Annotated in this window: 105 protein-coding genes, 2 tRNA genes and 1 other RNA gene (1 of these 108 cut by a window edge); 46 read left to right on the forward strand and 62 right to left on the reverse strand. The window is 58.3% G+C overall.

Annotated elements, in window-relative coordinates:
• A protein-coding gene (locus ABXH05_RS08055) for a transglycosylase domain-containing protein (protein ID WP_353560557.1) crosses the window boundary here: on the forward strand, nt 1–1,262 show its 3' portion. The gene continues 877 nt to the left of window position 1, outside the view; the window shows 1,262 of its 2,139 coding nt (coding positions 878–2,139); its start codon lies beyond the left edge, outside the window; its stop codon occupies nt 1,260–1,262.
• A gap of 3 nt (nt 1,263–1,265) precedes the next feature.
• Here ABXH05_RS08055 and ABXH05_RS08060 read toward each other — a convergent pair whose 3' ends face one another.
• Both ABXH05_RS08060 and ABXH05_RS08065 read right to left on the reverse strand, forming a co-directional pair.
• On the reverse strand, nt 1,266–2,249 hold the full coding sequence (locus ABXH05_RS08060) for an aldo/keto reductase (RefSeq protein ID WP_353560558.1): 984 nt from the start codon (nt 2,247–2,249) through the stop codon (nt 1,266–1,268).
• A 37-nt stretch (nt 2,250–2,286) separates the two neighbouring features.
• A complete protein-coding gene (locus ABXH05_RS08065; protein WP_353560559.1) occupies nt 2,287–3,084 on the reverse strand; it encodes a M48 family metallopeptidase in 798 nt (265 codons plus the stop codon).
• 65 nt (nt 3,085–3,149) lie between these two features.
• On the opposite strand from ABXH05_RS08065, the gene ABXH05_RS08070 reads away from it, so the two are divergent.
• On the forward strand, nt 3,150–3,569 hold the full coding sequence (locus ABXH05_RS08070) for a VOC family protein (RefSeq protein ID WP_353560560.1): 420 nt from the start codon (nt 3,150–3,152) through the stop codon (nt 3,567–3,569).
• A 26-nt stretch (nt 3,570–3,595) separates the two neighbouring features.
• Here the strand turns inward: ABXH05_RS08070 and ABXH05_RS08075 are convergent, their stop codons facing one another.
• On the reverse strand, nt 3,596–4,219 hold the full coding sequence (locus ABXH05_RS08075; protein WP_353560561.1) for an SCO family protein: 624 nt from the start codon (nt 4,217–4,219) through the stop codon (nt 3,596–3,598).
• 150 nt (nt 4,220–4,369) lie between these two features.
• On the opposite strand from ABXH05_RS08075, the gene ABXH05_RS08080 reads away from it, so the two are divergent.
• Together ABXH05_RS08080 and ABXH05_RS08085 are read left to right on the forward strand one after the other, a co-directional pair.
• Nucleotides 4,370–4,972: an ankyrin repeat domain-containing protein gene (locus tag ABXH05_RS08080; protein ID WP_353560562.1), complete on the forward strand. Its 603-nt coding sequence runs from the start codon at nt 4,370–4,372 to the stop codon at nt 4,970–4,972.
• 59 nt (nt 4,973–5,031) lie between these two features.
• On the forward strand, nt 5,032–6,087 hold the full coding sequence (locus ABXH05_RS08085; RefSeq protein ID WP_353560563.1) for an MBL fold metallo-hydrolase: 1,056 nt from the start codon (nt 5,032–5,034) through the stop codon (nt 6,085–6,087).
• 8 nt (nt 6,088–6,095) lie between these two features.
• On the opposite strand, the gene ABXH05_RS08090 is transcribed toward ABXH05_RS08085, so the two are convergent.
• Together ABXH05_RS08090 and ABXH05_RS08095 are read right to left on the reverse strand one after the other, a co-directional pair.
• Nucleotides 6,096–6,938: an ABC transporter permease gene (locus ABXH05_RS08090; protein WP_353560564.1), complete on the reverse strand. Its 843-nt coding sequence runs from the start codon at nt 6,936–6,938 to the stop codon at nt 6,096–6,098.
• Nucleotides 6,935–7,729 carry an ABC transporter ATP-binding protein gene (locus ABXH05_RS08095; RefSeq protein ID WP_353560565.1) on the reverse strand — a complete coding sequence of 265 codons (795 nt, stop codon included), beginning with the start codon at nt 7,727–7,729 and terminating at the stop codon, nt 6,935–6,937. Before ABXH05_RS08095 ends, ABXH05_RS08090 begins: the two co-directional genes overlap by 4 nt.
• A 110-nt stretch (nt 7,730–7,839) precedes the next feature.
• On the opposite strand from ABXH05_RS08095, the gene ABXH05_RS08100 reads away from it, so the two are divergent.
• Nucleotides 7,840–9,240, forward strand: a complete 1,401-nt coding sequence (locus ABXH05_RS08100) for an ActS/PrrB/RegB family redox-sensitive histidine kinase (protein ID WP_353560566.1) — start codon at nt 7,840–7,842, stop codon at nt 9,238–9,240.
• Between the two features lie 217 nt (nt 9,241–9,457).
• A complete protein-coding gene (locus ABXH05_RS08105; RefSeq protein WP_197538321.1) occupies nt 9,458–10,039 on the forward strand; it encodes an ActR/PrrA/RegA family redox response regulator transcription factor in 582 nt (193 codons plus the stop codon).
• A gap of 27 nt (nt 10,040–10,066) precedes the next feature.
• Here the strand turns inward: ABXH05_RS08105 and rfaD are convergent, their stop codons facing one another.
• The 4 genes from rfaD to ABXH05_RS08125 all read right to left on the reverse strand — a co-directional run bounded on the left by rfaD (nt 10,067) and on the right by ABXH05_RS08125 (nt 14,494).
• On the reverse strand, nt 10,067–11,053 hold the full coding sequence (gene rfaD, locus ABXH05_RS08110; RefSeq protein ID WP_353560567.1) for an ADP-glyceromanno-heptose 6-epimerase: 987 nt from the start codon (nt 11,051–11,053) through the stop codon (nt 10,067–10,069).
• A gap of 41 nt (nt 11,054–11,094) precedes the next feature.
• Entirely contained in the window at nt 11,095–12,591 is a 1,497-nt protein-coding gene (gene rfaE1 / locus ABXH05_RS08115) for a D-glycero-beta-D-manno-heptose-7-phosphate kinase (protein WP_353560568.1), read from the reverse strand.
• Nucleotides 12,592–12,714: 123 nt separating this feature from the next.
• Entirely contained in the window at nt 12,715–13,212 is a 498-nt protein-coding gene (locus tag ABXH05_RS08120; RefSeq protein ID WP_353560569.1) for an MmcB family DNA repair protein, read from the reverse strand.
• 157 nt (nt 13,213–13,369) lie between these two features.
• Nucleotides 13,370–14,494 (reverse strand): ferritin-like domain-containing protein, encoded by a 1,125-nt coding sequence (locus ABXH05_RS08125; RefSeq protein WP_353560570.1) that lies wholly within the window; start codon nt 14,492–14,494, stop codon nt 13,370–13,372.
• Nucleotides 14,495–15,380: 886 nt separating this feature from the next.
• Here ABXH05_RS08125 and ABXH05_RS08130 point away from each other — a divergent pair.
• Nucleotides 15,381–17,735, forward strand: a complete 2,355-nt coding sequence (locus ABXH05_RS08130) for an efflux RND transporter permease subunit (RefSeq protein WP_348136667.1) — start codon at nt 15,381–15,383, stop codon at nt 17,733–17,735.
• A gap of 102 nt (nt 17,736–17,837) precedes the next feature.
• Nucleotides 17,838–18,302 carry a tellurite resistance TerB family protein gene (locus ABXH05_RS08135; protein ID WP_353560571.1) on the forward strand — a complete coding sequence of 155 codons (465 nt, stop codon included), beginning with the start codon at nt 17,838–17,840 and terminating at the stop codon, nt 18,300–18,302.
• 75 nt (nt 18,303–18,377) lie between these two features.
• Here the strand turns inward: ABXH05_RS08135 and ABXH05_RS08140 are convergent, their stop codons facing one another.
• Entirely contained in the window at nt 18,378–19,022 is a 645-nt protein-coding gene (locus ABXH05_RS08140; protein WP_353560572.1) for an HAD-IA family hydrolase, read from the reverse strand.
• Nucleotides 19,023–19,027: 5 nt separating this feature from the next.
• Nucleotides 19,028–20,338 (reverse strand): adenosylmethionine--8-amino-7-oxononanoate transaminase, encoded by a 1,311-nt coding sequence (locus ABXH05_RS08145; RefSeq protein WP_353560573.1) that lies wholly within the window; start codon nt 20,336–20,338, stop codon nt 19,028–19,030.
• A 108-nt stretch (nt 20,339–20,446) separates the two neighbouring features.
• Here ABXH05_RS08145 and bioF point away from each other — a divergent pair, with 108 nt between their 5' ends.
• Nucleotides 20,447–21,613 carry an 8-amino-7-oxononanoate synthase gene (bioF, locus tag ABXH05_RS08150; protein WP_353560574.1) on the forward strand — a complete coding sequence of 389 codons (1,167 nt, stop codon included), beginning with the start codon at nt 20,447–20,449 and terminating at the stop codon, nt 21,611–21,613.
• On the forward strand, nt 21,610–22,290 hold the full coding sequence (gene bioD, locus ABXH05_RS08155) for a dethiobiotin synthase (protein ID WP_353560575.1): 681 nt from the start codon (nt 21,610–21,612) through the stop codon (nt 22,288–22,290). Before bioF ends, bioD begins: the two co-directional genes overlap by 4 nt.
• 94 nt (nt 22,291–22,384) lie before the next feature.
• Here bioD and ABXH05_RS08160 read toward each other — a convergent pair whose 3' ends face one another.
• Complete coding sequence (locus tag ABXH05_RS08160) at nt 22,385–22,537, reverse strand: hypothetical protein (protein ID WP_353560576.1); 153 nt, start codon at nt 22,535–22,537, stop codon at nt 22,385–22,387.
• A gap of 178 nt (nt 22,538–22,715) precedes the next feature.
• Between ABXH05_RS08160 and ABXH05_RS08165 the strand changes: the two genes are divergently transcribed.
• The gene (locus tag ABXH05_RS08165; RefSeq protein WP_353560577.1) at nt 22,716–22,928 is read left to right on the forward strand and encodes a helix-turn-helix domain-containing protein; all 213 of its coding nucleotides are present in this window, start codon (nt 22,716–22,718) and stop codon (nt 22,926–22,928) included.
• A gap of 39 nt (nt 22,929–22,967) precedes the next feature.
• On the opposite strand, the gene mtgA is transcribed toward ABXH05_RS08165, so the two are convergent.
• The 4 genes from mtgA to ABXH05_RS08185 form a co-directional block, all read right to left on the reverse strand.
• On the reverse strand, nt 22,968–23,717 hold the full coding sequence (gene mtgA, locus ABXH05_RS08170) for a monofunctional biosynthetic peptidoglycan transglycosylase (protein WP_353560578.1): 750 nt from the start codon (nt 23,715–23,717) through the stop codon (nt 22,968–22,970).
• A 177-nt stretch (nt 23,718–23,894) separates the two neighbouring features.
• Nucleotides 23,895–25,268: a methyl-accepting chemotaxis protein gene (locus ABXH05_RS08175; RefSeq protein ID WP_353560579.1), complete on the reverse strand. Its 1,374-nt coding sequence runs from the start codon at nt 25,266–25,268 to the stop codon at nt 23,895–23,897.
• 157 nt (nt 25,269–25,425) lie between these two features.
• Nucleotides 25,426–26,910, reverse strand: coding sequence for a helicase HerA-like C-terminal domain-containing protein (locus tag ABXH05_RS08180; RefSeq protein ID WP_353560580.1), 1,485 nt, complete (start codon nt 26,908–26,910; stop codon nt 25,426–25,428).
• A 23-nt stretch (nt 26,911–26,933) separates the two neighbouring features.
• Entirely contained in the window at nt 26,934–27,824 is an 891-nt protein-coding gene (locus ABXH05_RS08185) for an alpha/beta fold hydrolase (RefSeq protein ID WP_353560581.1), read from the reverse strand.
• Nucleotides 27,825–28,007: 183 nt separating this feature from the next.
• Here ABXH05_RS08185 and ABXH05_RS08190 point away from each other — a divergent pair, with 183 nt between their 5' ends.
• Complete coding sequence (locus ABXH05_RS08190; protein ID WP_353560582.1) at nt 28,008–28,649, forward strand: acyl-homoserine-lactone synthase; 642 nt, start codon at nt 28,008–28,010, stop codon at nt 28,647–28,649.
• 235 nt (nt 28,650–28,884) lie between these two features.
• The gene (locus tag ABXH05_RS08195; RefSeq protein ID WP_353560583.1) at nt 28,885–29,148 is read left to right on the forward strand and encodes a hypothetical protein; all 264 of its coding nucleotides are present in this window, start codon (nt 28,885–28,887) and stop codon (nt 29,146–29,148) included.
• On the opposite strand, the gene ABXH05_RS08200 is transcribed toward ABXH05_RS08195, so the two are convergent.
• The 4 genes from ABXH05_RS08200 to ABXH05_RS08215 all read right to left on the reverse strand — a co-directional run bounded on the left by ABXH05_RS08200 (nt 29,145) and on the right by ABXH05_RS08215 (nt 35,269).
• Nucleotides 29,145–30,476, reverse strand: a complete 1,332-nt coding sequence (locus ABXH05_RS08200; protein WP_353560584.1) for an alkyl sulfatase dimerization domain-containing protein — start codon at nt 30,474–30,476, stop codon at nt 29,145–29,147. The genes ABXH05_RS08195 and ABXH05_RS08200 overlap by 4 nt on opposite strands.
• A 161-nt stretch (nt 30,477–30,637) precedes the next feature.
• A complete protein-coding gene (locus ABXH05_RS08205) occupies nt 30,638–31,372 on the reverse strand; it encodes an outer membrane protein (protein ID WP_353560585.1) in 735 nt (244 codons plus the stop codon).
• A gap of 170 nt (nt 31,373–31,542) precedes the next feature.
• Nucleotides 31,543–33,768: a CHASE2 domain-containing protein gene (locus ABXH05_RS08210; RefSeq protein WP_353560586.1), complete on the reverse strand. Its 2,226-nt coding sequence runs from the start codon at nt 33,766–33,768 to the stop codon at nt 31,543–31,545.
• Between the two features lie 91 nt (nt 33,769–33,859).
• Nucleotides 33,860–35,269: a FecR domain-containing protein gene (locus ABXH05_RS08215; RefSeq protein ID WP_353560587.1), complete on the reverse strand. Its 1,410-nt coding sequence runs from the start codon at nt 35,267–35,269 to the stop codon at nt 33,860–33,862.
• Nucleotides 35,270–35,493: 224 nt separating this feature from the next.
• Between ABXH05_RS08215 and ABXH05_RS08220 the strand changes: the two genes are divergently transcribed.
• The gene (locus ABXH05_RS08220) at nt 35,494–37,212 is read left to right on the forward strand and encodes a ShlB/FhaC/HecB family hemolysin secretion/activation protein (protein WP_353560588.1); all 1,719 of its coding nucleotides are present in this window, start codon (nt 35,494–35,496) and stop codon (nt 37,210–37,212) included.
• 76 nt (nt 37,213–37,288) lie between these two features.
• Here the strand turns inward: ABXH05_RS08220 and ABXH05_RS08225 are convergent.
• A tRNA-Arg gene (locus ABXH05_RS08225) sits at nt 37,289–37,365 on the reverse strand.
• A 545-nt stretch (nt 37,366–37,910) separates the two neighbouring features.
• Here ABXH05_RS08225 and ABXH05_RS08230 point away from each other — a divergent pair.
• Entirely contained in the window at nt 37,911–39,062 is a 1,152-nt protein-coding gene (locus ABXH05_RS08230; RefSeq protein WP_353560589.1) for a hypothetical protein, read from the forward strand.
• 19 nt (nt 39,063–39,081) lie between these two features.
• Nucleotides 39,082–40,665 carry an SLC13 family permease gene (locus tag ABXH05_RS08235; RefSeq protein WP_353560590.1) on the forward strand — a complete coding sequence of 528 codons (1,584 nt, stop codon included), beginning with the start codon at nt 39,082–39,084 and terminating at the stop codon, nt 40,663–40,665.
• Here ABXH05_RS08235 and ABXH05_RS08240 read toward each other — a convergent pair.
• A complete protein-coding gene (locus ABXH05_RS08240) occupies nt 40,658–41,695 on the reverse strand; it encodes a P1 family peptidase (protein ID WP_353560591.1) in 1,038 nt (345 codons plus the stop codon). The two genes, ABXH05_RS08235 and ABXH05_RS08240, sit on opposite strands and share 8 nt — an antisense overlap.
• Before the next feature lie 198 nt (nt 41,696–41,893).
• On the opposite strand from ABXH05_RS08240, the gene ggt reads away from it, so the two are divergent.
• Nucleotides 41,894–43,624, forward strand: coding sequence for a gamma-glutamyltransferase (gene ggt / locus ABXH05_RS08245; protein ID WP_353560592.1), 1,731 nt, complete (start codon nt 41,894–41,896; stop codon nt 43,622–43,624).
• Here the strand turns inward: ggt and glk are convergent.
• From glk to ABXH05_RS08285, 8 genes are all read right to left on the reverse strand, one after another.
• Nucleotides 43,621–44,604 carry a glucokinase gene (gene glk, locus ABXH05_RS08250; RefSeq protein WP_353560593.1) on the reverse strand — a complete coding sequence of 328 codons (984 nt, stop codon included), beginning with the start codon at nt 44,602–44,604 and terminating at the stop codon, nt 43,621–43,623. The genes ggt and glk overlap by 4 nt on opposite strands.
• Nucleotides 44,605–46,038, reverse strand: a complete 1,434-nt coding sequence (gene otsA / locus ABXH05_RS08255) for an alpha,alpha-trehalose-phosphate synthase (UDP-forming) (protein WP_353560594.1) — start codon at nt 46,036–46,038, stop codon at nt 44,605–44,607.
• Nucleotides 46,035–47,828, reverse strand: a complete 1,794-nt coding sequence (locus ABXH05_RS08260) for a glycoside hydrolase family 15 protein (RefSeq protein ID WP_353560595.1) — start codon at nt 47,826–47,828, stop codon at nt 46,035–46,037. Before ABXH05_RS08260 ends, otsA begins: the two co-directional genes overlap by 4 nt.
• A gap of 114 nt (nt 47,829–47,942) precedes the next feature.
• Complete coding sequence (locus ABXH05_RS08265; protein WP_353560596.1) at nt 47,943–48,707, reverse strand: methyltransferase domain-containing protein; 765 nt, start codon at nt 48,705–48,707, stop codon at nt 47,943–47,945.
• An 18-nt stretch (nt 48,708–48,725) separates the two neighbouring features.
• Nucleotides 48,726–50,222 carry an ATP-binding protein gene (locus ABXH05_RS08270; protein WP_353560597.1) on the reverse strand — a complete coding sequence of 499 codons (1,497 nt, stop codon included), beginning with the start codon at nt 50,220–50,222 and terminating at the stop codon, nt 48,726–48,728.
• 48 nt (nt 50,223–50,270) lie between these two features.
• Nucleotides 50,271–51,698, reverse strand: coding sequence for a dihydrolipoyl dehydrogenase family protein (locus tag ABXH05_RS08275; RefSeq protein ID WP_353560598.1), 1,428 nt, complete (start codon nt 51,696–51,698; stop codon nt 50,271–50,273).
• A gap of 12 nt (nt 51,699–51,710) precedes the next feature.
• Nucleotides 51,711–52,514: a TVP38/TMEM64 family protein gene (locus tag ABXH05_RS08280; RefSeq protein ID WP_353560599.1), complete on the reverse strand. Its 804-nt coding sequence runs from the start codon at nt 52,512–52,514 to the stop codon at nt 51,711–51,713.
• A 45-nt stretch (nt 52,515–52,559) separates the two neighbouring features.
• Entirely contained in the window at nt 52,560–53,465 is a 906-nt protein-coding gene (locus ABXH05_RS08285; protein WP_353560600.1) for a DUF547 domain-containing protein, read from the reverse strand.
• 324 nt (nt 53,466–53,789) lie between these two features.
• Between ABXH05_RS08285 and rpmH the strand changes: the two genes are divergently transcribed.
• The 6 genes from rpmH (at nt 53,790) to ABXH05_RS08315 (ending at nt 58,934) form a co-directional block, all read left to right on the forward strand.
• Complete coding sequence (gene rpmH / locus ABXH05_RS08290; protein WP_043948042.1) at nt 53,790–53,924, forward strand: 50S ribosomal protein L34; 135 nt, start codon at nt 53,790–53,792, stop codon at nt 53,922–53,924.
• A 48-nt stretch (nt 53,925–53,972) separates the two neighbouring features.
• Complete coding sequence (gene rnpA, locus ABXH05_RS08295) at nt 53,973–54,392, forward strand: ribonuclease P protein component (RefSeq protein ID WP_353560601.1); 420 nt, start codon at nt 53,973–53,975, stop codon at nt 54,390–54,392.
• A complete protein-coding gene (gene yidC / locus ABXH05_RS08300) occupies nt 54,373–56,217 on the forward strand; it encodes a membrane protein insertase YidC (protein WP_353560602.1) in 1,845 nt (614 codons plus the stop codon). The genes rnpA and yidC overlap by 20 nt, the downstream gene beginning before the upstream one ends.
• Before the next feature lie 20 nt (nt 56,218–56,237).
• Nucleotides 56,238–56,897 carry a ribosome biogenesis GTP-binding protein YihA/YsxC gene (yihA, locus tag ABXH05_RS08305; protein WP_353560603.1) on the forward strand — a complete coding sequence of 220 codons (660 nt, stop codon included), beginning with the start codon at nt 56,238–56,240 and terminating at the stop codon, nt 56,895–56,897.
• 140 nt (nt 56,898–57,037) lie between these two features.
• Complete coding sequence (gene argB, locus ABXH05_RS08310; RefSeq protein WP_353560604.1) at nt 57,038–57,931, forward strand: acetylglutamate kinase; 894 nt, start codon at nt 57,038–57,040, stop codon at nt 57,929–57,931.
• 4 nt (nt 57,932–57,935) lie between these two features.
• Nucleotides 57,936–58,934 carry a DUF1036 domain-containing protein gene (locus ABXH05_RS08315; protein WP_353560605.1) on the forward strand — a complete coding sequence of 333 codons (999 nt, stop codon included), beginning with the start codon at nt 57,936–57,938 and terminating at the stop codon, nt 58,932–58,934.
• Nucleotides 58,935–58,981: 47 nt separating this feature from the next.
• On the opposite strand, the gene ABXH05_RS08320 is transcribed toward ABXH05_RS08315, so the two are convergent.
• Nucleotides 58,982–60,244 (reverse strand): DUF2336 domain-containing protein, encoded by a 1,263-nt coding sequence (locus ABXH05_RS08320; protein ID WP_353560606.1) that lies wholly within the window; start codon nt 60,242–60,244, stop codon nt 58,982–58,984.
• Between the two features lie 186 nt (nt 60,245–60,430).
• On the opposite strand from ABXH05_RS08320, the gene ABXH05_RS08325 reads away from it, so the two are divergent.
• The 5 genes from ABXH05_RS08325 to murI all read left to right on the forward strand — a co-directional run bounded on the left by ABXH05_RS08325 (nt 60,431) and on the right by murI (nt 64,746).
• A complete protein-coding gene (locus ABXH05_RS08325) occupies nt 60,431–61,138 on the forward strand; it encodes a pyrimidine 5'-nucleotidase (RefSeq protein ID WP_353560607.1) in 708 nt (235 codons plus the stop codon).
• A 136-nt stretch (nt 61,139–61,274) separates the two neighbouring features.
• On the forward strand, nt 61,275–62,120 hold the full coding sequence (dapD, locus tag ABXH05_RS08330) for a 2,3,4,5-tetrahydropyridine-2,6-dicarboxylate N-succinyltransferase (protein ID WP_353560608.1): 846 nt from the start codon (nt 61,275–61,277) through the stop codon (nt 62,118–62,120).
• Nucleotides 62,121–63,329, forward strand: coding sequence for a succinyl-diaminopimelate desuccinylase (gene dapE, locus ABXH05_RS08335; protein ID WP_353560609.1), 1,209 nt, complete (start codon nt 62,121–62,123; stop codon nt 63,327–63,329).
• A gap of 2 nt (nt 63,330–63,331) precedes the next feature.
• Entirely contained in the window at nt 63,332–63,934 is a 603-nt protein-coding gene (locus tag ABXH05_RS08340) for a hypothetical protein (protein WP_353560610.1), read from the forward strand.
• 2 nt (nt 63,935–63,936) lie between these two features.
• A complete protein-coding gene (gene murI / locus ABXH05_RS08345) occupies nt 63,937–64,746 on the forward strand; it encodes a glutamate racemase (protein WP_353560611.1) in 810 nt (269 codons plus the stop codon).
• Between the two features lie 3 nt (nt 64,747–64,749).
• On the opposite strand, the gene truA is transcribed toward murI, so the two are convergent.
• Genes truA through def form a run of 3 tightly spaced genes read right to left on the reverse strand, consistent with a single transcriptional unit; the run spans nt 64,750 to nt 66,974 of the window.
• Nucleotides 64,750–65,493, reverse strand: coding sequence for a tRNA pseudouridine(38-40) synthase TruA (gene truA / locus ABXH05_RS08350; protein ID WP_353560612.1), 744 nt, complete (start codon nt 65,491–65,493; stop codon nt 64,750–64,752).
• Nucleotides 65,490–66,416, reverse strand: a complete 927-nt coding sequence (gene fmt / locus ABXH05_RS08355; RefSeq protein WP_353560997.1) for a methionyl-tRNA formyltransferase — start codon at nt 66,414–66,416, stop codon at nt 65,490–65,492. Before fmt ends, truA begins: the two co-directional genes overlap by 4 nt.
• Nucleotides 66,417–66,455: 39 nt before the next feature.
• Nucleotides 66,456–66,974 carry a peptide deformylase gene (gene def / locus ABXH05_RS08360; protein WP_353560613.1) on the reverse strand — a complete coding sequence of 173 codons (519 nt, stop codon included), beginning with the start codon at nt 66,972–66,974 and terminating at the stop codon, nt 66,456–66,458.
• A 104-nt stretch (nt 66,975–67,078) separates the two neighbouring features.
• On the opposite strand from def, the gene ABXH05_RS08365 reads away from it, so the two are divergent.
• Nucleotides 67,079–68,218, forward strand: coding sequence for a DNA recombination protein RmuC (locus tag ABXH05_RS08365; RefSeq protein WP_353560614.1), 1,140 nt, complete (start codon nt 67,079–67,081; stop codon nt 68,216–68,218).
• A gap of 3 nt (nt 68,219–68,221) precedes the next feature.
• Nucleotides 68,222–69,565 carry an alanine/glycine:cation symporter family protein gene (locus ABXH05_RS08370; protein ID WP_348136722.1) on the forward strand — a complete coding sequence of 448 codons (1,344 nt, stop codon included), beginning with the start codon at nt 68,222–68,224 and terminating at the stop codon, nt 69,563–69,565.
• Nucleotides 69,566–69,633: 68 nt separating this feature from the next.
• Here the strand turns inward: ABXH05_RS08370 and ABXH05_RS08375 are convergent, their stop codons facing one another.
• The 5 genes from ABXH05_RS08375 to ffs all read right to left on the reverse strand — a co-directional run bounded on the left by ABXH05_RS08375 (nt 69,634) and on the right by ffs (nt 73,236).
• Entirely contained in the window at nt 69,634–70,194 is a 561-nt protein-coding gene (locus tag ABXH05_RS08375; RefSeq protein ID WP_353560615.1) for a pyridoxamine 5'-phosphate oxidase family protein, read from the reverse strand.
• A 42-nt stretch (nt 70,195–70,236) separates the two neighbouring features.
• On the reverse strand, nt 70,237–70,842 hold the full coding sequence (recR, locus tag ABXH05_RS08380) for a recombination mediator RecR (protein WP_353560616.1): 606 nt from the start codon (nt 70,840–70,842) through the stop codon (nt 70,237–70,239).
• 15 nt (nt 70,843–70,857) lie between these two features.
• Nucleotides 70,858–71,175: a YbaB/EbfC family nucleoid-associated protein gene (locus ABXH05_RS08385; RefSeq protein ID WP_348136725.1), complete on the reverse strand. Its 318-nt coding sequence runs from the start codon at nt 71,173–71,175 to the stop codon at nt 70,858–70,860.
• Nucleotides 71,175–73,097 carry a DNA polymerase III subunit gamma/tau gene (locus ABXH05_RS08390; protein WP_353560617.1) on the reverse strand — a complete coding sequence of 641 codons (1,923 nt, stop codon included), beginning with the start codon at nt 73,095–73,097 and terminating at the stop codon, nt 71,175–71,177. The genes ABXH05_RS08385 and ABXH05_RS08390 overlap by 1 nt, the downstream gene beginning before the upstream one ends.
• Before the next feature lie 41 nt (nt 73,098–73,138).
• An RNA gene (ffs, locus tag ABXH05_RS08395) (signal recognition particle sRNA small type) lies at nt 73,139–73,236 on the reverse strand.
• A 157-nt stretch (nt 73,237–73,393) separates the two neighbouring features.
• Here ffs and nudC point away from each other — a divergent pair.
• Nucleotides 73,394–74,335, forward strand: coding sequence for an NAD(+) diphosphatase (gene nudC, locus ABXH05_RS08400; protein WP_348136729.1), 942 nt, complete (start codon nt 73,394–73,396; stop codon nt 74,333–74,335).
• On the opposite strand, the gene ABXH05_RS08405 is transcribed toward nudC, so the two are convergent.
• A complete protein-coding gene (locus ABXH05_RS08405; protein WP_348136730.1) occupies nt 74,332–75,186 on the reverse strand; it encodes a prephenate dehydratase in 855 nt (284 codons plus the stop codon). The two genes, nudC and ABXH05_RS08405, sit on opposite strands and share 4 nt — an antisense overlap.
• Nucleotides 75,183–75,965: a 3-deoxy-manno-octulosonate cytidylyltransferase gene (locus ABXH05_RS08410; protein WP_353560618.1), complete on the reverse strand. Its 783-nt coding sequence runs from the start codon at nt 75,963–75,965 to the stop codon at nt 75,183–75,185. Before ABXH05_RS08410 ends, ABXH05_RS08405 begins: the two co-directional genes overlap by 4 nt.
• 298 nt (nt 75,966–76,263) lie before the next feature.
• Between ABXH05_RS08410 and ABXH05_RS08415 the strand changes: the two genes are divergently transcribed.
• The 6 genes from ABXH05_RS08415 (at nt 76,264) to ABXH05_RS08440 (ending at nt 84,788) form a co-directional block, all read left to right on the forward strand.
• Nucleotides 76,264–76,965: a c-type cytochrome gene (locus tag ABXH05_RS08415; RefSeq protein WP_353560619.1), complete on the forward strand. Its 702-nt coding sequence runs from the start codon at nt 76,264–76,266 to the stop codon at nt 76,963–76,965.
• 154 nt (nt 76,966–77,119) lie between these two features.
• Nucleotides 77,120–78,994 (forward strand): extracellular solute-binding protein, encoded by a 1,875-nt coding sequence (locus ABXH05_RS08420; protein WP_353560620.1) that lies wholly within the window; start codon nt 77,120–77,122, stop codon nt 78,992–78,994.
• Nucleotides 78,991–80,844, forward strand: coding sequence for an extracellular solute-binding protein (locus ABXH05_RS08425; RefSeq protein WP_353560621.1), 1,854 nt, complete (start codon nt 78,991–78,993; stop codon nt 80,842–80,844). Before ABXH05_RS08420 ends, ABXH05_RS08425 begins: the two co-directional genes overlap by 4 nt.
• 99 nt (nt 80,845–80,943) lie before the next feature.
• Nucleotides 80,944–82,047, forward strand: a complete 1,104-nt coding sequence (locus tag ABXH05_RS08430) for a microcin C ABC transporter permease YejB (RefSeq protein WP_353560622.1) — start codon at nt 80,944–80,946, stop codon at nt 82,045–82,047.
• Nucleotides 82,048–82,050: 3 nt separating this feature from the next.
• Entirely contained in the window at nt 82,051–83,154 is a 1,104-nt protein-coding gene (locus ABXH05_RS08435) for an ABC transporter permease (RefSeq protein WP_353560623.1), read from the forward strand.
• The gene (locus tag ABXH05_RS08440) at nt 83,151–84,788 is read left to right on the forward strand and encodes an ABC transporter ATP-binding protein (RefSeq protein WP_353560624.1); all 1,638 of its coding nucleotides are present in this window, start codon (nt 83,151–83,153) and stop codon (nt 84,786–84,788) included. The genes ABXH05_RS08435 and ABXH05_RS08440 overlap by 4 nt, the downstream gene beginning before the upstream one ends.
• Here the strand turns inward: ABXH05_RS08440 and ABXH05_RS08445 are convergent.
• The 3 genes from ABXH05_RS08445 to ABXH05_RS08455 form a co-directional block, all read right to left on the reverse strand.
• A complete protein-coding gene (locus tag ABXH05_RS08445; RefSeq protein WP_353560625.1) occupies nt 84,785–85,651 on the reverse strand; it encodes a C40 family peptidase in 867 nt (288 codons plus the stop codon). The genes ABXH05_RS08440 and ABXH05_RS08445 overlap by 4 nt on opposite strands.
• On the reverse strand, nt 85,651–85,989 hold the full coding sequence (locus ABXH05_RS08450; protein WP_353560626.1) for a MarR family winged helix-turn-helix transcriptional regulator: 339 nt from the start codon (nt 85,987–85,989) through the stop codon (nt 85,651–85,653). The genes ABXH05_RS08445 and ABXH05_RS08450 overlap by 1 nt, the downstream gene beginning before the upstream one ends.
• 144 nt (nt 85,990–86,133) lie before the next feature.
• Nucleotides 86,134–87,507, reverse strand: a complete 1,374-nt coding sequence (locus ABXH05_RS08455) for a leucyl aminopeptidase family protein (RefSeq protein WP_353560627.1) — start codon at nt 87,505–87,507, stop codon at nt 86,134–86,136.
• Nucleotides 87,508–87,631: 124 nt separating this feature from the next.
• Between ABXH05_RS08455 and ABXH05_RS08460 the strand changes: the two genes are divergently transcribed.
• The gene (locus tag ABXH05_RS08460; protein WP_348136740.1) at nt 87,632–88,300 is read left to right on the forward strand and encodes a glutathione S-transferase family protein; all 669 of its coding nucleotides are present in this window, start codon (nt 87,632–87,634) and stop codon (nt 88,298–88,300) included.
• Nucleotides 88,301–88,465: 165 nt separating this feature from the next.
• Nucleotides 88,466–89,308 (forward strand): tetratricopeptide repeat protein, encoded by an 843-nt coding sequence (locus ABXH05_RS08465; RefSeq protein ID WP_353560628.1) that lies wholly within the window; start codon nt 88,466–88,468, stop codon nt 89,306–89,308.
• Nucleotides 89,309–89,418: 110 nt separating this feature from the next.
• On the opposite strand, the gene ABXH05_RS08470 is transcribed toward ABXH05_RS08465, so the two are convergent.
• The 10 genes from ABXH05_RS08470 to ABXH05_RS08515 form a co-directional block, all read right to left on the reverse strand.
• Nucleotides 89,419–90,393: a type II secretion system F family protein gene (locus ABXH05_RS08470; RefSeq protein WP_353560629.1), complete on the reverse strand. Its 975-nt coding sequence runs from the start codon at nt 90,391–90,393 to the stop codon at nt 89,419–89,421.
• A 36-nt stretch (nt 90,394–90,429) separates the two neighbouring features.
• The gene (locus tag ABXH05_RS08475) at nt 90,430–91,428 is read right to left on the reverse strand and encodes a type II secretion system F family protein (protein WP_353560630.1); all 999 of its coding nucleotides are present in this window, start codon (nt 91,426–91,428) and stop codon (nt 90,430–90,432) included.
• Between the two features lie 12 nt (nt 91,429–91,440).
• Nucleotides 91,441–92,892: a TadA family conjugal transfer-associated ATPase gene (locus ABXH05_RS08480; RefSeq protein WP_353560631.1), complete on the reverse strand. Its 1,452-nt coding sequence runs from the start codon at nt 92,890–92,892 to the stop codon at nt 91,441–91,443.
• 6 nt (nt 92,893–92,898) lie between these two features.
• On the reverse strand, nt 92,899–94,224 hold the full coding sequence (locus ABXH05_RS08485; RefSeq protein WP_353560632.1) for a CpaE/TadZ family protein: 1,326 nt from the start codon (nt 94,222–94,224) through the stop codon (nt 92,899–92,901).
• A gap of 11 nt (nt 94,225–94,235) precedes the next feature.
• Nucleotides 94,236–94,934 carry a CpaD family pilus assembly protein gene (locus ABXH05_RS08490; protein ID WP_353560633.1) on the reverse strand — a complete coding sequence of 233 codons (699 nt, stop codon included), beginning with the start codon at nt 94,932–94,934 and terminating at the stop codon, nt 94,236–94,238.
• 7 nt (nt 94,935–94,941) lie between these two features.
• Nucleotides 94,942–96,519, reverse strand: a complete 1,578-nt coding sequence (locus ABXH05_RS08495) for a type II and III secretion system protein family protein (protein ID WP_353560634.1) — start codon at nt 96,517–96,519, stop codon at nt 94,942–94,944.
• Nucleotides 96,516–97,349, reverse strand: a complete 834-nt coding sequence (gene cpaB / locus ABXH05_RS08500) for a Flp pilus assembly protein CpaB (RefSeq protein WP_353560635.1) — start codon at nt 97,347–97,349, stop codon at nt 96,516–96,518. Before cpaB ends, ABXH05_RS08495 begins: the two co-directional genes overlap by 4 nt.
• A 175-nt stretch (nt 97,350–97,524) precedes the next feature.
• Nucleotides 97,525–98,061, reverse strand: coding sequence for an A24 family peptidase (locus ABXH05_RS08505; protein ID WP_348136749.1), 537 nt, complete (start codon nt 98,059–98,061; stop codon nt 97,525–97,527).
• A gap of 196 nt (nt 98,062–98,257) precedes the next feature.
• Entirely contained in the window at nt 98,258–98,422 is a 165-nt protein-coding gene (locus ABXH05_RS08510; protein WP_081826128.1) for a Flp family type IVb pilin, read from the reverse strand.
• 320 nt (nt 98,423–98,742) lie between these two features.
• Nucleotides 98,743–99,486: a Crp/Fnr family transcriptional regulator gene (locus ABXH05_RS08515; RefSeq protein WP_353560636.1), complete on the reverse strand. Its 744-nt coding sequence runs from the start codon at nt 99,484–99,486 to the stop codon at nt 98,743–98,745.
• Nucleotides 99,487–99,720: 234 nt separating this feature from the next.
• Here ABXH05_RS08515 and ABXH05_RS08520 point away from each other — a divergent pair, with 234 nt between their 5' ends.
• Nucleotides 99,721–100,281 (forward strand): pilus assembly protein N-terminal domain-containing protein, encoded by a 561-nt coding sequence (locus ABXH05_RS08520; RefSeq protein ID WP_353560637.1) that lies wholly within the window; start codon nt 99,721–99,723, stop codon nt 100,279–100,281.
• A 100-nt stretch (nt 100,282–100,381) separates the two neighbouring features.
• Here ABXH05_RS08520 and ABXH05_RS08525 read toward each other — a convergent pair whose 3' ends face one another.
• The gene (locus tag ABXH05_RS08525) at nt 100,382–101,968 is read right to left on the reverse strand and encodes a vWA domain-containing protein (protein WP_353560638.1); all 1,587 of its coding nucleotides are present in this window, start codon (nt 101,966–101,968) and stop codon (nt 100,382–100,384) included.
• Between the two features lie 231 nt (nt 101,969–102,199).
• Here ABXH05_RS08525 and ABXH05_RS08530 point away from each other — a divergent pair, with 231 nt between their 5' ends.
• From ABXH05_RS08530 to ABXH05_RS08540, 3 genes are all read left to right on the forward strand, one after another.
• Nucleotides 102,200–102,763 (forward strand): TadE/TadG family type IV pilus assembly protein, encoded by a 564-nt coding sequence (locus ABXH05_RS08530; RefSeq protein WP_353560639.1) that lies wholly within the window; start codon nt 102,200–102,202, stop codon nt 102,761–102,763.
• Nucleotides 102,764–102,765: 2 nt separating this feature from the next.
• Nucleotides 102,766–103,302: a TadE/TadG family type IV pilus assembly protein gene (locus tag ABXH05_RS08535; protein ID WP_353560640.1), complete on the forward strand. Its 537-nt coding sequence runs from the start codon at nt 102,766–102,768 to the stop codon at nt 103,300–103,302.
• 148 nt (nt 103,303–103,450) lie between these two features.
• Nucleotides 103,451–104,461, forward strand: coding sequence for a TauD/TfdA family dioxygenase (locus tag ABXH05_RS08540; protein ID WP_353560641.1), 1,011 nt, complete (start codon nt 103,451–103,453; stop codon nt 104,459–104,461).
• A gap of 179 nt (nt 104,462–104,640) precedes the next feature.
• Here ABXH05_RS08540 and ABXH05_RS08545 read toward each other — a convergent pair.
• Nucleotides 104,641–104,730, reverse strand: a tRNA-Ser gene (locus tag ABXH05_RS08545).
• Between the two features lie 280 nt (nt 104,731–105,010).
• On the opposite strand from ABXH05_RS08545, the gene ABXH05_RS08550 reads away from it, so the two are divergent.
• Genes ABXH05_RS08550 through ABXH05_RS08560 form a run of 3 tightly spaced genes read left to right on the forward strand, consistent with a single transcriptional unit; the run spans nt 105,011 to nt 105,973 of the window.
• Complete coding sequence (locus tag ABXH05_RS08550; protein WP_353560642.1) at nt 105,011–105,316, forward strand: hypothetical protein; 306 nt, start codon at nt 105,011–105,013, stop codon at nt 105,314–105,316.
• Between the two features lie 45 nt (nt 105,317–105,361).
• Entirely contained in the window at nt 105,362–105,643 is a 282-nt protein-coding gene (locus ABXH05_RS08555; RefSeq protein ID WP_353560643.1) for a hypothetical protein, read from the forward strand.
• Between the two features lie 24 nt (nt 105,644–105,667).
• Nucleotides 105,668–105,973: a hypothetical protein gene (locus ABXH05_RS08560; RefSeq protein WP_353560644.1), complete on the forward strand. Its 306-nt coding sequence runs from the start codon at nt 105,668–105,670 to the stop codon at nt 105,971–105,973.
• Here the strand turns inward: ABXH05_RS08560 and lepA are convergent.
• The 6 genes from lepA to rpmI all read right to left on the reverse strand — a co-directional run bounded on the left by lepA (nt 105,970) and on the right by rpmI (nt 112,999).
• On the reverse strand, nt 105,970–107,772 hold the full coding sequence (gene lepA / locus ABXH05_RS08565; RefSeq protein WP_348136757.1) for a translation elongation factor 4: 1,803 nt from the start codon (nt 107,770–107,772) through the stop codon (nt 105,970–105,972). The two genes, ABXH05_RS08560 and lepA, sit on opposite strands and share 4 nt — an antisense overlap.
• A 68-nt stretch (nt 107,773–107,840) precedes the next feature.
• Nucleotides 107,841–108,692, reverse strand: coding sequence for an ion transporter (locus ABXH05_RS08570; protein WP_353560645.1), 852 nt, complete (start codon nt 108,690–108,692; stop codon nt 107,841–107,843).
• A gap of 78 nt (nt 108,693–108,770) precedes the next feature.
• Complete coding sequence (pheT, locus tag ABXH05_RS08575; RefSeq protein WP_353560646.1) at nt 108,771–111,164, reverse strand: phenylalanine--tRNA ligase subunit beta; 2,394 nt, start codon at nt 111,162–111,164, stop codon at nt 108,771–108,773.
• Complete coding sequence (gene pheS / locus ABXH05_RS08580; protein WP_348136760.1) at nt 111,161–112,255, reverse strand: phenylalanine--tRNA ligase subunit alpha; 1,095 nt, start codon at nt 112,253–112,255, stop codon at nt 111,161–111,163. The genes pheT and pheS overlap by 4 nt, the downstream gene beginning before the upstream one ends.
• Before the next feature lie 151 nt (nt 112,256–112,406).
• A complete protein-coding gene (gene rplT / locus ABXH05_RS08585) occupies nt 112,407–112,763 on the reverse strand; it encodes a 50S ribosomal protein L20 (RefSeq protein WP_348136761.1) in 357 nt (118 codons plus the stop codon).
• 38 nt (nt 112,764–112,801) lie between these two features.
• The gene (rpmI, locus tag ABXH05_RS08590; protein WP_043948086.1) at nt 112,802–112,999 is read right to left on the reverse strand and encodes a 50S ribosomal protein L35; all 198 of its coding nucleotides are present in this window, start codon (nt 112,997–112,999) and stop codon (nt 112,802–112,804) included.
• Nucleotides 113,000–113,073: the final 74 nt, after the last annotated feature.

Raw genomic sequence — 113,073 nt, forward strand, 5'->3', positions numbered from 1 at the left:
CTGAACTGGCCCAGCGCGCCACCACCGAAACCGGCTACGCCGTCGACTGGATCGAAGAACAACTGGCTGATTTCGTCGGCCGCGCGGAACGCGACATTACAGTCGAAACAACAATAGACCCGGACCTTCAGGTCGCAGCTGTTGGTGCCATCAAGAGTGGCCTGGCGCTCGTGGGCGAAGCGGCCAATGTGAGCCAGGGTGCGCTCGTCGCCATGTCGCCAAACGGCGCTGTGCGCGCATTGGTTGGCGGTCGCGAATACCGTAAGAGCCAGTTCAACCGGGCAACGACCGCCAAGCGCCAGCCGGGCTCCGCCTTCAAGACATTCGTCTATCTGACAGCGCTTGAGCGCGGCATGACGCCCCTGACCATCCGCCGCGATGCGCCAATACGCGTGGCCAACTACACGCCCTCCAATTTCTCGGACAAGTACGAGGGCGACGTTACCCTCATGCGGGCCCTGTCAAAGAGCATCAACACCGTCGCCGTGCGCCTGACTCATGAAGCGGGGCCCGGCTCGGTTGCCCGCACAGCGCGGCGCATGGGCATCACGTCAGATCTTCGGGCCGATCTGTCGCTGGCGCTGGGATCATCCGAGGTAACCCTTGCTGAGCTCACCGGCGCGTACGCACCGCTGGCCAATGGCGGGCAGGGCGTCTTCACCCACATCATCAATCGCGTCAGCATGGTCAATGAAGAAGGCCAGACTGAAGTACTGTTTGAACGTACGGGCGATGGTCCGGGTCGCGTTGTTGCGCGTGCCAATGTGGCGCGCATGAATGCCATGCTGGGCGAAACCATTGCCACCGGCACCGGCCGCCGTGCACAGATCGGCCGCCCGGCTGCTGGCAAGACCGGCACCAGTCAGGACAATCGCGACGCCTGGTTCATTGGGTACACGGCAGACATCGTTGCAGGTGTCTGGGTCGGCAATGATGATGGTGCCTCCATGGTGAAGGTCACAGGCGGCAAGCTGCCGACGCAGATCTGGGCCAACTTCATGACTGCTGCCCATACCGGCAAACCCATCCGCAACCTGCCGGGCAACTGGCAGCCGCCAGTGACAATTGCCGCTGTGCCCGCACAACCGGAATATGATCGTACGGCACCTGCCTATGATCCGCGTTTTGGCCCACCTGGCTATACACCGGAGGGCTATCAGCGCCGCACGCCACGCGACCCGGACGCAGGCTTCTTCGCGCGCCTGTTTGGTGGCGGAGATGACGAGTATGACGATGGCAGCAATCGCGGCTGGGCAGACTAGGCGTCAGTCTTTTTCGACGGTGTCCATGATCGCCTGCGGATAGCGCTCGCCTGTCACAGCATCTCCACCGAAAATGGCATCGAGCTTCGCCATATCGTCGGTCGTCAGATCAACGGCGTCGGCGGCAGCGTTCTCTTCAAGGTACTTTCGGCGTTTTGTGCCGGGAATAGGAACGATCCCGTCAGACTGGGACATCACCCATGCCAGCGCAATCTGACCGGCCTTTACGCCCTTGTCTGCGGCCAGCGCTTCAACCGCAGAAACAAGTGCACGGTTCTTGTCGAAATTGTCGTCGCTGAAACGCGGCAGCATGTTGCGCATGTCGCCCTTGCCCAGATCATCTTTCGATAGAGCACCTGTGAGGAAGCCCCGGCCCAAGGGTGAGAAGGGAACAAAGCCAATGCCCAGTTCCGCACAGACCGGCAGCACGTGCTCCTCTACGTCCCGTGTCCACAAGGAGTATTCAGACTGAACCGCGCTGATGGGATGCACCGCATGCGCCCGGCGGATGGTCTTGGAAGAAATTTCACACAGACCCAGATGTTTCACTTTGCCTTCGCTCACCAGCTCAGACATGGCGCCCACCGTGTCTTCGATGGGTACATCGGGATCAAGCCGGTGCATGTAATAGAGGTCGATGTGGTCCAGCCCCAGTCGCGTGAGGCTGGCCTCGCAAGCCTGCTTCACATAGGCCGGATCGCACTGCACGCCCATCGGCTTTCCGTCCTTGCCCGGAACGATCGCAAATTTGGTCGCCAGCTGAACCTGATCACGATGTGGCTTGAGAACACGCCCCACCAGCTCTTCGTTGTGGCCCGCGCCATAGGCGTCAGCGGTGTCGAAAAATGTGATGCCAAGGTCCAGCGCCTTGAGCAGTGTCGCTTCTGATTCAGCCAGGTCCGCCTGGCCATAGGATTGCGACATCCCCATGCAGCCAAGCCCCTGTGCGGAGACCTCAAGCGAAGTGCCAAGTGTGCGTCTGTTCATGAGCCCCATCCCGATAAAGTGACCGTAGGTCAGTTGACTAAGAAATAGGGTCTGCGCCGTATCGATGCAAGGCCGCACCGTTCTCGGTCAGCCAGATTTTTGCTCGCTCGATGTTATCGATACGGGTTTGGACCAGCTTCCAGAAGTTAGGCCCGTGATTGTGCTCAATCAGATGGGCCGCTTCATGGGCGGCTACATAATCCAGCGCATAGGGCGGTGCAAAAATCAGCCGCCAGGAATAGTTGATGACGCGACTGGTGGAACATGACCCCCACCGGCTGGCCGTATCTCGCAAGGTGATACGCGCCGGCGATGTGCCGTAGGCGGCTGCATGGGCCAGCGTGGCGTCTTCCAGATCGCGTCGCGCCTCACGTTTCAGCCAGTCGGTCACACGTCGGTTGATGTGAGCGGTGTCTCCAGAGACAAGCAGTCGCGCCGGACCGTCACTGTTGGCAAAAAGCGGCAAGTCTGAATCGGTGTTGATTTGTGGCCCTTCAATACGGACAGGCGCGCGCGCGCGCCCCTCGCGGTCATGCACAATCACATGCGGATCACCGCGCACAGGAATAACCGCCCCGTCCGCAAAAGGCACAGGCTCAGGCAAATCCTCCAGCCGTTCAGCGACCCATGCTTCGTGCTTTTGTGCAAAGGCCAGGGCTTTGGAAAAACCACGAATGGAGGGGCTCGTAATAGTGACTTCCCGCCGGACCGGGTCGACCTTGAGGATCATGCGCCGTGCTCGCTTGTTGGCCTTGAGCACAACGCCAACCTCACGGCCCGCCACCATCATGGTGGCCCGCTGGGTCGTATCGCTTTTGGTCACGGGCTTGTTCACGGGTGTCCTGCCGGGGTGTGCTGCGGGTATGGTCAGGTCGAATCGCCCCAGTTTAAGAGATCGCCATGACCATGCCACGCTTTCACCTTGCCTTCCCGGTTGATGATCTGGCGCGCGCCCGCGCGTTTTACGGGGGCCTACTAGGCTGCGCCGAGGGCAGATCCTCAGAAAGTTGGGTGGATTTCGATTTTCACGGCCATCAGATCGTCGCGCATCTGGCGCCTGTTGAAGCAGGCCGTGCGGCCACCAATGCCGTGGACGGTGACAACGTACCGGTACGTCATTTCGGTCTGATCCTCGCCTGGGATCAATGGGAAGCGCTGTCTGACAGACTTAAGCAGGCCAACACTGACTTCATCATTGAGCCGCATATCCGCTTCAAAGATCAGCCTGGCGAGCAGGCGACCATGTTCTTCCTCGACCCCGCGGGAAACGCTCTGGAGTTCAAAGCCTTCCGCGATGACGCTGATATTTTTGCGAAATAGGCAGCCGGTCTGGAGGCCCCACGCCTCTAGAGATATTGGCGCAGCCGTGCCGCCATCCGGTCCGGCAGTGTTTCGTGAGTGAAGTTGGCCAGGAACGTGTTGTCTTCACTCATCAGATACACAACGGATGAGTGGTCCATGGTGTATCCCGCAGTTGAAGAGGCATCCTCCACCTTGCGGAAATACACCTTGTAGGCCTTTGCCGCCGCTTCAATCTGTTCCGGTGTGCCCGTGAGGCCGACGAAATTCTCGCCGAAATGCTCAACATAGGCGGCCATGGTTTCCGGGTCGTCACGCTCCGGGTCCACCGTCACGAAAATCGGCGTAAACGCGTCTGCATCGTCGCCCAGCTCTTCCAGGGCCACCGACATCACCTGAAGCGCGGTCGGACAGACGTCCGGGCAGTAGGTAAAGCCAAAATAGATGAGCGTTTTCTTGCCGGCAAAATCAGCATCCGTTACCGGCTCACCCGCCTGATTAACCAATTCGAAGGGCCCGCCGATATTGGGCACCCCTGATGACCGGACCGGTGCAGAGGCTGAAATATCCACCACCTGCGGTGACCGAAGGCCGCCAGTCATCAAAAGTCCAATGGCCGTGAGAGCCACAACAGCGGTGGCGGCTGTGGCTACAAGCAGAAGTCGGTTCATGGTCGGTTCAGCCTTTGTTACGCACTCTGCCATCCATCAGGACGCTTGACGTCCCAGGAGCGGCGTGGCTTTTAACACCTATGCAGGCACCCCGAATGGTGTGTCTGTCGCTCGAATATCACGAGATTAGTACGTTCAGGACCCAGGATCATGCAGACCAAGCGTCGCACACGCGATTGTGTTTCCGCCAAAACCCCGGTGACAATACTCGCAACACTTGTCCTTTCCGTTTTTGTGGCTCTTGCGGCAACACCTGCATCCGCCCAGCTCGTGGATGAGAACGAAATGGTTGTAGCCATCCGATCTGGTGATCTGGCGCAGGTTGAAGAAGCGTTTCTTGCCGGCCTGAGCGCCAATGAGCGCAGCATCAGAGGTCTTCCAGCCCTCATCGAAGCCGTTCGTACCGGCAAGCGTGAGATCGTGGAGTTGATGCTCGAACGCAAAGCACGGGTGAATGTTCCAGGACGTCGTGAGGGTGTGACGGCTTTGGAGGAGTCTGTTCGTATCAACCGCCCCGACCTCGCGCAGATATTGATTGATGCCGGTGCAGACGTCGATAAGACGGGCAAGAATGGCCAGACCCCGCTGATGCTCGCTGCCAAATTGGGCCATGCCAATGTGGTGCAAGTCTTGATCGATGCAGACGCCTATCTCAATGACACAGACCCCACCGGTCGCACGCCGCTTGAGCTGGCTCAGGAACGCCGTCACCGGCACACGGTCGAGCTGTTGATTGCAGCTGGCGCTGAATAATCCGCCCAGATCCGACCATCAGGCTTGCCAGCTCATGGTGAGTGCGTATATCGCAAAGCATGGCCTCAAAACTGCCCAAGCGCGGAACACTCCCTCCTCCTGCTGAAAACAAGCCATGGCATCATCTGCCAGATGGCCGTTTTCGCAATCCGCCCGGTAGCCCCAATCGCACCGCGGGCCTCAAGGACATGCTGCCATTCATGGAGCGCATGTTCCGTCACAGTTTTCGCGACATTGATGTGCCCGATCACCATGTGGTGCCGCGCCCACAGGCACTTGCTGCTCTCAAGAAAGCACGCGATCCCGCAAATGCTGATCGCGGTGTGGTGACCTGGCTTGGACACGCCTCGTTCATGTTGCGGATCGCCGGCAAAACCATACTGACCGATCCCTACCTCACGACCTATGCGGGCCCGGTTGGCTTTGGGCCCAAGCGCTATGTGCCATCCGGTATCGCCATCCGCGACCTGCCACCCATTGATGTGCTGGCGATCAGTCACAATCACTATGACCATCTGGACGAAACCGCCCTGCACAGACTGCCGGGCAAGGACACGATGACTGTGGTAGCTCCCTTGGGGTTGGGAGACTTTTTCCGGGAGCGTGGCTTTAAATTCGTGGTCGATATGGATTGGTATCAGTCTTTGACCATGAACGACCTCACCATCAAGGCACTGCCATGCGTGCACTGGTCTCGGCGGTCGGGCCTCGACACCAACAAGTCCCTATGGGCTGCGTTCTCTTTTGAGGGCCCCGAAGGCCGCGTCTTCTTTGGGGGTGACACAGCCTATGGTCCTGTCTTTGAGGAGATTGGCACCCGAGAAGGGCCGTTCGATCTTGGGCTTATCGGCATCGGTGCCTATGAGCCGCGCAAGATCATGAAAGCCAGTCACGCCAACCCGGAAGAGGCTGTGCAGATCGGCATCGACATTGGCGCACGCACGCTTGTGGGCATGCATTGGGGCACTGTCGTGCTGACAGAGGAGCCGCCCTTCGAACCGCCGGTGAGGTTTGAAGCAGCGGGACGCGAGCGCGGTTTTGCTGACGACGACATCTGGATCATGCGCATTGGCGAAACACGGTTCCTGCCGGTTCGCCGTCCCGGAAATATCTAGCGGCCGCGCTACTCGCCAATCGAGAGCAACATGCCGCGCTCTTTTGCAGAGCGCAGAAACGCCATGAAAATGATGTAGCCGCCTGCAAAGAAACCGGCATTGAGCACGGCTGCAAAAGCCAAGCGCTGCCAGTCAATCACCTGATCAAACAAAATGCTCCGCATACCCTCAAACACATAGGTCGGCGGAAGGCAAAGCGCGATGGCCTCAAGCCATCCCGGCATAACGCTCACCGGATAGTAGATGCCGCACAAGGGCACGAAGATAAACGGCACTGCCCAGGCCAGGCTTTCTGCTCCCATGCCATTCCGCAGAATGATGCCGGTCACCACCAGTGCAATCGCCCAGCCGAACACGACGAGATTTGCAAAGAACGCGACCAGCGCGATCCCAAGCTCAAACAGGTTGAAGCCAAAAAACCAGACCGCAATGAGCAGGGCAGGGGCCATGCCGATGATGGTGCGGATAATGCTCATGCCGACAAGCGCCGCCACAAACTCCACCGGCCGCAACGGCGACACCATCAGATGTCCGAAATTTCGGCTCCACATTTCTTCGAAGAACGAGATCGTGAAGCCAAGCTGTCCGCGAAACATCAGCTCCCACAACAGGACCGAACCAACCAGCACGCCACCCGCCATGGCAAACACATCGGTCGTCTGGGCAAGGAAGGTTTGCAGAAACCCCCACATCACGAGGTTCATGGACGGCCAGTAGCCAAGTTCCAGGATACGCGGCCAGGAACCTTTGAGCAGATACCAGTAACGCAATACCATCGCGCCGACCCGATTGAACGAGAACGCGGGGTTGTGGCGTTCAATGGGCGGGAGAGAATTCATGCGATCACTCATGAGGGCGCTCCTTCCATGAAGGCCTCTTCCGCGCGAATGCCCGTACCGCGTGCCACATCCAGAAAAACGTCTTCCATGTTGGTACGTCCATAGCGGGCCAGAAGGTCCGCCGGCGTGCCGCGATCAACGATACGCCCCTGGGTCATCATCAGCACATTGTCCGCGAGCCGTTCCACCTCGCCCATGTTGTGAGACGCCAGAAGAATGGTCGCGCCCGTACGCGCCTTATAGGTTTCAAAATAGCTGCGCACCCAGTCCGCTGTATCCGGATCCAGCGATGCCGTCGGCTCATCCAGCAGCAACAGCTCAGGCTCATTGATCAAAGCCTTTGCAAGGCCAACGCGCGTTTTTTGCCCGGCAGAGAGTTTGCCGGACGGCCGGTCCAGAAACTCAGTCAATGCCAGATCATCCGCAATCGCGAGCACCCGATCGCGCACATGATTGAGGCCGTAAAGGCGCGCATAGACGGTGAGGTTTTCGCGAACCGTCAGCCGCATGGGCATGTCCACATAGGGGCTTTCGAAATTCATAAGCGCATTCGCCTGACGCCTGTCGCGCAGCAGGTCAAACCCCAGGCCGTGCAGGGTGCCTCGGGTCGGCGTAACCAGACCCAGAACCATGGCAATGGTCGTCGTCTTGCCCGCCCCGTTGCCGCCCAGCAATGCCATCGTGCTCCCGCACGCAACGCTGAAACTGATGCCGTCTACAGCAGTCACATCGCCATATGTCTTTGCCAGATCAACCACATCCAGGGCTGGTGCGGGCGTGTCTGGCGTATCATGCGGCGACATTGTGCGCTCCTTTGAGGCCGGAGTGGTCTATAGAAGGGTCGATAAAGTATTCTGACCGGTCCGCGTCAGAACATAGTTACCTTTGTAGAAAATACCTACGGCACATCCACATGACTGCTGACACTTCGCCCGAAGACGCCATTCTCAATCCCACTGATCCCGGACAGGGCCCAACCCTGACCCGTGCCGTATCGGATATTTTTGAGGCGGGACGTCTGCGGCTCCAGACGCTTGTCCTGCTGCGCTGGCTGGCCGTTGGGGGGCAGGCCACAGCTGTCGTGTTCACAGCTTTCATTATGGACTTTGAGTTGCCCCTCGAATGGTGCCTGGGGGCGATTGCAGCTTCAGCTTGGCTGAACGTCATTCTGGCAGTTCGCTACCCCGCCCCGCGGCGTCTTGGGGAGCGTGAGGCTGCTGCCTATCTGGCCTATGACATTCTCCAGCTTGGCGTTCTGCTCTATCTGACCGGCGGCCTTGAAAATCCGTTCGCGTTCCTGTTCCTCGTTCCCGTGACGATTTCAGCAACCACTTTGTCGCTACGCGCCACAATTGCCCTGGCCGCACTGGCGTTCATGTTGGTGACGATTCTCGGGCCGTACCACCTTCCATTGCCATGGTTTGCTGGAGAAGAAGTCCGGTTGCCGCCCTTGTGGCTGCTGGGCATGTGGGTGGCGCTCGTACTTGGTCTGGCCTTCATGACTGCCTACGCCTTTCGGGTGGCGCGCGAAGGGCGGCGCATGTCGGCCGCATTGTCAGCAACCCAGCTGGTGCTCGCCCGCGAGCAACGCTTGTCAGCGCTCGATGGTCTTGCTGCCGCCGCCGCACATGAGTTGGGCACGCCACTCGCCACAATTTCGCTGGTTACCAAGGAACTGAAACAGGAAGCCGGCAGCTCGCTTGACCCAGCGCTCGTCGAAGATCTGGAGCTTCTGCACAGTCAGGCAGAACGGTGTCGTGACATCCTGGGCAATCTCAGCCTGCGGGGACAGGCAGGGGATGTGGTCCATTCACGCATGTCTCTAGCCGTGTTGCTTGATGAAGCAGCCGACCCGTTCCGCGACCGAGGCCGTGAGATTGCCATTGAGCTATCGCCGGACAGCGAGGCCAGTGCCGGCGAGCCGCCTGACTTCGTCCGCCGCACGGAAATCATGTATGCCCTGCGCAACCTCATTGAAAATGCAGTTGCGTTCTCCCGCACCAAGGTCGTGGTTGCTGCCAGATGGTCCGCAGACACAGTCGAGATATCGATCAGCGACGACGGACCTGGCTTTTCAGCCAATGTGATTGATCAACTGGGCGAGCCCTATGTGTCGACGCGCCGGACCGTCCCCGGCAGCAAATCCCCAGACGCAGACATTGATGGGGGCGGCATGGGACTGGGCTTCTTTATCGCCAAAACACTGATCGAGCGGACCGGTGCCCGTCTTGCAGCAGCCAATGCATCCCGGGGGCAGACGGGGGCGATCATCCGCCTCATCTGGCCGCGAAATGTGGTGGAACCGCGCGACTGAGGCCTTGTGCAAATGCATGGGTGGCATGCTCGAAATCCCAAAGTGCGCGCTTTTGGCCCACCTGATGGTAAATCCAATAAACCATTGAAAAATAAGGGAATACCAGAAAAGCGTATTGCGAAAGTACGTTGATTTGGAGTGGATTTCCGCCATATAAAGAAGACAAGAAGAAGCGTGGGCAGAACTCGCGCGCCAACCCAAAAAGGTGGCTCCTCACATGACCATGCAGGACTCAACAGATCTTCCCCGCGACACGTCTCGTGTGGATTCCCTCGAAGACAAATCACTGCTTCTGGTGGATGACGACCAGCCCTTCCTGAACCGTCTTGGACGGGCGATGGAACGGCGCGGGTTTGAGGTGCGCACGGCATCCAGTGTTGGTGAAGGTCTGGCAGAAGTGCGTCGCGCAGCACCGGCATTCGCTGTGGTTGATCTGCGACTGGAGGACGGCACCGGTCTTGATGTTGTTCAGGCACTGCATGGCGCCCGCGAAGACGCCCGCGCGGTCATGCTGACAGGCTATGGCAACATCACCACTGCAGTGGCTGCTGTAAAACTTGGTGCTGTTGATTATCTCGCCAAGCCCGCCGACGCTGACGATGTGGAAGCAGCGCTTCTGGCGCGGCCGGACGCCTTGCCCGAGCCGCCTGAAAATCCCATGTCAGCGGACCGGGTTCGTTGGGAACACATCCAGCGCGTCTATGAGCTGTGTGGCCGCAACGTGTCCGAGACAGCACGCCGTCTCAACATGCACCGCCGTACACTCCAGCGCATTCTGGCCAAGCGCTCACCGCGTTAGGATACTGTTGAAGGTCCAACGGTCGGACTAGCGGTAAGAGTCGTCTGCCTCGAGATATGTGCGGACATAATCCGCCACACCGTCTTCAAGGGACGTGAATGGCTGCGTGTATCCAGCCTGCCGCAAGCGGTCCATCTGTGCCTGCGTGAAGTACTGATACTTGTCGCGGATCTGTTCCGGCGTATCCACATACTCGATGTTGGCCTGCCGGTTGAGCGCTGAGAATGTCGCATGCGCGAGATCTTTGAAACTACGCGCTGCCCCCGTCCCAAGATTAAACAATCCGCTGACGGACGGTGTTTCAAGCAGCCACGACACAACGCGCGCGCAGTCTTTGACATACACAAAGTCACGTAACTGCCCGCCATCCTCGTAGTTGGGATTGTGCGACTTGAACAACCTCACCGGGCCGCCGCTGCGTGCATCTGGATGAATGTGCGCAACAACGCTCTTCTGCCCGCCCTTGTGATACTCGTTGGGGCCATAGACGTTGAAGAATTTCAGACCGGCCCATTGCGGTGGCTTGGCGCCACCCGCTGACAGATGCCGGGCAATCCGCCGATCCACCATGTGCTTGGACCAGCCATAGGCATTGAGCGGCTTGAGCTGTGCCAGCGCCTCAAGGCCCATGTCATCATCAAAGCCTGCGTCTCCATCACCATAGGTGGCAGCCGACGACGCATAGATAAGCCGCGTGCCCGTGGCAGTCGCCCAGTCCCATAGATCATTGGTCAACCGGATGTTGGAGCGCACGATCAGATCAACATCGGTTTCTGTCGTGGATGAAATGGCACCCATGTGAATGACGGCATCGATCTGGCCCGCATTCTTGTGCAGGAAATCAAACAGCGCTTCTGGCGCAATAACATCCTCGAGTTCGCAGTTGGCAATGTTGCGCCACTTGTCGCCATTTTCCAGCCAGTCGCAAACCACAAGCCCAGTTCGTCCGTCTTCGGACAATTGTGCCAGAATGTTGGAACCAATAAATCCAGCGCCGCCGGTAACAACAATCATGGGTATGTCGATCCTGGAGTGAGTGTCATCAGGGTGCGCATCTAGGCTTTCAGCCGTTCAATGGTTCGTGTCGTGCTTTCATCAGGTACGAGTTCTGCAAGAACAACGCGCCCACCGGTTGCCTGGACAATATCTGCACCCACAACGGTTTCCACTGTGTAGTCGGCGCCCTTGACCAGAACATCAGGCGTCAACGCCTTGATGAGTTCCACAGGTGTTTCGTCGGAGAAGATAATCACCATGTCCACGTCCTCGAGTGACGCCAGCACGAGCGCTCGCGCCATCTCGCCTTGAAGCGGACGTGTCTCTCCCTTGAGGATTTTTACCGAGCTGTCGGAGTTGAGACCGACAACCAGCCGGTCACACTCCGCGCGCGCCTGGCGCAGCAACGACAGATGCCCGGGGTGGATCAGGTCAAAACATCCATTGGTAAATCCGATGCTTTGCCCCTGAGCACGCCATCGTGCGGTGATGTCTGACGCCTCCGACACCGAGCAGACCTTCTGGTCGGCCTTCGTCACGTCAGCTGTATGCAATGCGCGTGTAAGTTCGTTGGGGTAAACAACTGCGGTGCCAACCTTGGCGACAACCAGCCCCGCGGTGGCGTTGGCAATGGACGAGGCCTGCACCAGATCCGCACCGGACGCGATGGCCAGTCCGAGTGTCGCAAGCACCGTGTCGCCCGCGCCTGACACGTCAAACACTTCCAGTGCCTGCGCCGGGAAGTGAGTGGCCTCAAGTCCATTCTCACCTCGTGTAACCAGCGTCATGCCAGCTTGTGAGCGCGTGACAAGAATGGCATCTGCATTTGCGCTCTTGAGCGCTTCATGAGCTGCATCCATGACTTCTGCATCCGTCTCACACGGCATGCCGGTGGCGAGTGCCAGCTCTTTGAGGTTGGGCTTGATAAGCGTCGCGCCGCTATAGCGTGAAAAGTCTGCAGACTTGGGGTCAACAATCACCGGCAGGCCCATGGCCCGCGCCGCGCCGATAATGGCCTGCAGCACATTGTCGGACAGGCAGCCCTTGGCATAATCCGAAAGGACGATCGCCCCGGCGCCTTCCATCTCCGCGCGTGCGGCATCAACAATGCCATCAACAGATTCTTGTGACAGTGGCAGCGCCACCTCCTGATCCGCCCGCAACAGCTGCTGCGATCCAGCGATGAAGCGCGTCTTGACGGTGGTTGCCCGACCGATGTCAGTAATCAGATCCGGGTCGATGCGGTCTTCCTGTGAGATCAGGCGAACCACCTCTCGGCCAGGTTCATCATCACCAATGGTGGCAAGCAGGCTGGCAGCGCCGCCCAGCGCGGCCACATTACGTGCGACGTTGCCTACACCACCCAGCATGGCCGCTTCGCGTTCCACAGCAATCACCGGGATGGGTGCTTCAGGAGAAATGCGATCCACACTCCCATAGACATACCGGTCCAGCATGATGTCACCGAGGCACACCACGCGCGCCTCACTGAAACGGCCAATGACGTCCAGCTCGGCGGGAACATCCAGTACAGGATCGGAAGATGAAACAGTCATCGGTGCCTTAGGGTCTGCCCGTAGCGGGCTCTAACGGGTCAATATGAGTCGCGATCATAGGGATCGCAAAGCTCGCCCGAAAGGCCAAGCTATGTCTTGCAGTTAATGGGGCAAAAGACCGTTTTAGCCAAGCCCCGCATCGGGATCAGCAAGGCGCGATAGCCGGAGTGAGCCCGCCCGCGCAATGCGCAGTGTCACCGCCTTGCGGCGGGCCGCAGCAATCTTGTCCAGAGGCGCATCCCGCAGCATTTCTGCTCCATACCGGTCGGCGATCAAAAGTCCTGTTTCTGATGGCAGCTCACCCACCGGAAAGTCTTCAGGAACGGCGAAGAAGAGCCGGTCGCAAAAGTCGTTATACTCCGGCCATTTATTGTCCGCGCGCAGGTCAGCAAGGCTGGTCTTGATCTCGATAATCAGAATTTCACCTGCCGAACCCAGCGCAATGACATCGGCGCGGCGGCCGGTCGCCAGTGTGAATTCCGTCAGTGGTGCCAAGCCAAGCCCCATCAAGTGGCGGCACACACCCCGCTGCACATCAAGTGCGCGCGCCGACTGGCGGCCATCCTCCGGCAGCGACAGATCCCGCCAGCTTTCACGTTGCTCATGCCCTTGTGTGCTCATGCCGGAACGCTAGTGCCAGCGTGAGAACAAAACAAGTCCATGCAGTGCCGGTGTTTGAGGGTTAACGGCCCACGCAAAGGATGGCAGGCAAAAGAAAAGCGGCCCGCTGAACAACAGCGGGCCGCTTCAAATGCTCGACACTTAGGTCAGGGTCGTCTTACTCAGCAGCTGAAACCTGCTGCAGAGCGTCTGTCCGGGTACCAAAGTTGATGGTCTGAAGGTACTTGATGCCTTCTTCCGCAATGTCGTCACCAATCATGTGATCGCCTTCGGACTTCAGCTCATCCATGTCCACGTAAGTGGCATAGAAGGGCTTCGTGCGATCTGTGATGATGCCGGCCTTGAGGAGCGTCTTGATCAGGACACGGAAGATATCGGTACCTGACTTCATGCGTTCCTTGCGATCTTCGTCGGTGAAGGCTTCAAGCATCTCTGCCTGAACCTGCTGCCAGTCGAGACCGAACTCTTCGTAGATGACTTTCTTCTGTTCCGGGTTCACCAGATTGAACAGCAGGGTCTGGAAGCACTCAGCGGCCCAGTCCTCGATGATGTGCTGTTCTTCTTCTGACAAGTTGGGAACCGTACGATCCGCCCAGATCTTGCCGAACTTGTGGTGGAACGCTTCGTCGGTCATCACCAGTTGTGTCAGGCGAACAAGAAGCGGGTCCTTCGAGTTCGTGTAGAGCGCAGCAAAAGCACCCATGGCGAGGCCTTCCACCAGCATCTGCATGCCGACGACCTTCTTGTAGACTTCCTTCGCGTTGACGATGTCGACGAGAAGGTTCTTCAGGGTGTCGCCGCAGGGCAGCGGTGTGCCCCAGCGTGCTTTCACATAGGCTGAAAAGCCGGTGACGTGGCGCGCTTCTTCGCGTGTCTGGTTGGCGGCGTATTCCTGTGCACCGGGGTCGCGCAGGATGTGGCAGAGCGAAGCGGACAGGCCAAGGGCGCCGGCTTCACCGTGCAGAATGGCAGACAGCATCCAGCGGGCATTCTGGCTTACAAAGCGAACGCGCTCTTTCTGGGTGAGCTTCTGGAAGCAGGGCAGCTGCAGCTCAGGAACCATGTCCTCAGGCAGCATCATTTCATTCTCCATATCGAACGGCTCGGAGAAATCGATGTATTTTGTGTCCAGCGGATCCCAGAAATGGTCGTGGGTCGCGGAAATGATCTTGTCGAATGCGTCAGAGCGGGCACCGTAGCGGTCCACTTCAATCATCGCGGCAAAATCGTCAGGGGCAACCGCATCATAGGCGGCGTCATGGGTAATCTGGCGCGTGGTCATTGGTGAGTTGTCTCCTCCAAGAAACCTGAAAAGACCCCCTCACGAGCAGGGCCCAGGTCAAACAGCTCCAAAAGCAAATGTCGTATGCCGGTTTGCTCTAGCCCGAGCGTTGGCGGCACGTGCAACCGGGATGCGCGTATGAGCGCGCAATTTCAGCTACTGACAAAAAGGTAGGTGGCCGATCTGCTTGCGGCAAGGAAAAAGTGACACAGGCGTCACTTTCCTGGTTCGACACTCCGACCGGCCCGCGTCAATCGCAGCATCACGCGCACTGGCTGTGGAGGGCTGTGATTAACTATGTTTGGCGGAAGTCGGGGGTGTTACCCACCTTCATGGTGGTACTGATGCCGCAAATTTGCTGATGTTTCTTTCATGTTTTTGTACCAACGATGCCTTTCCCGTGCTATCGGGAACGTTGGAGTTGCGAAATGTGCGACAACAGGCACAGTAGCTTCGTCTAGAACAGAAGTCGGCAAACAAGCCGAACACAAAAAACTGGCGATGAACGCCGGACGAATACGGAGAAACCATTGGGGAGGGGTGCATCCAGGTCGCTTGATCTGTGTGCCGCTGGTCACCGGGGGGCGATGTATCTGGAAATCCAGATACGTTAAGTCGCGAAACGTGACCTGCACGAAGACCCCTGACATTGGTGTGATGGATGACTGAGGCTTTGAGGCCCGCGCGGAGTTTCGCGAGGGTTTTGGGTTTCAGCCGGGGATGTTTTGCCGTTCGCGCGGCCGGTCACCTGATACGGGATGGCTTCAAAGCGCAGCACACGGGCGGCCTGTACACTCCCGGCAATCACAAATTGGGTTTGAGTGCGTGACGGCGTTACCGGCCAATCGGTCAAGCGTTGCGCAGCGTGGAGTGAAACGGAACTAACATGATCAAGCTGCTGGAAAACATTCTGTTCGGCGCCAAGCCGCTCATTCTTGGGCTGTTCGCACTGATTACGATCTATTGCGCTTACTACGCCTTCCAGCTCCGGATGGATGCGGGCTTTGAAAAGCAGCTGCCAACGGGCCACGAATACATTGAAACATTCCAGGAGTATCGCGATCGCCTCTTCGGCTCGAACCGCGTTGTTATCGTCCTCGCCCAGCGCGACGGCACGATCTGGAACGAAGACTTCTTCAAGACCTACAAGGAAGTCACCGACGAACTGTTCTACCTGCCAGGTGTTGACCGCCGTACGGTGACATCACTGTGGACGCCCAACACGCGATACCTCGAAATTACCGAGGAAGGCATCAACGCCGATGACGTGATCCCGGGCACTGTGACCGTCAACAACATGACACCCGAGGCGCTGGAGCGCATCGAGAACAATGTGGTCCGAGGGAACTTCCTGGGCCGGCTTGTGGCGGAGGACTCCACCGCGGCCATGGTTGTCGCAGAGCTGCTGGAGATTGATCCACAAACGCAGGAACGCCTCGACTATTTTGACCTCGCTGACCAGCTTGAAGACAAGATTCGAGGGCAATACGAAGACGAAAACTACACCGTCCATATCATTGGCTTTGCCAAGCTGATTGGTGACATCGCCGATGGCGCGCAGACGGTTATCATCTTCTTCATTGTCGCCTTTATCCTCACCGCGTTGTCCGTGTTCCTGTATGCGCAATCATGGTCGCTGACCGGTCTTGCGCTGTTCTGTTCACTGACCTCTTTGATCTGGCAATTCGGTGTGCTGCACATCCTTGGCTTCGGCTTGGATCCATTGGCGATCCTTGTGCCCTTCCTGGTGTTTGCCATCGGGGTGAGTCACGGGGTGCAACAGATCAACCTCATAACCAAGGAAGTGACTTCCGGCGCCAACGGTGAAGAAGCCGCCCGTGCCAGCTTCCGCCTCCTGTTCATCCCAGGCTCCATGGCTCTCATCACTGACCTTGTGGGCTTTGGTACGCTGATCCTCATTCCGATCGGCATGATCCAGGAACTGGCCATCACCGCGTCTATTGGTGTGGCCCTCAAGATCGTGACCAACCTGGTGATGCTGCCAATTCTTGCCAGCTACATCACGTTCAACGAGAAGTTCGTGGACCGCGCCAACCGTGCCCGCGATTTCCGGATCCGCGTCATGACCCATGTGGGTCGTCTTGCGGAGCCGAAAGTGGCTGTGGTGATCCTCTTCGCCAGTGTCATCCTGTTTGCCGTTGCCTTCTGGCAGAGCCTTGGTCGCCACGTGGGTGACCTGCACGCTGGTGCACCTGAGCTGCGCGAAGATGCGCGCTACAATCAGGACAGTCGCTTCGTGGTGGACAAGTTCGCACTTGGCCTCAACCTGCTGACGGTTATCAACGAAACGCCGTCCGAAGCCTGTATCAATCACGACGTGATGAACTACCTCGCGCGTTTCTCCTGGTACATGTCGAACCGTGAAGGCGTGGCAGCTGTGATTTCTCTGCCGACTGCTGCCAAGGCGTCGTCTGCTGGCTGGAACGAAGGCAATCTGAAATATCAGACACTGCCGCGTAACAAGTTCGCACTCGTGCAGGCGGTGGGTCCGGTTCCAACGTCCTCCGGTCTTCTTGACGTGGACTGCACAACCTTGCCGCTCCAGATCTTCACAGATGACTCCAAGGCAACCACGATTGAAAACGTGATCGCCGGCGTGAAGACATGGCGTGAAGCCAACCCGCGCGATGACGTCAATATCCGCCTTGCTTCAGGCAATGTGGGTGTGATGGCAGCGACTAACGAGGAAATCGAAACCTCGGAACTGCCAATGATGCTCTACGTGTACGCGACCATCATTCTGCTGGTGTACCTCACCTATCGTGACTGGCGTGCAACGATCTGCTGTTGTGTGCCGCTGACGCTGGCGACCTTCCTGGGCTACTGGTTCATGGAAGAGCTGGAAATCGGCCTCAAGGTTGCGACCTTGCCGGTGATGGTGCTGGCTGTGGGTCTGGGCGTGGACTACGCGTTCTACATCTACAACCGCCTGCAGTTCCACCTGGCTGAAGGCCTCGACATCACTGACAGCTTCAAGCAGTCAATGTTCGAGACCGGCATGGCCGTTGTGTTCACCGCCATTACCCTTGCGGTTGGCGTGAGCACCTGGACCTTCTCACCGCTGAAGTTCCAGGCTGACATGGGCCTGCTGCTCACCTTCATGTTCCTGACGAACATGATTATGGCCATCACGGTGCTGCCAGCCATCGCCGTGGTTCTGGACATGGTGTTCCCGCGCCGTGCGCCAATCAAAGCGCCTTCGGGCATCTTGGCTCACTAACGCGAAACACAAAGTACTCGAGTAAGGGGTGTATCTGCCTCGCTGGCAGATACACCCCCCAAAGCACCCAACCAACGGTGCGCTCGCAAGGGGAAGCGAAAAATGCTTGATCGAATTGTTGCCTTTCTTGAAAACCGCGCCGCTCCAGGCGGGGAATCTTCTGACCCGTTTTCTGTGAAACAGGTCGCCGCCGCCGCCCTCATGGTTGAAGGCGCGCGTCTCGACAGTGACTTTGACGACACCGAGCGTGCCGCCATGGAACGCATTGTCGGTGAGCGGTTCGGGCTGAGCGCCGAAGATGCTCAGACATTGATCGACATTGCCGCCGAGCGGCAGAAGTCGAACTACGACAACTGGCAGTTCACAAACGCTGTGTCGAAGAACTTCAGCGCCGAAGAGCAGATCGATATTCTCTCCATGATGTGGGAAGTCGCATATGCCGACGGTGAATTGCACCGCTTTGAAGTGCACCAGATCAAAACCGTCGCTGGCCAGCTTGGCCGTAGCGATGCGGATCTGGAAAAAGCCCGTAAGGACGCACAGGCACGCCTGGGTATCTCGGACTAATTGCACCCCATCGCTAAAAACAACAAAGCCCCGGCATTGCTGCCGGGGCTTTTTGCGTTTGAATGGTCCTGCGTCTTAACGAAGCGCGAACCCAACAATCTCTTCAAGGTCAGCAAGCGCCTGATCTGCGGTTGAGACCTTGATTGCCTTCATGCCGACCTGGTGGGCCGCCTTGCAATTGATTCCAAGGTCATCAAGGTAGACCGCATCAGCGGCCTCAACGCCCAACTCTTCCAGAGCCATTTCATAGATTTTTGGGTGTGGCTTGCGAACGCCGGCCTTGCTGGACTCAATGATGAATTCGAACTCATCCATGATTTCCTGAACTGCCCTCGCCTTCTCACTGGTGCTCGCCATGCCGGCGCCTTCGCCCGCTGACACATTGTTTGTGATGCAGGATACCCGCAGGCCTTTAGCCTTGATGGTCTTCAGGGCCGCCAGCATCTCCGGCCGGACATCGCCAGACAAAAGCGCAATGATTTCACGGCCACGCACCTCGTGGCCCAGAGCTTTTGCTTCCTGCGCAAACAGCTCGTCAAACTCATCCATGTCCACGTCGGAGCGTTCGAACTTTGCCCAGGCATTATCGAGATAGTTGGTCGAGTTGATTTTGCGGATCAGGTCCTCGGGCAAGCCGCGCTCGCGTTCAAAGCGCGCAAACGCTTCAAACGGGCTCGACGTAAAAACCCCACCGAAATCCCAGATAACAGCTTTGACCATGTGCCCTAACCCTCTTCGTTTTTCTTGATGCCCCAGTCGCGCACAACCTTCACCATGGCGGAGGTAATTTGCGACAGGTCGCTGGATGAGATCACCAGCGGCGGCGTTGTATAGACAATATTGTTGAAAGGCCTGTTCCAGACGCCCCGCGCAATGAACTCGGCCTTCATCCAGTCGTGATCACCATGAGGCTCAAGCTCGATGACACCAATCGCGCCCTTGACCCTGACATCCCTGACGCCTGCCAAGTGTCGGGCGGGCTCCAGCTCCTCGGCCAGCTGCTGCTCAATGCGCGCGACGCGTGGGCCCGGAGGATCGTTCTCAAACAGATCAAGCGCCGCATTTGCAGCGGCACACCCCATGGCATTGCCCATATAGGTTGGCCCATGCATCAGCGCGGTCTCTGCGCTGTCAGACAAAAACGCATCGAATACATGCGTGCGCGCCAGAGTGGCGGCCAGCGGCAAGGTCCCGCCGGTCAGCGCCTTGGACAATGTCATGATGTCCGGCACGATATCGGCCTGTTCGCAGGCGAATAGCGTTCCGGTGCGCCCGAAGCCCGTGAATATCTCGTCCAGGATCAAGAGCACACCATGGCGGTCACAGGTCGCTCGAATGAAGCCGAGCGTCTCAGGCGAGTGCATGATCATACCGCCGGCGCCCTGGACTAATGGCTCCATCACAACAGCCGCAATGTCGCCAGTGCGTGAGGCAAGCAGGTCGTCAAAGGCGGTTTGTGTGGCAGGGTCAGTTGGTAGGTCTGTAATGATCTGCTGGGCCAGCAGCCCGGCAAACAACGAATGCATGCCTTCTTCCGGGTCGCACACGGACATGGTGGCAAATGTGTCGCCGTGATAGCCGCCTGTAAAAGATACAAACTGAGAGCGGCCTTCAGCGCCCTTGTTGATCCAGTACTGCACAGCCATCTTCATGGCGATTTCGACGGAAACTGACCCGGATTCAGAAAAGAAAACCCGGGAGAGGTCGCCCGGCGCCATCTTCGCCAGGCGTGATGCCAGCGTGTAGGCCTGCTCATGGGCAAGCCCACCCAACATCACGTGGGGAAGAGTTTCCAGCTGCCGGGTCACGGCCTCACGAATATGCGGATGATTGTAGCCATGCGCCGCCGTCCACCATGACGCAACGCCATCAATGAGTTCGCGCCCATCCGCCATAACCAGCTTGCAGCCTTCAGTGCGGGCAATTGGTGCGGGCAGGGGTGCGCCTTGCATCTGCGTGTAGGGCAACCAGATATGGTCAAACCCGTCCGTCAGCCATGCAGGCGGCGTGCTATTGGTCCCGGGCGTATCAGCCATGCGTATGTCGAGAAGTCCTTGAGGGGGAATAGGCGGCAGAGCATAGTGGCCCGCACCTGAGGAACAAGCCTAATCCCGTAAAAACAAGCCATATAAGCAAGAGGGTTTATGCCCAGCCTTGATGATTTCGCCAGTACCAAACTTGAAAGCCTCGCCGCACGTGGACAGCGCCGCGAGCTGACCGACACTGCCCGTAAAGCAGCAGGAACGGCGCTTCGCAGCGACCGAAACGTGATTTCGTTTTGCTGCAACGATTATCTCAACCTGTCCCAGCACCATGCCGTCAAAAGAGCAGCCCAGGCCGCCGTTGAAGAATTCGGCGTCGGGTCAGGCGCGTCACGCCTTGTCACGGGCAACCATCCCCTGTTCGCCCAGCTCGAAGCGCGCCTTGCCCGCATCAAAGGCACGGACGCTGCTTTGGTTTTCGGGGCTGGCTACCTGGCCAACACCGGGATCATTCCAAGTCTCGTGGGCGCGGACGACGTAGTGTTTGCCGATGAGCTCTCTCACGCCTGTTTGATGTCCGGCGCACGCATGTCGGACGCGCAGGTGCTTGTCTTTCGACACAACGACATGGCCCATCTTGAAGACCTGCTGACGGCCCACCGCGCGTCCGCCCGCAACGCCCTGATGGTGACGGATGGTGTCTTCTCCATGGATGGTGACCTAGCGCCATTGCCTCAGATGGTAGCTCTGGCCAGCGACCACGATACGTGGCTGATGACGGATGATGCCCATGGTCTGGGTGTCATTGGGGGCGGCCATGGCTCAGCGCGCGCCTTTGGTGATGTGCCCCTGGATATCCCGCTGCAAATGGGAACACTGTCCAAGGCCGTCGGCGGCTTTGGTGGATATGTATGTGCAAGCCAACCGGTGATTGATCTCCTCAAGAGCAGGGCCCGCACTTTTGTGTACTCAACTGGCCTGCCGCCGGCCAATGCAGCTGCAGCCGTTGCGGCCCTTGAGATAATCGAAAGCGACACGGATCTGATCGAAATGCCTGTAAGCAATGCAGCGCAGTTCTGCCGAGAGGCAGGCTTGCCGGCCCCCCAAAGCCCTATTGTGCCCGTCATCATTGGGGACGAGCGCGACGCGCTGGCTGCATCCCACATGCTGCTGAATGAAGGTTATCTGGTCACAGCCATTCGTCCGCCAACCGTACCCGCAGGCACCGCCCGGCTGCGTCTGACATTCATGGCGGAACACGACCCTGAGGATATTTCAAGACTTGCGGAAATTGTCCGTGAACGGATTATAGGACGATCGGCGGCATGAGTGGTTCCACATTTTTTGTGACGGCATCGGGCACAGACATAGGCAAGACATATGTCACCACCGGGCTGATCCGCGCCCTGTTGTCTGCGGACCGAAAGGTAGAGGCTCTCAAACCCCTGATCACGGATTTCACAGACGCCACCCAAAGCGGCAGCGACACCGTGCTTATTCTTCAGGCGTTGGGAAGAGAGCCGACAGAACAAGCAATCGAGCATGTATCTCCCTGGCGGTACACTGCTGCCCTTGCGCCGGACATGGCCGCCGCCAGAGAAGGGTTGGTTGTGCCCTATGACGACGTCATCGCTTACTGCCGCGATGCCCGTGCCGCATTGAGCGATGAAACAACCCTCATCGTTGAAGGCGCAGGCGGTGTGCTCGTTCCTGTGGACGACACCCACACCATGCGTGATTTCATGACCGACCTGACTGCGACACCCATTCTGGTGGTCGGCAGTTACCTGGGCACCATCAGCCATACGCTGACAGCCCTCGAGGCACTGCAGAGCCATGGGCTGTCACCCGCCGCTATTGTGGTCAGTGAGAGTGAGGATGCGGGCATTCCGCTGGATGAGACCTGCGATGCCATTGAGCGGTTCATTGGTGATGTGCCACTCGTCCCGGTGCCGCGGGGCGATCAGGATGCATTTTCGCGTCTCGCCGCACTGCTCTCCAGGTAAACCCGGCTCCAGGTCAGTTGAAATAAGAGAAAGGCAGACCTGCACTTGGCAGGTCTGCCTTTTCTTTACTGTTCTTTTTCCACAAGGATTGGTCCTAGTGGTGGGGATGCGCCTTGTAGAAGGCCATGCGACGCGAGAAAGACCGTTCGTCTTCAAGCGTATGGCCCGCATATGGATGGCGCGACTTGTGTTGCTCCCTCCGGGGTGTGATCCCGAAAGAGAGCCAATACATCATATTCTTCAGCATGGGTGGCTCTCCATTCTTATTGGTCTTAGACATTGCCGCCTGTCGGCTACCTGGCTAGAGGTGTCATAAAACCGTAATATGTATCCTATATACGCACCATGTGCGCAGACGTCAACAAAAAAGCGCACAGCGTGCGTAAAGCAAGTCTTAAGAGCCCGCCAAGGGGAGTGCGACTGACATGGATGAGAAAGAATTCAAGCGCTGGAGAAAGTCTTTGGGCATGTCTCAGAAAGACGCTGCAAAAGCACTTGGTCTGAAGCCTCGTATCATTCAGTACTACGAGAAAGGAGAGCGTGACGGAGAGAAGGTAAAAGTGCCGCGCTCTATTCGACTCGCGTGCTATGCGCTCGCACAGGGGGTTACAGACTACAACGGACCAAATGAAGGCTAAGAAGTTAACGGATATTAACCAAGACTAGGACCGTCACAATCAGGGTCTGACACAGTCTAAAAGTGGCCCCAACTGGCCAATTCTCTTGCGAACAATAGCTGCCTGACGGGTGACATGACCTGTTGAAGCCGTCGCATGCAGCTCAATTGGGTTGGGCAGGATGACGGCCAGTCGGGCTGCCTCCCGTTGGGTCAGATCCTTGGCCGACACACCAAAGTGATGCTGGGCTGCCGCCTCAATGCCAAAGACCCCCGGCCCCCACTCTGCAATATTCAAATAGACCTCGAAAATCCGCTCCTTGGGCCAGAGCGCGTCAATGAGCGTGGCCACGTACAGCTCCAGGCCTTTCCGAATGTAGCTGCGATGAGGCCACAGCATGAGATTGCGCGCGGTCTGCATGGTGAGCGTACTTGCACCACCTTGGCCGCCACCTTCAATCTCCGCAGTCATGGCTTGTCTCAAGGCCGCCCAGTCGACGCCCCCGTGGGAACAAAAGTTGTTGTCTTCGGACGCGATCACCGCATAGCGCACCGATGGCGCGATCTCTTCCAGGGGAACCCAGTCCCGGCTCAGGCCATATCCCTCAACAAGTCGAATGGCCATCACGGTCGTAAGGGGTGGCGGCACAATCCGGTACAGCAGGATCAATCCCACCGGAAGGACCACGAAAAGCCCTACAAGTCCGACCAGGGCCCACTCGAGAATGGACAGTTCACGGCGCCGCAGACGGCCGAAGAAGCCGTCAGAAATCGAGCTGTTCGTCGTTGAGGATGAGCGGCGGCGCGGCACGCGATTGATCTCCAGAATGTTCGATGCGGCAAAGTCTATGCGCCAACCACAAACAAAGTGATAGCGGACTTTGCACTCTCCCGGACAAATGATCACCGAACAAACAAAAACCGGGACCAGCCAAAAGGCAGGTCCCGGTTTCCAGCCCCATGGCCGGGGCGTGGCGTCTAAGGTGCTCTAAGCGGCGTTCATGTGCTGCAGGAAGCCCTCAATCTCAGTGCGCAGCTCAGCAGCATGCTCGGAGAGCTCGCCGGCGGCTGACAGAACTTCCTGAGCCGAAGCGCCTGTCTCACTCACAGACGAGGATACACCGGCGATATTCGATGATACCTCCTGCGTGCCCTGCGCTGCTTCTTGAACATTGCGAGCAATCTCCTGCGTCGCGCTGCCCTGTTCTTCGACGGCACTTGCGATGGCTGTCGAGATAGAAGAGATCTCGTCAATCGTCGACTGAATGGACGCGATGGCATCCACGGCGCTCGATGTCACATCCTGAATGGACGAGATCTGTGTGCCGATATCTTCAGTGGCCTTGGCCGTCTGCGTTGCCAGCGCTTTGACTTCAGATGCCACAACCGCAAAGCCCTTGCCGGCTTCACCCGCACGCGCAGCTTCGATGGTAGCGTTGAGCGCCAGCAGGTTCGTCTGGCTTGCAATATCAGTAATGAGGCTCACCACATCACCAATACGGCCCGCTGCCTCTGCAAGGCTCTGCACGGTCTGGTTCGTCCGCGTGGCTTCGTCGACCGCGCGTCCTGCAATCTGCGATGACTGTGCGACCTGGCGACCGATCTCCTGAACCGAACTGGCAAGCTCTTCAGCAGCGCCTGCAACAGTCTGGACGTTCGTCGATGCTTCTTCAGAAGCAGATGCCACTGTCGCGGAACGGCTGGTTGCTTCCTCAGCCGTGCCTGTCATGCCGCGTGCAGTCGCATCAAGTTCGGTTGACGCAGATGCAACAACATCAACGACGCCCTTCACTTTTTCAGCCATGGAAATCTGGGCTGTGACCAGGCTCCAGCTCACCATTGGACCGGCATAAGAGCCGTCCGGATTGGTGATGGCAGAAACATTGAGTTCGAGTTTCTCCGGCCCGACCTGAATCAATGCCTTGTGCGGCAGGTTGGCAGGGTCGCCCAGCATCGTGCGCTGGTGCACCGGACTTTTGTGGAACACGTCAATGCATGCGCCTTCGACTTCGTCTGCGGTAATAGGCAGATGCTCTTCAATGGTCCGCAGCGTTTCGATACTCGTCTTGTTGACGTAGCGGATCTTGAAGTCTTCGGGATCGCACATCATGACGTTGATGGGCATCTCGTCCACCATCTGTGAAAGCTGTGCAGCCTGGCGCATCTTGTCGGCGATTGTCGCAATCGCCTGCCATTGCGTGCCGGCATCGCCAGCTTCCGCCCCATCCGGCAAGCTGACAGGTTCGCCAGACGCGAGTGCCGTCAGCGCGGCCTCCACTGTGGCTTTCGGCGTCGAAGCGGCGCCCTTCTTAGGCTTTTCGCTTCCTTTGGTGCTCTTGGCACCGCGATCAAAAATGCTCATGAATTTCCCCTCTCATGGCCACCTGCCTCAAGCGGGTGTGTCGTGATTAGAGAGTAGGTCTGTAAAATAATCGTAAAAGTTGCACTATGTAGAGATGTACACGCAGCACGGCGTCAACCTGAAAGGGACTTTTCCTGCAACCAAAAGGCGAGTTTGTCTATCTCTTGATCGAACCCAGAATGCCCCGGATCAGCTCGCGCCCAAGGGTACGGCCCACCTGCCGCACCATGGATTTGATAAAGGCCTCTGTTGCCCCCTGGCGCCGTGAGGCCTTGGGGCGGGCGCGGGCTTCCGCTTTTTCGCGTTCCTTACGCTCCTTTTCAGCGGTGGCAGCTTTCTCTGCTTCAGCGCGCTCTGCTTCCAGTTCAGCGCGACGCTTCTGAAGAATTTCGTAGGCCGACTCCCGATCAATCGTGGTGTCATAGGTCCCGCCAACCGGACTGGAGGCAAGTGTTGCCTTGCGCTCTTCAGGCGTGGCCGGTCCAAGGCGGGAACTCGGCGGCCGTATCAGAGTGCGTTCCACAATGCCCGGCACGCCTTTTTCGCCAAGGGTAGATGTCAGGGCTTCCCCCACACCCAGTTGCGTGATGACTTCCGCGGTCTTGAGATTTGGGTTTGCCCGAAAAGTATCCGCAGCAACGCGCACAGCCTTTTGGTCGCGCGGGGTAAAGGCGCGCAACGCATGCTGGATACGGTTGCCCAACTGGCCCAGCACCTCGTCGGGAACATCAAGCGGGTTCTGCGTGACAAAATAGATGCCCACCCCTTTGGAGCGGATGAGTTTCACAACCTGTGCAATGCGGTCCACCAGATGTTTTGGTGCATCGTCAAAAAGCAGGTGGGCTTCATCAAAGAAGAAAACCAGCTTCGGTTTCTCCGGGTCGCCGACTTCTGGGAGTTCCTCAAACAACTCTGACATCAGCCACAACATGAAGGTGGCATAAAGCTGTGGCGCACGAATGAGCTTGTCGGATGCAAGGATATTCACCTGACCCCGACCATCATAGGTGGTCCGCATTAAGTCCTGTAGGCGCAGGGCGGGCTCTCCGAAGAACTTGTCACCACCCTGGGTTTCCAGGGTGAGCAAGCGTCGCTGGATTGCGCCAATGGACGCTGTGGTCACATTGCCGTAGCGCCCCGATATGTCCTTTGTGTTTTCAGACATGAAGGACAGCATTTCGCGCAGGTCCTTGAGGTCCAGCAGCAGCATACCGTCTTCGTCTGCTAGCCGGAACGCAATGGTCAGCACACCTTCCTGCGTGTCATTGAGCCCCAGCTGCCGGGACAGCAGGATCGGCCCCATCTCCGAGATTGTCGTGCGGACCGGGTGCCCCTGCTCGCCGAACACGTCCCAGAACACAACCGGGTACTGAGAATATTTGTAGTCGTCCAGCCCGATGGTAGCGGCGCGCTTCTCAAGAAAGTCCTTCGACACCCCCGCTTGCGACATACCGGACAGATCGCCTTTGACGTCTGCCATGAAGACGGGAACACCGGCTTCTGAAAAGCCCTCTGCCAGGATCTGGAGGGATACGGTTTTGCCTGTACCCGTCGCACCTGCGATCAGCCCATGGCGGTTGGCCAGTTTGAGAGACAGGTGCTGGTCAATGGCACCGCGGCCAAGAAAGAGCTGCTGAGACATGTTATCCGTTCGTATGCTGATGATTAGTCTTTGAGGAAGTCGCGAGCAAGGCCCATGAACTCATCGAACTTGTCATGATGGACCCAGTGACCTGCGCCCTCCACATTCACCGCCTTGGCGTTCTTGAAGGCTTTGATCCGGCCGTCCTCAGTCGGGTCAGACGCCCAGCTGTCGGTGCCGCGCACCAGCATGACGGGAGCCTCAATGCGACCCCACAAGGCGCTGGTTTCCTCAGAGTCCCACCGGTCCGGCGGAAAGGCGCGGACGTAGTTGTCAAACTTCCAGGACCATGTCCCGTCTTCGTTTTGAATCATGCCGTGCACGGTCAGGTGTCGTGAGTGTTCCGGGCTGAGATGCGGGTTTTCTTCCTGCATCCGCTTCACGGCGTCTTCCAGCTCTGGATATTTACGCGGTGAGCGCCCTGATAGGCCGCGCATCTGGTCGATCCAGCCTGACAGCCGTTCGTCCGCCGGCTTGCCTGCGCGCTGTGCTAGCATTTTCGGCGGTGGGCCAAGGCCCTCAATCGCAATCAGTTTCTCAACCGTCTCTGGGTAGATGCCTGTGTAGCGAAGCGAGATCGCACCGCCAAAGGAGTGCGCCAGGATCTTGAGAGGCGCCAGCTTCAACTGATGAATGAGCTGCGCAATATCATAGACATAGTCATTGATCATGTAGGTGCCGCCGACCATCCACTGACTGTCACCGTGCCCGCGCAGATCAGGCGCGATGATATGGTAGTCGTGGCGCAGCTCTTCGGCCACCCAGTCCCAGTTGCGGCAGTGGTCGCGCCCGCCATGCACCAGCAGCAGCGGTGGAGCATCCGGGTTTCCCCAGTCCACATAGTGAAGCCGCAGCCGTTGTGAGTAGTAGTTTCGGGACGCCGGCCCGACGATCAAATCAGTTTTATTGGTCATGTCCGCACTTTACCCGCGCCATTGGGGTGAGGGAAAGGGCAGAAGAGAGCGCCTTTTTTTCTGAAAATTTTGCCCGTCAATCGCGGACATGCGCGAGTCCTGCGGGTCAACTCTCTACCTACATAGGTGTGATGCTTCACAAAATCGATGGGAATGGAGCCTTCTAGTAAGCAGGAGGCTTAAATGATTGAGTGCATGACATTTTCGACTGCAAACGAGTTTGGGGACGCTCTGGTGGACTATCACCGCATGCGCTACCGGCTGTTCATAGAACGTGAAGGCTGGGACATTCCCCATTTCGACAACCTTGAGTATGACCAGTTTGATACGCCTGCGACGGTCTATCTGATCAAGCGTCGGCCCGAGACGGGCGAAGTGATGGGCGGCATGCGCCTTATTCCCACCACTCAGCCTTATCTGGCAGAGCACGTCTGGCCGAACATTATCCAGACCCGCCCGATTCCCAAGGACCCAAAGGTCTGGGAAGGCACACGGATGAGCGCCGCCCCGGAACTGTCCGTGGAAGAACGGCGTCAGACGCTGTCCGAGTTGGGCATCGGATTCGTTGAGTTCTTGCTGAGCGTCGGCGCCGACCGCGTCATCTTCGAGATGCCGCCCAAACTCCTCGAGTTCCAATCACGCGCGAACCCCGAATTCGTTGAGAGGCTGGGTGAGCCAATCACGCTCGACGACGGCACGCTACTCGTGGGTGGCTGGATACATCTGAGCGAAACCACTCTTGCGGCCTATCGCGCCGGAGCTGGTGTCACAGATGACATCGTGACCTATCCAAAAGCGAGCATCCCATATCGCAAGGCGGCCTGACGCCAGGACAAGATCCTGGTTGCCATGCCTATCATTGACCCGAATGCACATGTGTATTCGGGTCAATTGCTTTTCAAAGACCAGCGAATTACTGAGCGCTTTCTCTACGAAAGGACTTGAGAACTGTCACTTTGCTTTGCGAAACTCCTATCAGAGCGGATGGGCGAATCCCTGCCGCATGAGTGCCCGACTGCGCATGACGCATTCAGGTGCCAAAGGAAGTGGAAAAGCGCTCATGTTGGACGCCCGCGTCAAAGGTCTTTTTCAACAATGGCTGCAGGATGCAACGCCCGCCCCCTGGGGTGTGGCCCATGATCGCGACACTGACACCTACAAAATTGTGGCCCGAGACGATGATGGCCGCCCGCGCCTGGATGCTGCGGGCGGTCAGATCACCATAGCCACAGGCATGACGCGCTCTGATGCTGCCATGCTGGTGCAGCTGCGCACGCTTCTGGATGAGGACGAAACCCCATCTCGGGTGGTCAGTCTCTTCTAGACGTCATTCTCGCCGGCTTTGAGGCGTGACTCTCGCTCCGCCCAGCCAAAAATGCCCTTGGACATCAAAGACAGTTCTGCCTGCCGTCGCGCACCATAGATTTCAGCGCGAGCCGCATGCGCTTCCCGATTGTCCGGCTCTGCAAGGGCGGCGGATTCAACAAGATGGCAGGCCAGTCGCATGTCAGCCTCTACGCCAGTGCCAGCAAGGGTTTGCGCACGAGCAACCACAGGGCCGACGCCGCCCGCGAGCGATATCATTTCCTGAGCCAGAGCCGCATCCGGCGCCGGTTTCAGGCGCGATGGGTTGCCATCATACCAGCCGCCATAGAGCCGCCAGATATTGTGCAAAATGAATTCTGGTTCATCATACACGGGCTTGAGATAAGGCTTGTCCATGAAGTGAGACGGTAATTTGACCGAGTGCAACACCTCGTCAAACCGCGCGCCATTGTTCATCATCTCCAGCGACTGCTGTACCAGCAGTTCCAGCGCGGTAGCGATCGTGTCCAGCACCGAGGCGATACGCGCCTTGCCTTCAATCGGCAGCCCGTGTGCAGGAAGCAGCAACTCGGGCTCCTTGGCCGCCATGTCGCGTAGTGCCTTTGCCCATTCAAGCGGATACCGCTGCACTTTTTGTGGGTTCCCGGCATTGGGGAAAACCCACGTCACAAAATCGCCGGAGCAAATGGCCTTGTGCTCGGGTATCCAGGCCCACAGATGATCATCTGTTTCGCCGATCGCATGGTTCAGCTGAAATGTCAGATCGCCCGCGCGCAACGTCATCGCATCGCGAAACGTCGTATCCGGATCAACCCAGGGGTCAGGTCCAAACCGACGTGGCTGCGGTGGTCCCCCTTCATTGCCGCTTCCGCCGCCCATCTTGAGTTCCGTAGCGGGAGCAAACTGTCGGGCATTGATAGTGAAGTTGTATCCATTGGTCAGCTCGTAGCGCCGGAAGCGCGGGCTCACATTTTCATGGGCAACAACCTGCGGGCGTGTATGACCGCGCTCACAGGCATCACACAAAATGGCACCGGTACCGCCCACATGGTCCGCATGGCCATGGGTGTAGCAAACATGCGTCACCGGCTCATCGGTCCAGCGCCGAAGCGACTTGACGACACCACCAGCAAAAGCATCGAGGCTAGTGTCGAAGAGCACCACGCCGTCACCGGACTTGAGGGCCACCACATGGCTGAAGGCTTCAATGATGGCAACGCCATCGCCGACCTCGGAAAGCTCTGTCGTCGGACGATTGATCAGCCCGGCACCTTCATACACCCCATCGTCAATGTAGTGCGCAGACTTCGCCAGAATGTCAGACATCGATGCTCTCCCCTCGTAAGGCCGTTTCTTGAAATCAATGCCGGACTATAGCGGCCAATTTCAAATTAGAAACACCCATTAATGCGATCGGGAAGGGGGTTTTGCATGTGGGCCCTGAAAAGGCCGGGCCAGCCCCTTTTCAGGGCTGGCCCGCATCCACCTTAGAAATCGACGGAGAGCCCGCTGCGCACAACAATCGAGTTGATATCATCTTCAAATGTGCCGCCGGCAGCGCCGGTCAGTGCGCGGCTGCCTGCGCGCCGAACGCTTCCAGCATCCACGGCCTGCCGGAAGCCGACATCCACAAAGGTCGACAGCTGTTCAGACAGCGCATAGTTGACGCCGCCTGTCACATGCCAGGCAAACACGGTGTCACCATCATCATTGAGGTTCAGTCCACCGGCACCGTACAGCAGGTTGTGGCTGACAATATTGATGCCCGCGCCACCGCCGATATAGGGCGTGAGGTCATTGCTGATGACATTTGGCAGGTCGAAAAAGACGTTGCCATAGATGCCGACATTTGAAATCTGGCTGCCGTCCGCAACCACTTCGTTGCCTGCGCCATTGCCGGAGAAGTCGATGGTGTCGACGTCATTTTCTGTGTAGCTGACCTCAAGCTCCGTACGCGGAACGAAGCCGCCAAAATTGTAGTCGGTCCACCGGTACCCGACGGCGCCGCCAAACGTGAAGCCGGTATCGAAGTCCGTTTCAACGGTGTTTGTGCCGTTGGTGAACTCCACGTCATCAGTGTGAATGCTAGCGCCACCATTGAGAGACAGATACCAGTCATGGTCATTGTCTTCGGCGTACGCGGCCGTCGTGACGACGGAAGCAAGGGCGGCAATAGCCGTGGCACGCGCAGAGCGCGTGAGGAAGGTGTGAGAATTCTGCATGTGTTGGTCCAGCCTTGAAGTGTGTTTTCTGAGCGCCCCCGCCCAACCGCAATCCACGGTCACGTTGAAAACATTTGTGCGCCGAACCGCCGATCACCTGCCAATCACATGCAGGAGATTTGCATTACAAACATGTCAGACCCGGTGAAATCCCGCGCTGCCTACGATGACTATTCAGCAGCACTGGCAGCGTGAGATGCAACCCTTCGGGACGCGGGGAAGACTAGGCGGACTGTTGTTCCTTCTCCGACCGAGCTGTCTATCTCAATGGTGCCCTCGTGCAGCTTCATGAAGGCGGCAACGACGGTCAGCCCCAGACCGACACCGTCTGAGGTTCGGTGTGCAAACGCCTTGACCTGCTGAAATGGCATCAGGATGGATGAAAGCATGTCTGCAGGAATGCCATCGCCCTGGTCTTCAACCTCAACGATCGGCTGGCCGCCTTGGTTAGTGCGTGTGCGAACGGTGATGGGTGCGTCCGGAGGTGAGTAACAGGCGGCATTCTTGATGAGATTGCCGATGGCGCGTTGAATGCGGGGGCCGTCAGCCAGAACCTCTCCGACGTCAAAATCAAACTCGGTCCGAATGACGTGAGCGCAGGAATCGGTATCTCCGCGCGCTGCGTGGATGGCACCCTCGGCAATTTCAGCAAGACAAACTGCATCGTCCGCAAGCTGCACATCGCCCATTTCAGCGCGCGTTACATCCATGATGTCATTGACGATACTAAGCAAATGACGCCCGCTGCCGCTGATATGCGCCGCATATTCCTGATAATCGGGCGACCCGAGAGGACCTAGCGCCTGCTGCTCCATCAACTCCGCAAACCCGATAACCGAGTTGAGCGGAGTGCGTAACTCATGGCTCATATTGGCGATGAAATCTGTCTTCGCACGGTTGGCCCGTTCCGCCTGCTCCCGTGCTTCGCGTTGCGCTGTCACGGCGCGAATGCTGTCGGTCACATCGCGGATCGTAAGGCCCAGTACATGCCGATACATCTTTCCGTTTGGCAACGGAGTATCAACAGGGACCTCGCTGCGGTTGAGCCTTATCTCCAGATGGTGTTCGGTCCCCTCCCTGACAACGCGGCCTAGTACCGGCTCACCTAGCGGTACGTTGTGCCAGCCTCCCGCAGGCCTGTCGCGATCAAGCGACAGATTCTCGACCAGGTAGTCAAGGTTGGCTGCAGTGCCTGTATGCGGCGCGTTGCACAGGTCAAATGTCTGTTTGTTGGCTTGTTCAATGCAGCCATTGGCATCAAGGATCGCAATCCCATCGAAGCTGTCCGAGACGACACGGTCCAGGAGAATACGTTGATGAGAGGCAATCCGCTTCTGTCGAGCCGCATTGCGCCTTTGCAGATCTGACATGAGTACAAGCTGAAGGCCAAACAGCAGCATCAGAGCAAACAGGGCAGGTAGTATATCGAGACTAATGGCCGCGAAATGCTGAAGCAGTCCAGAGACTGCGAGCAAACCGACAACTGCAACCGCTACAATGGCCGCATGCCCGATCCAGCCTCGTTGTTGAGGCATGCACAAAGCGCCTGCCAGAACCAGGATAACGAGAAGAACAACACCAATTGGTCCGGTCCGGTGTATTTCGCGACCCTGATGAAGTGTCTCAAATCCCATTGCCTGGACCATCGGCCCTGACATGACGCCATAGCGCGGCACAGCAAAATGGTCACCGAGTTCAACCGCGGTGCCGCCGATGATGACGCGTTTGCCATTCACAACATTGACGTCGAACCGTCCGTCCATCACATCCACAAAAGAGATGCGGGGGATCGTGCGCACATCTATGCCGTAGTCGACGTAGAACGGTTCCGGCTTTGGCTTTGCCTTACCTGCAAGCAGCGCAAACATGGAGTATCGAAACGCGCCATCCGCATTCCACATGCCGTGCATCAGTTGACGTAGACGACCATCTTTGTCCGGAACAACATTGACGCTGCCAAGCCAGGCATGGGGAGTGAGTTCAGGTGTCGGTTCAGCGTCGATAAGATTTCCGTCATACACGCCGGGTTGCGCCAGCTGCGTGAAGGCCGGGAGGATCACATGACCGCCTGCATCTTCAAGCGCGCGCGCGAGTGCGGCCGTCTCGTTCTCATTGGTCCGGGCGCTCATGTCCACATCAATGGCAATTTCATCCGCACCTGCAGCGACCAGTGACCGGACTACAAAGGCATATGTATTGCGTGGTAACGGCCATTGGCCCAATTCCTGGACGGACCGGGCATCAATCTGGACGGCGACGACTTCTCCGGATGCAGATCGATCAAGAAGACTGAAGCGAGATTCCAGCAGCGCGAGCTCAAGGGTTTCCAGCGCGCCGAACGCAAAAGCGCCCATGGCGATGAAAAACACAGCACATCCCTGAACAAGCCGCTGCATGTCCTGCGGCACCTCCACATAGAAAATCAGCCGGGCAGTTGCCTGCCCGGCTGATGAGTATGCGGTATCAGGGGATTAGCGACGGTTAACGTCAGCCCTTCGACTTGCCCTTGGCATTGCCATTTCCGGTTGCGGCGGAGTTGCCGTTGCCAGCACCATTTCCATTGTTGCCGTTGTTGCCGTTGTTGCCGTTGTTGCCATTTGAGGCACCAAGAGCCAGCCCGCCGCTGTTTCCACCGGCATTGCCGTTTGAGGCACCAAGAGCCAGCCCGCCGCTGTTTCCACCGGCATTGCCGTTTGAGGCACCAAGAGCCAGCCCGCCGCCGTTTCCACCGGCATTGCCGTTTGAGGCACCTAGGGCAAGGCCACCACCGTTGCCGCCGGCATTGCCGTTTGAGGCACCAAGAGCCAGCCCGCCGCCATTTCCGCCGGCATTGCTGTTTGAGGCTCCCAGCGCGAGTCCGCCGCCACCGGCTTTGCTATTTGATGCGCCAAGCGCCAGCCCGCCGCCATTGCTGCCAGATTTTGCATTTGACGCGCCTAAGGCCAGACCACCTCCGCCACCGGACGTAGTGGCCGACAATGCAACACTGCCAGCCAGTCCATTGGCCTTGCCGTTGACCGTGGCATTGGTCTTTGCCTTGGAGCCCGCATTGCTGCGTGCCTCGACAGCAGCACCAATGTTGCTCTTCACAGCGCCGGCTGTTGTTCCTGAAACACTCTGGCGCACCAGACCACCGGTAGCTGCTGGAACATCCAGCCGCTGCACGCCCATTGTGGACTTGATACGAACGGGTGCCTGCGATTTGGGGGCAACGTTCATAGGTGCACTAGCACCTGGGGAAGCGGCGCGCGTCGCTGGAGCAACCACACGTGGCGTGCGACCGGCCCTAAGTGCCTTGGCAGGTGCTGCCGCACCTGGCCCTGTCACTGACAGACCAACGCCTGATCCCGCGGAAACATCAGCAGTCTGGCCGGGGCGCACCATGCCCACGTCGCCGGACTCAAAATCCATAACCTCAACCGCACCCTGCACCACGTGTACGGAGGACTTGCCCCCAGCCACGGTGACGGCAAATTTGGTACCTTTCACCACAGCAGCCAGATAAGGCGTTTCCACCTCAAAATGCTGATGGTCTTTCTTGTCGACTGACAGAAGAATTGTGCCGATTGACTGAATGATGGTTGTCGCAAGGCCCTGCCGGCTCTGGGGCGCCAGTTGAATACTCGTATTCGGCGCAACAACAATGGCCTCTTCGCCACGACGGATAATCACCCGCCCATTGGCCCCGGTTGTAAGCATCGTACCGGACGTCAGCGTCTGCTCGCCGCCTAGCGCAACAGGCGTCGCACCTTCTTGCGCGATCCACACATCACCGCTGCGGGACTCGACTTGCCATGCGGACTCAGCGTGGCCTGTGTTCGAAAACACAACCATCGCGAGAGCGATAGCTGCGTATGCCAGTCCATTCTGGATGTGGCGCATAATTGTTCTCTCCATGTCGGGCTTATCCGACCCCAACCGAAGTCTGGCATATGTCTAAAATTTTGAAACAAGGCATTGGAAGTAAAGGAAAGAATCACTTAACCCGAAGGGGTGTATTTGAGTGAGTAGGTAATTCTTAAGCTTCGGGATGGCAGCACTCATTGGTTGCAGCCAGCACTTGTCCCAAAGCGGGATCGCTAAAATGTTTGTCGGCAACCAGGACTCAATGCTCAACGAAAATGGCTCTCCTGCATTTCCACACCCTGGACCGCATACCGCATGTTGTGATGCTCGCGGTGACCGTGCCTGCCCTGTGCGCAACGATGTGGATACAGGACGCTCACTCTCAGGCCTCGCAGGAAGCAGACCCCAGCCGCATTGAAGACCAGCTCATTGAGCGTGAAGCGCCTTCGCGCAAGCCGACCGCTGATGACCTCAGCCTCGGTATTGCCGGTGCGGGTACCGACGACATCAACGTTCCACCTTTCATTCTAAGCGGTGTGACTGTTGAAGGGGCTACGGCCTTTTCTGGCGAAGAGATCGCCGCAACATATGCTTCGCTCCTCGCAACCCAAATTGGGTCGGCCGAACTTGAAGCTATTGCCGGTCGCATCACAGCGCTCTATCGCGACGCAGGCTATGTGCTGTCACGCGCCATACTTCCGCCTCAGGACGTTACAACCGGAATAATCCGTATTCAGATTATTGAAGGGTATGTAAGCCATGTAACGACAGATGGCACGGTGCCGGAGTACGCCATCAAAGGTTATGCGGCGCGCATTACAGAAGAGCGCCCACTTACCCTCAATACGCTTGAGCGCAACATGTTGCTCATCAATGACATGCCTGGCGTCACGCTCAATGATGCAGTTCTGTCTGAAGATGACGCGGTGCCAGGCGCGCATACCCTTGCACTTGAAATAGGCCTCGACCGTATTGGCGGTTCATTCTTTGTGGACAATCGTGGTTCAGCAGAAGTCGGGCCCGTTCAGGCCGGCGCAAGTGTCGAGCTGCGAAATACAATCGGCTTTGGTGATGCCGTGTCCGTTGCGGGCTTTACTGTGCCAAGCCAGCCACGCGAACTGAAACTTATCCGCATTGGTTACGCGATGCCCATCGGCTCCAGTGGATTGCAGATGAGCGTGTCGGGAACAGCAAGCTGGATTGACGCCGGCGGTACCCTCGATGCTGTGGGCGATGAGAGTAATCTCAAGTCAGTGTCGGCAAGCTTGGCCTATCCAGTTGTGCGCGCGCGGGATGCAAACATCTGGCTCAATGCCAGCCTTGATGTCAGAAGTGCGGAAGAACGTACGGACTTCGGTACCGTCTTCGATGAAGATCTTGTGGTTCTGCGCGGCAGTGTGTCGGGCATGACTGCGGATGGTTGGGGTGGCCGCAGTTACGTCACGTTCCGGGCATCCAAGGGTGTTCGCCTTATGAATGCTGCCAAGCGAGGCGATCCGCTGTTGTCGAGGACCGATGCTGACCCACAGGCCGCCACACTGACCGTGGATGTATCCCGCTATCAGCAGCTTGTTGGTGATCTGCTTTCTTTGACGCTGGCAGGCAGAGCGCAAAGGGCGACTGACGCGCTTGTTTCCTCGGAAGAGTTCAGTCTTGGAGGGGCCCGGTTCGGTCGAGGCTTTGAATATGGCGAGCTGACCGGTGATGACGGGATTGCGGGTTCAGTCGAGTTCACGATCGCTCCTGACATCGAACTGGCCTGGGTGTCCCGCCCGCAGATTTATGCGTTCTACGACACAGGCGCTGTATGGAACAGAAACGTGGTCTTTGGTGACGCCCGGCAGTCCTTGTCGTCCGCCGGGGCCGGCATCCGGCTGACCTTTGCGGACGATTTCAACGCCGGTTTTGAGTTGGCCAAGCCGTTGGACCGCGACTCAAGCCGCACCAACACAGATGAATGGCAGGCGCTCTTCTTCCTATCCGGGCAGCTTTAAGCGCCGGAACGCCAACGCCAATTTTCCTGAGGCAATAAAGGCCTCGTAAGATTTCAGGTCTCAAAAAGCGGGGAAGTGGCGCGCCGGGGAAGATTCGAACTCCCGACCCCCAGATTCGTAGTCTGGTGCTCTATCCAGCTGAGCTACCGGCGCAGGTTTCACGGGATGGATGGGCTCCAAGGGTGGAGCCTTGCGATAGACGCAAAGTGCAGGGGATATGTGCCCTGCCCGCGAAGGCGTGAAGCTCTAATGCACCACGCATCCAAGCGCAAGAGGCAATCAGCGCGTCGTCGGTGATTCTTGCGGCGGCCCGGCCAAAAACGGGTTCGGCGGCATATTCTGAGTTGCTTGAGACGCCGCGCTGACCCGAATTGCCAAAAAACAGCCTGATTCACCATAAAAGCCGCGCTTGTGGGGGGATTCCGCATTGGTTAGAGTGACTTCGCTTTCGCGCTGCACTATTAGATGCAGAGCAGACATCCATTTCGCCGGAAAGACGGGAAGGGGCCAGGGGGCTTCGCGCGTCAACATCCGGTATCCGTAATCAGTCGGGCGCTTGCCATCAGGGCGGCGTGTCCGTTTTCAGGGGGCCAGTCTTCTCAAGGGTTTTGGCGATATGTGCCGGACATCTGTTCGGGCCAAGACTTGGTTGGAAGCACCGTCTCTCTGCAAGAAACAAAGGGTAACAAGAGCGCGCGATGACCACCCCTCAGATTGTAAATGCACCCCGCGCCCACTCCCTCAAACTGTCCACGCTGACCCTCGCGGTCGGTGCGGCCCTTCTTTTGAGCGGCTGCGCAGCGTTTGAGAACTCGGATCTGTTCGGCAATTCAGGCCGCAGCACAACATCCGCATCTAACGCCGCGGGCACAACCGGCGTTGCAACCGACGTTGGCGTCGCTGCACGCAGCTTTGAAGCTCTTAGCGTCACAGCCGGCAGCAACACGGGCACCACTGTTGGCGCCAAGATTGAAGGCCTGCGCGAAGAACTCCGCGGCCTGCAGAGCACCATGGTGACGCAGACGGATCGGGTGAATACTGCCCGCGCCCGTGCCACGGCCAATTCGCGTGACTACCACGAGACCAAGGGCGCCATCGCCTCGCGTCTTCAGCGCGGCACGACACCGGGCAACCCGGAACTGGTGACCCAGTGGAACTCAGCCCAGGCTGAACTCGATTCCATCTCAGCAGACATCAACACCATGTCTGGTCTCTCCACTGAGATCGCGACAAACGCATCCACAGCCAACTATCTTCTGGAAGCCACACAGGCGACATTCTCGCTCTCCGGTGCAATCGAGGAAGATCATCGTCAGCTGCGCATCCTTCAGGATGAAACGCGCCAGACAACTGTTCTGATCGAACGTCTGCTCACCGAACTGCGTGACGACATCGCCCGCCAGACGACCTACGTCGCCAATGAGCGGTCAAGCCTCACAACACTCGCCAACGCCATCAAGACCGGCGAACTGTTCGGGTCCGGCCTCGCGGTGTCGAACATTGCACCGCCTGCGGCTACATCCGCATCACGCCCGGCCCCTGCAGCAGGTACGCCTGCCTTGGTGACGATCCGCTTTGATCGCCCGAATGTGCAGTATCAGCAGGCGCTTTACACAGCGCTGAGCCGTGCGCTGGAAGTACGTCCCGCCGCGCAGTTTGACGTGGTAGCCGTCAGCCCATCAGCTGGCAGCCCGGATCGTGTGCAGCTTGGTCAGAGCCAGTCTCGCCGCAACGCTGAATCAGTGGTGCGCACCATGAACGAGATGGGCCTGCCCGCAGATCGCATCCGCCTCTCAGCCACGACACGTGGCGATGTGGCCGCCAATGAAGTGCGCGTCTACGTTCGTTAGCATGTGAGGCCGTTTGCGGATGGCTGACCAAGGCAACACTCCCTCCGGATCGTCGAAAGACGAGATGGCACCGCACGTTCTGGCAGCGGCGGATAGAGCCGGTCGACCGCAGCACCACCATCGATTGCTGGGCCTGGTCAGTGGAGCGGCGAGCTTCGGGATCCTGATGTTGATCGGCGCGCCCGCGGGCATGCCGGACGCCGCGTGGGCAACATTGGCCGTTGCCTCGCTGATGGCAATCTGGTGGGCCACCGAAGCGCTTCCACTTGCTGCGACAGCTCTTGTGCCCTTGGTGGCCTTTCCCCTTTTGGGCATCCAGCCCATTCGCCCGACAGCAGCCTCTTACGGGCACCCTCTCATCTTCCTGTTCATGGGCGGCTTTCTGGTGGCCCAGGGCATGCAGCGCTGGAACTTGCACCGGCGCATTGCGCTTTCCATCGCCGTGCGTGCAGGAGCGTCACCAACGCGGCTGATAGCGGGCTTCATGGTGGCCACGGCTTTTTTGAGCATGTGGGTATCCAACACGGCGACCACCATCATGATGTTGCCCATCGCAGCGTCCGTCGTATCCGTGGTGATCCTCAACAGCCCCAATGCCAGTCACGAGGATGCACAGCGTTTTGGCCTCGCAACCATGCTGGCCATTGCCTACAGCGCCAGCATCGGTGGCATCGCCACCCTCGTCGGCACACCGCCCAACGCCCTGTTCGCCGCCTTCTTTGCACAGGAGTTTGGCTTTGAAGTTTCGTTTGCAGGATGGATGATTCTGGCCATGCCGCTGGTCATCATTATGTTGCCGACCGTGTGGCTGGTCCTGACACGAATTGTCTATCGGTTTGATCTTGGCGCAAGCGACGCGGACGTCGCCCATGGTCAGGAAGAAGTGCGGTCCCAGCTTCATGCACTGGGGCACATGTCCGCGCCGGAGAGCCGTGTCGCAATTGTGTTTGCCTCCATGGCCATTCTCTGGCTGTTCCGACCTTTGCTTGATGACATCCCGCTGCTCAGCGGCCTCTCTGACCCGGGCATTGCCATAGCCGGGGCTCTGGCCCTGTTTTTGATTCCCGCGGGCAACAAAGTGTCACCAGGTGACGCCTTAGAGCCCGAAAACGCCCGGCTCCTTGACTGGGCACACGCAAAAAACATCTCGTGGGACGTGCTCATACTCTTCGGTGGTGGGCTTGCTCTCGCAGGTGCCTTCTCCAGCACGGGTCTTGCTGCCGCATTGGGAGACGGCATGGGCGTTCTTGCATGGCTGCCGCTGCTGGTATTCGTCCTCGCCATTGCCACCATGGTGATTTTCCTGACGGAACTCACCAGCAACACAGCAACTGTTGCAGCGCTGCTGCCGGTGGTCGCTGCGATAGCTGAAGCAACCGGCCATTCGCCGGTTGTGCTTTCGGTCGCGGCCGTCATGGCAGCTTCATGCGCCTTCATGTTGCCCGTGGCGACGCCGCCCAACGCCATCGTGTTTGCGTCCGGCTACGTGACTGTGCCGCAGATGATGCGTGCGGGTTTTGCCTTGAACATCATTGGAATTGTGCTGATCGCCGGACTGGCGACATTTGTCGCCCCGCTCATCTTTGGCGTTTCGCCTAGCTAAGCAGGAACGCCTCGCGGTAGCTCACGCTGTCAGCCAGTGTCTCCGCCTCATACACACCACGCGCTACTGCGCGGGCCAGCGTGTCAGCAGCCAGGGCTCCCAGCATGGCCACCATGGCAGGACGGGCAGCATCATCGGGCAGCGCGCGTGTGCCGGTCGCCATGGCAAACACGACGTCCCCGTCAAACGGCGTGTGAACCGGCCGCACGGAACGCGCATAGCCATCCTGCGCCATCATGGCGACGCGACGTGTCTCTGACGGGGTGAGCGCAGCGTCGGTCGCAACAACACCGATGGTGGTGTTCATACCCGGCGACGCGCCAATCTTACTGTCTGCATAAGGATCATCGGGAAGGGAGTCAGGGGCTGGGTGTTGTCCTTGGTCGCCAAGTTCAGACGCTTTTTCAAAGGGTGCAGCCCAGAAGCGGGCGCTACCTGGCATCACCGTTGATCCAAATGGATTGCTCGCAGCAATGGCACCAACCGTAAACCCGGCAGGTGCCAATACAGATGCACTGCCGATGCCGCCCTTCAGTGCACCGGCACGGGCCCCAAGCCCGGCACCCTTGTTGCCCAGCCCAAAGGTGTCACCGGCAGCAGCGACAGCGTCCATGCCCAGCGCACGATAGGGGGGCATCTCGCCCCAGTCCTTGTCGCCGCCATTTGTCAGGTCAAACAGGATGGCTTGCGGCACAATGGGTGCAACCAGATGCGTAGTCTGAAACGTAAAGCCACGCCCCCGCGCCCCAAGCCACGCTGCCACCCCTGACGCCGCTTCGAGTCCGTAAACCGATCCGCCGGACAGGACGATGGCGTCGACCGCATCCACCAGACAATCAGCGGACAACAAGTCCGTCTCACGTGTGCCCGGTCCGCCGCCGCGCACGTCAACAGCTGCGATTGTATGATCAGCAGGAAGCACCACGGTGACACCTGTGCGGGCTGCCAGATCTTCTGACTGGCCGACACTGATTCCTTCCACATCTGTAATCAGATTGCGGGGGCCGGGTGAGAAAGGCGTTGCACTCATGGTGTGTCCTCGCGGGGAACAGAAGGTGGCGGAGTATGCGCGAAGGCGTGCACGTGGTGCAAAGGGTGCGAGGCGCCAGTCTGACATGCGTAAATGGCGTAAATCGCGAGACCTGTTCTTGCACGAGAAGTGTCAAGTCTGGTTTTTGCCGTCCATGCCTCGCTATGCTGTGCGCCCACCACGACAAAAGGCCGTTCAATGGCGCGCGCGAAACTGTTCTTCACCCTCATGGCATCCCTGGTCGGCTTCGCGGCCGTAGGCTATTTGATGAGCGCGGTTCTGACACCGCAACCAAAACACATGGTCAGCGCTGCGCACCCTCTGGCAAGTGCCGCCGGACTTGAAATGCTGGAGCGGGGCGGGTCCGCTGTCGATGCGGCGGTTGCGGTGCAACTGGTGCTCACTTTGGTGGAGCCACAATCAAGCGGCATCGGCGGTGGCGCATTCCTGGTCTATTGGAATGAGGACACGCGCAAGGTCGAGACGTGGGACGGACGCGAAACCGCACCGGCTTCGGTGACGCCACAGCATTTCCTCAAAGAGGACGGCACACCCATGAGCTTCTTCGAAGCGGTGGTGGGTGGTCATGCGGTTGGCGTCCCTGGCGTTGTCGCCATGCTGGCGGATGCCCATGAGGAGCAGGGCCGGTTGCCGTGGGCTGATCTGTTCGCACCTGCCATTCGTCTGGCCGAAGATGGGTTTGAGGTCACGCCACGGCTCAATAAGCTCATCAACTGGTCGCCCGCTCTGCCGCGCATGCCGGTGGTCAATGAGTACTTCTTCAAGCCGGGTGAAAAAGACGAAGATGGAAATCCAGTGCCGCTGGATGTGGGCATGGTTCTGGCAAATCCGGCCTATGCGAAAACTCTCCGTATACTGGCAGAGCAGGGCCCTCGTGCTTTCTATGAAGGCGAGATAGCCAAGGAGATTTTGGCTGCGGTCAATAACGCGCCGGTAAATCCCGGCGGTATGACAGCGGCGGATCTTGCGTCCTACAAACCGATAAAGCGCGAGCCGGTGTGTGCGCCATACCGCATCTACACGGTGTGTGGAGCACCGCCTCCGACATCTGGCGGCACGACGGTGCTGCAGATTTTGGGATTGCTGGAAAGCTTCTACATGCAAAACGCAGAGCCCCAGTCCGCTGATGCAATCCATTTGATCTCCGAGGCAAGCCGTCTCGCTTACGCGGATAGAAACCTGTATCTCGCCGACCCTGATTTTGTGGACGTCCCACTGGAAGGCCTGTTGGACCGGTCTTATCTGCGTCTGCGCAGTCGCCAGATACACCCTGACCAGACATCGTCCAAGGACCCTCTCCCGGCTGGCCGTCCGGCCGGGTCGTCAGCGTCCTATGTGGCGGCTGACCCCAAGCCAGCGCATTCAACATCCCATTTTGTCGTGCGCGATGACTGGGGACATGTCGTCTCCATGACCACGTCGATCGAGGCGCCGTTCGGCAGTCACATGATGGCTGGCGGGTTCCTGCTCAATAACCAGCTTACGGATTTCTCATTCCGTCCGGCGCGTGATGGCAAGCCCATTGCCAATCGGCCTGAGGCCGGCAAGCGCCCGCGCTCATCCATGTCACCCATGATTGTGCTTGATGAGAACGGAGATTTTTACGCCGCCATTGGTTCGCCCGGCGGCAGCCGCATCATTGCCTTTGTGGCGCAAAGCCTGATTGGCATTCTCGACTGGGACATGAGCGTGCAGGACGCAATCGACATGCCGCGCCACGTCCATCGCAACACGACGCTCGAACTGGAGGAAAACACCTTTATCAGCACGCTGGCAGATGGCCTGCGGGCACGGGGCCATACAGTCGAGGTGAAAGAGATCACCAGCGGACTGCATGGCCTGCGTATGGTTGGGGACGACCTTGAAGGCGGGGCAGACCCTCGTCGTGAAGGTGTCGTGCTGGACTAGCTGCGCCGCGCCAGTGACGTGAGGCCGATCAGGGCCACATCCGGTGCTGTGATCAGGTAAAGTGGAATCTCTGCGAGATAGCTCTTGAAGCGCCCTTTCGCCTCAAATCGGTGGCGCAGCAGCCGATGGTTCAGCAAGTCGCCCCAGCGCGGAAGAATGCCACCCGCCAGATAGACACCGCCTTGCGCACCCAGTGTGAGCGCAAGGTCGCCAGCGGCCGAGCCAAGCAGGCCCGTGAAAACCTCGACGGTTTCCTGTGCAAGAGGTGACGAGCCATCCTGCGCCATGCGGGCGATGTCAGCCGCCGTGGGCTTTCCCGTCTCTGACGACCCATCCAGGGCGCCAAGGGCTGCATACAGCGTCTCCATGCCGGGGCCGCACAGCACACGTTCCGCTGATACATGGCCATAGGTCTGCATCAACTGAAACAGAAGTGAGATTTCCCGTTCATTGCCCGGCGCAAGCGAGACGTGTCCCCCCTCACCGGAGAGAGCCGTAAACTCGCCGTCTGAGTGCGGCACCAACCCTGAAACACCAAGCCCTGTTCCCGGGCCAAGCACACCTATTGGTGCGCCGGCCTGTCCCTTGTTGCCTCCAATCTGAACCACATCTTCGTCTTCAAGATGCGGAAGCGAGACAGCCACAGCGGTGAAGTCATTGACCAGAATGGGAGCGTCGACATCGGTTGCAGCAGCAATGGCATCTGCGCTGACAACCCATGGGCAGTTGGTCATTTCAACATAGGCTTCACGGCCCGAGGCCTGAACGGGTCCGGCGGCGCAGATCGCGACGCCGCCAATGTCCGGGTTGCCTGTCTCATCAAGAAACGTCTTGAGGGCGTCTTCCAGTGTCGGATACAGCGCTGTCATCAGCACTGTTGGCATATCAGGCTTTGTTTCGCCCGGCTGCGCCAGCGAGAAGCGCGCGTTTGTTCCGCCAATATCCGCAACAAGGACGGGATTGGTGGTGCGCGCAGGCATTCAGGCTGCTGACCCGTTGGAGGTCCCCGACCGATCAGCATGAATGCTGCCGCCCGTAACGCCGGAATCCTCAACGCTGGTCAACGCATCCATAAAGGTCGTACGCCAATGACTGATGTCTTCTTCCGACACATTCTTCAGCAGTGCCTGATGACGCTGCTTGCGCTCCTCCAGGGGCATATCAAGGGCGCGGGCCAATGCATCAGACATGCCCTGCACATCATAAGGATTGATGATGACGGCATCGCGCATCTGCTTCGCAGCACCTGCAAAACGCGACAGCACGAGCACGCCGGGGTCTTCCGGGTCCTGCGCCGCCACATATTCCTTGGCCACAAGATTCATCCCATCGCGCAGAGGTGTAATCAGTCCCACATGGCTGGCACGATAGAGACCCGCCAGGGCCTGCCGGGCAAACGACCTGTTGAGATAGCGGATCGGTGTCCAGTTGAACTCGGCAAACCGCCCGTTGATGTGACCGGCCATGCCTTCAAGTTCCAGCCGCAAATCCTGATACTCAGTCACATCTGACCGGGACGGCGGAGCTACCTGCAGCAGGCTCGTCTGACCCCGCTTGTCTGGATGGTCTTCAAGCATGCGCTCAAAGGCATTGAAGCGCTCCGGCAGGCCCTTTGTGTAATCCAGGCGGTCGACACCAATGATCTGCTTTCGGCCCCGCAGCATGTCGCGCATGGACGTGAACTGTTTCTGGCCTTCTTCGGACTCCGCAAATTCCACGAAATTGTCAGCATCGATCCCGATGGGGAAATGGCGGGCCGTCACAGTGCGCCCGAAGCAACGCGCCTTGTCGCCCAGAATGCTGCCGCCGGCCTCCATGCGCACATAGTCAAAGAACCGGTCGCGGTCATGTTCGGTCTGGAAGCCCAGAATGTCGAATGCGAACAGGGCTTGTACCAGTTGTTCATGGTGCGGCAGCGTCGTTAGCAGTTCGCGTGGTGGGAAGGGAATGTGCAGGAAGTGGCCGATAGGCCGCGTGCAGCCAAGCTTGCGGAGTTCTTCTGCGAATAGCAGGAAGTGATAGTCATGCACCCAGATCAGATCGTCCGGCTGGATAAGCGGTAGGAGCGACTTGGCAAAGCTCGCATTGACCCGTTCATAGCCTGCAAAGTTCTGTCGGTCGTATTGAACAAGCCCGGTGCGAAAATGAAACAGCGGCCATAGGGAGCGATTGGCAAACCCGTTGTAATAGTCTTCGTGATCCGCCTCGGAGAGATCAACTGTCGCCAGAGTCAGCGGCCCGGCGGATTCCAGCTTGAGCCGACTGTCAGGCTCCTCGGTGGTTTCACCGGTCCAGCCAAACCAGATGCCGCCGGATGTCTTGAGCGCTTCCACCAGCGCGATGGCCAGACCGCCAGCACGCTTTGCGTCGCCAATAGGCCCGACACGGTTAGACACAACAACGAGCCGGCTCATACTTCGTCCTCCCAGGGACGCGACAGGCGCATTGCCGCATTGATGATGCCCACAAGTGAATATGTCTGCGGGTAGTTACCCCACAACTCGCCGGTTTTGACGTCTGTGTCCTCGGACAACAATCCCAGAGGGTTACGGGCACTCAGCATCTCTTCAAAGATGTCACGCGCTTCGTCTTCCCGGCCAACACGGGCCAGAGCATCAATGTACCAGAACGTGCAGATATTGAAGGCCGTCTCCGGTTCTCCGAAGTCGTCAGCTTCTGCATAGCGGTACATATGCTTGCCACGCTTCAGCGTGCGCTCGACGGCATCAAGCGTCTTTTGAAAGCGTTCGTCATCTGGCTTGAGGAACCCGACTTCCGCCATCAGTAGCAGGCCGGCTTCTACACCTTTGCCGCCGAAGCTCTCGGCGAAAGATTCCATGTCTTCATTCCACGCTTCAGACGTGATGGTGGAATGAATGATATCCGCCCGCTCCTGCCAGTACATCGCCCGGTCCGTGAAATCCATATGCCGCGCAATTTTCGCAAGCCGGTCACAGGCTGCCCAGCACATGAGGCTTGAGGATGTGTGCACGCGTGCGCGGGTGCGCAGCTCCCACATGCCCGCATCAGGCTGGTTGTACGTCTTGAACGCCAGCTCGCCCATATGTTCCAGGCGGCTGAAGTTTTCTTCTGTGCCTGGTTTGAACAGGCGCTGATCCAGGAACGATTGCGATGCTGCAAGCACCACATTGCCATACACGTCATGCTGAAAATGCTCGTAGGCCTGATTGCCGACCCGCACAGGTCCCATGCCACGATAGCCGGACAGGCTGGTGATCTCATTCTCCACCAATGCGCCTTCTCGGCTGATGCCCCAGACAGGCTGCAAGTGATCGTTGGCTTCACCCACGATGTTATGCAGGTAGCGCAAATAGTGTTCCATGGTCTCAACTTCCGACAGGGAGTTGAGAGCACGCACCACAAAGAAAGCGTCCCGAAGCCAGCAGTAGCGGTAGTCCCAGTTGCGCTGGGTATGGGCGGCTTCTGGAACGGACGTGGTCATGGCGGCAATGATGGCGCCGGTTTCTTCATAGGTGCACAGCTTGAGCGTAATGGCGGCGCGTATGACCGCATCCTGCCACTCAAGCGGCAGTGCCAGCCGACGCACCCAGGTCCGCCAGTAGTCCGCTGTGCGTTCCTCGAAGGTGTTTGCGGTTTCGCGCAGATTGCCCGCCAGTGGTTCGTCAGGCCCCAGCATCATGTCCACAGGCTCTTCCAGCAGGAAGGGCACCTCATCCAACACATAAGTTAGCGGTGCGTTGGTATTGAGCCGCAGGGTCTGACCGGTATGAAAAAACCGCACGTGGTTTGTGCCTCGGCTGACGTCCGGCACCCGCGCACCCCAGTTGAACCTGGGGCGCAATCGTATCGTGATCCGTGGTGTTCCGGTCAGCGGGGCAACTCGGCGCATGATTGTGACGGGCCGGAACATGCGCCCGTGGTTGAGGTAGCGCGGCGCAAAGTCCGTCAGCTCAACTGCGTTGCCCTGTTTGTCATAAAGACGTGTTTTGAGAATGGCCGTATTGGGTTCGTAGTTCTGTTCACTTCGATCGAAGTCTGCGAGATCAATCTCCCAGAACCCAAAGTTGCCGCCATCGACCGCGTTGTCGCCGCCATTCAGAAGGTCACAGAAAACCGGGTCCCCATCGAAACGCGGCAGGCAGGACCACACGATGCGGCCCTGAGGATTAATAAGTGCGCCATAGCTGCTGTTGCCGATGACACCAAGATCAAGAGTGGACATAGAACCCTTGGAACCAAGTTACACACACGTAGGGTTAAAGGGTGGCACTGGTCGGCTTTGGTTGCAATGCACCATAACCGGGTTCTGCCATGCAGACGGACGACAGTGTGCGCGCTAGTGCTTTTGCGCCACAATAAAGATCCGCTTGAAGGCAAACAGCGTTGAGCCATCCGCCTCCGGAGGATATGCCGCCGCCAGCTTCTGGCGGTAGTTGCCTATAAAGCGGTCACATTCTGCACCCTCAAGTACTGACATGAACGGCACGAGAGCCGTGCCGCTTGTCCATGCCAGAACAGCGTCTTCCCCGGTCAGGACCTGCAGGTAGGTTGTTTCCCAGATATCCACCGAAGCGGCATGTGGCGTGAGAATGCGGTGATAGATATCGGGGTCCGCAACGGGGTTATCACGCAGCAACGCAATGAGATTAGGATTGCCGGTTTCCTCAACTGTTTCATGCAGCAGCGTATGACTGGGTGCATCGAAGTTGCGCGGCATCTGGATCGCCAGCGTGCCACCAGGAGCAACATTGTTCATCAGTGAGGGAAACAGGCGGTGATGGTCGCCAAGCCAATGCAGTGCTGCGTTGGTGAACAACACATCCACCGGTTCAGAGCTCTGCCATGCTGCGATGTCTGCACAGGTCCATGTGGCGGGTATGTCCGTTGACGCGGCTTTGTCGAGCATCTCCTGCGAACTGTCGACACCGGCGATCTTTGCCTGTGGCCAGCGCGCTGCCAGCAATGCGGTTGAATTGCCCGGTCCGCATCCAAGATCAACAACGTTTTGTGGGTGATCAGCGGGTACGCGGCCAAGGAGTTCTGCAGCAGGCCGTGTGCGCTTGTCGTCAAACTTAAGATATATCGAAGGATCCCAGCTCATGGGGCGGGATGTAGCATCCTACTGAGCCGCTGCACTAGTGGCTGCCGGCGCAATGCTGCCATCCGGGTCTGGCAGGTAGATATGAAAGACAGTCCGGCCGGGCCTTGTTTCATAAAGCTCAATGCGGCCGCCATGAGCGCGTACCAAGTCCGCCGCGATGGCCATGCCAAGGCCTGTGCCACCCTTACGGGCACTTCCGACAAAGGGCTCAAACATATGGTCGCGAGCATCTTCAGGCAGGCCGGGGCCTGTGTCTGCGACCACAAGGCGACCGCCCCCTTCAGTCATTTCGCAGGCAACAGTAAGTGTGCCGGCGCCATCGGCGTCTTCCATGGCCTGAACGGCATTGCGTGCAAGATTGAGGAGAATGCGAAACAGCTGATCCGCATCCGCATACACTTGTTCTTCTTCATCAATGCGAATGTCGGCACGAATGTGAGTCTCGTCCACAGGTAGAACAGCTTCAACAACTTCTGTGGCAAGGTCCGCAAGCGGCACATATTGTTTTCGGGTGGGTGCCTCTTCCGCCTTGCCGAACTTCATGGTGTCGGTCGCCAGCGCGATGGCGCGGTCAATGGAGGTGAAGAGCCGTGGAGCCAGTTTTTGCACTTGCGGGTCATCGACGCCCGCCAGGCGATCCGAAATCAACTGAGCGCTTGCAAGAATGTTCCGCAGATCATGATTGATCTTGCTGACCGCTGTTCCAAGCGCCGCGAGGCGAGTTTTCTGTCGCAGCGCCTGGCGTAACTCACCTTGCATGTCTGCCAGTTCGCGTTCGGCGGTCCCTATCTCATCCCGCCGGTCAGACGGAACCATCACCCGTGAAATATCCTCAGGGTACTGACGGAACCGAACCATGTTGGCTGTGATGCGCATCATCGGCTGAACAAGCGCGCGGTTGAGGGCAAGAAAGACAAGAGCCGCCGTAAATATAGAAATTGCAATCGACAGCAAAAGGATGTTGCCAGAAAACGCGATCATGTCCTGGCGTAAAGGTGTGTCGTCGATAACGATCTCGATAAACTCACCACCACCGAAACGAGGTTCGCCGGCCACAGCGACAGTGCGCCCGCCGCCAAAAAACAGAACTTCGAAGGCGTCGTAGCACAGCGCCAATATGCTTGCATTGCGCAGGTCATACCGCGCCGCGATCATGTCTTGCATGGGACTTGCCAAAAGCAGCTCGCGCCGGTTGTCCCGCTTCAGGGCGACAGCTTTGACTTCAGCGTTCTTGAGCAATTCTGCTTCAAGGTCCGGCATCACGCCACGCTCTGCCGCTGCCACAACGGCAAGCGTGGCCAGTTGTGCCGCATTGATCCGGTCCATCAGCCAGGTCTCGCGATAGTTTGCGATCGACGGTACATAGATGAAGACCTCAGCCAGCATGACAAAGGCGACGGTCAGGACGAGAAGCTGAGCCGACAGGCTGCGGGCCAGGCGTGCGGGCAACAGCGATTGCAGGCTTGAGCGGTGCTCAGGCCTAGTATCGTGGTCTGTATGCTCTTCCTGGCCCATGTCCCGTCCGCTGCCAGGCCCGGTTGGTGTCCGGGCCGTGCTGCGTCCTTACCCGAAAATCCGCATTAGTGATTTCACCACAAACCGGACCCGCGAACTATAGAGCGTCTCTGTGTAGAAAGATCCCGCTGCGCGTTTGGAGACCTCAGTCATGGTCGGGTAGGGCGCGATGAACTGCGCCATGGTGCCGATCTTCTGCTTCTGGCCAACAGCCAGAATCCACGGAGCAAGCAGGTCACCTGCGCCCGCGCCGGCAATGGACGCGCCCAGAACAACGCCCTTCTTGTCGACCATCACCTTGATGACGCCTTCGGTGCGACGCTCGGCCTGCGCACGATCATTCTCGTGGAACTCCCAGCGCAGTACTTTCATGCTGTCGCCATGGGCGTCACGTGCCTGCTGTTCGGTAAGGCCCACATGCGCCATTTCCGGGTCCGTATACGTGACCCAGGGCACAGCGGAGTGATCAGCTTTGGCAGGCATCTTGAACAGCGCATTCCGAATGACGATGCCTGCGTGATAGCCAGCCACATGGGTGAACTGCAGGCCACCCGCAACATCGCCAATGGCAAAGACTTTCTTGTTTGTCGTGCGCAGGCGCTCATCCGTCTTGATGCCGCGATTGGTGTACTCAATACCGGCGTTCTCGAGATCAAGCTTGTCCACATTGGGTTTGCGTCCAACGGCAAGGAGCAGATGCGAGCCTTCGACGCTTTGTTCGGTGCCGTCTTTTTCAAACACAACACGCACACCAGCATCGGTCTTTTCAATGCGCTGAACCATGGCCTCTTCGCGCAGATCAATGCCTTCTTCGACGAGACGCTTTTTGACGATCGCTGTCAGTTCAGGATCGTCCTTGCCAAGTGCCTTGCCGCCCTCAAGCGTCGTGACCTTCGCGCCAAGCCGCCGATGCGCCTGGCTCATCTCCATGCCGATGGGGCCGCCCCCGATGACGATCAGGTGCTCCGGCAGAACATCATTGTCGAAGATATTTTCATTGGTGAAGAACGACACATTTTCCAGGCCCGGGATTGGCGGTTCGAACGGGCTTGAGCCGGTGGCGATTACAATGCGCTTTGCAGTGATCTCCGTATCGCCTGCGATGACGGTACGCGCGTCCTTGAAGCGACCAAACTCGCGAATGACCGTGACGCCAAGTCCTTCAAATCGTTCCTGGCTGTCGATGGGAGCAATCGTCGCGATCACATCCTTGACGTGTGCATTGACCTTCTTGAAGTCGACCTGAGGCACGGCGGCAGCGATGCCGAACTCTTCTGAGTGTCCAAACATGTGGGCGTGCTTGCCGGCAGCGAGCAGCGCCTTTGACGGGACGCACCCATAATTCAGGCAATCACCGCCCATCTCGCCTGCTTCAAGCAGCACCACTTTCGCGCCCATCTGGACCGCGCCTGCTGCAACCGACAGGCCGCCGGATCCACCACCAATGACGCAGATGTCTGTAGAGATCTTTTTCATGATTGTGTTCCTTTAGGCAGCCGACTTGCGGTCGCGAATACGACGAATGACAACAGGAATGAGCGCGACCACACCGAGCGCGGCAAAGGCGATGAGAATTTCAGGCGTCAGAAGAGAGCCGGGATCAAGAGCGAATGTGCATCCACCATCTGCCCCCTTTTCGGCAACACAGGCATCAAATGATGTCTGCTGCGCCTCAATGATGGAGTCGAGCCCCGCACCAACAAAAGCGAATGCGAAGGTGCCAGGAATGATGCCCAGGAAAGTGCCGATGGCATATGTCGTGAGGCCCACTCCAAGAACGGCTGGCGCAAGATTGACCAGCCAGAAAGGAAAGGCAGGAACCAGGCGCAGGAACAGCAGGTAGGACAGCGCGTCCTTCTGGAAGCCGTCGCGCAGTTTCTCAAGCCAGGGGCCTGCCCGCGCTGCGAGTGGCTCACCAAAGGACGTCTTGGCAATGAGGAAGATGATCGTGGCGCCGATGGTTGCACCGACCACAGCCACTAGGCCCCCAAGCAACGGTCCAAACAAGAACCCGCTTGTGATGGTCATGAGTGCGCCGCCAGGAAGTGACAGCGCGACCACCACCACATAGATCGCAATGAATGCTGCGATGGCGACAACGATATTGGATTCAACAAAGCCGGTCAGGGCTTCACGGTTTTCAGCCACGGTCTGCAACGAAAGGTATGTATGCAGATCAAAATAGAAGGCCGCCCCAATGAGCCCTGCCAGAATGATGAGAGGAAGTGATTTTTTGAGGCTGAACCCCTGCTCATCACTTTTGGTGTTTTCGGTCTTGTTGTCGTCAGTCATCGCGCATGTCCCCCGCGAGTGCATGAAAGTCTGAAAAGGTGTGGTTTAGCTGCCGTCCGGCCCATTGGCCGTATCGTTGAGCAGCCAGTTGTAGTCGTAAGACACACGGCCCGAATGTGCCTTCAGTTTGTCAGCCAGGACCGGGTCAGCATGCTTGGCAATGCTCTTGAGCTGTGCAGCTTTTGTTGCCCCAAAATCCTTGCCGTACCAGTCGTAGATCTTTGAAAGGGTAAGCTTATTGCCATCGAAGCTGACGCCGCGTGAATGGTTCACGTAGTCCTTGCCGGCTTTTTCAAGCTGGGCTTCCAGCTTTTTGCCGGTGAACGGTTCAAGCGCCAGATTGGGGCAGCCATAGGACGCGCAGTTGACCGCATAGTGCACCCGCGGCTCATCCCAGTTTGCGCGCATGATGTCGTGCTCAACATTGTCCAGCGACAGTTCTTCGCCTTCCACGGTCACAAGCTTCTTGCCCCAGGGGCCTGTTGAAAACAGTCCAGGTGAAATTGAAATATCTCGGATGGACCGCACCGGATAGTGCTCAAGGATCACTTCCACGGTGACGGCGTTGTAGAGGTTGGCCCAAAATGCGAACTGCTCATCCTGGTTCAGGCCGGAGACCTTGGTTTCCTGAAGCAGATCGATATAGGCACCAAGTTTCTCCACATCGGCAGCGTTGTTGCCGAGTGCCGCATAATCCACCCGCGTGATGCCGTCATTTCCAAGGGAAACGTATGTGGTCAGAAGGCTGGCCCACTGGCTGTGGTCAACGGTCTTGGTGCTCATCGGGTCATGCTCTTCAAAAATCTCCGCAAGGTCAGCAGCCTGTGCCGGTTGGATTGGTGTCACAAGGGAAAAGCCAAGTGCAACAGCCGCGCTCAGCAGGGCGGCGGACAGAAATCCGCGCCGCGCTTGTAGGTCATTTGAGGTCTGGGCGCTTGGCATATGGAGCATGGTACGTTCCCACAGGTCGATTGGGTCATCTTGTTGGGCCCTAAGTGGCCTATTGGGCTCCAAGGTGAAAGACCGGCTCCCGGGCTTGTGAACGGGTGTTTTTGGGTGTGAGCAGGCGTGTTGATGATGGGCGGGGGCTGCAGCAAACCGCCAATTGACAAGCAAACCCTGCTTGCTTACAACCCGCGGCTCTGGCGTCGCAGGTTTTAGCTTGCGCGAGACCTTAGGCTTTTGCCAACCGGAACCGCGCACCACCTGCCAGACGCTGACCAGATATTTGCATGTTTTCCCCGGTTTTCCGGGGCCAGACCCGGAGTTTGTGCCGTGAAACGGACATTTCAGCCAAGCCGCCTCGTGCGTAAGCGCCGTCACGGCTTCCGCGCACGCCTTGCCACCAAAAATGGCCGCAAGGTGCTTCAGCGCCGTCGCGCCAAGGGCCGCAAGAGCCTGTCTGCGTAGTAACAGGCGGCCTTGATTGGCGGAATTCCGCCAAATTCGGACATCAGCATGATCGAACGCCTGAAAAAGCGGGCGGATTTTTTGCAGGCCGCACGTGGCAAACGTGCGGCAATGCCCGGTCTTGTGCTGCAGATGCGCCCGTACCTCGAAAAAGACAGCGATTCCTCTTTCAGAGTCGGCTTTACGGTCACAAAAAAGGTCGGAAATGCGGTTGTTCGCAACCGCGCCAAGCGCCGCCTGCGTGCCGCGGCAGAAGCAATGCTTCCCCGCTATGGCCTTCCGGGCCGCGATTATGTAGTTATCGGGCGCGCTGGCACGCTAAGCCGTCCATTCGCACTGTTGTTGGGCGACCTGGAAAGGGCACTGGCAAAAGTGCATGGCCGCGCCCACCTGTCGCCTAGCGATCCTTCCATCCCTGGTTCTGCCGTGAGTGAGACGCACCCCGACGATGACCGACGAAAATCGTAACTTTATCCTCGCCGCCGTTTTGTGTGTCGCCGTCCTTGTGGGCTGGCAGTACTTCTTCGTCACGCCGCCTGAGCCGGTTGCGTCGACAGGCACTGAGCAGACCGTCCAGGCCGATGCAGCAGGCACCCCGGCACCAGCGGATGGATCAGGCCTCGCACCCGTGCCCGACACCACAGGCAAGCCACAGGTTGATGAGCAGCTTGGTGGGGCCGGCCTCCCGGCAGCAGCCAGTGCGGTTCTGCCGCGCGCCATTGCCTTGGAACAGTCGCCACGCGTGACACTCGATAGCCCAAGCGTTGACGGGTCTATCTCTCTCACCGGCGCTCGCATTGATGACCTGCAGCTCAAGAACTACCACCAGACGGTGGATCCAACGAGCCCTGAAATCATCCTGCTGTCACCGCGTGGTTCTGAGAACCCGTACTACGCAGAATTCGGCTGGACGGCTCCTGCCTCCGCCAATGTAAGCCTGCCGGGCGCCAACACAGTCTGGACCCAGGACACACCGGGCATGCTGACGCCCGCAACACCGATCACGCTGAGCTACGACAATGGTGCGGGCCTAACCTTCCGCAAGACCATTTCGCTCGACGAAGACTACATGTTCACGATCGAGCAAAGCGTCGACAACGCGACGGCCGCCGCCGTGACGTTGTATCCCTATGGTCTTGTGGCGCGCACCGGCACACCTGAGATCGAAGGCATCTGGATTTTGCATGAAGGCCTGATTGGCTATTTTCCGGATACGGACGGCCTCCAGGAACTCGATTATGATGATCTGCAGGAAACCGGTTCTGTGCGCGCCCGCACGTCAGGCGGCTGGCTGGGTATCACCGACAAATACTGGATGACGGCGCTGATCCCTGATCAGTCGACGGAAAGCCGCATGTCATTCTCCGACACGCCCGTGCGCGGTCAGGATGTTTATCAGGCAGACTATCTGCGTGATCCGGTTGTCGTCCCTGCTGGTGGCTCCACGTCAACAACGGACCGACTGTTTGCCGGCGCCAAGGTCGTCAACATCATTGATGGCTATGAAGGCCAGCTTGGCATTGAGAGCTTCGAACTCGCCATCGACTGGGGCTGGTTCTACTTCTTCACCAAGCCACTCTTCCTCGCTCTGCTCTACATTCAGGGCATGATCGGCAACTTTGGTGTTGCCATTATCATCCTGACTGTCCTCATCAAACTTGCCTTCTTCCCGCTCGCGAACACGTCCTACGTGGCCATGAGCAAGATGAAGAAAGTGCAGCCGGAGATGATGAAGCTGCGGGAGCGTTTTGCCGACGACAAGCAGCGCCAGCAGCAGGAATTGATGGAACTGTACAAGCGCGAGAAGGTGAATCCTCTCGCCGGGTGTCTGCCGATTGTCATCCAGATCCCGGTCTTCTTCGCGCTCTATAAGGTGTTGTTCGTTACCATTGAAATGCGCCACGCGCCGTTCTTTGGCTGGATCAATGACCTGTCCGCGCAGGACCCCACATCGGTCTTCAATCTGTTCGGGCTCATTCCATTCGACCCGCCGTCATTCCTCCTGATCGGCGTCTGGCCGATCCTGATGGGCATCACGATGTATCTTCAGATGAAGATGAACCCGGCGCCGACGGACGAAATCCAGCAGCAGATTTTCCGCTGGATGCCAATCATCTTTACTTTCGTCCTGGCAACCTTCCCGGCTGGCCTGGTGATCTACTGGACGTTCAACAACGGCTTCTCGATCCTCCAGCAGTGGGTGATCATGCGCCGTCAGGGCGTGTCGCCGGAGTGGGGTCAGGATTTCCAGTGGCTCACCAAGCGCTTTAAATCCGACAACGACGCGTCGTAGCGTCCAAAGCAGGTCATGCAATGTCAGATCGCGATGAGCAGGAACGCGCCGCGCTCGTAGAAGCCGGGCGATTGCTCTTCTCCCGTCCGACTGAGTTTCTCAAAGGCGTGGTGAACGTGGATGGGCTGCCGCCTGGTGGCCGCCCGGAATTTGCGTTTGCCGGTCGCTCCAATGTGGGCAAGTCCAGCCTCATCAATGCCCTGACGCGGCACAACAATCTGGCGCGCACGTCCAACACGCCTGGCCGCACCCAGGAGATCAACTTTTTCGGTCTCCCGGCAGGTGACCCTGACGGCGTCTACCTGGTGGATCTTCCCGGCTACGGCTATGCGCGTGAAAGCAAGTCCAAGGTCCGCACCTGGACCAATCTCATCACCAAATATCTCGCAGGCCGTGCCGCCCTGCGCCGCGTCTTCGTGCTGGTGGACAGCCGCCACGGCGTAAAAGCCAATGACGAAGAGATTTTCGATCTGATGGACACAGCCGCCGTCTCCTATCAGGTGGTTCTGACCAAGGCCGACAAGCCCAAGAAAGACGAACTGGCCAAAGTCATTGCCAGCACCGAGGCCGCCATGCGGCGTCATGTGGCGGCCCACCCTCAGGTGCTCGTTACCGCGTCCAAAACCGGGCTCGGTCTTGAAGATGTGCGGGCCGAAGTCGCCTTCCTGCGCGATTACTGATCTAGATTAATCTCGTACAACGACACGTTCTGGCCGTAGACGGACCTTTTGGGTATAGATCATGTCAGCAATGAGCTGCGCCGGTGGCTCGATAACAAGATCAGACTCCAAATAGACAAGACATGGCGGACATCCGCGCGATGACAGACAAGACAGCTGAAGCATGGCTGGAGAAGGCCCACATCCTCTCTGAGGCGTTGCCCTATATGCAGCGCTATGAAGACAAGGTCGTGGTCGTAAAATATGGCGGCCATGCCATGGGCGACGACAAGCTGGCGGCCCAGTTCGCGCGCGATATCGTCCTGCTCAAGCAGGTCGGCATCAATGTCATCATTGTGCACGGCGGTGGCCCGCAGATTGGGTCCATGCTCAAACGCCTCGCAATCGAAAGCGAGTTTCAGGAAGGCCTGCGTGTTACCGACGAAGCGACGGTTGAAGTCGTGGAAATGGTACTGTCCGGCAAGATCAACGGTGAAGTCGTCACGGCCATCAATCAAGCCGGCGGCAAGGCAGTGGGTCTGTCAGGAAAAGACGGCAGCCTCATCGTCGCCAAAAAGATGCAAAAGACCGTTCAGGACAGCGACAGCAATATTGAGCGCGTGCTGGATCTTGGATTTGTGGGCGAGCCTGAAGAAATCAATCCGGATGTCCTTAAAGTCTTGATCGGGTCCGATCTCATTCCTGTCATCGCGCCCATTGGTGTGTCCAAGGATGGTCATACCTACAACATCAATGCAGACACAGCAGCCGGTGCCATTGCAGGTGCTCTGGATGCAAAACGTCTCTTGATGCTGACGGACGTCCGCGGCGTGTTGAACAAGGATGGTGATCTGCTCACCAACATCACGCCGGAAGACGCCAAAGGATTAATTGCCGACGGGACAATCTCCGGAGGCATGATTCCGAAAATCGAAACCTGCCTTGAAGCGCGTGCCGCCGGCACCGAAGCGGCGGTAATTCTGGATGGTCGGGTGCCACACGCAGTGCTGCTCGAACTCTTTACCGAACACGGGGCGGGTTCTCTCATTGGCTAATGCGATGAAGCTCATGATTGCCGTGGGCAGTGCCCTGGTTGCGGTGCTGCTGATGGCGGCACCCGCCAATGCGGCACTGGAGTTCTGCAATCGCTCAAGCTACCTGCTTGATGCCGCCTCAGCCCATGAGGTTGATGAAGGGTATCTCGTCCAGGGTTGGTTCAAGCTCAATCCGGGCGAATGCAAAACTGTAGTGGCGGAAAATCTGGGGGAGGGAGAGTACTATGCTTTTGCCCGTACCCGGCCTGCCCATGGTGCCAGCAGGCGGCTGACATCCGGTGACCGGATGTTGTGCATCGACACGACGGACTTCAGCTTCGTCAGTGCCAATGGCTGCACCGATCGCGGTCTCCAGAAAGTGGAATTCGCGCGCATAACGACGGACGGCCGCAAGGACTGGACGGCCACGTTTTCTGAAAGTGGCAACTACGACAACAAGCGCGCCCGCATCGCGGGCACGCAGCGCCTGCTGCGCGAGCTTGGATATGAACCTGGGTCTGTTGATGGTTTCTCTGGTGGTCGTACCACACGCGCCATCAAGGACTTTCAGAAGGCCAATGGTCTGAAGAGCGATGGCGCTGTTACGCCCAAGCTGTTTGCAGCGCTCGAAGCCGCAGGCGAACAGCGCCAGCGCCGCTCGGGTTTTCATTTCTGCAATGACACGCAGCTGCTTGTCTGGGCAGCCATAGGCTACCGCCAGTCTGACGAGTGGCGGTCTTCAGGGTGGATACGCGTGCCCGCCGGCAACTGTGCGCCCGCCATGACAAGCGCATTGGATGAGCCGATCTACTATGCCTATGCGGAAGCTGTCACGGATGGCGGTGATGTGGCCACACGCAATGATGTGCCCATGGTGTGGGGTGGCGACAGATCATTCTGCACAAAGCCAACACGTTTCTTCATTCGCGGACGTACCAATTGTGCGGCGCGCGGATATGATGAAGTGCCATTTCAGGAAGTAGATGTGTCGGGTCAGGAAACCCACACAATGCGCTTGCGATAGGGCACTTGCGTTAGGGTGCCTGCGTCAGGGCCTTTGTGCGTAGGCGTTTAGGCGGCCAGCCCAAAGTAATCGAGCAGGCGAACCATCTCTTCTTCAGTCAGTGGAAACTCGCTGCCGCCGCGTGCAGGGAGCAATTCCGATGACTTCAGGTGCATGACATGTGTCTGAATAAGGACGGATACCCGCATCGACAGACGTGCGCGCCACACAAGAGCGGTAATCGCCTTGCCGTTGCGAGACGTCAGAATCCGTTGCACTTCGGGTGCCTTGAGGCCGGACAGCATGCTGAGGGCATACGTCACCTGCTCCGTGTACCCGGCTTCAGCAGCGTCTGAAATGAACCCGCCATCAAGGCGGCCCTGCTCACGCGCATTCTGAACAATCTTCAGCGCACTGGCTGCTGTGTCTGGCACCGGCGTTTCATCCAGTCGATCATGGAGCCGCCCGGACAAGAGCCGCCGCGTGTCGTCATCGAGGCCCAGTCTGTCCGCCATCCCGTAAAGGAGGTCGCGGCCAACAAACTGCGCAATGCGCCTCACAGCGCGTATGGAGAGGTCCGGCCGCATGGAGATCGGTCCATGCCACTGAGAAACCTCTTCGGCATTCTTCACGATCTCTTCCATCGTGCTGGCGCGAATTTGCGCGCTGGTATTTGCCAGAAGAGTAGCGACAGCAGGAATATCCAGCGAGGCCACCACTTCGTCGGATACGTCCGCGCTCAACGCTTCACGTCCCGCGATGGCCTCAATGACGCCTGTCACTTGTGTCGTTGCAATCAGCTCAATGAGATCAGCGTCACTCAGCAACGGTGAATATCGCAGAATTGGTCCGCATACAGATATTTCAGTATCGCGCGCCAGAGCCTGAACCACGTTTTGCGGCGCAAAGGTGGAGTTCTTTATTTCTTCAGCCAGAATTTCCCGGACGCGGGGTTCCTGGTCGCGCGCCAGCTTCTCAATCAACTCAATGGTTTGCTCACGCAACGCGTCCGTTTCGCGCTGGGACAGGTCAGGCAGGAGGCGGGCAATCTTGCCCGTCAGTTCCTCACGCACCGACCTGTCTTCATCATCGGCCAGTGCGACATTGGCCTGATGTGGTGTCGCCGGGTTGGCAGCTACAAGCGCCCGCGTTGGCGTGTCATCGTCGCCGGCGAGGTAGTAGAGCATTTCCGGCTCAAGGTCAGTCCGTGAGGCAAGCGTGCGGCGGGCATCAGTGTTTTGAGATTCAAGGAGCGAACGCGCTTCTTCATAGGCCAGCGCCTCGCGTGAGGCCTTGTCCTGCCCTGCCAGCTTTTGAATGAATTTCAGCATCACGTGTCCCAGGCCGCAAAATGCACTCTAAGCCCCCAAGTTCGTCGGGGTTTCATGGGGCAAAGTCTAAAGGCACGCACCTAATGGGAAATTAACCGCCTTTTGAGGAGGGCGAACGCGATGGAAATGGCAGGTATCCGCCCATTGCAGTTGCCAATCAGGGGGCATCGGCCCACATTCCGATCCATGACAGACAGCCTGGAAAATGCCGCACGCAAGCCTATCCGGCATCCACAGTTCGACCATGTGGATACATGGATATTCGACCTCGACAACACGCTTTACCCTGCTCACTGCAACCTGTTTGCACAGATTGATGAGCGCATGGGGTCGTTCATTGCCAATGAACTGGATGTTGACCGCGTCGAGGCACGCCGTATTCAAAAGAAGTTCTATGTGGAGCACGGGACAACACTGGCTGGCCTGATGTCTGAGCACGGGATGGCGCCGGGACCCTTCCTCGACTACGTGCACGATATTGACCTGGCAGTTGTGGACCCAAGCGAGGCGCTGGACGCAGCCTTGGCGCGTCTGCCGGGCAAGCGCTTCATTTTTACCAATGGCTCCCACAGGCACGCGGAGAATGTGGCGGGAAAACTGGGCGTGCTGGACCGCTTTGACGGGATAATTGATATCGCGGCCTGCAATTTCGTCCCCAAACCGCACCCGGACGCGTTCACCCATTTTCTGGGCCATTCCCGTGCAGATGCAGGGCGGGCTGCGATGTTTGAGGACATTGCCCGCAATCTGGAGGTGCCGCACCAGTTGGGCATGCGCACGGTCTGGATTCAGACCCATGAGGACTGGGCCACTGAAAAAGCCCACCACGGCAAGGATGGCGAGCACGTCCACCATGTGACCGATGATCTGGTGGGTTTCCTCGATACGCTCTAGGAGTGGGCCGAGGCGTCGATAGCGGCTATTTGCCAGAGCTAATCTTGTTGACTGGTGGGGGGCTAAGGCTATCGTGCGCCTCAAATCGTCAATCGATCAGATTTCAACCCGACTTCCAGACCGACAAGAGACAAAAATGAGCTTTGCTGACCTCGCCGCCACCATTGAAACCGCGTTCGACAATCGCGACAGCGTGTCCACCTCCACCACGGGTGAGGTTCGCGATGCGGTGGACACAGCCCTTGGCGCGCTGGATTCCGGTGAGGTGCGCGTCGCGGAAAAAGACGGCGACACCTGGAAGGTCAACCAATGGGCCAAGAAGGCCGTTCTTCTGTCATTCCGGCTGAACGACATGGCGCCGATTGAAGGCGGTCCGGGCGACAACACAACATGGTGGGACAAGGTGCCCAGCAAGTTTGAAGGCTGGGGTGACAATCAGTGGCGCTCAGCCGGCTTCCGCGCTGTCCCCAACTGCATCGTTCGCCGCTCTGCGTACATCGCGCCGGGCGTGGTTCTCATGCCGTCCTTCGTCAACCTTGGCGCTTACGTGGACAGCGGCGCCATGGTGGACACATGGGCGACGGTTGGCTCCTGCGCCCAGATCGGCAAGGACGTGCACATTTCAGGTGGTGCCGGTATTGGCGGTGTGCTTGAGCCGTTGCAGGCAAACCCTGTTGTCATCGAAGACAATTGCTTCATCGGTGCGCGGTCGGAAGTAGCTGAAGGTGTCATCGTGCGCGAAGGCTCGGTCCTGTCCATGGGCGTCTTCCTTGGTCAGTCCACCAAGATCATTGACCGCGCGACCGGTGAAATCTTCATGGGCGAGGTTCCCGCTTATTCCGTGGTCGTCCCCGGCTCACTGCCCGGCAAGCCGCTGCCAGACGGGACACCTGGCCCGAGCCTGTACTGTGCCGTCATCGTCAAGCGTGTTGATGCCCAGACCCGCTCCAAGACCTCAATCAACGAATTGCTGCGAGACTAAGTGACAGACACCTCCACCAGTATTGACCCCGTTGCCTTTGCCGCTGAGCTGATCCGCTGCCCAAGCGTGACACCCGCAGAAGGTGGCGCGCTTGATCTGTTGGAAACGCGTCTGGCAGCGCTGGGCTTCACCTGTCACCGGCTGCCGTTCGAGGAACCCGGTGAAGACCGTGTGGACAATCTCTACGCGCGCATCGGAACAACAGCACCCCACCTTTGCTTTGCCGGACACACCGACGTAGTGCCCACAGGCAATACGCGCGACTGGCAGGTGGGACCGTTCGAAGGCAAAATCGAAGACGGCGTGCTGTGGGGCCGTGGCGCCTCCGACATGAAGGGCTCCATTGCCTCTTTCGCTGCTGCTGCGGCAGACCATATCGCAGCCAACGGCACCGACGCCGGGTCCATCAGTTTTTTGATTACCGGCGACGAGGAAGGTCCGGCGGTCAACGGCACCATCAAGATGCTGGAGTGGCTGGAGCGGCACAACGAACAGATTGATCACTGCATTGTGGGTGAGCCTAGCAACCCCCATGAGCTGGGCGAGATGATTAAGATTGGTCGCCGTGGCAGCGTCAATATGGTCATCACGGCTCAGGGCAAGCAGGGCCATGTAGCCTATCCCCATCTGGCGGACAATCCAGTGCCCCCTCTTGTGGCGGCACTGGCGGCTCTCGACGCGCTTGTGCTTGATCAGGGGACGGAGCATTTTCAGCCGTCCAATCTTGAGATCACGACTGTTGATGTCGCCAACGAAGCAACCAACGTCATTCCCGCCACAGCACGCGCCCGCATCAACATCCGGTTCAACGACACGCATACGGGTGCAAGCCTGATTGAGCTTGTTGAAAAGACCGTCGCCAACATTGCCGCAGCACGTAGCGCAACCATCTCAGTGTCCGCAAAGATTTCCGGTGAGAGCTTCGTCACGCAGCCAGGGCAATTTGTGGAGCTGGTGGCAAAGTCAGTAGAGACGGTCGTCGGCCGGAGGCCGGAGCTGTCCACCACCGGCGGCACATCTGATGCCCGGTTCATCAAGAACCACTGTCCCGTGCTGGAATTCGGCCTCGTGGGCGAGACAATGCACAAGGTGGACGAGCGCGTGTCCGTGCAGGACGTTGAAATGCTGGCGTCGGTCTATGCAACTGTCATAGAGGGCTATTTCGCCAAAGCATCGGACTTTGCCGCTGAGCGGCAAGGGCGGCAATAATTATGCCGAGCCTCTCTGAAGCGCTCCGCGCCATTGAAGGCTCTGTTGCCATTGCCAGGCGTGATCCTGACGCAAGCCGCTTCTTTGACCTGTCAGCGGATGCCTTCTGGCGATCCTTTGCGGTGGTCATTTTTCTGGTGCCGCTCTACTTCATCGTGTCGGCTGCGGAAACCCGCATGCTGTTCGAGATGCGTGACCAGATCACTGGCACGCCACCGGGCTACTGGGATCTGTTGATCTCCAACCTGACAACGCTGGGGATCGAGTGGTTTGCCTATCCGATAGCCATCCTCTTCATCGCCCCGCTCTTTAGCGTCGGGCAGCGCGTGTCGCCCTACATCATCGTCTACAACTGGTCCTCACTGATGATCTCGCTGGTGATGCTGCCCAACTTCGTGCTGTACCTGATTGGTGTTTTTCCGATTGCAATGGCGGTGCTGGTAAACTTTGGTCTCGTGCTTGCGGTCGTCTGGTACCGCTTCCTGCTCGCCCGTGAAGTTCTTGGTGCCCCCATAGGAACCGCTATTGGATTTGTTGCGCTTGATGTGGTTCTGAGCTTGTTCATCAGTTCTGCCATTGAGTACGCGATCATCGGGCCGCTTTAGCCATGAGTGATCCAAGACCCATTGGCGTTTTTGACAGTGGTGTCGGTGGCATCACGGTGCTGAAAGCGATCCACGATCTCCTGCCGAACGAAGATCTCGTCTATCTCGGCGATACGGCGCGCCTCCCCTACGGGACCAAGAGTGCAGACACGGTAGTGCGATATGCCACGCAGGCTGCAGATGCCCTGATCGCCCGTGACATCAAGCTCCTCGTCATTGCATGCAACACGGCAAGTGCTGTGGGCACCCCATTGCTGGCTGAAAAGTTTGCTCCAGTTCCGGTCATCGGAGTGGTTGAACCCGGTGCGGAGGCTGCCATCGCAGCAAGCCAATCCGGTCGCATCGCAATCATCGCCACCGAGGGAACCGTGCGCGGCGAGGCATATCCCAAAGCCATTCATGAGCGCGCACCCAACGCGCAGGTAACGCAGGCATCCGCCACAGTGTTTGTGGCCCTTGCCGAAGAAGGTTGGACGTCATCAGCGGCAACCAGCGAGGCTGCCCGCACCTATCTTCAGCCCTTGTTCGCCGATGACACCCGTCCTGACACACTGGTTCTTGGGTGCACGCATTTTCCGGTTCTGGCGGACGCGATCCGCAAGGAATTGCCGCAAGGCGTGGCGGTGGTGGATTCCGCGACCACAACAGCTCAGGCAGTGGCCCAGGCATTGGGCGGCATTGCAGCGTCAAAGGATCAAAAGGGCGCGGTGCGGTTTCTGGCAACAGATGGTGCCGAGCGGTTTGCGCGCGTAGGCCGAATTTTCTTTGGCAGTGAAATTGACGAGCGGGCTGTCGAGATCATCGATCTTTGACACTCAGCTGTAGTCAACCCGCATCAAATAGAGCCCGTCCGGCGGCGCCACCGGCCCGCATTTCGAACGGTCCCGTGCTTCAAGCGCCGCCCGCACATCATCCACGCTCATTTTGCCTTCGCCGACGGATTTCAGCGTACCGGCAAAAGACCTGATCTGGTTGTGCAGGAAGGAGCGTGCGCGCGCGGTTATGACAATCGCCTCACCCTCGCGCCGCACATCCAGCGCATCCAGCGTCTTGACCGGCGAGGCAGCCTGACACTGGGCCGCACGGAAGGTCGTAAAGTCATGCTTCCCGACCAATATCTGCGCGGCTTCGTCCATAAGCCGTGCATCCAGCGGCACGGGCACCTGCCATGCCCGTTGCCGATCAACCGTCAGCGGCGCACGCCGGTTTGTGATGCGATACAGATAGTGCCGTTTGATCGCTGAAAAACGCGCGTCGAACTCTCCGCTGACCGCTTCGGCCTCAAGGATGGAAATAGGCTGAGGCTTGAGATGGAAGTTGATCGCGTCTCGCACAGTGTCTGCATCTGTTTCGCGTTCAATGTCGATATGGGCGACCTGCCCCAGAGCATGGACGCCGGTATCTGTCCGGCCAGCACCGGCGACGGTCACACGCTCTCCGCAAAAGCCCGCAATGGCATCGGCAATGGCGTCCTGCACACCGCGCCCATTGTCCTGCTTCTGCCAGCCGACAAAGGGCGTGCCGTCGTATTCAATGGTGAGCTTGTAGCGCTGCGTCACGACAGGACCGTTCCGGCGGGCACCGCAAAGCCGCGCAAAAATTCGTCCGCTTGCTGAACGCCTTTGCCTGCACGCTGTACCTGATGAAGTCTCAGGGCACCATCGCCGCACGCAATAGTCAGGGCATCGTCAAGGGCCGTGCCCGCCTTGCCGGAGTGGGGCACTGGCTCAGCGCGCAACACTTTTACCCGCTGCGTCTTGCCGTCTTTCTCCATTTCGCACCAGGCGCCGGGGAAGGGCGCGAGGCCACGAATATGGCAGTCCAGTTCCTGCGCAGACTGTGTCCAGTCAATGCGGGCCTCGGCCTTGTCGATTTTCGCTGCGTACGTCACGCCGTCATCGGGCTGTGGGGTGGATTCGAGCGAATCGCGTTCAAGGGCGGCTAGCGCCCGCACCATTAGACCTGCACCAATGAGCGACAGCCGATCGTGCAGTTCGCCCGCCGTTTCCGTTGGGCCAATCTGTGTGCGCTCGGCCAGCAGCACAGGACCCGTATCAAGTCCTGCTTCCATCTGCATGATGGCAACGCCGGTTTCCTTGTCCCCCGCCATGATGGCCCGTTGTATCGGGGCGGCCCCGCGCCAGCGCGGCAACAGCGAAGCATGGATGTTCAGGCACCCAAGTCGGGGCGCATCCAGAATGGCCTGCGGCAGGATCAACCCATAGGCGGCCACAATCGCCACATCCAGATCAAGATCACGGAATGCCTGATGCTCTTCCGGGCTCTTCAGTTTTTCAGGTGTGCGGACCTCAATGCCTTGTGCTGCCGCAAAGGCATGCACAGGCGTTGGCGTCTGGGTCATGCCACGGCCGGATTTGCGCGGAGGCTGCGAATACACCGCGACAACGTCATGTCCGGCTGCAATCAACTCCGACAGTGCAGGAACAGAAAAGTCCGGCGTACCCATAAAGGCGATGCGCAGCGTCATGCCGGTCTCCGGTCTTCTTTGTTAGTGTGACAACTAGGCGGTGGCGGCGAGTTTTTTCGCCTTTTGCAGCTTCTTCAGCATCATGGAGCGTTTCATGCGCGACAGATGGTCAATGAAGAGAATGCCTTCCAGATGATCCATTTCATGCTGGATGCAGGTCGCAAGCAGGCCGTCGCAGTCAATTTCGCGCAATTCGTTCTGATAGTCCAAATAGCGCAGGCGACATGTGGCCGGCCGCTCTACCTCTTCGTAAAGCTCGGGCACTGACAGGCAGCCTTCTTCGTAGGGCGCAGTCTCATCGGCCTTCTCGATGATTTCCGGGTTGGCGAAATACATGGGCTCCGCGGGGGCATCATCGCGCGAGATATCAATCACGATCACGCGCTTGGGCACACCAATCTGAATGGCGGCAAGGCCAATGCCCGGCGCGTCATACATGGTGTCCAGCATGTCATCCATCAGCGCGCGGATCTCATCATCCACCTTTTCGACGGGTTCAGAGATCTGCTTGAGGAGCGGATCGGGAGCGGTAATGATCTTGCGTATGGCCATAACCGGTCAGATAAGCGAGCAGACATGCCGCGTCAACTTGCCAGTGATGGGTATACTGTCGGCCACAAGCGTCGATTCTCTCAGGTTTTCTAGGGTTTTTGCCCATGGATATGGTTTTTGTCATCGCAGCCGCTGTTCTGGCCGCCCTTGCAGGGGCAGGCATTGCGGCATTTGTGATGCGAAAACCCGTGGATACCTCCGCTCAGGAGCGGGCAGACAGGGCGGCAGAAGCCCAGGAAAAGGCTCTGGCGAGCCTGATGGATGCCCAATCTCAGCTGTCTGGTCGGTTGGCGGCCATGTCGGACGCTCAGGCCAAGCGCGAAGCTGAACTTTCCCGGACCCTGAATGAGCGTCTGGACCATGTGTCCAAGCGCCTGGGCGACGGCCTTGAGGACAACACCAAGAAAACCGGTGAAACCCTGACGCAATTGCACACCCGCTTGGCGCTCATTGATGAAGCCCAAAAGAAGCTCGGAGAGCTGTCCGGCCAGATGGTCGGTTTGCAGGATATTCTGGCCAACAAGCAGGCCCGTGGCGCCTTTGGTGAAATTCAGCTCCAGGATCTGGTGACCGCCGCGTTGCCACCATCCGCTTATGCCTTTCAGGAAACCCTGTCGAACAGGGCACGGGCAGACTGCGTTATCAAGCTGCCAAACCCGCCGGGCTCGATTGCTGTCGATTCGAAATTCCCTCTGGAATCCTACCGGGCACTGGTGGACGCCAAGACCGAGGACGAAAGCACCAAGGCCAAACGCTTTTTCCGCGACAGCATGCTCAAGCACGTGAACGATATCTCGTCCAAATACATCATTCCGGGCGAAACAGCGGATTCGGCTCTGATGTTCCTGCCGTCTGAAGCAGTCTATGCGGAGTTACACGCGAATTTCCCAGCGACTGTTGAAGCAAGCTTCAAGGCAAAAGTCTGGATCGTGTCGCCCACCACTTTGATGGCAACGCTCAATACGGTGCGCGCTATTCTGAAGGACGCACAGATGCGCGAGCAGGCGCATTTGATTCAGGCAGAAGTCGAAAAGATGCTGACGGATGTGATGCGCCTTGATGACAGGGTCTCCAAGCTGTCGCGCCACTTTGGGCAGACGCAGGAAGACATTCGCCAGATCGGCGTTTCTACAGATAAGATCACGAAGCGTGGGGAGCGCATCGTCGGTCTGGAGATTGGCGAAGAAGAAACGGGTTCACTCGTGCCGCCGGAAGGGCAGCGCGATCTTTTAGCGGGGGAATAAGACATGGAGACCTTGGCAACACTTGTTGGCGATGTGAATTCAATCGTCTGGGGCGTGCCGATGCTTGTGCTGATTGCAGCAACAGGCGTTTTTCTGATGGCAGGCCTGTTGTTCATGCCACTTCGGAAATTGTTTCATGCGTTCGGCTTGCTCATGTCGCCGCAGCGGCTGGGTGAGGGTGACATTCCTCCCCACAAGGCGCTGGCAACGGCGCTGGCGGCAACAGTGGGCACCGGTAACATTGCCGGCGTTGCTACCGCTATCTTCCTCGGCGGTCCCGGCGCACTCTTCTACATGTGGGTCATTGCCCTCATCGGCATGGCAACCAAATATGCTGAAGCCGTCGCTGCGGTGAGCTATCGCGAAGTTGATGGCCGGGGCATGCATGTGGGTGGCCCCATGTACTACTTGCGAGATGGTGTCGGCGCCCGCTTTCCAGCCATCGGCAAAATTCTGGCGTTTGCCTTCGCGCTGTTTGCAGCCATCGCCGCCTTTGGCATTGGCAATGGCGTGCAATCCAACTCGGTTGCCCATGCCCTTGAATCAAGTTTTGGCATTGAGCCTCTTGTCACCGGCCTGGTGATGATGGTGGTTGTCGGTCTGGTTCTCATCGGTGGCATCAAGCGCATCGCTGATGTGGCCGGTGCGCTGGTCCCCATCATGATCCTTCTGTATGTCGGTGCAGCGGCCGTTATTCTGGTCATCAACGCAGCTGAGATCCCCGCTGCATTCGGCCTCATCTTCAAATACGCGTTTGAGCCAGTGGCCGCAGCGGGTGGCTTTGCCGGTGCAGCGGTTGCAGCCGCGATTCGCTTTGGCGTCGCGCGCGGCGTGTTCTCCAACGAAGCAGGTCTTGGGTCAGCAGCCATTGCACATGCCGCAGCAAAGACGGACAGCCCGGTTACTCAGGGGCACGTCGCCATGTTGGGGACTTTCATCGACACAATCATCGTCTGCACCATGACCGGTCTGGTGATCATCACCTCCGGCTTGTGGACATCAGGTGAGACAGGTGCAGCGCTTACCAGCGCGGGCTTTGCATCCGCGTTGCCTTTGGGTGCCGAGATTGTGGCTGTGGCTTTGGCAGTGTTTGCCTTCACCACGGTGTTGGGCTGGAGTTACTACGGCGAACGCAGCGTTCAGTTTCTGCTGGGCGAAAAGGCCATCTGGCCATACCGGCTGGTGTGGATATTGGCCATTCCTGTGGGCGCCCTGTTTGACCTTGGGCTCATCTGGCTCATCGCCGACACGCTGAACGCAATGATGGCCATTCCAAACCTGATCGGCCTCCTGATCCTTGGTCCCATGATCTTTGCAAAGACCAAAGAGTACTGGGACAAGCGATAGGACCAGTCATTTAGATCGCATGGAATGTGAGTAAGAAGCGGGCGGGCAACATGGGTTGCTCGCCCGTTTTATTCTGCCTCGCTGGCAGCCCAAGTCGGCAGGCCGTCAATGCTCTTTGCGTTCTTCTTGGCGCGATAGGCACGCATGTCGTCTGGCGACCTGTCTTGGGCCCACTTGGTAAGTGTGTCCCGCTCACTCTCATAAGCAAAATGTGGAACGCCATAGCCACATGACGTTTGCACCAGATCAAACTGCAGACGGACGATCTGCCGGGCACCTGCAGGCTCGCGACCATCGAAGTATTTTGTCTTGAGGGCCGCATAGTCTGCGTGCGTATAGGGGATCACATCCCCTTTGCCATAGAGCCGCAGGATCATGGGCGCCGCATCAAACGAACACATCATGATTGTCATCCGCCCGTCAGCAGGCAGGTGCGCAGCCGTTTCATTGCCGCTGCCGGTCTGGTCCAGATAAAGGGCGGTGTTGTCGTCAATCGCGCGAAACCACTCGGTACTGCGCGGTGACACGTTGATGCGCGTACCTTCAGCGGCCGTCGCTGTGAAGAAGATATGCTGCGCGGCAATGACCTTGTGCAGCCGTTCGTCGAGCTTGTCATATTGCTGCGCCATCTTGGTGCTCCTAGATTTGCTGTCCTAGATGAACATGGTGTCTTAGAAAGGTCGCCGCGCCTTCATGGCTGCGGCCAGTGTGCCGTCATCGAGATAGTCCAGCTCGCCGCCAACAGGCACGCCATGGGCAACCTGGCTGACATTCGCGCCAGAGCCTTCCAACTGGTCCATGATGTAATGAGCGGTGGCCTGCCCATCAACGGTGGCGTTGACCGCAAGCACCACTTCCTTGATGTCGCCGCCCATGGTGCGGTTCACAAGGCCCGCGATATTGAGATCGTCCGGCCCCACACCATCAAGGGCGGACAGCGTGCCGCCAAGCACGTGATACTGGCCTGAGTTTGCTCCCGCGCGTTCAAGCGCCCACAAATCTGCAACATGCTCCACAACGCAGATCACGCTGGCATCGCGTCGTGTGTCGACGCAGATCGAACACGGGTCCTGCGTATCAAGATTGCCGCAGGTCGTGCATGTCAGCACATGGTCTGCAGCTTCGCTGATCGCATCCGCCAAGGGCCGCATCAGCGTTTCTTTTTTGGAGAGCAGCTGCAGTGCGGCACGGCGTGCAGATCGAGGGCCCAGCCCCGGCAATCGCGCCAGGAGCTGAATCAGCTGCTCAATTTCAGTTCCTGCTGAGTGCCCTGCCATGCTTCGACAAAGGCCTTAAAGAGAAAAGCCCGGTGGCAATGGCATGCCACCCGTGACTGATTTCATCTCTTCCTGCAATTTGTCATCCAGCCGTGCCTTGGCATCAGCGTGGGCAGCAACCAGCAGATCTTCGAGAATTTCCACTTCGTCGGCAACCATCAGGCTTGGGTCGACCTTGACGCCTTTGAGTTCGCCCTTGCCCCGAAGCGTCACGGTCACAAGGCCTGCGCCTGACGTGCCTTCTACTTCAAGAGCAGCCACGCGCTCCTGCATCTCGCCCATGCGGGCCTGAATTTCCTGGGCCTGCTTCATCAGACCTGTGAGGTTCTTCATCAGATAAAATCCTCTGTATTCGGCGCATCGTCATCCATGACATCGTCACGCTCGACGGGTGCGGGCGTATTGGCCGCTTCAGCGGCGGCATCCGCTCCAAGGTCTCGGACCTCAACGATTTCAGCGCCGGGAAAGGCCTCCAGGGCAGCCTTCACAAGCGGCTCCTGCCGGATGGCCTGCATCTGGGCTTCGCGGGCGTTCTTTTTGGTTTCGCCGATTGTGGGCTGAACGGGCTCGGCGTCGCGCTTGGCCTGTGTCACAAACCAGCGTTCATTCGTCCATGAGGAGAGTTTGCGTGACAGCTCCTGAATGATGTCGCCGCTGCCGCGCAGAACGGCAAGTTCAATGCGCCCCGGGGCGAAGTTAACGAGCTGAACATCGTGCTCAAGCGCGTTTTGCAGCATCACGTCGCGCTTTTGCTCTGCCATCGCGACGACGTCTTCAAACCGCTGCATTTGAATGGCGGGGGCGCTGTCCACCGCAGGCGCTGCCTGCGCCATGGTTGGGCCCGACTGTGGTGCCGACGGAACCGACCGAACCGGCCCGGAAGATGCCCCTGCCGACATGGCTGCTGAACTGCCGCCACCACTTGCAGGCGCACCTGCTGGCGGCGCAGTGCCTGTAGCCGGCGCTGGTGTGTTCTGCAACTTCTTGATGAGTTCTTCCGGCGTTGGAAGGTCCGCTGCATAGGCAAGGCGGACCAGCACCATTTCAGCCGCTGCAAGAGGCCAGGGTGCCCGTTCGACTTCGCCAAGACCCTTGAGGAGCATCTGCCAGGTGCGCGCCAATGATTTGACGGAAAGCTTGGCAACCATCTCAAGGCCGCGCGTGCGATCCATGTCGGACACTGTCTTGTCGTCAGCGGCCTTCTCGACCAGCTTCAGGCGCGTAAGCCAATGGGTGAGCTCGGCCATGTCTGAAATGACAACAGCCGGGTCTGCACCATCGTGGTACTGCGCTGCGAGCTCAGTCAGTGCGGTGGCCACATCGCCCTTCATCACATGCTCAAACAGGTCAAAGACGCGGCCACGGTCAGCCAGGCCAAGCATGGCCCTTACGCCGTCCGCAGAAATCGTTTCGCCCTGTGTGCCGTGCGCAATGGCCTGATCCAGCAGCGACAGCCCGTCACGCACGGAGCCTTCCGCCGCGCGACCGATGAGCGCCAGAGCGCCCTCGTCGACCGTCACGCCTTCCTTGCTGGCGATGTTTGCCAGATGCGCGCTCATGGCATCTGTATCAAGCCGCCGCAGATCAAACCGCTGACAGCGAGACAGCACCGTCACGGGCACCTTGCGAATTTCTGTCGTCGCAAAAATGAACTTCACATGCGCAGGCGGTTCCTCGAGCGTCTTCAACAGCCCGTTGAAGGCAGCGTTCGACAGCATGTGGACTTCGTCGATGATGTAGACTTTGTAGCGTGCCGACGTCGGCGCGTAGCGGACGCTTTCAATGATCTCGCGGATGTCGCCGATGCCGGTACGTGAGGCAGCGTCCATCTCCATCACGTCCTGATGGCGCGAATCCATGATCTCCTGGCAGTTGATGCCAAGCTTGGGCATGTCGATGGTAGGACCATCAATGCCGTCACCGTCATAGTTGAGCGCACGCGCAAGAATGCGGGCGGTGGTGGTTTTGCCGATGCCGCGAACACCGGTGAGAATAAAGGCATGGGCAATACGGTTGGTCGCAAAGGCATTGCCCAGCGTCCGAACCATTGCTTCCTGACCGACGAGATCGTCAAAGGTCTGGGGGCGGTATTTGCGGGCCAGCACCTGATATTCAGCAGGCTTGGCTGGCTCTGTCGCCTCACCGCCCATGAGATCAAATCCCGCGTCATCTGCCGTCATGCCCAGATTGGGGGCATCTTCTTCAAGAGCACCTGAATCTGTGTCGCCAGGCCCTGTGTCAGATGGAGCCGTCATGAGATCGCGCGGTACTCCGGCATATCGGCGGTGAGATGAAGGTGGGAGGCTGGACAAACGACCCAGGTCGAATTCGTTACGGCTGCTTCCTTCCGGATCTGACCGGGTTGGCGAGTGGACCTGTCCGCCGCCAACCTCCCGAAGGCACTATATCAGATTGAGGGGCCCATTAGGCAAGCCACCGGGTGCGAATTGGCGCGCAAACCACCTTTCAAATTGGAAAGTTTGCCCGCAATTCCCAGCCGTGGCAGGTTTCCGCCCGAAACAGACGCATTCAATCCAAGAAGAGGCCGAAAATGGCGCTTGAACCCAATCCAAACATATTTGCCAACAACCCACTCGACCGTGTCAGCGACAAGCGGAACGACGAAGAGTGGCTGAAAGGCAAGATGGAGGACCCGGAAAGCCGGTATGTGCCTTTCTATAAATTGATGCCTTTCGTGTTGCCCGAAGCAGCACCCAGCGAAGGTAAGGACATTGCCTGGATGCCACCTGAGATGGTGAAGCCGCTGATGAACCCGGCATCCACAACTGTGCTTTTGGGCATCAACAAGCGCGGCCGGGCCCTCTTCGCCACGGATGTGACCTTCGGAGAAAACCCCGAGAACGGTCCCCTCAAGGGCATGGGTGAATTTGAGGACCTGCGCGGCCTCGCCATGAAAGGTGAAATCACATCCGGTGAGCTGGCCATCATGGCGCAGGGCAAAAGTATGATCGACTGGCACCTGCGCCACGGCTACTGCTCCGCCTGTGGTCACCCCAGCCGCATGGCCGAAGCGGGCTACAAGCGCGTCTGCCCGGAATGCGGTGCCGAGCATTTTCCGCGCACAGACCCCGTTGCCATCATGCTCGCCACCCGCGGCGACATGGCATTGCTGGGTCGTCAGCCCATGTTCCCCAAGGGAATGTTCTCATCACTCGCAGGCTTCATCGAGCCCGGCGAGTCGATTGAAGAGGCGGTGGCCCGTGAGATGATGGAAGAAGCAGGCGTTGCCGTACACAATGTGCGCTACCACTCAACGCAGCCCTGGCCATATCCCTCACAGCTGATGATCGGCTGTCATTGCGAAGCTGAGACCGAAGAAATCACGGTCGATGGCATCGAACTTGATGAAGCCCGCTGGTTCTCTCGCGATGATTTGCGGGCCGTGCTTGCAGGTGAAGACAAAGGCTTCTGGGTGCCGCCACCTTTCGCCATTGCGCATCAGCTCATCAAGAGCTGGGTCGCTGAAGGCTAGTTGCCGGCAATTTCGGCGCGATACTCGCTCGCCGGATAAATGCCCAGAATCTTGAGCTCGCTGCAGAAGAACTGCAGCTCTTCCAGTGCCAGCCTGACATTGCGGCGATCGGGGTGTCCTTCAATGTCCGCGTAAAACTGCGTGGCGTTGAAGGAGCCGGCAACCTGATAGCTTTCCAGCTTCGTCATGTTGACGCCGTTGGTCGCAAAGCCGCCCATGGCCTTGTAGAGCGCGGCGGGAACGTTCCGTACACGGAAAATGAAGCTGGTGATCACCGGCTCTTCTTCCGGTGTAGCATCGTCAGGTTCAGCTGCCATGATGACAAAGCGCGTGGTGTTGTGGTCCGCGTCTTCCATGTCCGTCTTGAGAATATCAAGACCATAAATGTCAGCGGCTTCCGGCGTGGCCAGCGCGGCATGGGTGACGTCGCCAAGCTCTGCGACTTCGCGTGCAGAGCCTGCAGTATCGGCAGCCACCTGACCAAGAATACCAAGTGAGTTCATGGTCTTGCGGCACTGCCCCAGTGCCATCACGTGGCTTTGGGCGGTCTTGATGTTTTCAAGCTTCGCCCCCTTGGGCGCCATCAACGCGAAGCGTATCCGCAGGAAGTGCTCGCCGATGATGTAGAGGCCGGACTCCGGCATCAGGTGATGAATGTCCGCAACGCGCCCGGCAAGTGAGTTCTCGATCGGGATCATGCCCAGCCGGGCTTCACCGTCACTGATGGCCGCGAACGCTTCTTCAAAGGTCGCGCAAGCCCGTGGTGTCATGCCCGGATACACTTCCTGGCAGGCAATTTGTGAGTTGGCTCCCGGTTCGCCCTGATAGACGATGGTGTTTTCAGCGCTCATGACTTGTTCTCGTTGTTGAAGTAGGCCCGGACCCGCTCAAGATCCTCCGGGCTGTCCACGCCGATGCGGGTGCCCTGGGGAACGATTGCAGCATCCATACGCATACCATGTTCAAGGGCGCGCAGCTGTTCCAGCTTCTCGCGGATTTCCAGCGGCGATGGTGCAAGCGCGACGAAGCGCTTCAAGGCATCGCGCCGGAACGCATAAATGCCCACATGGTGATACAGCGGACCATCGCCAGTCGGGGCTGTGGCGCGTGTGAAGTACAGCGCCCGGGCGATAGGTGTGTCCGGGTCTGGAAAGCTCGGTACCAGTTTGACGACATTCGGATTGTCGCGCTCATGCTCATCAATGATGACGGACGAGAGCGTCGCGATGTCCACGGCCGGATCGCTCAGGGGCGTCAACACGGCAGTAAGAATGTCCGCATCAAACACCGGCTGATCGCCTTGCAGGTTGACCACCACATTGAATTTTTGGTCCGGGTCCAGTGTTTCGGCAGCTGCCCAGCACCGGTCTGTGCCCGATGGCAGGTCCGGGTCGGTCATGACCGCGTCGCCGCCGGCAGCCTTCACGGCGTCCACAATTTCCTGATCTCCGGCTGCCACCAGAACCTGTGCCCCTTCGCGCTTGGCGGCCCAGTCGCGTGCAATCTCCCAGACGCGCACGATCATCGGCTTGCCCGCGATGTCAGCCAGCGGCTTTCCGGGCAGTCGGGCCGCAGCCATCCGGGCCGGGATCACCAGGAGGGGGCGCAGTGACGTAGATGTGGAGGTCATGGACTCGGCAACATTCTGGAATGGAAGTCAGGGCAGCAGACGGCAGAATAGGGGCGTTCACGCACCATGGAAGCACCTAATGCGACGCTTCGCCGCGCTTTTGGGAGCGCGAATGGCCAAATGTGCGCATCTGACCCGTATTTCCGGCGCTTATACGTCTTGCCCGGCAAAACCGGAAGCGGGTAGTCTGCGGCTCTCCGCGCGGGACGTGTACATTTCTCGCAATGCGGCTCTGATTCCCGCCTGAGCGTCATGCGCCTCATACGTCACACAAGATAAACACCGGACACGCAGCATCATGGACAGTTTTGAATTCAACAAGGTTGCAGGCGCCGTTCTGGCATCGCTCCTGATACTGCTGGGCGTTGGCATGTTCCTGGTCCCATCGCTTTATGCGCCAACCGAGCCTGAACAAAAGGCATTCATTGTCGAAGGCGTTGAGGAAGAAGGCGCGGCCGGCGCTGGCGCTGCAGAAGCACCCGTCGAGCAGCCGATTGAAGCACTGATTGCCGTTGCAACGGCGGATCGCGGCGAGCGCGTGGCGCGCCGCTGCGTTGCCTGTCACAGCTTTGATGATGGCGGCGACAACAAGATCGGCCCAAATCTCTGGAACGTCATGGGCGGCAAGAAGGCCCATCTGGACAACTTCAACTATTCAGCCGCCATGGCCAGTTCGCCGGGCGAGTGGACTTGGGACTCAATGAATGCATTCCTGAAGAAGCCAAGCGACTATATCCCTGGCACCATCATGTCCTTTGCGGGTCTCAACAAGCCTGAGGATCGTGCTGCCATCATGGTCTATCTCGCAGCCCAGGCTCCAACACCGTTTGCCAAGCCGGCGGTGCCAGAAGCAGCGCCCGTTGAAGAAGCAGCTGCCGAAGAAGGCGCACCAGCAGCCGGAGAAGCTGCTCCTGTTGAAGAAGCAGCCCCCGCAGCATCCTCCGGTGGCGGCGATGAGCCAGAGCGCAACGGTCGCCCCAACACCGAAACAGCTCAGTAGCTGAGCGGTCAGGCAACATTAACTGCCTGTAACAACACCGAAATTTGAAGAGGCGGATCCTTTGTCGAGGGTCCGCCTCTCGCATATCTGGCGCAGTTTCGTCACAATGTGTGTGTCGACTGACTTATTCGTCCAACAATTCGGGTTCAAAGACATGCTCACATGGCCCCTCGCTGCAAAACAGGCCATCACAAACCTCTCGCTGACAGCCCTGCTGCTGGCGGTTCCCGGTGTCGCGCTGGCTCAGGAAACGATTACGACAAATGGCCTGTCGCTGATTGGCGAACCCAAATATGCGGATGATTACACCCATTTTGACTATGTGAATCCGGATGCGCCCAAAGGCGGGCGACTCCGGCAGGCGGCCTTTGGCACGTTTGACAGCCTCAACCCTTTTGTCATCAAGGGGAAACCCGGTGCCGTGACCGCCATCTATGACCAGTTGATGGCTGACTCCATGGATGAGCCAAGTGCTGAATATGGCCTGCTCGCCAAGTCTGTGACGTATCCGGATGATTTCAGCTGGGTTGAGTTTGAGCTGCACGAGACGGCGCGCTGGCATGATGGTGAGCCATTGACGTCGAGCGACGTGATTTTCAGCCTCAACTCACTGACGGCAAACCACCCTCACTTTGCGTCCTACTACAAGAATGTGAGTAAGGCTGAAGCGTTGGGTGACCATCGCGTCCGCTTTGAGTTTGACGAGAAAGGCAACCGCGAACTGCCACTCATCATGGGTCAGCTCTACGTATTGCCGGAGCACTATTGGGATGGCTCGGACGGCCGCGATATTTCGTCATCCACATTGACCCCGCCGGTTGGCTCAGGGCCCTACAAGATTGCAGACGTCGATCCCGGTCGCCGGATTGTCCTGGAAAGAGTTGCCGACTATTGGGGCAAGGATCTGCCCGTTAATCGCGGCAAGCACAATTTTGATCGCCTCGTCATTGAGTACTACCTCGACGAAACAGCCATGGTCGAAGCCTTCAAAGGGGATCGTTATGATTTCCGTTTGGAGAACAGCGCCAAGCGATGGGCGACGGAATATGACTTCCCCGCTGTAACCGATGGCCGCGTGGTCCTGCAGACCTTCAAGACCAATCAAGCCTCGCCCATGCAGGCCTTCATCTTCAATCTGCGCCGCGAGAAATTCAGCGATCCGCGCGTGCGGCAGGCCTTCAATCTCGCTTTCGATTTTGAGTGGATGAACAAGAACATCTTCTTTGGTCAGTACGCGCGTACAGATTCATTCTTTGAAGGATCGGAGCTTGAAGCAACAGGCCTGCCTAGCGCCAAGGAACTTGAGATCCTCGAGCCCCTGCGCGGCCAGATACCGGACGAGGTCTTTACCGCTGACTACGAAAACCCGGTCAATGGAGACACAGGGGCCGTGCGTGCCAATCTGCGCAAGGCAACGGCCCTGTTGCAGGAAGCCGGATGGTCCATTCAGGACGGCGCACTGACCAACAATGAATCCGGCGAGAAGATGGAGCTGGAATTCCTGCTTCGCTCTCCGACATTTGAGCGCGTGGTGCTACCCTATAAGCAAAGCCTGAAGCGTCTCGGCATCGAGGCCAGCCTTCGCGTTGTGGATACAGCGCAGTATCAGGCACGCATTGAAGAGTTTGATTTCGACATGGCGGTGGACGGTTTCGCCCAGTCCCTGTCTCCCGGCAATGAACAACGTGACTTCTGGGGCTCTGCCAGCGCCGATAGGGATGGCAGTCGCAACACGATTGGCATCAAGGACCCGGCCATCGACAAGCTGATTGATGCCATCATCTTTGCGCCGGATCGCGAAACACTGGTGGCGGCAACCCGCGCCCTCGACCGCGTGCTCCTGTGGAACCACTTCGTGGTGCCGCAATGGTGGAGTTCTTTGCGCACAGCCCGATGGGACCGTTTCGGGTTGCCTGAAACGCTTCCAGCTTTTGCTCCTGCGGGCGGCTTCCCCGATGTGTGGTGGCACGAGGAAGGCTTTGCCGCCAAGCAAGCTGAAGACACATCAGCCAGCGAGGCATCCGAATGAACCTGCGCGCGTGTCTGCTGACCGCCGCTGTCAGTATTGGTTTTGTGTTGCCGTCAGCTGCTGAAGATCTCGCGCCCAATGGCGGCGAGTGGCGCCACGGCATTTCGATTTTTGGTGACCTGAAATACCCGGCGACCTTTGAGCATTTCGACTATGCGGACCCCGACGCGCCCAAGGGCGGCGAGTTGCGGTTGTCCCCTTCAGAGGCCTATCTCAATCAGGGATTTCTGACCTACGACACGCTCAATGTCTTCGTTTTGAAGGGGTCTGGCGCGCACGGCATGCGGCTTAACTTCGATACGTTGATGACGCGGGCGTGGGACGAGCCGGACGCCATGTACGGCCTTGTGGCCGAAGCAGCAGCAATCGCACCCGACAAAATGTCTGTGGCTTTCCGCCTGCGCGACAATGTCACTTTTCACGACGGCACCGCTCTCACGGCTGAGGACGTGGCATTCACCTTTGACTTGCTGAAGGCTCAAGGCCACCCGCATGTAACAACCGCTATTCGGGATGTTGCTGCAGCCAAGGTATTGGATGACCGCACTGTCCTCTACACATTTGAAGGCGAGTTGGTGCGCGATCTGCCTTTTACGGTCGCGGATCTGCCGGTCTTCTCCAAAGCTTACTATTCAGCCAACGAGTTTGATGCCTCTACCCTGGAGCCTCCCTTGGGCACGGGCCCCTATCAGGTCTCTGACGTCAAGCAGGGGCGTACGATTACCCATAGTCTGAACCCTGACTATTGGGGCAAGGATCTCGCGGTCAACAAAGGGCGTTTCAACTTTGGCTCGATCCGGTTCGAGTATTTTCGTGATCGCACAGCCGGCTTCGAGGCATTCAAATCCGGAGAGTACGAATTCCGGGAAGAATTCACCTCGCGCTTCTGGGCCACAAAGTATGACTTCCCGGCGGTCACAGATGGCCGTGTCGTGACGCTTACCACTCCGGATGATCGTCCCTCGGGAACGCAGGGCTGGTTCGTCAACACCCGCCGCCCGCATCTGTCTGATCCGGTTGTGCGTCAGGCCCTCAGCCATGCGTTTGACTTCGAGTGGACCAATCGCCAGCACTTTCATGATCTCTACAAACGGACGCAAAGCTATTTCGAAAATTCAGAGATGAAGGCAACCGGCACACCCGACGCAGCCGAGCTGGCGCTACTTGAACCCTTCCGCGGCCAGGTACCTGACAGTGTCTTTGACGAAGTCTACGTGCCGCCTGTCTCAAACGCGTCAGGGCAGGACCGCCGTCAGTTGAAGATCGCCCGCGACCTGTTGGCGGAGGCTGGCTGGGACGTGCGCGAGGGCGTTCTCAAGAACGCGTCTGACGAGCCGTTCACACTCGAGTTCCTGAGCGACACGCCGACCTTCGAGCGCGTTCTGCAGCCCTTCATCAAGAATCTGGCCCTGTTGGGGATCGACGCCAAGATCCGTCTGGTCGACGCGGCGCAGTTTGAAGAGCGGCTCAAGGATTTTGATTTCGACATCATCACCCGCCGCTTCTCCATGCGCGAAACACCTGGCGTCGAGCTGCGTGCTTTCATGGGGTCAGAGGCAGCTGCACAGGAGGGCAGCCGCAATCTGGCCGGTATCTCCAATCCGGCCATTGATGCGTTGATCGACAAGGTAACCGAAGCAACGTCCCGAGAGGACCTGGTGACCGCCGCCCGTGCCCTGGACCGTGTGCTGCGGGCCGGACACTACTGGATTCCCCAGTGGTACAAGGCGGAGCACAATCTGGCCGTGTGGGACAAGTTTGCCCAACCCGAGATCAAGCCGAAATATCATCGGGGCGTCATTCGCCTGTGGTGGGTCGATACTGAAAAGGAAGCTGCCCTTAACCAGTAGGGAATATGTTTCAGACCATCACTGATTCGGGCACACTGCGATTCGCCCGCACTGACCTCTCAACCGTCTTCACCGACCTGGATTTCAAAACCCCGCCCGATGGCTGCCTATATCATCAGACGACTGCTGCTCATGGTGCCGACCATTCTCGGCATCCTGCTTGTGGCCTTTGCCATCGTTCAGTTCGCACCCGGCGGGCCGATCGAGCGCATCATTGCCCAACTTCAGGGCAATGACGTTTCAGCAACGGCCCGTATTGGTGGATCTCCCGGGGGTGACCTGGGGGCCGGTGCCCAGTCGGCCGGCGGTGATGCGGGCGCCACAGCCAAATATCGCGGTGCTCAAGGGTTGGACCCGGAATTCATCGCCGATCTTGAGCGCCAGTTCGGTTTCGATAAGCCCGTACACGTACGATTTGCAAACATGGTCTGGGACTATGTGCGCTTTGACTTTGGCGAGAGCTATTTCAGGGACGTCAAAGTCCTCGACCTGATTGCCGAAAAGCTGCCCGTCTCCATCTCGCTTGGCCTGTGGACCATGTTCATAGCCTATGGCGTGTCCATCCCCTTGGGGGTCGCAAAGGCCGTGCGCGATGGCACGCCATTTGATGTATGGACATCTGCGGTAATCATTGTCGGCTACGCGATACCCGGCTTCCTGCTTGCTGTGCTGCTGATCGTGGTATTCGCCGGTGGCAGCTATTTCGACCTGTTTCCACTAAGAGGGCTCACATCGGACAATTTCGATGAGCTCTCCCTGTTTGGAAAAGTTACCGACTATCTCTGGCACATCATTCTGCCGGTCACGTCCATGGTCTTGGCTGGCTTTGCGACGACGACGCTACTGACCAAGAACTCCTTCCTGGATGAAATCAAGAAACACTATGTGGTGACGGCCCGCGCCAAGGGACTGGCTGAAAAGCAGGTGCTCTACGGTCATGTCTTCCGCAACGCCATGCTCATCGTGATTGCGGGCTTCCCCGGGGCCTTCATTGGCGCGTTCTTCACCGGCTCCTTGTTGATCGAGACTGTATTTTCATTGGATGGTTTGGGCCTGCTGGGTTTTGAATCCATCGTCAATCGCGACTATGCGGTGGTGTTCGCCACGCTCTACATCTTCGGCCTCATCGGCCTGCTGGTGAGCCTGTTGTCTGACATCACCTACACGCTGGTTGATCCGCGCATTGATTTTGAGGCGCGGTAATACATGAACGCGATCCTCGATAAAACCGCACAGGGCAAGATCAACTGGGAAGCCACCTGGATCGGGCGGTTCAACAAGGCACGCACATCGCCAATCAATCAGCGGCGCTGGCGGAATTTCAGAGCAAACTCCCGCGGCTACTGGGCACTATGGTTCTTTGGCGTTCTATTCGTCGTAAGCCTGTTTGCCGAGTTCATCGCTAACGACAAACCGTTGCTCGTCACATTTGAAGGCGGCGTCTACATGCCGGTTTTTGTGGCCTATCCCGAAACCGACTTCGGTGGGGACTTTGCAACAGAGGCTGACTATCGCGACCCCTTCGTGCAGGAGCTGATTGAGGACGCAGGCGGCACAATCATCTGGCCGCTCATCCCCTATAGCTACGACACCATCAATCTTGATCTGCCTGTGCCCGCGCCCGCGCCCCCCAGTGCTGAAAACTGGCTGGGTACGGATGATCAGGGGCGCGATGTGGTAGCGCGCGTCATCTATGGCTTCCGGATTTCCGTGTTGTTTGGGCTGATCCTCACCATCTTTGCGTCCATCATTGGCGTCGCGGTGGGCGCCGTGCAGGGGTATTTCGGCGGCTGGATAGATCTGATCGGCCAGCGTCTGATCGAGATATGGAGCTCGGTACCCTCGCTCTATCTCATCATCATCATCGCCGCCGTCATTGAGCCAACCTTCTGGATATTGCTGGGTATCCTGCTGCTGTTCCAATGGGTGGCGTTGGTGGGTGTGGTGCGTGCGGAGTTCCTGCGGGGCCGAAACCTTGAATATGTGCGCGCAGCCCGGGCACTTGGCCTGCGCAACGTGGCCATCATCTTCAAGCACGTATTGCCCAATGCCATGGTGGCAACGCTCACCTTCCTGCCGTTCATTCTCAACTCGTCGATAACAGCCCTGACCGCGCTCGACTTCCTGGGCTTCGGCCTGCCGCCGGGGTCTCCCTCGCTGGGCGAGCTGCTGGCACAGGGCAAAAACAATCTGCAGGCCCCGTGGCTTGGCTTCACCGGCTTTATTGTCATTGCCACCATGTTGAGCCTGCTCGTGTTTGTTGGTGAAGCCGTCCGTGATGCCTTTGATCCAAGAAAGACACTGCAATGAGTGGTGCTGATCAAAAGCTCGTTGAGGTCAAAGATCTCTCTGTTGTCTTTACCCAGGACGGCAACGAGACGCTGGCGGTCGACAAAATCTCTTTCGATCTTGCTGAAGGCGAGACGCTCGCCCTTGTTGGCGAGTCCGGGTCAGGCAAGTCTGTATCAGCTCTGTCCTTGATGCAGCTGCTGCCTTATCCCGCAGCGTCTCATCCGTCAGGGTCGATCAAATATCGTGGTGAAGAGGTTATGGGTGCGGACGAACGCACCTTGATGGGCATTCGCGGCAACGAGATCTCGATGATCTTTCAGGAGCCGATGACCTCCCTCAATCCGCTGCACACCATCGAGAGGCAGGTGGGTGAAGTGCTCGCTGTCCATCGCGGCTTGCGTGCCGAGGCCGCACGCAAACGCGTGCTCGAACTGCTCAACAAGGTCGGCCTGCAAAACGCCGAGTCCCGCTTGGGCGCCTATCCGCATGAATTGTCAGGCGGGCAACGTCAGCGCGTGATGATTGCCATGGCGCTGGCCAATGAGCCGCGCCTGTTGATTGCTGATGAGCCGACAACCGCTCTTGATGTAACCGTTCAGGCGCAGATCCTCAAACTGCTCAAGAGCCTGAGCCAGGAAATGGGCATGGCCATGCTGCTCATCACCCATGACCTTGGCATTGTTCGAAAAATGGCTGACCGCGTGTGTGTCATGAACAAGGGGCATATCGTCGAGGAAGGCGAGACAGCCGGTCTGTTTGATGACCCGCAGCATGAATACACCCGCCATCTATTGGGCAGTGAGCCCAAGGGCAAACCGCTGACCGCGCGGGCTGATGCACCTGAGATCATGTCCACGGACGATCTCAAGGTGTGGTTCCCGATCAAAAAAGGTGTGCTGAAACGCACGGTCGACCACGTGAAAGCCGTAGACGGTATTTCTCTCACCGTGCGGCGAGGGCATACGGTGGGCGTGGTGGGTGAATCCGGGTCCGGCAAGACCACCCTCGGCCTTGGCTTGTTGCGGCTCATCGACTCGGACGGACCCATTGTCTTCATGGGTCAGCACATCGAAGACGACAGCTGGTCCGAATTGCGCAGTCGCCGCGCTGACATGCAGATCGTTTTTCAGGATCCGTTCGGGTCTCTCAGTCCGCGCCTGTCAGTGGCGCAGATCGTGGAAGAGGGGCTGCTCGTCCACGGTACCGATCTGAATTATGACGCACGGCGTAAACGCGTCGCGGAAGCGCTGGTCGAGGTCGGCCTTGATCCGGAAACCATGGATCGATACCCCCATGAGTTCTCCGGCGGCCAGCGCCAGCGCATTGCCATCGCGCGGGCCATGGCGTTGAAGCCCGACTTTGTCGTGCTGGATGAGCCCACCAGTGCGCTGGACATGTCAGTGCAGGCGCAGATTGTCGATCTGCTGCGGGACCTTCAGCAAAAGCACGATCTTGCCTATCTCTTCATCAGCCACGACCTCAAAGTCGTACGGGCGCTGGCGGACGAAGTCATCGTCATGCGCAATGGCAAGGTGGTTGAGCAGGGGTCGTCAGATCAGATTTTTGATGATCCGCAGACGGACTACACCAAGGCCTTGATGGCGGCAGCCTTCGATCTTGAGACAGCGCCTGAAGGTGTTGTGGCGAGCTAACGCGACAGGGCTGCCAACCGCTTTACGGATGTAACAGGGCCGTCCGTTTGGGCGATCCGGGCAATCGCAGGTTCCACGGCCTCTTCGACGGTCTTCATATGCGTTGCATTGGCATGCAGCAGCGTCGCGCCATCTGCCATGATGCCTACATGCCCCTTCCAGAACAGCAGGTCCCCACGCTTCAGCGGCTCGCTATCAGGCATAGTTGTGCCAAGCGCAGCCTCCTGCATATCGGTATCCCGTGGGCAGGTGATGCCGGCGGCCTCCAATGCGCATTGCACAAGGCCCGAGCAATCCAGTCCCAGGCTTGATCTGCCGCCCCATAAATAGGGTGTTTCCAAGAACTGCTCGGCGATTGAAACATAGTCCGGTGCGAAGATGTCGGTGGCTGATATGTGATCGCTGAAGACGTGTCCGCCGCCCGCAAGCGCACTGAAGCGCCCCTGTGTCCCCGTAACAACAAGCGGCGAGTTGAGCGACAGCCAGCTGTTCATGGGCGATTTGAGGTCTGGTTCGCTATAGATGAAGCTGCGCAGGGCCGAGACACGATGGGTCGGTGTCGGTGTGCCTGTCTCAAGAGCGGCAAGGGATACGTAGCCGACATAGGCATCACGCTGTGACTGAACCCATGCAAACCCGTCTGCCTCGTCAAATACCAAGACGCTTTCCCCGTGGAGCAGTTCCGTGTCGCGCGGCCCATCCACTTCCGGGCGGCGGCGCAAAGCTGTGACGGGTGCAGTCACATGTGCAGGCCGTCCTGATGCAAAGCGGGTCGCTTCTACCTGGCCCTTGAGGACATCAGCCGCCAGATCATCTCGAAAGACATTGAGACGGGGATCAAGAGCAGGACGCAGGGAGGCCATTAGATATCCTTGGCGTGTTTGGCAATCAGCTCGGCGAACTCTGAAAGATAAACGGATCCCTTTACCGTTCGCTGAACAAGCACGTTGCGCCGGTCATTTTCATCGCGCTTGCGCTTGAGCAGATCAATCCGTCCCATGGCGTCCAATGCACGCGTGATGGCCGGCTTGGAGATATTGAGACCCTCTGACAGTCCCCGCACCGTATGGGGCGGTGGCGACAGGTAGACGGTCAGCAAAATTGCCATCTGGCGTGAAGACAGATCAGGGCCATCATCGCGGACCGTATCGGTCACAACGTCATGCCACAGCTTCAAAGCTTCAACGGATTTGAGATCCATTGCGCCGCACGCCCCCTTTTCGGCTGTCGGGCTTGCGTGAAATCGGTCCCCCAAGACCGGGCGCTAGCGCTCAACATGGTTAATGGTAGCGCTCAGGCGCCTCGCACTGCAACCGCCTACGAAATGATTTTGACGCGAGCCTGGTCAGCCGTATCGCTTGGTCAGCAGATGGTAGAGGGCGCGCACGGCCTGAATGTCGCCACCAACCGGACGGCCCGGACGTGGTTTGGCGTTCCACCCATAGATGTCAAAATGCACATAGGACGTGGTTTCGGTCACAAACCGGTTGAGGAACAAAGCCGCGGTGATACACCCGGCGAACGGGCCGTCTGAGATGTGATTCACGTCTGCAATCTTGCTATCCAGCCAGCTGTCATATGGTGCCCAAAGCGGCAGGCGCCATACGGGGTCATGAGCCGTAGTAGCGGCGTCTTCCAGCTCGGCGGCAAGGGCATCGTCCTTGGTGAAGAAGGGCGGCAGCTCGGGCCCAAGAGCAACGCGTGCCGCACCGGTCAGTGTGGCAAAATCAATCAGCAGTTCCGGTGTTTCGGTGTCAGCTTCAGCCAGGGCATCGCCCAACACCAGCCGGCCTTCAGCGTCCGTATTGCCGATTTCAACAGTCAGCCCCTTGCGGCTTTGCAAAATGTCGCTGGGCCGGAAGGCATTGCCGGCTACAGAATTTTCAACGGCGCCGATCAGAACCCGCAATCGGACATCAAGGCCGCGCTCCATGATCATTTGCGCCAGACCAAGTGCCGCCGCCGCGCCACCCATGTCCTTCTTCATCAGCGCCATGAAGTTGCCAGGCTTGAGGTTCAACCCACCCGTATCAAAGCAGACACCCTTGCCCACCAGCGTAATCTTTGGTGCGTCATTGCGGCCCCATGTGAGGTCAATGAGGCGAGGCGCGCGGTCACTGGCGCGACCGACAGCATGCACCATGGGGTAGTTGTCGCGCAGCAGGTCGTCACCTGTGATGACGGACAGACGGGTGTCGAAGCGGTGATGCAGCTTCTCTGCTGCCGCCTCCAGCTCTGCCGGGCCCATATCGGCAGCCGGGGTATTAATGAGGTCGCGGCCCAGAAAGATTCCCCTGGCAATTCGCGATACGTCCTGGCAGTCCACGCCTGTCGGCACCACCATGCGGACTTTGGGTGCGTCGTCCTTGCTGCCGGATTTGTAGCGATTGAATGCATAGGTGCCCAATGCAAACCCGAGCAGGGCAACCGATGCGTCTTCCGGCGTTGGATCAAACATATAGTCACCGGGCTGAAGTTTTCCGGCGAGGCCCCCATAGACGAACGGGTCGCTCTCATCGCCCAACCCGAACAGGATGCGCTCAATGGCACCTTCGGCGTTTGGCAATGCCAGTGTCTCGCCGGCTTTCGCTTTGAAACCCTGTGCTTTTGCCCATGCTGCATGCCCGGGGCTTGCAGTTTCAATCCACGCACTCAGGGCGCCAGCGGAAACAGGGGTCACAGGAGTGGCGGGGCCGGCATCAATAAAAACATCAAGCATGGGTCAGTCGGGGTCCAATCTGGGGATCATCGTGTGTTGCCTTGGGAGTAGAAGGCGACACCGCTATATGGCACGGTCTTACAGGCCAATGGAATATGCGCTGTCATTACTGTGAGGCACCAAAATGCACACACCACCCCTTCAACTCGTCATCGGTGACAAGAACTGGTCATCCTGGAGCTTGCGCCCATGGTTGGCCATGAAAGTGGCCGGGCTGGATTTCGAAGAAGTTGACGTGTCGCTGCGTCAGGGTGCCGAAACCAAGGCTCAGTGCCTGTCTCACTCGCCAGCTGGAAAAGTCCCCGTCCTCAAATGGGCGGATGAAACCATTTGGGACTCTCTGGCCATTCTTGAAACCCTGGCTGACCGTCTGCCAGACGCACGTTTATGGCCTGATGACGCACAGGCACGCGCCCATGGGCGCGCCATCTCGGCGGAAATGCACTCGGGCTTCACTGCACTGCGCCGAGATATGCCGATGGATTGCACACACCACAGGTCCGGTGAAGGCATGAACGACGCGGTGGCGGAGGACATCAGCCGCATCATCGCAATCTGGACCGAGGCGCGCGGGCGCTTTGGAGAGGCGGGAGGGGGCCCCTATCTGCTTGGGACATTTTCCATTGCTGATGCCATGTATGCCCCTGTGGTATCGCGGCTTGAAACCTATGCGCCCGACCTGGTGGCACTTGGCGACCGCGATGGCACCGCGCGGGCTTACATGGAAACCATCAACTCCATGCCAGAAATGCGCGAATGGGTGTTGGGCGCCCGCGCCCAGATGGGACGATAGCCAGCGGCGGCTCGGCCGTCCTTAAGGCGTAAGGCGCAAATCCATCGGTCATGATTAACAGTTTCTTGAGGGCTGTTTGCGACCATGTTCCCCAATGGAAATGGTTCACGCCGGCCCCCGGGCTGGCAACCATGCTTTCGTATGGAAATGTGGAAGAGAGTTCCCGTGAAACTGCGTCCGAGTTCCGCACTGGATACATTGTCATCGCAGCGCCTGCGCCGCGTCATCGCTGCTTGCGCTGTTGCAGCGCTCGTTGCTGGCTGTCAGACGACAGGCGCTGGGTCCAAATCCGGCCCAGACCTTGATACACGTCTCAAGGATGCTGACGTCATGTCTGAGGTAAACGGCAATGTTGTCGCCAAGGCAGCCTATTGGGGCGGTCTTTACGAACAGGACCCCCGCAACGCTGAGGCGGCGGCTGAATATGCATCTGCCTTGCGTGCCATTGGGTCTATGCCTGCAGCGCTCGATGTTTTGACCCGCGCCGGCTCACTGACACCGGATGATCCACGCATTTTGGCCGAATATGGCAAAACACTTACAGCGGCAGGTCGCGCTGCAGACGCCATGCCGGTTTTTGAGCAGGCCTTGAGTTTTGATCCGCGCAACTGGCGCACACTGGCAGCACAGGGTGTTGCCTATGATCAGCTGAGCCAGCACGACGACGCCCGCGCAAGCTACCGTGCCGCAATTTCTGCAGCACCAAACGAACCAACACCGTGGAACAATCTCGCACTGTCCTATGCGTTGACCGATGATCTGGAAGACGCAGAACTTGCCATGCGTGAGGCCATGTCGAAACCAAAGGCCACGGCAAAGATGCGTCAGAACCTTGCTCTCGTGCTTGGCCTGCGCGGTGAGTACACAGATGCTGAACGCCTCGCCCGCGCCGAGATGGCGCCCGAGCCTGTGGATGGCAACCTTCAGGAACTGCGCACAATCGTGACCCAGCCTGCTCTGTGGGCCCGTGAAGCAAACGCTGACAACAACCCGGTCATCATCGAGTAGACACCCGGCGCTGATATGCGCTGCAATACAAAAGGCCTGCAGGAAATCCCTGCAGGCCTTTTGTATTTGTATGGATGAATGAGGCCGGGGAGTGGACCCAATAAGCGCGGTTAGCTCATTGTGAAGCGGATAACTGCCGGGCCGAGGATCACAACAAAGAGCACAGGCAGGAAGAACAGGATCATCGGCACTGTGAGCTTGGGAGGCAGGGCCGCCGCACGCTTTTCGGCGGCTGCCATCCGAATGTTCCGGTTCTCCTCCGCCATGACACGCAGAGCCTGACCCAGAGGCGTACCGTAACGCTCTGCCTGTATCAGGCTGGTCGTAACTGCTTTCACACCAGGCAGGCCAGTACGTTTGCCGAGGTTTTCATACGCCTGGCGGCGGTCCTGCAGATAGGACAGTTCAGCGGTTGTGAGCGCCAGCTCTTCTGCCAGCTCAACAGATTGCACGCCAACTTCTGCGGCCACCTTGTTGAAAGCGGCTTCAACGGACATGCCGGATTCAACACAGATCAACAGCAGGTCAAGTGCATCCGGAAACGACTGTTGAATGGTCGCCTGACGGCGCGTGATGATGTTCTGCAGGAAGACATTGGGAAGATAGAAGCCGACAAAGCCCGCCATGGCTGACATGCCCAGCTTGCCCAGCATGGGCGTGGACAGATCGAGCACAAAGAAAATGTAGAACGCTGCCACGCAGAACACGATAGGCGGCATGGCAATGCGGAAGAACAGGAACGTGTAAATGGGCCCCTGCCCACGGAAGCCCGCCATCTTGATCTTCATCTGAAGATCTTCATCTTCCAGCAGCTTGCGCAGGTTGAGCTTGTCCACGAGCCGCTTGGAAAAGCCCTTGGGTTGCGCGCGAAGCGAGGCGCGTTTTGCCCCGTCGCGTTCTGCAATTTCTGCGCGCAGTTTGCTGCGCAGTTCCTCGCGCTCGGTGGCCACATACTTCATGCGCGAGGAGAGCGTGTCCTGCGACAGATAGGGCAATCCGATTGTAATGATCGTCGCAAAGGCAGCCACGGCCGCGAGAAGCATGGCCATAGTCTGCGGATTGGTAACGATGTCTACAAAAGCCATGAACATGGCGTGGCATTCCCCGAAATCTTCAAATCATCAGTAGTCGAACGTAATCATCTTCTTCATGACCAGGATGCCACACAGCATCCAAAGTGCGCCGCCAATCAGCATGGCCTGACCCATGCGTTCTTCGAACAGCAGATTGATGTAGTCAGGCGTCGTAATGTAAACGAGCGTCATCACACCGGGCGGCAGGACGCCGATAATGGCTGCCGACGATTTGGCTTCCTGGCTCATGGCGGTGATCTTGCCCTGCAGAACCTTGCGGTCGCGTAGCACCTTGGACAGATTGCCAAGTGCTTCAGACAGATTGCCGCCGGTCTTTTGCTGAATGGAGATCACAATCTGGAAGAACCGCAGGTCCGCAAGCGGAACGCGTTCGGTCATTTTTTCCAGACCTTGTTCAAGGGTGATGCCGATCCGTTGACCCTCAACAAGTTCCTTGAACTCCTCGCGCACCGGGCCCTGTGCTTCTGTGGAAATAATCGTAATGCAGTCATGCAGCGGCAGGCCGGCCTTGAGGCCGCGGACGATCACATCCACTGCATTGGCGAATTCTTCTGTGAACTGCTTGAGGCGCCGGGTCTTGAGATAGCCCAGCAACCAGCGCGGAAAGCCGAAGCCGGCTGCAAAACCTGCAAGCAGGCCGATCAACGGCGGCTGTCCACTCAACATCAGCAGGCCGGCGACCACGAGCCCACCTGTCGCGCCCAGCAGCGTAAAGTTACGTGGGGAGACATCCAGACCCGCCTGCTCAATGCGGGCACGCATGGTCACAGTCTTCTTGCGCGCGGCCTGAGCCTCATCGAGTTCCTTGAGAGTATCCTGCACCTGCTTGCGGCGCTCGGCATTGGGATCAACCGAACTACCGCGGCCGGCCCCACGGCCGCGCTTGGCGCCCGCAGCTACTGTCATGCGTTTGTTGGACTGACTGCGCTTTTCCAAAGCGGGCACAATCGCGGCATAGGCGACGCCGCCTATGCCAAGCACACCCATGAAAACCGTTGCAATGAAAACCAGTTGGGCATCGAACATGCGTTGTGCCCCCTAGGCCTCAGCTTCTTCAAGCGCTGCAACAAGTTGACCTTCAAGGCCGTAATAGCGCGCACGCTCCCAGAAATTGGGTCGGGCAATGCCGGTGGACTTATGTGTGCCGTTGATGTTGCCGTTGGCGTCTTCGCCGTCCATCTCATAGACGAAGAGATCCTGGGTGATGATGACATCACCTTCCATGCCGGTCACTTCAGTGATGTGCGTGATGCGACGTGAGCCATCGCGCAGGCGGGCAGCCTGAATGATGACGTCGATGGATCCGGAGATCATTTCGCGGATGGTACGCGACGGCAGCGAAAAGCCGCCCATCGTGATCATGCTTTCAAGGCGCGACATGGCTTCACGCGGTGTATTGGCGTGGAGCGTGCCCATCGACCCGTCATGGCCCGTGTTCATGGCCTGAAGGAGATCAAAGGCCTCCGGGCCACGCACTTCGCCCACGATAATCCGTTCCGGGCGCATACGCAGGCAGTTACGCACGAGGTCGCGCATGGTGATTTCGCCGGAGCCTTCCAGGTTCGGCGGCCGTGTTTCGAGGCGCACCACATGGGGCTGCTGCAGCTGAAGTTCAGCGGCGTCTTCACAGGTGATGACGCGTTCATCTTCTTCAATGAATGCCGTCATTGTGTTGAGAAGCGTTGTCTTGCCTGAACCGGTACCGCCCGAGATCAGCACATTACATCGGCACTTGCCGATGATGCTTAGTACGCGTGCGCCTTCCGCAGAGATTGACCCGAATTTCTCAAGGTCCTCCATCCGCAGCTTGTCTTTTTTAAACTTACGAATGGTCAGGCTTGGACCATCGATGGCCAAAGGCGGCGCGATAACGTTGACACGACTGCCGTCCGGCAGGCGGGCGTCACATATGGGGCTTGATTCATCCACGCGCCGGCCAACCTGGCTCACAATGCGCTGGCAGATGTTCATGAGCTGAGAGTTGTCGCGGAACTTAACGCCAGTTGCCTGGGTCTTGCCGTTGACTTCAATGAAAACGTCAGCTGCACCATTGACCATGATGTCAGCGATGTCGTCGCGCGCCAGGAGCGGTTCAAGCGGACCATAGCCGAGCACGTCGTTGCAGATGTCCTGCAGCAGTTCTTCCTGCTCGGAGATCGACATGACAACGCTTTTGATCGAAATGATCTCGTTGACGATGTCGCGAATTTCTTCGCGGGCACTTGCCCCGTCCAGTTGTGCAAGCTGCGTCAGGTCGATGGTATCGATCAGCGCATTAAAGATGGTCGTCTTGATCTGGTAGTAGTCAGCCGAGCGTTCCTGAGATCGCACAGGCTTGGGAGCGGCAGCTGCTGCGGGCTTGGGCGCAGGCTTGGGCGCAGCAACAGGCTTTGGGGCAGCGGCCTTTGGCGCAGCCGGCTTCGGTGCCACAGGCGCTGCCTGGGGCGTGGACGGCGGCGGTGATCCTTCGCTATCGCGACGGCCAAACATCCTGCATTACCCTTTTTTACCAAGCAGCCGCGCGAGCAAAGACCCGCTCGGTTTGCTGGAAGCTGAAATCTGTCGTCCTGAAACCGCGGAAGCGAGATGGCGCATGCCCTGCGCTGTTTTACTCCGCGCATCAATTTCCTCGATCATCTGACCGTTATTGGCAGCTTCCCCAAACAGGGCCGCATCAAACGGCAGGACCAGCGCAGGATCCATCTCAAGTGCATCTGCAAAATCCTTGACCGGAATTTCCGGGCGCTTGGCAATGCCAACCTGATTGATCACCAGATGAGGTGACACATCATTTGGTCGCGCTGTCTTCAAGGTATCGAGCAGGTTTTTGGTATTGCGAAGGCTGGCAAGATCAGGCGTTGCTGTCACAACAATCTCATCGGCCTCAAGCAAAAGTTTGCGTGTCCACGGTCCCCACACATGTGGGAGATCAAGAATGACGCACGGCACTGTGTGTCGCACAACATCAAGCACTAGCTCATAGGTCTCCTCATCAATCGCGTAGTCACGATCAAGAGTGGCAGGTGCCGCAAACAGGCTTAGGTGTTCCGTGCAGCGAACCAGAAGCCGTTCCAGAAGCACGTCATCCAGCCGTTCCGGTGCGTACAAGGCATCAGCTACGCCCTGAGCAGGGTCCTGATTGAAATCAAGACCACCGGTACCAAACGCAAGGTCAAGGTCAACGACCGTGACATCTTCGTTCATGTGTTCGGAGATGCACCAGCCGGCATTGTGAGCCAAGGTGCTGGAGCCTGCGCCGCCACGTGCACCAACAAACGCGATCGTGCGTCCAAGCGGTGGTGCTTCAGGGTCGGCATAGAGCGTCGAAATGCTCTCGACAATCTGCAGCGGGTTAAGTGGTGCCACGAGATAGTCGTTCACGCCTTTGCGAATGAGCTCGCGGTAGAGCGTGATGTCATTTGCATGACCAACCACAACAATGCGTGTGCCTGCATCACAGACTTCCGCCAGCTTATCCAGAGACCCCAGAATCTGTGAGCCGCCAAGCTGGCTTTCCACAATGATGAGGCCGGGCGTAGGCGTATCCACATAATGCGATACGGCTGCTGCAATGCCACCCATGTGGACGGTGAGATGGGCCTTTGCCAGACGCCGGTCCTGGGCAGCACGTTGCAGCGAAACACCAACGTCCGGCGTTTCGCAGAACGCCTGAATGGTTACGCGCGGCACTGGCCGAATGATCTGGCCATCACCAGCTTCTGGTGCCTCGTAAGGCTCCATGGGCACAGGCTGTGGCGCAGTCATTTCCTGATCATCAGGAAAAGGCGGCATCTGCGGATCTATCTGATGGGCTTCGCTCATCTGTCTCAAGCTCAGTTCTCGTTGACCTGACTGGATGCGCCGGATTCTTCCTCTGCGCGTTCAGTCTGAGTTGTTTCACCGGCGCGATAGCGCTCAAGCACGACGTCGCGGCGCTGGGCGTCCGACGGTGCAACGCCGCGTGGAGCGACGAGGTCACCTGGATCAGCCACCATGACCGCCAAATTGTTTTGTGATGCACACCCGAAGTTCGCGGAGCGGGTGTTGCGTGGATTGTAGGCCATGTCTTCGGACCAGTTTCCGCATGGAGAGGGCGTGGCCACATATTGTGTGAAGGACAGGATCAAAGGCGCGTCAGACGCAGCACCTGATGCACGATAATGGCTCAGACGAAGACGGTTGGTGCCAACAGCCATGCCATCAAGCAGCGTTTCCACTTCAGCCGCAGCGCGAGATGCCGCACCGCGATTGGGTGCACCGGTTGGAATGGACATGACCATGGGTCCGTTGCCGCGGCTGCGGTAGTGAAGCGCGAATGACTTGAGGCGCCCGATGTCATCATCGGTCAGAGAGGTCGAGTCCGGTGCCACATGCACCATCAACGACGCTGCCTGCGTATCCACAGTGATGGGATGCGTCTGTTTGACCGAGGCCGCTTGCAGCGGACCATTCTGACCAAAGCCGCCGCACGCACCAAGGCTCAGTGCCAGGGCAGCAACGGCGAGAACAGGAAGGCGGAACATCTTACGCATTGCCGCATCACTCCATAATGAAACCGACAGGGCCCTGAAGCTGTTCCTTCAGGTCCTTCTTGCCGGCGCTCTTGGTGCCATTGAGGCGACCAAGAAGAATGGTTTCCAGATCACTTGCCGGTACATGCTCGTCGGTGGGCAGCACGAAATCGCTCTCGTGCTTGGGATCCACCAGATACGGGGTCACGATGACAACCAGCTCGGTCTCTGCATTGAGATAGTCACGTGACCGGAACAGGGACCCGAGAATGGGAATGTCCTTGGCACCGGGTACGCCGTCGATGTTCTGACGGGTTGATTCCTGCAACAGGCCGGCGAGGGCAAGCGATCCACCAGATGGCAGCTCAACAGCCGTTTCAGCGCGACGTACGCGCAGGGCCGGGATGGTAATGCCGTTCAACTGTGAGGTCGTACCGTCGGAGTTTGTGACAGTGCCACCCTGAACCACGAAGGAACCTTCAGAAGACAGCTCACTAACCTCGGTTGAAATCTTGAGACTGATACGGCCCTCAGAAAGCACAACCGGCGTGAAGGAGAGGCCAACACCAAAGGGCTTGAACTCGATACGCACATTGCCGCTGTTGTCGCGATCAGATGGAACGGGGAATTCGCCACCAACAAGGAAGTTGGCGCTTTCACCCGTGATGGCCGTCAGTGTCGGTTCGGCAAGCGTGCGCAAAAGGCCATTGCGTTCCAGGGCGCGCAGGGCGCCGTCCACGTAGGAGCCAGCTGAATCGTTGAAAGAGATACCGCTTGATTGCGGGAACACGGTGCCGCCCGCAGTTGAGGGGCGCACTGATGTCGGCGCAGACGTCAGGCCACCCAGCGCACGACCCTGAACGGAGAACGCGTTGTTGGTCTGAAGGCGCAGGGCAAGGTCACCAATGGATGAGATGGAGGACAGATCGATGCCCAGTTGCTTGATCAGGGTCCGCTGCATTTCAGCAATCGTGACCTTGAGCATGACCTGCTCTTTGCCATCGATTGAAAGCATGTTGAGCACTTTTTCGTCGTCGCCGACGAACCGCGCCGCAATCTCGCGTGCCTTGCTGGAGGCAGCCGCGTTGGGCACAACGCCGGTCAGCATCAGATTGTCATTGATCGGTTCAACGCTGATCCGTGCATCAGGAAGGTGACGGCCCAGCATGCCAAGCAGCGAGTCGATGTCGCGCTCTACCCGAATTTCAAGATTGAGAACCTGGCGGCCTGCTGCATCAAAGAAGAAGGCGTTGGTTTCACCAACTTCCATGCCCAGCAGATAAGTCCGCCGCGCGCTGCGGACGATGGCATCCGCAATTTCAGGGTTGGCGATCAGAACGTCGGACGCATCAACCGGCAGTTCAACCACGGCTGACTTGTTGAGCCCAAGGCTCAAGACCTGACTGTTGGCACTGGCCCCGCCCGGATCGACCTTGACCACCGGGCTGCCTTCTTCGCCACCGAGCAGCTGCGCGGCCCGCGTGGGAGCAGCAGCCGGGCCGGCTGTCAGCATGAACGCAATGAATGCTGCAACAAACGCGTTGCGCAGCATTTCAAACCGGTCCATGCGGTTGGATGAGGGGGAAAGGCGCATCAATTCACTCATTGGCCTGTCCTTGGTAGCTCAAGCGACTGAACGCCATAGCGCACGACAGTGACAGCGGAGCCGCGGCGCGCCTGTGTGTTACGATTCTTGCCAAGGACGCCCGTATCCACCGGGCCGCCGGTGGCGGTATCTTCAAGGCTGCGCAGGGACAACCACAGATCGCCCATAGCCTGCGAGCGGGCGAGTGTTTCAGCCTGCTTGGGTGTCAGCTCAAGCGTAGCCGTCTTGCCGACAGCGATCTTCTCGCCTGTGTCGTCGTTTGTTTCACCGAATGCCTGGTCGATCGCCAGCACCCGAACATTCGCCAGCACAGTGTCGCTGACAACAATGGAGTCGCGACCTGTATCATTGCGTGATTCATGGGTGACGATGACGTCTACCCGGTCACCGGGAAGAATGAACCCGCCAGCGCCGGTCTCAGGCGAGATCGCAACCGACACGGCGCGCATCCCTTTGCCAAGCCGCGCCGCCATAAAGCCCGCGGATGTAGTGTCGATGACCTTGCCGTTGGTAATCGGCTCACCCTGCATCATGGCAGAACGGACAAGCGCTCCCTGCATGCCGATCATGGCATCGGGTGTCTGATCCTTGACCACATATCCAGAAGCCAGTGCCTCCGTCGGCCATGTCTGCCAGCGCATGTCGCCCGGCGTTACCTTTGCGCCAACCTGCAGGTCGCGGGCAGCAACAAGAACTTCGTCCGTCACGATCTGTGGTTCAGGTGCCTGCACCTGCTGCACATCCGTGCCGACAAAAGACGACGCAAGCCATGCAGCAGCGGCAGCTGCCAGCACGGCAAGAATGAGAACGGCGATGCGGGCAACGGACATTAGCCGGGCTTTCGCGATGTGCGCATAAGTAAGCGCGTTGTGGGGTGCGGGAACGCGCGCGAACGCAATGCGGGCTCCTGCATGGGGGTATCAAACCGGGAATTCGTCAATTCGCGGTTAACCGTGTTGGTCAAATGCAATGCTGAAGCAGCAAAAGGAGGGTGGGACAGGTGGGTCATGCAGCACCTGCAATCCAGGCACTTTGTCCAAACACCAGCAGGCCGCCTGCAGCAAGCGCCAGCCCATAGGGCACGCCTTCCTTGGGGTCATGCAGGCGCATCAGCCAACCCTGGGCCGCCAGAGGTGCCGGCATCGGCAGTTTGCGGAAGGACAAAAGAGCAAGCGTCAGGAAGCCGCCGAGAACTGTGGAAATCAGCGCGAAACCAAGAATGTGATAGGGGCCGAGCCAAAGTGCAGTTGCTGCAAAAAACTTGGCATCGCCGCCGCCAATCCAGCCGGTTGCAAACAGCCCCATGCAAATAATGAGAGCGCCAAAGCCTACAGCCACGTGCAGGCCCAGTGTCTCAAGCGGCATAGCCGTGCCGGCCGCCGCAATGGGAAAGGCCATGGCCAGTGTGCCCGTCAGCCAGTTTGGAATGCGCATGCTTGCTGCATCAGATGCGGCAGCCGCAATCATCAAGGCAGGAAAAACGCCAACAACAGCCCATTGCAAAAGCGAATAGGCCGGCAGCGTGGCAAGATCTGGCATCATTTCGTGAGGCTCCGACATCAGCGTTGAGCCCATTAAGCCCGCCAAGCCGTAAACCCCGGGTAAACCTTAAAATGTGAGCCAATCTGTCCGCATTCCTGATCCTGAAAGCTCTGGCATGCAGACAAAGAAAAAGGCCGCCGGGAAAACCCGGCGGCCTCGATCTTTTCCAGCGAAAACGCCGGGAAAATGAAGTGGCTTACTTCATTTCGTCAGAAACACTGCCGAACGTCGTGCCGATGTTCGTGCCCAGTGTGTTGACGGCCGTGATGATCGCAACAGCGATACCGGCAGCAATAAGACCATATTCGATGGCCGTGGCGCCGGATTCATCACCGGCAAAACGCTTCATAAAATGGCTCATAAAAGCCTCCTCTGGATCAATCCAAGTTGTCGCGACTGTGTCGAAACAGCCCCTAAAAAGACGTTGGCAGTCGGGACAGGCCACCAAATCGCCTGTAGTGCAAAATAAGGGGAGGCGCTTACTCGTGTATTAATTGGATATGTAAAACCAAGTGCTTTCAGAAAAAAATCGGATGGCACAGTAAAATCACAAGTCTAGATAAGTATTCGACTAAAAGTAGAAGTGATTATGTATTCTTGGGACTGTGTCAGCTTACTTGGCATGTGCAGTTTGGTTAACAAATTGCTGATGTGCAGGAACTGTAAATGGCGAAGTGTGCTCTATTTTTGGGAGGTAGCTGCGGTAGAGGCCAATGTCCGCAGCTTTTCTGCATCAAGAATGCAAAGGCCTGGATAGCGCCGTTCCACACAGCCGGATTTGACCAGGCTGGCGAGACTTGCAGCGACTTCTGCCTCGCTCAGGCCCGTCCAGTCCGCAAGTTCTCTGTGGCGGGGCAAGCGGGAGATAAGCAGGCCGTCGTCCATCTTGGAATCGGCTTCCGCCATGCGCAGCAATTCTGAGTACAGCATATGGCTGCTGCCGCTGGCCTCTCCGGGCGTGCGGGGGGCTTGCGTCATGGTATCGCGCGCATGGGCACGCATCAGCTCCAGGGCGATCACCGGATGTGCCTCGATCAACATGCAAAAGGCCGAAGCGGGCAGAAACGATACTTCCGTGCTGCTGAGGGCTACGGCAGAAAGCTTCGGTGTTTCTCCGGTAAGCGCCTCAAGGTGACCAAACACGCCCCCATCAGTCACATCGAAAAAGGCGACGTCTCCGTGGCGGTCTGGCGGAAGAGACACCCGCACCGCACCGTGAGTCACAAAAGCAACGCTTGTTTCACCGGCACCGGGGCCACCAACAATATCCCCTGCCGAATAGGAGATGAAACGGCTTGCTTTGGCAGCATTATCCCTGTCCTCACGCATCAATCCGCCGAGGCAGGTGACAGAAGACAGCGACCCTGTGTGCTCAGGTAAGAGGGCGGCCTTGGTGTGCATCTGGCGGCGATGTGCAGTTGGCATAGGTTTGGCCCGCAAGTGAATTGAATATGGAGGCTGTGGTGAAACAGCCCAGCGCCCCTGTTTGTAGGGCTGTGCGGCTAAGGCTGGGCTAAGGACCCTTTGAAAGGCTTAGACAAATCAGGTGTAAAGGTGGGCCAAAGCTGAACAGCTCCCTTTGGGGTTTCTTCACCATTTCAAGCGAGGCTGGCGGTCAGGATTTGAAGACCTTTGTTTGGACCGACCTGGGAGCGCCCCATGCGCGAAACACTTATTGCCCCCGCCAAGGATGCATTGACTGCAGCTAAGCAGGCGGCACGGGCCGCGTGCATCGCTGCGGCGATCCCGGCTGTTCTGGCATCCATCCCCGTGCACTCGGCCCAGGCCGGCGGCATGTACGAGATGGTGTCCCACGACTTCAAGGTCGGCATTGATCAGGCAAAGATGCTGCGCATCGAAGGCGCCGCAGCCATTGTTGCTGTGGGTAACCCATCCATCGCCGACGCGATTCTGCAGGGTCCCGACATGCTGCTGTTGATCGGCCGCACATATGGAGCAACCAATGTTCTGGTGTTTGATCACGACGGCAATGAAACAGCCTCGCTGATTGTGAATGTGGTCGATGCCGCACCGCGCCTCCTGACGCTCCATCGGGGCAACGCGCAGGCAAGCTACAATTGCGCTCCCCACTGTCAGCCTGTGCTGCGTATCGGCGATGACGAGACCGTAACAGAGCGGATCACGACGCAGAGTGGCAACAAGATGGGCCTGGCGACAGAAGGCGCCGAGGCAACAGCGCAGGGGTCCAGCGAAGAGTAAGCCGCACTAGCCACTTTGGTTATGTGAATAGAAAAACCCCGGCACATGTGCCGGGGTTTTTGTTTGTCGCAGTAGGTCGAAGCCAGCTGAAGGGTATGTCCTACTTGGCCAACCGCAGATTGCTGAGGTCATAGGCAATGGCCTGGAACGCTTCGCGCAGCTGCTCGTTGCTCGGGCTATCGAAATAGAGCTCTGGCTCTGTCGCGCACTCACGGAACACGTCTTCAAGCGTTGGCGAGTTGAGCTGGAAGGTGATGGTGTAGATGCGTACGCCCTGATCCTTAATCCGGGTGCACATTTCCTCGACCTTCTTGTCTACCTTGCCGCGCGCGGTGCCAATGTCATTGGTGCCAAGGCGCTGTTTGCCGATATAGCCAAAGCTTGTGTAGTCGGATTTATTGAACGTGCTCTGGCTCACAATCTCGTTGTTGCCATCTGTCAGCAGGATCAAGGCCTTCTGCACATCAGGATCTGTGAAGCTGCGGCCTTCGGTGAAGGGCGCACCGGGCGACAGAACACGCCAGCCCCATGCAAGACCTTCAGCAATGTTGGTGCCCGAATTGTACCAGGGTTCCATGGCACGCACTTCGTTGACCAACGTCGCTTTGGAGTTCGTCAAGGGGACAAGCGGGCGAGCACAACTCTTGTTGGGGCCTTTGGTGCTGGACGGGATTTCATCGACCGACACATTGTAGCCCATGTATTTCGCGCCATTCTTTTGGCGCTTCTTCTTCTTCCCGCTAATGCGGTCGTCCGCATAGTCGTTGTGCGCATTGTCTTCTGTATCGGGTTCGTCCGGCCAGAAGTAGGGAACAAACAGCGTGTTGGCATTGGTCTTTGTCGGTGCTGTGTCGAGCGTGTCATAAGGTTCAGGGCGCATCTCCACGCAACCTTTCCAGGTTGCGTTCTTTATCCCGTTAAACAGCTCAAAGTGGTTGGTTGGCCCCTTGTTGGGATCAAAGTTCTCGCCGTGATACTTGGAGTTTCCATCCACATCCATCCAGTTCATGTCGAAGCCATCGGCTTTGATGTTCACTGACGTGACAAACGGAACGAGTGACATGCGCAGCAGTTCAGGCGTGTCCTGATCACCAAACAAAATGGTCACGAGGTCTTCTGAAGCTGTCCGCAGAGCGCCGATTTTCCCGTTCCACGCCATGGAGCCGGTATTATCGAGGACCATGGCGATCTCCAGCGCCTTCGACTCGCGTACCACAGTGATTTCACTGCCAACGGTCAATTTGTCGAAACCGACAACACTCATAATCGTGGTAGGGAGTTCGGCTGTTGCCGCCAATGTCACGCTGCTGTCGCCTGGTGTCAGCAACAGTTTGCCAGGAACACCGACTTCCTTGTCATTGTAGTTTGCGTCGAAAAAACTCTGCGCCACAGCAAGCATTTGTTCAGTCGTCGCTGCTGGAGAGGCACCAACAGCAAGGCCTGCGGCATCAAGTGCCCGTTCCAGCCGCTGCTGCACAATAAAGGCACGGTTCAAATCAACAGCGGCGCCTGCAGCAGCCGTCAGGGGGAGCAGCGACAGGGCGAAGATCATCGCAAGGTTGCCACGCTGATCCGCTGCGAAGTCCGTTGCGAACTTTCGCACCAGAAGAGATGTTGCGATGTCGCGAATGCCCGTGGAAAGGGAAACCCGGCAAGCGCGTGCAAAATGGAAAATGGTGTGACGCATCTGTTTTCCGCCGATGCTCCTTGGACCGGGTTGCCCCGATGGATCGTCTGGCCAGACCACAATCGGCAAGCCGGACATAGGCCACCCCTGACCTCAATTAGGTTTTCAAGATAATGCCGGGGTGATGAAGCGGACCTTAAGAAAACTGGTTACCAGAGCGTGAAGACAACGCTTCGTTTTGTCATTTAGCGCTTGCCGGTTTGGTAACGTCAGCGCGCGTAAAACGTCCGCATGAAACCTGTTCGCACCATAACGCCGGTTCGGCTTTTTCTGCGCCGGTTTAACCGTGAAAATCGCGGTGCTGCGGCGGTGGAATTTGCACTGCTGGCGCTACCGTTTTTCGGCATGCTGTTCGCGATGCTGGAAGCAACGGCTGTGTTCTTTGCATCCGTCAGTCTGGAAACGGGCGCGGCTGAGGCTGCACGGCTTGTGCGGACCGGTCAGGTACAGCTTCAGGGTATGTCCAAGGAGCAGATCCGCAACAGAATCTGCGACGCCATGTTCATGGGGTGCGACGCGCGCATGCAACTCGATGTGAGGCGCTTCGATAGTTTCACCAGTGTCGATTTCACAGACCCACTCACTGCTGACGGTGACCTGCGGACCGACCTGCTGTTCCAGCCCGGCGCGCCTGGCGACATTGTTCTGGTGCGCGTTTTTTATGTGTGGAACATCGCCACGCCCATGATTGGCGACGCCATGTCGAATATGGCCGGTGGCCAAAGACTGATCGTGTCCAGTGCTGCTTTCCGCAACGAGCCGTTCAACAACGCGACATTGGGCGGGGGCAAATAGTCATGAGCATTTTGAAGCTCGCCCGAAACCTGAAGAACGACACCCGCGGCATGTCTGCTGTCGAGTTCGCACTTTTGCTGCCGGTTATGACCGTGATGTATCTGGGTGCCGTTGAGCTTTCATCCGGCCTCATTGCTCACAGGAAGGCAACAGCCGTCGCAAGCACGGCAGCAGATCTGGCCGCACAGGCCATGGCTTTGTCCAACGCTGACATGACCGACATCTTTGGCGCCTCAAAAGCTATTCTTGAACCGTTTGATTCAACCGGGATCAAGATTGTCCTGACCAGTGCCTCAGATCAGGGAACAGGATCAGTTCGCGTGGACTGGAGCGACGGCCACAACACCGCTGCTCACGCCAAGGGGTCTACGATCGAAGTGCCGAACAATCTCGTGTTCACCAATGGCAGCGTGATTATTGCCGAGGTTGAGTACACATACACCTCGACCATGGGGAAATACCTCACCGGTCCACGGGTGATGGAAGACACGTTCTATGCCCGTCCGCGCCGGACCCTTGTTGTGGCGCGTGTGCCCTAGGCCAGCGTAACGGCTCGCCGACCTCCAATCATATGTCCGGACAATGGCCAGGTGACCAGCCTTGGAGGCAGGTCGTTTGGCTGATGGTTTTCTTGTGTGCACAAAACCTGTTTAGCTAGGCTTCTGGCTCCAGCCGGGAGGAATGACCATGCAGGCAGAAAAATCGTACCGTTCATTTGGCGAACAGGCGCTCCACTACTTCATCCGTGATCACAACACTGTTCCGACTGGGTCTGTGTCATCCCCCGCAGACTGGCGCGGTGCTGACATGCGCACCCGGTCGGACGAATGGCTTGAGCTTCTGACCGCCGATGAGGTTGCCGAAGTGAAGGCGGCGGTGGACGCTCTGATTGCCCGCGATGTGCAAATGGACGACGTCACGCGCGAGAACTTCAGTTTGCCGACGCTCGCCTCGCGGATTGCATCCTGGCGCCAGGAGATTGAAACCGGCCGGGGGTTCGTTGCTGTGCGTGGATTGCCGGTCCTCGACTGGGGGGATGATTTTTCAGCGTATGCCTACTGGGGCATCGGCCATCATCTGGGTGTGCCCGGCGCGCAGAACCCTCAGGATGAACTGCTGGGCCATGTCACCAACTATGGTGAGGAAGGTGACAACGCCATCGTTCGCCGCTATCGCACATCCGGCAACATCGACTTCCACTGTGATGCGGCAGACGCGGTGGGCCTAATGTGCCTGCGTGCTGCCAAAAGCGGTGGCCAAAGTCGGATTGTCAGTTCGGTCGCCATTTTCAATGCACTGGTTGCTGAGCATCCCGACCTTGTCCAGCGCCTGTTTGAGCCATTTCAGCTCGACCGCCGCGACGAAGAGCGCGCAGGCGAGGCAAAACACGTCGACATTGCCCCCTGCCAGATGGGCCTGGATGGTGTGCTGCGCACTTTCTATCACTCAGAGTATTTCCGCTCAGCTGCGCGGCTGCCGGATGTCACCATCGACGATGCCGCAATGCGCATCATGGATTTTTATGATGAGAAGTGTCTCTCGCCGGAATTTCATCTGGATATGTGGCTGGAGCCCGGAGACATGCAGTTCATCTCCAACCACACCACTTTGCATTCGCGCACGGCCTATGAGGATTGGCCCGAGCCCGACCGTCGACGACACCTGCTTCGGCTATGGCTGTCCTTCGACGGGCGTTAACCCCGATTGTGGAGTGGTGTCACATGAATGCATCATGAATTGCCGGCACCTCAATCTGACTGCAAAGGAGGCAGTTAGAGGCGCATGGGGAAGTCCCGTGGCGATGCAATACGACGCGCCGGCACATGATCATTCTGATGGGAAGCTGGAGCGGGCGCGACCTTGTTAACCAAGGTGAATGGCGGAGAGACAGGGATTCGAACCCTGGAGACGGTTACCCGCCTACACGCTTTCCAAGCGTGCGCCTTCGACCACTCGGCCACCTCTCCGTCAACTCACGTCACCTGAGTGACATGTGAGCAGGGGGGATAGCCCATCGAACCCCATGCATCAAGGGACTTTTGGGCCCCAACTCGCCCAAACACCCGCAAAACTGAAGGCTGTTTACACTTGCGTAAGTAGGGTGAGTGCGGTTTGACTATGCACAACGTGTTTTTTGCAGGATATCGCTGCAGGTGCGACGTGACGCTTGGGCATGGGGATGCCCCTGATTGTGTTTCACGAAGCGCTGTGTATCCGCGTTTGGCCAATATTGGGGGGCCTTTAACAATGGTAATTTTTCGTTTGCTCGGTCTGGTGCTCATTGCAGGCGCCTTGATGGTTTTCGGCGCAGATGTTCTGCGATCACTTGAATCCGGTGAAGTCGGCATCAACTCGTTTGCCGAAGTCTGGGCGCTGCTTGATGGCCGCCTTGGCGCGACAACGCTGGACAACTTCAAAGCATGGGCCGAAGTGACCCTGCCACCTGCGGCATGGGATCCGGGCGTAGTGTCAGTTCTCAGCTATCCCGCATGGGCTGTTCTGGGCGTGCTGGGCATTATCATTGCCCTAATCTTCCGCCCCCGAAATGGTTAGCCGGTCCTAACACCGCCTTAATCTCAAAGCAGGATCGTCAGCACCATGATATTGCGTGTTCTGACGGTTCTGTTTCTGGGTGCGGCCATTGGTGCCGCCATCGGCGATGTCGTGTCTCGATCGGGCATGGCGTCGTTGGGAGAGGTGTGGTTTGCCATCCACTCCGGCTCACTGAACCTCAGCCAGGCCATCACCCAGCGCTATCTGTCACCGGAAATCTGGGACCCGTACGCAATCTGGGTGCTCGGCCAGCCGGCAACCGTGTTCTTCGGTCTGCTGGCCCTGCTTTGCTTCCTGGGGGCGTGGCTGCGTGTTCGGCGCGGCTAGACTGGTCCCAAAAAGGGGATATGGATGGCAAAAATAAGCTTTCTAACCTTGTTCCTCGGCGGTTTGGCATTTCTCATTTACTTGGACGCCAGCAATGGAGAACTCCGGTCGCTGAACAACTTGTTTGGTCCAATGGAAACTTTCAGTACGAACGCGTTTGCGCCTGTGGAAGACGTCCCTGAGTCTGGTCCTGTGGTGACCTTCTTCGCTTGGGTTGCTGAATTGCCCGCGCTCGCCGTGCTTGCGGTAATTTTCTTGATTTTCGCAATGATGCCGCCAGAAAATTTTTCGTTTCACTATTGGGAATTTTCAGTCGGTGGCGGCGACTAGTTGTCGTCCATCTTCAGCGCTGAGATGAAGGCTTCCTGCGGAATATCCACCTTGCCGAACTGACGCATGCGCTTCTTGCCCTCTTTCTGCTTGTCGAGGAGCTTGCGCTTACGTGTGGCGTCACCGCCGTAGCATTTGGCCGTCACGTCCTTGCGCATGGCAGCGATGGTTTCGCGGGCAATCACCCGGCCGCCAATGGCTGCCTGCACCGGTATCTTGAACAGGTGGCGCGGGATCAGGTCCTTGAGCTTCTCGCACATGCCACGGCCACGTGCCTCAGCCCGTTCCTTGTGCACGATCATTGCCAGCGCATCCACAGGCTCCGCGTTCACGAGAACGGACATCTTCACCAGATTGCCCGGCTGATAGTCTTCGATGTTGTAGTCGAAGCTGGCATAGCCCTTGGTGACGGACTTCAGACGATCATAAAAATCGAAAACGACTTCGTTCAGCGGCAGGCGATAGACGGCCATGGCGCGGCCACCCACATAGGTCAGGTCCTGCTGTACGCCACGTCGGTCTTCACACAGCTTGAGGACAGCACCGAGATATTCATCCGGCACCAGGATGGTGGCCCGGATCCATGGCTCTTCGATGGTCTCGATTTTCATCGGGTCCGGCATGTCGGCGGGATTGTGTAGCTCTACAACTTCGCCGTCGGTCATGTGCATGTGGTAGACCACACTTGGCGCGGTGGTAATGAGATCAATGTTGAACTCACGTTCAATCCGTTCACGGATGATCTCAAGATGAAGCAGGCCAAGGAATCCACAGCGGAAGCCGAAGCCCAATGCCGCTGACGTTTCCATCTCATACTCAAAGCTGGCGTCATTGAGGCGCAACTTGCCAAGAGACTCGCGCAGATCTTCAAACTGCGCCGCATCCACCGGAAAGAGGCCGCAGAAAACAACTGGCTGTGCCGGTTTGAAGCCGGTCAGGGCTTCCGCCGTCGGGCGCTTCTCATCAGTAATTGTGTCGCCCACAGCCGTGTCGGCAACCTGCTTGATTGAAGCCGTCAGATATCCGATTTCACCCGGGCCGAGGCTTGCGACCTTTTCCTTCTTGGGGCGGAACACACCGACTTCATCCACCCCGTATGTGGCATCGGTTGCCATCATGTGGATGCGCTGGCCCTTCTTGAGCTCGCCATCAATGATCCGCACAAGAACGACGACGCCCAGATAGGCATCGTACCAGCTATCCACCAGCATCGCCTTGAGCGGCGCGGAGCGATCTCCCTTTGGCGGCGGTAGCTTCTGAACGATGGCTTCCAGCACGCTCTCAATGCCAAGGCCGGTTTTGGCCGAAATCTCAAGTGCCTCCGAGGCGTCCAGACCGATCACATCCTCAATCTGCTGTTTGATGCGGTCGGGCTCCGCGGCCGGCAGGTCAATCTTGTTGAGGACCGGCACGATCTCGTGGTCGACCTCAATGGCCTGATACACATTGGCCAGGGTCTGTGCTTCCACGCCCTGGCTGGCATCCACCACCAGCAGCGACCCTTCGCAGGCCGCCAGTGAGCGGTTCACTTCGTATGCGAAATCCACATGGCCTGGTGTGTCGATCAGGTTAAGCACATAGGGCTGGCCGTCTTCGGCGGTGTATTCCAGCCGGACCGTCTGCGCCTTGATGGTGATCCCGCGCTCGCGCTCGATATCCATCGAGTCGAGCACCTGCTGCTTCATCTCACGCGCGGCAAGCCCGCCGGTGAACTGGATCAGCCGGTCGGCAAGCGTGGATTTGCCGTGGTCAATATGCGCCACGATGGAGAAGTTGCGGATATGAGAAAGGTCAGTCATTGCAGCGGCATATAGCACCCGCAAACCCTTGCGCCTAGCGGAATTGACGCCGCAGGCCGCTCGGTCGATCACATGCCCGGTTTGGGGCCTGCTTCTTCCTCCTCCTCAAGCCGTTCGCGCTCGCGCTGCTGGCGCAATTCGTCCTGAAAAGCACCGGCAATAATGCCCGAGGGAAGGCTCACAAGGCCGATGGCGCCCAGAATGAGCAGGCCTGCCGCCATACGGCCCCCGAGGGTGGCCGGCACCACATCGCCATAGCCTACAGTTGAGAGGGTCACCACGCTCCACCACATGGCCTTCGGAATGGAGCCAAACGCCTCTGGCATGGTGTCGCGCTCGAACAGATACATGATGACGGCGGCGGAATAGATCACCAGCGAGGCAATCACCGCTGCCACCATCAACTGCCGCCACGTTGACCGCAGAACCCGAACAACCACCCGCGCAGGCTCGAAATACTTTGCCAGCTTGAACAGCCGCGCCAGCCGGAAGGCCCGCAGCCACGCCAGATCAGCGCCCATGAATCCAGTCGCGATCAGCACGATGAGTTCAGGGCCAAACGCCAGAAAATCAACCGATAGCCAGAACCGCCCCGCATAGTGAGCGCGATTGCGCAGGCCCGTGACGCCGCGGGTCTGCCCGGCACACCACAATCGAAGACAGAATTCGATGGCAAAGATCAGCAGAATGGCATCATTGACCAGATCGAGCAGAAAGGCCGTGTTAGACGACAAACCTTCCATGGTCTCGACCGTAAACAGCACAACGCTGAGAATAATCAGAACAAGGATGACCCAGTTCAGAGGCGACAGCCCGCGCCCGTCCCATGAATCCAGCAGCAGCTGGCGATCAAACCAGCTGCGGGCTTCTGCCGCGCCCTGCTCATAGGGTGGCTCTGTTTCGTCATTCGGGGCGGTCATGGGCATGTATCCGCATCACGTGCCGCACCGAATCACGTGCAGCCAACGACACACATTACCCTTGCCCGGCCTGTACCGTCAGCCGCGCAGTGTGCCGCCGGTCGCCTTCTGCACGGATGCAACGATTTTCTCAGACACAGCATCAATGTCCTTGTCGGTCATTGTCTGCCCCGTGGGCTGGAGTGTGACCTCAATAGCGACAGATTTGCTGTCCGCATCAATGCCTTTGCCCTCATAGATATCAAAGACCTGCGCATCAGTGATCAGCTTCTTGTCAGCCGCCCTGGCCGCCTTCAGCAGTGCGTTGCCTGCTACATCCTTGGTGACGACGAAGGCAAAGTCACGGCGAACCGGCATCAGATCAGCCGCATCCAGCGGTGGCTTGGAGCGTGTGGCCTTCTTGCGCGGCGCCGGAATGGCATCGAGATAGACCTCGAACGCAGCAACGCGGCCTGACAGACCAAGCGCCTCAACAACGCGCGGGTGCAGCTCACCAAATTGTGCCAGTACAACTTTGGGCCCAAGCGTCAGCAAGCCGGAACGGCCCGGATGATACCACTCGGACGCACCGGTCGAGACTTGAGCATTTGCAGCCGGCCCGCCAGCAGCAGCCAGTGCCGCCAGCGCATCTTCCTTGGCGGTGAACACATCCGGCGCGGACGCACCCTGCCACTCACGGGTGGTGTTGCCCGCGCGAAGACCAGCAGCAGATGTGCTCTGGCCTTCTGGAGTTTCATTTGCGTAGTGCGCACCAACCTCAAACAGCGCAACGTCGCGCATGCCTCGGTCAATGTTGCGCTGAGCGGCAGCCGCAAGGGTTGCCAGAATGCTCGGGCGCATGTCGGACAGTTCTGATGAAATCGGATTTGCCAGCTCCAGCGCCTTTTGACCGCCACCGAACAGTTCCGCCTGCTGTTTGGAGCAGAAGGCCCACGTCACGGCCTCAGACAGGCCACGGGAGGCCAGTCCACGCCGGGCGAGGCGCACACGGCCCTGCATCGGCGTCAGGATCGGTTTTGCAACCGCATGAAGACGCGGCAGCGGTGTGGGCTTCACTTCGTTGATGCCGTGCACACGCACAGCTTCTTCAACGAGGTCAGCAGAGCCATGGACGTCAGGGCGCCAGGACGGCGGCGTGACCTTGGCAGGTGACGATGTGCTGTCACTCTCGAACCCAAGAGCTTCAAGGATTGAGAAGATGCGCGCGTCATCAAGTTCAAGGCCGGTGAGCTTGCGCACCCGCGCCGTATCGAACGCAATCTCGCGGCGCCATTCCGGGATGCCACCAGCGCTTTCAACGGTGCTGGCCTCGCCGCCACACATGTCGAGGATCAGGCGTGTCGCCATTTCCATGCCGTCGTGAGCAAATTCCGGATCAACACCACGCTCAAAGCGGAAGCGGGCATCTGACGTGATGCCTGTCTTGCGGCCGGCAGTCGCAATGGTGATGGGGTCGAACAGGGCGCACTCGACGAACACATTGACCGTGTCCTCTGTGCAGCCGGAGGCCGCGCCACCCATGACACCACCAAGCCCGAGCATGCCGTTGTCGTCAGCGATGACGCACATGCTGTCGTCGGCTTTGTATTCCTTGCCGTCGAGCGCCAGAAATTCTTCGCCTGTCCGGCCCATGCGCGCATGTACGGTGCCGGAAAGCTTGTCTGCATCAAACACATGCAGTGGACGTGCGCGGTCGAAAGACATGTAGTTGGTGATGTCCACCAGCGCATTGATTGGCCGCAGGCCGATGGCACGCAGCTTTTTCTGCAACCAGTCCGGCGATGGGCCGTTCTTCACGCCCTTGATCATCCGTCCAAGGAACAACTGGCAGGCAGGGTCGCCGTCGAACTTGAGATCGACCTTGGTGTTGCTCTCAAATGTGCCGGGAACGGTCTCTATGGTTTCAGCCTTGAGGGTACCCACGCCCATGGCGGCCAGATCACGCGCAATGCCGCGCACGCCAGTACAGTCGGGCCGGTTGGGCGTAATGGCAATTTCGATGACGGGATCATTGACGCCAAGGGCGTCCGCCGCAGACATGCCGACCTCGAAGTCACCTTCAAGATCGATGATGCCGTTGTGCTCTTCCGACAGCTCAAGCTCACGTTCCGAGCACATCATGCCGTTGGACTGCACACCGCGAATTTCCGTCGGCTTCAACGTCATGTCGATGCCGGGCACGTAAGCGCCTTCCGGCGCAAAGATGCCGGTCAGTCCTTCGCGCGCATTGGGCGCACCACACACAACCTGCATCTCGCCTTTGGCCGTGGCGACCTTGCAGAGCTTCAGCTTATCCGCATTGGGGTGCTGTTCCGTGCTGATGATCTTCGCAACGGTGAACGCACCAAGGGCCTTGGCCGGATCGTGGATCTCTTCCACTTCCAGACCCAGCATAGTCAGGGCGTCGGACAGTTCATCAAGCGTGGCTGTTGTCTCAAGATGGTCCTTGAGCCAGGAGAGGGAGAATTTCATCGGCTCAGCCCTCCGTATAGAGACGGTACATCCAGAGCCGAAAATCCGTAGTGCTTGAGCCAGCGCAGGTCGCCATCAAAGAACGCCCGCAGATCAGGCGCGCCATATTTCAGCATGGCGAGACGGTCAATGCCAATGCCGAAGGCAAAGCCCTGATAAACCTCAGGGTCGAGGCCGGACGCCTTGAGCACGTTCGGATTGACCATGCCGCAGCCCAGAATTTCGAGCCAGTCATCACCCTGGCCTATCTTGATGTCTTTGCCCGAGCGATCACAGCGGATGTCCACTTCCATGGACGGTTCCGTGAACGGGAAGTAGCTCGGGCGGAAACGCATTTCCACGCTGTCTACTTCAAAGTAGGCGCGGGCGAATTCTTCCAGTGTCCAGCGCAGGTGACCCATATGGGTTGTTTCATCAATGACCATGCCTTCCACCTGATGGAACATCGGGGTGTGGGTCTGGTCACTGTCGCAGCGGAACGTGCGGCCCGGTGCAATGAAACGATGCGGCGGCTTCTCGCTGCGCATGGTGCGCACCTGCACAGGACTTGTATGGGTCCGCAGCAGCAGCCGTGAGCCGTCTTCCTGCTCATGGAAATAGAACGTGTCATGCATCTGCCGGGCAGGGTGCTCCGGCGGGATGTTCAGCGCTGTGAAGTTGTATTCGTCCGTTTCAATGTCCGGACCTTCCTTCACGTCGAATCCCATATCCGCGAAGATGGCGACGATCTCGTCCATCACCTGTGAGTTCGGGTGGATGCGGCCCTGCTCGGCGGGAGCGGCGGCAACCGGCAGCGTGACATCCACGCGGTCCTGTTCCAGCTGCACTTCCAGGGCTGCGTCATGCAGCATGGCCTGACGGGCCGTGATGGCGTCGGCGATGCGGGTCTTGAGGCCGTTGAGAAGTGGACCCGCTTCCTTGCGTTCCTCTGGGCTCATTTTGCCCAGACCCTTCATCAGCTCTGAGACGCGCCCCTTCTTGCCCAGGGCGGCCACGCGCACCTGCTCCAGCGCGTCCAGGGTCTCAGCATCTGCGATGGCAGAGGTGAACTGGTCTTCGAGGGATTTCGCTTCAGTCTGAAGGTCGCTCATCTGGTCTCAATTCCGGCCATTTGGGTACAGGCCTTTTGGCATAAAAAAATCGCTGTTGCCACGCGCGTGGCAGCTATTCGGTTCTGGTGGGAACCGGCAGCAGCCCGCGCGGGCAAACAGCGATGTTTATCGTGTGGATGAGTCCTAAGGACTACTTCAGCGCGGCGGCCGCCTGATCGACCAGAGCCTTGAAGGCCTCAGGTTCGCGGATCGCGATGTCAGACAGCACTTTGCGGTCCACGTCGATCCCGGCAACCGTGAGGCCGTTGATAAATCGGCCATAGGTCATGCCGTGCTCACGCGTGGCAGCATTGATGCGCTGGATCCAAAGCGAACGGAACGTACGCTTGCGGACCTTGCGGTCGCGATACTGGTACTGGCCAGCCTTGTCGACAGCCTGGGTGGCGATGCGGAAGGTATTCTTCCGGGCGCCGTAGTAGCCCTTGGCGGCCTTGATTACTTTGCGATGACGGGCGTGAGTTGTGACGCCCCGTTTGACACGTGCCATGTCAGGTTCTCCTCAAACGAATTTCTAAAAAGGGGCGTTCAGCCGTAAGGCAGGAACTTTTTGACGACCTTGGCATCCTGTGGAGACAGGATGGTTGTCCCGCGCAGATTACGAATCTGCGTCTGAGACCGCTTGATCATGCCGTGACGCTTGCCAGCCTGGCCCGCGCGCACTTTCCCTTTAGCCGTAAGAGAGAAACGCTTCTTGGCGCCGCTCTTTGTCTTCAGTTTGGGCATTTCGCGTCTTCCTTCAAATCAAAGCGCCGGATCAAGATCCAGCGCTGGAACAGCAACAAAGCCGCCATGGCATG

Origin of the sequence: Pyruvatibacter sp. HU-CL02332, assembly GCF_040362765.1 — a bacterium.
Classification (GTDB): Bacteria; Pseudomonadota; Alphaproteobacteria; order CGMCC-115125; family CGMCC-115125; genus Pyruvatibacter.

What these genes read in the sequence shown, in the direction of transcription:
- ABXH05_RS08060 (WP_353560558.1), bottom strand. Translation starts at nt 2,249, where the DNA reads ATGAACAGACGCACACTTGGCACTTCGCTTGAGGTCTCCGCACAGGGG.
- ABXH05_RS08070 (WP_353560560.1), top strand. Translation starts at nt 3,150, where the DNA reads ATGACCATGCCACGCTTTCACCTTGCCTTCCCGGTTGATGATCTGGCG.
- ABXH05_RS08075 (WP_353560561.1), bottom strand. Translation starts at nt 4,219, where the DNA reads ATGAACCGACTTCTGCTTGTAGCCACAGCCGCCACCGCTGTTGTGGCT.
- ABXH05_RS08080 (WP_353560562.1), top strand. Translation starts at nt 4,370, where the DNA reads ATGCAGACCAAGCGTCGCACACGCGATTGTGTTTCCGCCAAAACCCCG.
- ABXH05_RS08085 (WP_353560563.1), top strand. Translation starts at nt 5,032, where the DNA reads ATGGCCTCAAAACTGCCCAAGCGCGGAACACTCCCTCCTCCTGCTGAA.
- ABXH05_RS08090 (WP_353560564.1), bottom strand. Translation starts at nt 6,938, where the DNA reads ATGAGTGATCGCATGAATTCTCTCCCGCCCATTGAACGCCACAACCCC.
- ABXH05_RS08095 (WP_353560565.1), bottom strand. Translation starts at nt 7,729, where the DNA reads ATGTCGCCGCATGATACGCCAGACACGCCCGCACCAGCCCTGGATGTG.
- ABXH05_RS08100 (WP_353560566.1), top strand. Translation starts at nt 7,840, where the DNA reads ATGACTGCTGACACTTCGCCCGAAGACGCCATTCTCAATCCCACTGAT.
- ABXH05_RS08105 (WP_197538321.1), top strand. Translation starts at nt 9,458, where the DNA reads ATGACCATGCAGGACTCAACAGATCTTCCCCGCGACACGTCTCGTGTG.
- rfaD (WP_353560567.1), bottom strand. Translation starts at nt 11,053, where the DNA reads ATGATTGTTGTTACCGGCGGCGCTGGATTTATTGGTTCCAACATTCTG.
- rfaE1 (WP_353560568.1), bottom strand. Translation starts at nt 12,591, where the DNA reads ATGACTGTTTCATCTTCCGATCCTGTACTGGATGTTCCCGCCGAGCTG.
- ABXH05_RS08120 (WP_353560569.1), bottom strand. Translation starts at nt 13,212, where the DNA reads ATGAGCACACAAGGGCATGAGCAACGTGAAAGCTGGCGGGATCTGTCG.
- ABXH05_RS08125 (WP_353560570.1), bottom strand. Translation starts at nt 14,494, where the DNA reads ATGACCACGCGCCAGATTACCCATGACGCCGCCTATGATGCGGTTGCC.
- ABXH05_RS08130 (WP_348136667.1), top strand. Translation starts at nt 15,381, where the DNA reads ATGATCAAGCTGCTGGAAAACATTCTGTTCGGCGCCAAGCCGCTCATT.
- ABXH05_RS08135 (WP_353560571.1), top strand. Translation starts at nt 17,838, where the DNA reads ATGCTTGATCGAATTGTTGCCTTTCTTGAAAACCGCGCCGCTCCAGGC.
- ABXH05_RS08140 (WP_353560572.1), bottom strand. Translation starts at nt 19,022, where the DNA reads ATGGTCAAAGCTGTTATCTGGGATTTCGGTGGGGTTTTTACGTCGAGC.
- ABXH05_RS08145 (WP_353560573.1), bottom strand. Translation starts at nt 20,338, where the DNA reads ATGGCTGATACGCCCGGGACCAATAGCACGCCGCCTGCATGGCTGACG.
- bioF (WP_353560574.1), top strand. Translation starts at nt 20,447, where the DNA reads ATGCCCAGCCTTGATGATTTCGCCAGTACCAAACTTGAAAGCCTCGCC.
- bioD (WP_353560575.1), top strand. Translation starts at nt 21,610, where the DNA reads ATGAGTGGTTCCACATTTTTTGTGACGGCATCGGGCACAGACATAGGC.
- ABXH05_RS08160 (WP_353560576.1), bottom strand. Translation starts at nt 22,537, where the DNA reads ATGCTGAAGAATATGATGTATTGGCTCTCTTTCGGGATCACACCCCGG.
- ABXH05_RS08165 (WP_353560577.1), top strand. Translation starts at nt 22,716, where the DNA reads ATGGATGAGAAAGAATTCAAGCGCTGGAGAAAGTCTTTGGGCATGTCT.
- ABXH05_RS08175 (WP_353560579.1), bottom strand. Translation starts at nt 25,268, where the DNA reads ATGAGCATTTTTGATCGCGGTGCCAAGAGCACCAAAGGAAGCGAAAAG.
- ABXH05_RS08180 (WP_353560580.1), bottom strand. Translation starts at nt 26,910, where the DNA reads ATGTCTCAGCAGCTCTTTCTTGGCCGCGGTGCCATTGACCAGCACCTG.
- ABXH05_RS08185 (WP_353560581.1), bottom strand. Translation starts at nt 27,824, where the DNA reads ATGACCAATAAAACTGATTTGATCGTCGGGCCGGCGTCCCGAAACTAC.
- ABXH05_RS08190 (WP_353560582.1), top strand. Translation starts at nt 28,008, where the DNA reads ATGATTGAGTGCATGACATTTTCGACTGCAAACGAGTTTGGGGACGCT.
- ABXH05_RS08195 (WP_353560583.1), top strand. Translation starts at nt 28,885, where the DNA reads ATGTTGGACGCCCGCGTCAAAGGTCTTTTTCAACAATGGCTGCAGGAT.
- ABXH05_RS08200 (WP_353560584.1), bottom strand. Translation starts at nt 30,476, where the DNA reads ATGTCTGACATTCTGGCGAAGTCTGCGCACTACATTGACGATGGGGTG.
- ABXH05_RS08205 (WP_353560585.1), bottom strand. Translation starts at nt 31,372, where the DNA reads ATGCAGAATTCTCACACCTTCCTCACGCGCTCTGCGCGTGCCACGGCT.
- ABXH05_RS08210 (WP_353560586.1), bottom strand. Translation starts at nt 33,768, where the DNA reads ATGCAGCGGCTTGTTCAGGGATGTGCTGTGTTTTTCATCGCCATGGGC.
- ABXH05_RS08215 (WP_353560587.1), bottom strand. Translation starts at nt 35,269, where the DNA reads ATGGAGAGAACAATTATGCGCCACATCCAGAATGGACTGGCATACGCA.
- ABXH05_RS08220 (WP_353560588.1), top strand. Translation starts at nt 35,494, where the DNA reads ATGGCTCTCCTGCATTTCCACACCCTGGACCGCATACCGCATGTTGTG.
- ABXH05_RS08230 (WP_353560589.1), top strand. Translation starts at nt 37,911, where the DNA reads ATGACCACCCCTCAGATTGTAAATGCACCCCGCGCCCACTCCCTCAAA.
- ABXH05_RS08235 (WP_353560590.1), top strand. Translation starts at nt 39,082, where the DNA reads ATGGCTGACCAAGGCAACACTCCCTCCGGATCGTCGAAAGACGAGATG.
- ABXH05_RS08240 (WP_353560591.1), bottom strand. Translation starts at nt 41,695, where the DNA reads ATGAGTGCAACGCCTTTCTCACCCGGCCCCCGCAATCTGATTACAGAT.
- ggt (WP_353560592.1), top strand. Translation starts at nt 41,894, where the DNA reads ATGGCGCGCGCGAAACTGTTCTTCACCCTCATGGCATCCCTGGTCGGC.
- glk (WP_353560593.1), bottom strand. Translation starts at nt 44,604, where the DNA reads ATGCCTGCGCGCACCACCAATCCCGTCCTTGTTGCGGATATTGGCGGA.
- otsA (WP_353560594.1), bottom strand. Translation starts at nt 46,038, where the DNA reads ATGAGCCGGCTCGTTGTTGTGTCTAACCGTGTCGGGCCTATTGGCGAC.
- ABXH05_RS08260 (WP_353560595.1), bottom strand. Translation starts at nt 47,828, where the DNA reads ATGTCCACTCTTGATCTTGGTGTCATCGGCAACAGCAGCTATGGCGCA.
- ABXH05_RS08265 (WP_353560596.1), bottom strand. Translation starts at nt 48,707, where the DNA reads ATGAGCTGGGATCCTTCGATATATCTTAAGTTTGACGACAAGCGCACA.
- ABXH05_RS08270 (WP_353560597.1), bottom strand. Translation starts at nt 50,222, where the DNA reads ATGGGCCAGGAAGAGCATACAGACCACGATACTAGGCCTGAGCACCGC.
- ABXH05_RS08275 (WP_353560598.1), bottom strand. Translation starts at nt 51,698, where the DNA reads ATGAAAAAGATCTCTACAGACATCTGCGTCATTGGTGGTGGATCCGGC.
- ABXH05_RS08280 (WP_353560599.1), bottom strand. Translation starts at nt 52,514, where the DNA reads ATGACTGACGACAACAAGACCGAAAACACCAAAAGTGATGAGCAGGGG.
- ABXH05_RS08285 (WP_353560600.1), bottom strand. Translation starts at nt 53,465, where the DNA reads ATGCTCCATATGCCAAGCGCCCAGACCTCAAATGACCTACAAGCGCGG.
- rnpA (WP_353560601.1), top strand. Translation starts at nt 53,973, where the DNA reads ATGATCGAACGCCTGAAAAAGCGGGCGGATTTTTTGCAGGCCGCACGT.
- yidC (WP_353560602.1), top strand. Translation starts at nt 54,373, where the DNA reads ATGACCGACGAAAATCGTAACTTTATCCTCGCCGCCGTTTTGTGTGTC.
- yihA (WP_353560603.1), top strand. Translation starts at nt 56,238, where the DNA reads ATGTCAGATCGCGATGAGCAGGAACGCGCCGCGCTCGTAGAAGCCGGG.
- argB (WP_353560604.1), top strand. Translation starts at nt 57,038, where the DNA reads ATGACAGACAAGACAGCTGAAGCATGGCTGGAGAAGGCCCACATCCTC.
- ABXH05_RS08315 (WP_353560605.1), top strand. Translation starts at nt 57,936, where the DNA reads ATGAAGCTCATGATTGCCGTGGGCAGTGCCCTGGTTGCGGTGCTGCTG.
- ABXH05_RS08320 (WP_353560606.1), bottom strand. Translation starts at nt 60,244, where the DNA reads ATGCTGAAATTCATTCAAAAGCTGGCAGGGCAGGACAAGGCCTCACGC.
- ABXH05_RS08325 (WP_353560607.1), top strand. Translation starts at nt 60,431, where the DNA reads ATGACAGACAGCCTGGAAAATGCCGCACGCAAGCCTATCCGGCATCCA.
- dapD (WP_353560608.1), top strand. Translation starts at nt 61,275, where the DNA reads ATGAGCTTTGCTGACCTCGCCGCCACCATTGAAACCGCGTTCGACAAT.
- ABXH05_RS08340 (WP_353560610.1), top strand. Translation starts at nt 63,332, where the DNA reads ATGCCGAGCCTCTCTGAAGCGCTCCGCGCCATTGAAGGCTCTGTTGCC.
- murI (WP_353560611.1), top strand. Translation starts at nt 63,937, where the DNA reads ATGAGTGATCCAAGACCCATTGGCGTTTTTGACAGTGGTGTCGGTGGC.
- def (WP_353560613.1), bottom strand. Translation starts at nt 66,974, where the DNA reads ATGGCCATACGCAAGATCATTACCGCTCCCGATCCGCTCCTCAAGCAG.
- ABXH05_RS08365 (WP_353560614.1), top strand. Translation starts at nt 67,079, where the DNA reads ATGGATATGGTTTTTGTCATCGCAGCCGCTGTTCTGGCCGCCCTTGCA.
- ABXH05_RS08370 (WP_348136722.1), top strand. Translation starts at nt 68,222, where the DNA reads ATGGAGACCTTGGCAACACTTGTTGGCGATGTGAATTCAATCGTCTGG.
- ABXH05_RS08375 (WP_353560615.1), bottom strand. Translation starts at nt 70,194, where the DNA reads ATGGCGCAGCAATATGACAAGCTCGACGAACGGCTGCACAAGGTCATT.
- recR (WP_353560616.1), bottom strand. Translation starts at nt 70,842, where the DNA reads ATGGCAGGGCACTCAGCAGGAACTGAAATTGAGCAGCTGATTCAGCTC.
- ABXH05_RS08385 (WP_348136725.1), bottom strand. Translation starts at nt 71,175, where the DNA reads ATGAAGAACCTCACAGGTCTGATGAAGCAGGCCCAGGAAATTCAGGCC.
- ABXH05_RS08390 (WP_353560617.1), bottom strand. Translation starts at nt 73,097, where the DNA reads ATGACGGCTCCATCTGACACAGGGCCTGGCGACACAGATTCAGGTGCT.
- nudC (WP_348136729.1), top strand. Translation starts at nt 73,394, where the DNA reads ATGGCGCTTGAACCCAATCCAAACATATTTGCCAACAACCCACTCGAC.
- ABXH05_RS08405 (WP_348136730.1), bottom strand. Translation starts at nt 75,186, where the DNA reads ATGAGCGCTGAAAACACCATCGTCTATCAGGGCGAACCGGGAGCCAAC.
- ABXH05_RS08410 (WP_353560618.1), bottom strand. Translation starts at nt 75,965, where the DNA reads ATGACCTCCACATCTACGTCACTGCGCCCCCTCCTGGTGATCCCGGCC.
- ABXH05_RS08415 (WP_353560619.1), top strand. Translation starts at nt 76,264, where the DNA reads ATGGACAGTTTTGAATTCAACAAGGTTGCAGGCGCCGTTCTGGCATCG.
- ABXH05_RS08420 (WP_353560620.1), top strand. Translation starts at nt 77,120, where the DNA reads ATGCTCACATGGCCCCTCGCTGCAAAACAGGCCATCACAAACCTCTCG.
- ABXH05_RS08425 (WP_353560621.1), top strand. Translation starts at nt 78,991, where the DNA reads ATGAACCTGCGCGCGTGTCTGCTGACCGCCGCTGTCAGTATTGGTTTT.
- ABXH05_RS08430 (WP_353560622.1), top strand. Translation starts at nt 80,944, where the DNA reads ATGGCTGCCTATATCATCAGACGACTGCTGCTCATGGTGCCGACCATT.
- ABXH05_RS08435 (WP_353560623.1), top strand. Translation starts at nt 82,051, where the DNA reads ATGAACGCGATCCTCGATAAAACCGCACAGGGCAAGATCAACTGGGAA.
- ABXH05_RS08440 (WP_353560624.1), top strand. Translation starts at nt 83,151, where the DNA reads ATGAGTGGTGCTGATCAAAAGCTCGTTGAGGTCAAAGATCTCTCTGTT.
- ABXH05_RS08445 (WP_353560625.1), bottom strand. Translation starts at nt 85,651, where the DNA reads ATGGCCTCCCTGCGTCCTGCTCTTGATCCCCGTCTCAATGTCTTTCGA.
- ABXH05_RS08450 (WP_353560626.1), bottom strand. Translation starts at nt 85,989, where the DNA reads ATGGATCTCAAATCCGTTGAAGCTTTGAAGCTGTGGCATGACGTTGTG.
- ABXH05_RS08455 (WP_353560627.1), bottom strand. Translation starts at nt 87,507, where the DNA reads ATGCTTGATGTTTTTATTGATGCCGGCCCCGCCACTCCTGTGACCCCT.
- ABXH05_RS08460 (WP_348136740.1), top strand. Translation starts at nt 87,632, where the DNA reads ATGCACACACCACCCCTTCAACTCGTCATCGGTGACAAGAACTGGTCA.
- ABXH05_RS08470 (WP_353560629.1), bottom strand. Translation starts at nt 90,393, where the DNA reads ATGGCTTTTGTAGACATCGTTACCAATCCGCAGACTATGGCCATGCTT.
- ABXH05_RS08475 (WP_353560630.1), bottom strand. Translation starts at nt 91,428, where the DNA reads ATGTTCGATGCCCAACTGGTTTTCATTGCAACGGTTTTCATGGGTGTG.
- ABXH05_RS08480 (WP_353560631.1), bottom strand. Translation starts at nt 92,892, where the DNA reads ATGTTTGGCCGTCGCGATAGCGAAGGATCACCGCCGCCGTCCACGCCC.
- ABXH05_RS08485 (WP_353560632.1), bottom strand. Translation starts at nt 94,224, where the DNA reads ATGAGCGAAGCCCATCAGATAGATCCGCAGATGCCGCCTTTTCCTGAT.
- ABXH05_RS08490 (WP_353560633.1), bottom strand. Translation starts at nt 94,934, where the DNA reads ATGCGTAAGATGTTCCGCCTTCCTGTTCTCGCCGTTGCTGCCCTGGCA.
- ABXH05_RS08495 (WP_353560634.1), bottom strand. Translation starts at nt 96,519, where the DNA reads ATGAGTGAATTGATGCGCCTTTCCCCCTCATCCAACCGCATGGACCGG.
- cpaB (WP_353560635.1), bottom strand. Translation starts at nt 97,349, where the DNA reads ATGTCCGTTGCCCGCATCGCCGTTCTCATTCTTGCCGTGCTGGCAGCT.
- ABXH05_RS08505 (WP_348136749.1), bottom strand. Translation starts at nt 98,061, where the DNA reads ATGATGCCAGATCTTGCCACGCTGCCGGCCTATTCGCTTTTGCAATGG.
- ABXH05_RS08510 (WP_081826128.1), bottom strand. Translation starts at nt 98,422, where the DNA reads ATGAGCCATTTTATGAAGCGTTTTGCCGGTGATGAATCCGGCGCCACG.
- ABXH05_RS08515 (WP_353560636.1), bottom strand. Translation starts at nt 99,486, where the DNA reads ATGCCAACTGCACATCGCCGCCAGATGCACACCAAGGCCGCCCTCTTA.
- ABXH05_RS08520 (WP_353560637.1), top strand. Translation starts at nt 99,721, where the DNA reads ATGCGCGAAACACTTATTGCCCCCGCCAAGGATGCATTGACTGCAGCT.
- ABXH05_RS08525 (WP_353560638.1), bottom strand. Translation starts at nt 101,968, where the DNA reads ATGCGTCACACCATTTTCCATTTTGCACGCGCTTGCCGGGTTTCCCTT.
- ABXH05_RS08530 (WP_353560639.1), top strand. Translation starts at nt 102,200, where the DNA reads ATGAAACCTGTTCGCACCATAACGCCGGTTCGGCTTTTTCTGCGCCGG.
- ABXH05_RS08535 (WP_353560640.1), top strand. Translation starts at nt 102,766, where the DNA reads ATGAGCATTTTGAAGCTCGCCCGAAACCTGAAGAACGACACCCGCGGC.
- ABXH05_RS08540 (WP_353560641.1), top strand. Translation starts at nt 103,451, where the DNA reads ATGCAGGCAGAAAAATCGTACCGTTCATTTGGCGAACAGGCGCTCCAC.
- ABXH05_RS08550 (WP_353560642.1), top strand. Translation starts at nt 105,011, where the DNA reads ATGGTAATTTTTCGTTTGCTCGGTCTGGTGCTCATTGCAGGCGCCTTG.
- ABXH05_RS08555 (WP_353560643.1), top strand. Translation starts at nt 105,362, where the DNA reads ATGATATTGCGTGTTCTGACGGTTCTGTTTCTGGGTGCGGCCATTGGT.
- ABXH05_RS08560 (WP_353560644.1), top strand. Translation starts at nt 105,668, where the DNA reads ATGGCAAAAATAAGCTTTCTAACCTTGTTCCTCGGCGGTTTGGCATTT.
- lepA (WP_348136757.1), bottom strand. Translation starts at nt 107,772, where the DNA reads ATGACTGACCTTTCTCATATCCGCAACTTCTCCATCGTGGCGCATATT.
- ABXH05_RS08570 (WP_353560645.1), bottom strand. Translation starts at nt 108,692, where the DNA reads ATGACCGCCCCGAATGACGAAACAGAGCCACCCTATGAGCAGGGCGCG.
- pheT (WP_353560646.1), bottom strand. Translation starts at nt 111,164, where the DNA reads ATGAAATTCTCCCTCTCCTGGCTCAAGGACCATCTTGAGACAACAGCC.
- pheS (WP_348136760.1), bottom strand. Translation starts at nt 112,255, where the DNA reads ATGAGCGACCTTCAGACTGAAGCGAAATCCCTCGAAGACCAGTTCACC.
- rplT (WP_348136761.1), bottom strand. Translation starts at nt 112,763, where the DNA reads ATGGCACGTGTCAAACGGGGCGTCACAACTCACGCCCGTCATCGCAAA.
- rpmI (WP_043948086.1), bottom strand. Translation starts at nt 112,999, where the DNA reads ATGCCCAAACTGAAGACAAAGAGCGGCGCCAAGAAGCGTTTCTCTCTT.